This is a genomic window from Halarcobacter sp., assembly GCF_963676935.1.
Taxonomy (GTDB): Bacteria; Campylobacterota; Campylobacteria; order Campylobacterales; family Arcobacteraceae; genus Halarcobacter.
Genome location: NZ_OY781470.1, coordinates 173,014 through 288,356, shown reverse-complemented (window position 1 = coordinate 288,356; position 115,343 = coordinate 173,014). Strand labels below are relative to the sequence as shown.

The window sequence follows — 115,343 nt, the reverse complement described above, 5'->3', positions numbered from 1 at the left end:
CCAAATCATCAATTAAAAGTGAACCTACTCTTCCTGTACTACCTACAATACCTACATTAATCATAAAAACTATCCTTTAAAAAGATTCCTTTTTTAAGAAACCCTACTAATCTAATAAAATTTGATATTATCCTAAATATTCGATAATATCAACTGCCGCTGTTGCACCATCACCTGCTGCACATACAACTTGTTTTGCTGCATCAATTCTTACATCACCTGCTGCATATAATCCTGGAACTGATGTTTTCATTTTTAAATCAACAATAATTTCACCTTGCTCATTTGTATCACAAAGGAAACTTCCATCATCTTGTTTTAATGGCTCATTTAATACATCTCTTCCAACAAATACAAATACACCAGGAACTGGTAAATCTCTTATTTCACCAGATTCTTTACTTTTTACTTTAAGACCAGTTACCCCTGACATATCACCATAAACTTCTTCAACAGTAACATTAGTAACCTCTTCAATATTTTCACAAGCTTTCATATGTTCAATTGTACTAGGAGCTGCTCTATAAGTATCTCTTCTATGAACTAAATAAACTTTAGAACAAATTTTTGAAAGATACACTGCTTCTTCTAAAGCTGAATCACCACCACCAATCAATGCAACCTCTTTACCTTTGTAAAAGAATCCATCACAAGTAGCACAAGTTGAAATTCCTCTACCAAAAAATTTATCTTCACCTTCAAAACCTGCACGTCTAGGAACAGAACCTGTTGCAAGTAAAACTGTTTTTGCTTCTTGAGTCTTACCATCAGCAGTAGTAACTGTGAAAACATCACCATTTTTTGTAACTTTTGAAACTTGATTCATCTCATGTTTTAAACCAAATTTTTGACACTGTTCTGGCCAGTTTTGCATTAACTCCATACCAGACATGATATTACCTTGTCCAGGATAATTTTCAATCTCTGAACTTCCAGTAATTTGACCACCAGGCATACCCATTTCAAACATTGTTACATTTTTTAAACCACCTCTAGTTGCGTATAAACCTGCAGTAAGCCCAGCTGGACCTCCACCAATAATTGCTAAATCTAACATAAATTCATCCTTTTGTTTATTATACTAAAATAAAAAATGTAATCCATATATGCACTTTTTTATAAGGGCATAATAATACTAAATTTTAATTAAGTAATAGATTAATTAAAACTATTATTGTGGATAATATTTTTCCTTTAGTAAATTTTATCGTATTTAACTACATTTCTTCTGAAGAAATACTTTGATTATTAATTATTGATATTTTTTTAACTTATTTTAAGATATTATACTAATTTCTAAATAAAGGTATTATAATGGAATCACTAGACAAATTTATATCTTCTGCTTCTAGTTTTGTATGGGGTGTTCCTATGCTTATACTATTAGTTGGTACAGGATTATATTTAACAATTAGGTTAAAAGGTATGCAGTTTTGGGCATTAGGTCATGCTCTAAAACTTATATTTGAAAAAGAGCAAAGTGCCAAAGGTGATATCTCACACTTTCAAGCTCTAATGACTGCACTTGCTGCAACTGTTGGTATAGGTAATATCGTTGGAGTTGCTACAGCAATCACTTTTGGAGGACCTGGTGCAGTATTCTGGATGTGGGTTACGGGATTAGTTGGGATGGCTACAAAATATTCCGAAGCAATTTTAGCTGTTAAATATAGAGAAAAAGGTAAACATGGGTATAAAGGTGGACCTATGTATTATTTAGCAAATGGTTTAAAGATGCATAAATTAGCTTTTTTATTTGCACTATTTACTGTTATTGCATCTTTTGGTATAGGAAATATGACACAATCAAATGCTGTTGCAAATGCTATTAATTCACAATTTGATATACCTGCATGGATTACAGGTGTAGTTTTACTTATTATCACATCTTTTGTTGTTATAGGTGGTATAAAATCAATTGGTAAAACTACATCTTTTTTAATACCATTTATGATTATTATATATCTTCTTACTTCTCTTGCAATAATTGTTACTAATTTTGACAAAGTGGGTAATGCTTTTTACTTAATTTTCTATCATGCATTTAACCCAATTGCAGCAGGTGGAGGCTTTGCAGGTGCAGCTGTTGCAGCAGCAATTAGGTACGGTATTGCTAGAGGTGTATTTTCAAATGAATCAGGTCTTGGTTCTGCACCAATTGCAGCAGCTGCTGCTAAAACTGATGACCCAGTAAAACAAGCCTTAGTTTCTATGACTCAAACTTTTATTGATACATTGCTTGTATGTACAATGACCGCTGTTATTATTCTTATGGCTCCTATCTGGACAACAGGTGGTAGTGCAGGAGATTTAACACTAAAAAGTTTCAATTTCTTCTTAGGTGATTTTGGTTCAATCGTTATTGTTATAGCAACAATATTATTTGGTTATTCAACAATTCTTGGCTGGTCTTACTATGGTGAAAGAGCATTTGAATATATTTTTGGTTCTAAATCAATAAAACTTTATAGAATTGTTTTTGTAAGTTTTATTGTTGTTGGAGCAATGACAGAATTAAAACTAGTATGGAATTTTTCAGACCTTGCAAATGGTTTAATGGCGATTCCAAACTTAATAGCCCTACTTCTTCTTTCTAAAGTTATAACTGAAGAAACTAACAGATACTTCAAAAATTAGTACAAGCATTTGCTTGTACTAAAATAAATTAAAAATTAAAATTTTACATTAAATACCACACTAAAGTCATTTTGTATATGTAAACTTCTCTCTACAAAATAAGAAAAACTCTTAAAGGAGAAGAAATGGACAAAGTTATCGAGGCCTTTACAGGCATCAATGAAGAAGGTAAAAAAAGTAGAATTCCTGCAAAACTAGATAAAGCACTTACAGCTTCAGGTGTACTACTTGCTATTTTTATGATGGCACATATGTTTTTTGTTTCAACAATTCTTTTTGGTGAAAAGACTATGTACACTGTAACAAAAATGTTTGAATTAGATTTTATCTTTGATGGTGGACTTCCAATTATTGTTAGTGTTTTTGTTGGTGTAATTACAGCAATATTTATAGTACATGCAATTTTAGGTGTAAGAAAATTTCCTACATCATATAAAGCATACTTAAGAATAAAAGAACACTCTAAAATGATGAAACATACAGATACTTCAATGTGGATGTTTCAATGGATTAGTGGATTTATTATGATGTTTGTAGCAATGATTCACTTATATATAATGTTTACCCAACCTCAAAATATTGGGCCATATGCAAGTGCACATAGAGTTGTAAGTGAAAATATGTGGCTTTTATATATGGTTTTATTAATCTGTGTTGAACTTCATGGTTCTATTGGTTTATATAGAGCTGCTATGAAATGGGGTTGGTTTGATGGAGAGAATCCAAAAGAAACAAGAACAAAAATGCTTAAAGCAAAAAAATATGTAAGTATCTTTTTCTTAACTTTAGGTGCAGTTACACTTTTAGCTTATATTAAAATAGGTATTGAAAGAGCTGATCATATTCCAATGAAATATAATCCAACAGATACTATAGAAATAATTAAAAAGTAAGGATAATATTATGAAAATAAAATATTGTGATGCATTAGTAATTGGTGGTGGATTAGCAGGGTTAAGAGCCGGTGTTGCCGCTGCTCAAAAAGGTTTAAGTACAACAGTTTTAAGTTTAGTTCCAGTTAAAAGATCTCACAGTGCAGCAGCACAAGGTGGTATGCAAGCATCTTTAGGTAATGCAAAAATGTCTGAAGGTGATAATGAAGATGTTCACTTTGCAGATACAGTAAAAGGTTCAGACTGGGGATGTGATCAAGATGTAGCAAGAATGTTTGTTACAACAGCACCAAAAGCTATTAGAGAATTAGCAGCATGGGGTGTACCTTGGACTAGAATTAAAAAAGGTAATCATGAAGCAGTTATCAATACAAAAAGAACAACAATTTTTGAAGATGATAATAAACATGGTTTAATCAATTCAAGAGATTTTGGTGGTACTAAAAAATGGAGAACCTGTTATACATCTGATGCAACTGGACATACTATGTTATTTGCTGTTGCAAATGAGTCTTTAAAACTAGATGTAAATATAGAAGATAGAAAAGAAGCAATTGCATTAATCCATCAAAATAATAGATGTTATGGTGCAGTTGTAAGAGATCTAATTTCAGGTGAAATTGCAGCTTATGTTGCAAAAGGAACTTTAATCGCAACTGGTGGTTATGGAAGAATTTATGAAATTACAACAAATGCAGTTATTTGTGAAGGTATAGGTACCGCTATTGCTTTAGAAACAGGAATTGCAAAACTTGGAAATATGGAAGCAGTACAATTTCACCCTACTCCACTTTTTCCATCAGGTATCCTTTTAACAGAAGGTTGTAGAGGTGATGGTGGAGTTCTAAGAGATGTTGACGGACACAGATTTATGCCAGATTATGAACCAGAGAAAAAAGACCTTGCAAGTAGAGATGTTGTATCAAGAAGAATGATGGAACATATGAGAAAAGGAAAAGGTGTAGAATCACCTTATGGTACACACCTTTGGTTAGATATCTCTATTTTAGGTAGAGAACATATTGAGAAAAACTTAAGAGATGTTCAAGAGATTTGCGAATACTTTGCAGGGATTGACCCAGCAGACGAAGGTAAAAAAGGATGGGCACCAGTTCACCCAATGCAACACTACTCTATGGGTGGTATTAGAACTAAACCAACAGGGGAATCACAAACTTTAGCTGGACTTTTTAGTGCTGGTGAAGCTGCTTGTTGGGATATGCATGGATTTAATAGACTTGGTGGAAACTCTGTATCAGAAACTGTAGTTGCAGGTATGATTGTAGGTAATTATTTTGCAGATTATTGTATAGAAAATCAAATAGATATTAAAACTGAAACTATTGAAAAATTTGTTTTTGAAAAAGAAAAATATATGAAAGAGTTAGTATCTAAAAATATTGGTGAAGATGTTTTTAAAATTAAAAATAGAATGAAAAAAATCATGCAAGATTATGTTGGTATTTTTAGAGATGGTGAAGGTTTAGCTAAAGCAGTTAAAGAATTAGAAGAACTTTATATCAAATCTCAAAATGTTGCTGTTAAAAATAAACAATTAAGTGCTAACCCTGAATTAGAAGAAGCTTACAGAGTTCCAATGATGTTAAAAGTTGCACTTTGTGTAGCAAAAGGGGCTTTAGATAGAACAGAATCTAGAGGTGCTCATACTAGAGAAGATTATCCAAAAAGAGATGATGAAAACTGGTTAAAAAGAACACTTACTTCATGGAAAGAAGGTGACACTATGCCAACTGTTGAGTATGAGCCATTAGATATTATGAAAATGGAAATTCCTCCAGGATTTAGAGGTTATGGTGCAAAAGGTAATTTAATTGAGAATCCTTTAAGTGCCATTAGACAACAAGAAGTTGATGATATTAAAGAGAAAATGGAAGCAGAAGGTAAAGATAGATATCAAATCCAAGATGCACTAATGCCATTTGAATTACAAAATGAATATAAAAGAAAAAATGTAAGATTAGGAGATGAGTAATGTCTAGAGAAATAACAATCAAGGTTCTTAGATACGATCCACAAAATAAAGATGAAAAACTAAGAGGATATTTTCAAGAGTATAAAATTCAAGAAGCAGATAGTATGACAATCTATCTTGCTCTTACACAAATTAGAGAAACAATGGATGCAGGGCTTAGCTTTGACTTTGTGTGTCGTGCTGGTATTTGTGGAAGTTGTGCAATGATGATTAATGGTAGACCAAAACTAGCTTGTAGAACATTAACAAAAGATTTACCTGATGAGATTATTTTATTACCTCTTCCTACATTTAAACTAATAAAAGATTTATCAGTTAATACTGGGGTTTGGATGGATGCAATGAGTAAAAGAGTTGAATCTTGGATTCATACCTCTAAAGAAACAGATATTGCAGCTATTGAAGAACCAATTGAACCAGAAGTTGCTGATGCAGTATTCGAACTTGATAGATGTATTGAGTGTGGATGTTGTGTAGCTGGATGTGGTACAAAACTTATAAAAGAGGATTTTGTAGGAGCTGTTGGACTTAATAGAGTAGCAAGATTTGAATGTGACCCACATGATGAAAGAACAACAGATGATTATTATGAATTAGTTGGTGACGATAATGGTATCTTTGGTTGTATGACACTATTAGGTTGTGAAGATACTTGCCCTAAACATTTACCATTACAAAATAAAATTGCCTATATGAGAAGAAAACTTGCAACAGTACAAGGTTCATAAGGAGTAAATTATGGCAGCAATCACAGAGAATGATATAAAACAAAGTATAGCAGATGCAGTACAATATATTTCGTACTACCATCCAGAAGATTTCGTAAAAGGTATGGTAGAAGCATACGAAAAAGAGAAAAGTGAATCAGCAAAAAATGCAATAGGACAAATCTTAATAAACTCAAAAATGTGTGCAATGGGACATAGACCACTTTGTCAAGATACAGGAAGTGTAAATGTATTTATAAAAGTAGGTACAAAAGCACAACTTGATATAACAAATGAATTAGAAGATATTATCAATGCAGGTGTAGCTCAAGGATATACTCACCCAGATAATACTCTAAGATACTCAATTGTAAGTGACCCAGCAGGTGAGAGAAAAAATACAAAAAATAATACTCCAGCAGTAATCCACTATAGTGTAGATAACTCAGATAAAATAGAGATAACAGTTGCAGCAAAAGGTGGAGGAAGTGAAAATAAATCTAAATTCACTGTATTAAATCCATCAGATAGTGTATATGATTGGGTAATGGAAAATGTAGCACAAATGGGAGCAGGATGGTGTCCTCCAGGAATCTTAGGTATTGGTATTGGTGGTAATCCAGAAAAAGCAATGCTTATGGCTAAAGAATCTTTAATGGGTCATGTGGATATTCATGAACTTAAAGAAAGAGGACCTAAAAATGCAGTTGAAGAGTTAAGACTTAAATTGTATGAAGATATTAATAAAATAGGAATTGGTGCACAAGGACTTGGTGGTATTACAACTGTATTAGATGTAAAAATCTTAGATTATCCCTGTCACGCCGCTTCATTACCAGTAGCTATGATTCCAAACTGTGCAGCTACTAGACATATTCATTTTGAATTAGATGGTAATGGAGCTGCTAAATTTGAGAAACCAGATTTAGACCTATGGCCAGATATTGAATTACCAATGGATACTATTAAAAAAGTAAATATAGAAGATTTAACAAAAGAGAAACTACAAGAGTTTAAATCAGGTGACACTTTACTATTAAGTGGGAAAATCTTAACTGCAAGAGATGCAGCTCATAAAAAAATAGTTGAATATAAAAATGCCAATAAACCATTACCAAATGGAGTAGATTTAAAAGATAGATTTATTTACTATGTTGGACCAGTTGATCCAGTAAGAGATGAAAAGGTTGGACCTGCGGGACCTACTACATCAACAAGAATGGATAAATTTACAAAAGATATGATGGAAATTGGAATCATGGGAATGATTGGTAAGGCTGAAAGAAAGCAACCAACAATTGATTTAATTAAAGAGTACAAATCTATGTATCTAATTGCAACAGGTGGAGCAGCTTATTTAATTTCTCAATCTATTAAAGATGCAAAAGTATTAGCATTTGAAGAGATGGGAATGGAAGCTATTTATGAATTTGAGGTTAAAGATATGCCTGTTACTGTTGCTGTTGACACAGAGGGGAACTCTATTCATACTACTGGGCCACAGAAGTGGAGAACTATTTAGTATCAATTTTAATCTAGTTATTAAAGGAGGTGAAATAAAAGAAAAAACATACAAGCTTCTTAATAAAATGAATTTAATCGTCCTAATAAAAGCCTTAGAGAGATCTAAGGCTTTTTTTTACTAACATAAACTAACATTTTTATTTAAAGAATATCCCATACCTTTTACAATAACTATACGGTCATCAGGAAGCTTTTTTCTTAATCTTTTTATCATAGACCTTATATTTACAAGTGTAGTTTCTTCCCCTTCCCACACATATTCCTCTAACTCATCATATGTTGCTACATGATGTAAATTTGAGGAGAAAAGTCCTAAAAATAAAATCTCTTTTTTAGTAAGCTCAATCTCTAAATTATTTTTGAAAAGTTTATGATTTATAAAATCATACGTATACTCTTCATCAAATTTCAAATATTGTTTTTTAACAACACAAAGTTTCTTAACTTTTTGGACAAGTTCTAAAATATAAAAAGGTTTTTTCAAATAATCATCACAGCCTTTTTCATACGATTTTTGTATTTTTTCTAAATCGTGATTTGAACTTATAATGATAACAGGAGTAGTACTATGGTTATATCTTATATATTCTAAAATAGAGATACCATCAAGATTTGGTACATTAATATCTAAAATAAAACATGAATATCCATTTCCTAAAGCATCTAAAGCATCATCTCCATCAAAAAAACAATCAACATTATAACCTTCTGCAATTAATGCCTGATTTATAACATTCGATAATCTTTCATTATCTTCTAAAACTAAAATTTTCATTTTTTCTGCCCTAATCTAATAGTAAACATTGCACCATCCTCTACATTTTTAACAAAAATTTGTCCATCCATTTTGTCTTCTATAATAACTTTAGTCATATAAAGACCAATACCATGTCCATCCTCTTTTGTAGTAAAATATGGTTCAAATATTTTATATGGATTTTCATCTTTGATTCCACCTGCATTATCTTTAATAGTAATAATAAGATAATTATTATGATTTAATAAATTAATATCAATCTTTCTATCTTTATAATCTCTATTCAAAAGTGCATCTTTTGCATTGTTTATTATATTCAAAAATGATTGCATAAACTCATTTTTATATCCATACACATTAAGATTTGTATTTTTTTCTATATTTAGGCTTATTTTTATATTATTATATTTCATATTATGATGCACAATTTGCAACATTGAATTTATTGCTTTTTCTATGTTAAAATTTATTTTTTTATTTGAAGGCATTATAAATTTCTGAAAATCGTTTATTGTATCAGTCATATAAGTTACTTGATTCATAATATCTTTTACAAAACTGTCATCCTCTTTTATATCTTTACAATTTTTAGTATAAAATAATTCTTGAGCTATTGCTGTTATCTCTACAAGAGGAGATTTCCACTGATGAGCTATAGAAGAAAATATCTCACCAATTTCAGCTAATTTACTTTGTTGAATAACAAATTGCCTATTTTTTTGTTGTTCTAAAACTATCTCTTTTTCTTTTGTTATATCTGTAAAAATAGTTACATATCCTTCGGCACTACTTTTTTTATCTTTAAATTGCTCTTGTTTAAGAAGATAAATTCTATTTTTGCCAAAATTATCTTCATAATGAAACTCATAGTTTTCATCTACATTTTGTTTATACTTCTCTAATACTTCTATAACTTTTAACACTTTTGGATTATCTTTAAAATCATCAAGCTTTTTTCCATATAAGTCTTTACACTCAACTTCTAATAATCTACAAAAAGTATTATTTGAATCAACAATTATCCCTTTTGAATCCTGCCAAAATATTGGGCTTTCAATTGCATTTAATAAAGTTTCATCAAATTCAATTCTTCTTATTAAATCTTTTTCTACTTGTTTTCGCATATATATGTTATGCACAAGCCCTAAAATAAGAAAAACTAAAAAAGGTGAAATGGTAAAAACAAAATTGATAAATCCTCTATGTTTATCATAATAGGTTAATCTTTTATTTACTAATTCATAAGGAACTTTAAGAGCTTCAACAGGAAGAGTAAACTCTCCTAGTTTTGTTGAATCAAAGATATAATACAAATCATCAGAAACTAAAACCTTATGAGGTTTACCAGCTAATATGTCTAAAGCCATTTTTCCAGAAGTGACACCAAATCTATTTAAATCAACAACCTTTCCACCAGTTGCTCCTTTTTTAATAAATAAAGAATCTGTAACAAATATAGGTATTTTTGCATCTTTTATAAAATCTGCTATCTCTTGGTTTTTATTTAGTTCACCATTTGTATTTTTATAAAACCTTATAAAAAGTGCAGCACTTGATTCCTCTTTTTTTGAAAATCTTTTTTTTAGATTTTCTAAATTATCCTCTTTTAAATATTTTAAATCAAAACTACCATTAAAATTATCCATTAGTTCATTTATAAGTGGTTCAGTATGCAAAGCATTTAAACTTTTATCATTTATAATATATAGTTTATTCATACTTGGGAAAATTGTACGAATAATATCGACATTTCCTTGTAAGTCTCTTCTTTCAAGTAAAGCAGAAACTTTATCTTCTACTCCATAACTTTTAGCTTTTTCATGGGAAAAATTTTCAATACCAACAGCTAATATTGGTTCATTTGTAAAAAATTCATGATAAATATTTAAAACAAAATCATAAGCAAATCTATCAACAGCTATTATTAAATCATATTTTCTATTTTTTAACTGGACTTTATATAGTTTTTTTAAACTATTTAAATACTCTTTTGAAGTAACTCTCTTAGAATCCATATATAAAATATTTAAATCAATATCAGTATGAGTATAAAGTGTTTTTTCTATTCCATTAATTATGCTATCACTAAACTCATATCCTTTATGATATGAATTAATAATTAATATTGAACTATTAGCAAAAAGAAAAGATTGAAAGATTAAAAATAAAAATAATTTTTTCATAAGAAATATTATAGTGAAGTTTAAATAAAAAAAGAGGTCAAAAAAGCTTGACCTCTCTTAATTTTATTAGTTAGATTTAAAGAATAATAAATCCAAGTAGAACTAAGGCAGCTAAGAATAAAGCCCCAAAGATTCCACCTAATGTCCACCATTTTGCTTGAGAGATATATCCTGCTCCATACCAAATTGGTGATGGCCCTGTAGCATATGGAGTTATAATTCCCATAAGACCTAGAGAACCAACAAGTAACATTGCAGTTGGTTGAAGCATCTCAGTTGGTAATAGGTTTGCTGAAATTCCTAAAAATAAAGGAAGTAAAGCAACAACATGTGCAGTTACACTCGCAAATAAATAGTGGAATAAGAAAAATAATACCACTAATATAATACCTATCATAACTGGATCAAGACCAACTAACCAACTTGAAATAAGGCCAGATGCCCATTTTAAGTATCCAACTTTTTTCAATCCTCCTGCCATTGCAACTAAAGTAGCAAACCAGATAAATACATTGATTGCACCTTTATTTGTAATTACATCTTCCCAAGATATTACATTAAATAGAACCAATAAACAAAGTACTGCAATTGCAGCAACTGTTCCATTAACTCCAATTTGTTTTCCAAATATCCATAAAACTAAAGCTAAGATACCAAAGCATAACATTAATATCTCTTTTTTAGAAATTGAACCCATTTTCTCTAACTCTGCAGCAGCCCAAGCTGGAGCTTCAGGAGAATATTTTTGTTCAGGTGGATAAATTATATATGCTAAATATGGTACTGCTAAAAATAAAGGTACCATAATTATTGCTAATGTATAAAACCAAGTTCCCCACTCAATAGCAACACCAATATTTTTTTCAACTAATGAAACTGCTAGCAAGTTTGGTGCTAATGCAGTTAAAAACATTGAACTAGTAACACAAGTTGCAGCAATAGCAACCCATGAAATATATGAACCTATTTTTCTTGGTTCATTATCTGGTAATGAATTAAACATTTGTGGAATGTTAATCGCAATAGGGAAAATAGTCCCTGCACTTCTTGCTGTATTTGAAGGCATAAATGGAGACAAAATACCATCAGCAAATGCTACAGCATAACCCAACCCAAGTGTTGTTTTACCTAATTTTTTCACCAAGAGTAAAGATATACGTTTTCCAAGGCCGGATTTTTTATACCCTAATGCAAACATAAATGCTGCAAAAATCAACCAAATTACCCCATTAGAAAAACCACTTAAAGCCCAGTTTCTTGCTTCTTTTGCACTTTCACCAACTAATCCAAAAGTTGCACAAAATGCAACACCTACTAAACCTATTAGTGCAGGTGGGATAGGCTCCAAAATAAGCCCAACAATTACTCCTAAAAACACTGCGAAGAAATAGTGTGCATTTACTGCTAAACCTTCTGGTGTAGGAAGTAGTGCTACAACAACCGCAATTACTATTGGAATTGCCATTTTTACATTATTGCTCATAACATATCCTTTTTATAAATTCTTTTATAATGAAATGATAAATCAACTAAGTGGCTTTAGTGTGACATTTTATCAATTTCAGAATTTTAGTAAAAAAAAAGGGATGAGATACAAATCTCATCCCTTTTTTAATAAACTTTCATTGTATTCTTATAATAAAGAGTTAATTTTATCCACGAAAGCTTGTTTTGATGCTGCACCAACCATTTGATCTACAATTTCACCATCTTTCATAAAAATAATAGTTGGAATAGATCTAATTCCATACTTAACCGCTAAGTCTTGTTGCTCATCTGTATTTACTTTACAAATATTAGCTTTTCCTTCAAATTCTTCAGCTAATTCTTCAATTACTGGAGCAATCATTCTACAAGGTCCGCACCATGGAGCCCAAAAATCGACTAATGATACACCAGAACTAGTAACTTGCTCGAAGTTATCAGGAGTTAAATCTACATATTTACCCATGTTTTTTCCTTTTTATTAAATGTACATAGTCAAAATTATACTTATTAAACCTTAAATATAGTTGTATCTTTATCTACCCTAATCTATCATAAATCAATTTTTAGTTAGAATAGGCAGAAATTTAATATGGATAGATTACATGGATATTAGAAAAGAGTATTTAGAGTTTTTTAAAAATAAAGGTCATGAGGTTATTTCCTCTATGCCACTTGTACCAGACGACCCTACATTGATGTTCACAAATGCAGGAATGGTTCAATTTAAAGATATATTTACAGGTGCTGTTCCTAAACCTGAAAATCCAAGAGCAACATCTTGTCAACTTTGTGTTAGAGCAGGTGGAAAACACAATGACTTAGAAAATGTAGGTTACACTGCACGTCACCATACACTATTTGAAATGTTAGGTAACTTTTCGTTTGGTGATTATTTTAAAGAAGATGCAATAGCTTATGCCTGGGAATTTGTTACAGTTAATCTTGAATTATCTATTGATAAATTATGGGTAACAGTTCATGATAGTGATGATGAAGCATTTGAAATTTGGTCAAAATATGTAAATGAATCAAGAATCTTAAGATTTGGAGACAAAGACAACTTCTGGTCAATGGGAGATACGGGGGCATGTGGACCTTGTTCTGAAATCTTTTATGACCAAGGAGAAGAACACTTCAATGGCCCTGAAGATAAAATGGGTGGAGAAGGTGATAGGTTCTTAGAGATTTGGAATTTAGTATTTATGCAATACGAAAGAAGTGCAGATGGAACATTAACTCCTCTTCCAAAGCCATCAATTGATACAGGTATGGGACTTGAAAGGGTTATTGCTATTAAAGAGGGTGTATTTAATAACTTTGATTCATCAAACTTCCAACCAATTATTAAAAAATTAGAAGAGTTAGCTAATAAAAAAGCTAATGATGAAAACATAGGTTCATTTAGAGTTATTGCAGACCATTTAAGAGCAAACTCATTTATGCTTTCTCAAGGTATTCTTTTTGGAAATGAGGGTAGACCTTATGTAAATAGAAGAATTATGAGAAGAGCTGTTAGACATGGTTATTTACTTGGGTTTAGAAAACCTTTTATGGCTGAGCTTTATGATACACTTTGTGATATTATGGGTTCTCATTATACAGAGCTTGTTGAACAAAAAAAATATGTAAAAGAACAAATGACTCTTGAAGAAGAGAGATTCTTTAAAACTATTGAATCGGGAATGGCTTTATTTAATGAAGAGTTAAAAAATACAAAAGAGTTATTTTCAGGTGAAATTGCATTTAAACTTTATGATGAAAAAGGTTTCCCTTTAGATTTAACAGAAGATATGTTAAGAGACAAAGGTATTAAAGTGGATGCTGAAAAATTTGATTCTCTAATGAATGAACAAAAAGCTAAAGCTAAAGCTGCTTGGAAAGGTAGTGGAGATAGTGCAACAGAGGGAGACTTCAAAGCTCTTATTGAAAAATATGGAATAAATGAATTTGTAGGTTATGATACAACCTCATTTAATTCAAAAATTGTTGCTTTACTTGATGAAGATTTTAATGAAGTTGAAAAACTTGAAAAAGGTTCAATTGGTTGGGTAATGCTTGACAAAACTCCATTCTATGCTACAAGTGGTGGACAAGAGGGAGATATTGGAGCATTAGAAGATGATGATCATATTGCTATAGTTAAAGAGACTCAAAAATTTCACGGTCTAAATCTTTCTAAAGTAAAAGTTGAAAACTCTGATATGACAAAAGGTGAAAAAATCACTTCGGTTGTTGTAAACAGATGGGAAATTGCAAAACACCACAGTGCTACACACCTTTTACAAAGTGCGTTAAAAATGGTTTTAGGGGATACTGTATCTCAAGCTGGATCACTAAACAATGCATCAAGACTTAGATTTGACTTCACATATCCAAAAGCTATGACAAAAGAGGAGATTGAAGAGGTTGAAGATTTAGTTAACTCAATGATTGCAAGAGCACTTAAAGGTAATGTTGAAGAGCTACCTATTGAAGAAGCAAAAGAGAAAGGTGCTATTGCTATGTTTGGTGAAAAATATGGTGATGTAGTAAGAGTAGTTAATTTTGGAGATGTTTCTGTAGAGTTTTGTGGTGGTACCCATGTGAGAAATACCCAAGATATAGGTTCTTTTTATATAACAAAAGAATCAGGTGTTAGTGCAGGTGTTAGAAGAATAGAAGCTGTTTGTGGATTATCTGCAATAAGTTATACAAAAAATATAATCTCTAAAATGAACGAGGTACAAGCAGAAGTAAAAAATACAAATGTACTAGTTGGAATAAAAAAATTAAAAGATCAAATCAAAGATCTTAAAAAAGAGCTTGATGAAGCACAAAACTCAATCTCAACTCCAATAAATGAGCAGATGATTGGTGATACAAAAATTATAGTTGATATAGTTAAAAATGGTGACATTAAAAAACTAGTAGATGATTATAAAAATGGTAATGACAAAGTTGCAATTTTACTTATTCAAGCAAAAGGTGAAAAAGTTATGTTAGTAGCTGGGTCTAAAAATACTCCTATTAAAGCTGGTGATTGGATTAAAAATATTGCTCCAATCGTTGGTGGAGGTGGTGGTGGAAGACCAGACTTCGCCCAAGCAGGTGGAAAAGATATAACAAAAATAAAAGAAGCAAAAGAAGCTGCACTTAACTTTGTAAAGGAAAACCTAAAATAGATGGAAACTTTATTTAGTAACTTTTCTAGTTTAATTGTTTTTTTACATGTACTTAGTGCAATAATTTGGGTTGGAGGAATGATAGCAATAAGATTTGCTGTTCATTACTCTATGCAAGAGGTTGATGATCCAAAAATAAAACTAGGTAGAACATTAGAATCCCTTAGAAGATTTTTTAATATGGTTATCCCTTCTATTATACTTTTACTTTTGACAGCTGTTATTATGATAGTTGCCTTAGGATTTAAAGGAACACCTCTTTACAACTTTGTAATTGCTAAAGAGGCTATTTGGACTGTTATGACAGTTATTTTTATAATAATTTTTATAAAAAGAAAACAAGCACAAAAAGCTTTTGATGAAGGTGAACTTCCAATAGCAAAAAGCAAACTTTTACCAATTGCAAACTATTTAATTCCCATAAATATTGTCTTAGGTCTTGTTGCTATATATTTAGGAGTAACATTAAGAGGTTTCTAAAAGATATATCCTTTCTTGGATATATCTTTTTTAATCACTTAAATAATACTCAATAGTTGAAACCACTCTAACTTTTTTTATGTAAGGGGTGTTTTTATCCCTATTCGAAATTGAGAATTGTCCCTGTCTTGCCTTTTTAATTTTCCCTAATTTACTATTTGAATCTTTTGCAAATTTTATAGCTACCTCTCTGGCTTTTTTTGTAGACTCTTCAATCATCTGTGGTTTTACTTCATTTAATTTTGTAAAAATATATTCTACTCTTGTATCATAATCATTAAAACGAAACACTATCCCTTTATTTATTAAAGAGGTTAATTTTGATATGTTTTCTCTTATTTTATCTACATCCTTTGAATATATATTAATAACTCTATTGGCTACATATCTATATTGAAAATTTTTATTTGAATAATCATTTTCCAGTTTATCTGTAATAGAAGGGGATTGAATAGTAATTTCATCCTTTTTGATTCCATTTTTTTCAAGAAAATCTAATATTAGATTAGTATATTCATCAACTCTATTATTCAATTTTACTAAATCAGAATCTAAAGTTACAAATTTAATAGGCCATAAAACAATATCTGCTTTAAACTCTTTTTGAGATAAGCCTTTAACAGTTACACTTCTGTCATACTGTTTATATAAAGATACACTTTTTGTTAAAAAATATCCCAAAGTAAACATTCCAAGTAAAAAAGATACTCCCAAAAAATATATAGACTTTGTACTAATATTTGACATTTTTATATCCTGTAATTTTCTAAATTCAAGAACTTAAGAAACTATAAGTTAAAATAAAGGTTTTAAACTTCATATCTTAGGTATCTTGTGAAAAGTTTTATTTTAAAGTTTATTATTTTTACACTAATTTTAATCTTTCAAGGATGTAGTACAAAAACTATATCAGATATTGATTACAATAAGTATAATAAACTCTCGAATAATTTAGATTATAACAAAATTTATGATAATTTACTAACACAATATAGAGATTGGAGAGGTGTAAAATATAAATATGGTGGCTATTCAAAAAGTGGAATAGATTGTTCAGCATTTGTTCAAAGAACATTTAAAGAGCAACTTTTTATAGATATTCCAAGAACAACTACTTTACAAAAAAAATTAGGTAAAGAGGTTGAACTAGATAAATTGGCAACTGGTGATTTAATATTCTTCAAAACAGGATTTAAAACAAACCATGTAGGCATATATTTAAAAAATGGAAAATTTATGCATGTATCCACAAAAAAAGGGGTTATTATCTCTAGGCTGAATAACCCATATTATTCAAAGCATCTCTGGAAAATAAAAAGAGTATTATACTAAAGGAGCCCATTTTTATATGATAAAAAACTTATTGTTACTTTTATTAATATCAATAGTTATAACAGGTTGTGCATCAAATAACCAAAAATATGTAGTAGCTAGCGATATGAGTGAATATGCTGTACTTGAGACAAATCCAAATTTAGACAAGAATTTAATTACCAATTTAGATTACCAAGAGATTATTTCAAACAATGAATATAAAAAGATTTTACAAAAACCTAAAAAAGTTCTTGAAAAACAAAAACAACTAGCCCATGTAGAAGCAGCCTTAATGGAGTTTTATAATGAATGGAAGGGTGTAAAATATAAGTTTGGGGGAGATACAAAAAAAGGTATCGACTGTTCAGCTTTTACCCAAAAAGTTTTTAAAGAAAAATTTAATTTAAAAATTCCAAGAACTACTAGAACACAAGTTAAAGTTGGGAAAACAGTAAAAAAAGCTGAACTAAAACTTGGAGACTTAATATTTTTCAAAACAGGAAAAATTGACAGACACGTGGGTATCTATATAGGACATGGAGAGTTTATGCACGCTTCAATAAAAGGGGTAAAAGTTACAAAACTAAATAAACCTTTTTATAAAAAAGCCTATTGGACTTCAAAAAGAGTGATTAATTAAAATCCACCATACAAAGCTAAAACTACAGGTATATAAACTATAGAAATTAAAGTTGAAAGAAGTACAGTAAAGGAAGCTTTTTCAGGTTTTGCTTTTAGTAAAACTGCTAGGGTTACTGTATTTCCAGCTAAAGGTACTATTGAAAATAAAAACATAACTTTATATATCTCATCATTTAAAAAGTTTATAAATGTTTTATCTATAAATATTATTGCCAAAATAACCCCTGGCCAAAATATAAATTTAAAAAAGTAAGAGATTCTTATATACTTTCTATCAAAATCCTCATGGATATTAAACCCTTTCATCCCCATACCAAGCATCATCATACCTAATAAACCATAAGCCCATTTAAAATTTTCAAAATATGGAACAATAAATTCAGGTGTTCTAAATCCAAGTATATTAAAAATAACTCCTGCAATAAAAGCATAAAGTAATGGCAATTTTAAAATCTTCATTATAGATTCTCTTGCTGTAAAACTTCCCTTTGCAGTTACATAAAACCCTGTAGTATTTTCATATAATAAAGAAGCCAATGTTCCAAAAATAAAAATATTTGCAGCATTTGGTTCTAATAAAATCATAGCTAAAGGGATACCAAAATATCCAGTGTTTCCTGTTCCACAAGTAAAAGCCAAGGTATTAACGCTGGCATCATTCCATTCATTTTTATACTTTTTTAATATATAAAAAGCGATAGTAGTACCAAATAAAAATATAAAAAGTGGCAAAAATATCAATTGAAAATTTATCTCAATAGATAAAACTGCAAAAAATATAACAACAGGTCCTAAGATATACACTAATAAAAAAGCTATTTGTTCCCTTTTTATTTTAAAAAATCTTGTTAAAAGATAGCCTGCAAGTATTGTTATATATAAAGGAAAGATTTTCCCTAAAATTATTAATAATATATTCAAATTAAATTCCTAGATAATTGGCTAAAAGAAAAAGGATTATAACACAAATGATATACATCTTTAAAGCATAAAGAAAATTTGTTTTAAATATTTCAAAAGTGTTTAAGCCATATCTTGCTTGCATTGTCAAGTTTACCCCACTAAAAGGAGAAGTACATACGGATGTTGACCAAGCCATCAAAAAAGTCATAGCTAATAAAGTATGATTTATATCTCCTGTCCAATTTCCAATTATTGCAATTGTAATAATTGGATGTATCCCTACAAAAGATAATAATATTTGTACCAAAAGTATAATAGAAGCACTAAGACCATCAAACCTTTCAAAGGGAAATTCAATATTAAAGCCAACAAGTAAGGTACTTATACTTACCCCAAACATCCCTGCAATAAGAAAAAGACCTATTTCATTTTTCATTTTAGGAAGTTCATTAGTTACATGAAAATTTAAACTTTTAATTGCCTTTTTAAGCCCTAATTTAAAAGGTAAGATCAAACTTGTTAGGGCAATAGAAAATAAAGAGATAAGTAAAATCACTTTTGTATGTGGGTAATAATGATTTGTAATAAGAACCAATAAAGCTAATATTACAGGTAGTATTAAAGTGTCAAATTGTAAAGGATAACCCCTAAATTCACTTAAGTTATGTGTTTTTTTTAATTCAATATATGTAACAAAAAAAGCTAAAATTGCTAATATAATTCCTGTAGAAACTACTTCAATTGCTTTAAAGCCTGAAGAATAAGTAGAAACTGCTGCAAAAGCTACAAAAAATGGAGACCAATATGCATCTGTAGCAAAAGCTCTTGTTAATACAATAGCTTGAAGTTTAGTTAATTTTGCTTTTTTATAAAGTTTATCTGCAACCAAAATCAATGAAGACATATTTATTACTGAACCAAAAAGATGTACTCCTAAATATGTTTTTATAAAAGATAAATCTCCTTTTGGTAACTCTTTTAATGTTTCATTTTTAGGAGTTGCAATTAATCTTAAAAATCCTACTCCAATTAAAAGTGTCAGCATATATTGATTTACTAGTATTGCTTTTTTATAATCAATAATAAAATTATTGTATGAACTAAAAAGAAAAATTATCATCGATAAAAATATCAAAGATATAAGTAATTTTATGTTTCCAATTTTCTTAAATAGTAAAATTAAAGCTACCCATGCAAATAATCCTGCAAAAATAAAAATATCATATTTAAAAAAATAGCTAATAAGTGTAATTAAAAATGAGGCAAGAATAAATATGCCAGATAGTTTCAAAGTATTCATTTCGCAATTATACATAAATTTATCTCATTTTAGCTCATCCTTTGGTAAAATTAATAAACATTAAAAAGGGACAAAGTGATTAGATTAGGTTCAAATTCACAAACAAGAGCACTGATTCTTAAAAACAATAATATAGACTTTATACAAAATGGTGGAGATTTTGATGAAGATTCCATAAAATCCAAAAATCCAAAATCTTTTGTTTATCAAGCAACCTTAGGTAAATATAACGAATTATTAAAAAAATATGGAATTGAAGATATGCCATTATTAGTTGCTGATTCTGTAGTTACTGCAAATAATCAACTTCTTAGAAAAGCAAAAGATGAAGAAGATGCAAGAAGAATGTTAAAACTTCAAAGTGGAAATAAAACTTCAGTAATTACATGTATGATATATAAAAGTAAAAAGAAAGAACTAATTGATATTTCTATTACTACATATGAGTTTGCAAAATTTAAAGATAAAGATATAGAAGAGTACATTAAATCAAAAGAGTGTTTTGGCAAAGCAGGTGCAATTATGGTTGAAGGTTTTTGCAAACCTTATATTTTAAATGTAAAAGGTTATGAAAGTACAGCAATGGGACTTTGTGTAGAAAAATTGAAACTTTTTTTATAATAATCAATTTTTAATATATTATTTAGTTATACAATAATAATATTATTAACTTTATTTTATTTTGTAATTTATTTAAATAATAATTTTCTAAGAAAAATAACTCTTTTAAATAAATTATAAGAAAAATAAAACTTTTTTATGATAGAATTATCTATATCAATAAGGAGAATACAATGTTAGAATTCTTAAAACGAAGATTAAAGTCTGAAAAAGGTGCAATGGATAAAATTCTTGTAACACTTCTTTTAGTTATTGTTGGTGTTGGTGCAGTTGTAGGGCTTAACCAATGGATTACTGATGAAAGTGCTGGTGTACAAGATAGTGCTGGTCAGGCAATACAAGGTGCAATAGATGATGCAAATGGTGGTAACTGATTAGTTTTACTAATCATACTCTACTTTAGTAATATGAGTAATTTTTACTCATATTACATACTATTATGATTTTTCATTTATCATTTTTTATTTTTTCATTTTTTATATCTTATATAGACTTTACAAGATATAAAATTCCTAATGTGATGATAGTCACACTTTCAATATTTCTAATAATTTTTGGTTTTCTAGAAAATAAACTAATAATTTATTCTTTTATTATTTTAATAATATTTTTACTTTTTTTTGTTACAATTATTCTTTTAATGCCTAAAATGATTTTAGGTGGCGGAGATATAAAATATATTTTAGTAATAACTTTATATCTACAACCAATTTCTATACCAATTTTCTTAATAGTAACGGGTATAGTTCAAACAATTTTTTTACTTTATTACCAAAAGATAAAAAAAAGAAGAGTAGCTCCAATGGCTCCTGCTATTTTTTTATCTGTAATTATAGTAAAGATAAACGAGTTTATGGACATTTATAATATAATGTAATATAATATAATAAAAAGGTTTCACAATGAGAAAAGCTTTTATTGACCAAATGTTTTTTGGCTTTCTTTTGTTAATGGGTGTTGTATTTTTTGTAGCAACTGTTAGTGATGAAACTATAATAAGAAATAAAATGGAGGATTTGCAATCTTTAGCTAGAGCTTCATCTCACTCTATTTCAGAATATTACGCTTTACAAATGGATATGTGTACAGCACAAGATATAAATAATAATATTCTAAGACAAACAAATTTAGGTAATTTTCTTCTTAATAATGGTTTAGTAAATTATACTTGGCTTGATACAACTGGAGATTTACAACCTGACACTATTAGAACTACATTTGGAGCATATGATTACCAAACTTTTTGGTATAAGTTTATGGATAAAGATTCATTTACAATTGGTCCATTTTCTGCTCAAGAAGGAGTTACAACTCCATTAAATGTAAACTTGACTTTTGGTGGTGAAAATGCTGGTTACACTAATATGGTTGGTACTTATACCTTAGATAATAATGGTTGCGTACAAAATCCTCAACTAATTTTGGAAAATTCAAAAAGGCCTAATGAAGGTGATTCTATAGGTTCACAATTTACAACTCCACCAACTTTTACTTTTATTATATCAGATGGATACAATACTTTTAAAAATGGTTACAATGATTATCCTGCTGTTACCGACTCAATTACAATGAATCACTGTATGGGTGCAACTAGTAATCCTACAGTAACACTAAATAATAAAACTGTCAATGATACTCACATATATTTTGAACACGAAAGTTTAAATGGAGATGGTAATTATGCCCATTTTCAAATTATCCCTAAGAGTATTTGGGATACTTATAACAACTACATAAATAATTTATCTGGAGATGCAAATGATAAGTACCAACAATTTATCGAATATGCAGATAGTTTAAATAATGACTTAGATCCAACTAATGATATAGATTATACTACTGATCCAAATAATGAATATAGATATTCAATGGAAGATTTAGATGGCGGTGGAGACCAAGACTTTAACGACTTGGTACTAGATAGTACAAGGATAGCTGTACCTAATCGGCTAAATGATTTTACGGTAGGTCAAGATGGAGTGGTTTTATTGAATTGTGGGAATAATCAAAATCCAGTAGTAACAATTACAGGTTGTCCAATAACTATAAATGAGGATACACCAACTTCTATGATAGGATGGAATGCTGTTGATGTAGATGGTTCAATTTATAGTACAGAAGCTTCTTCCCAAAATGGTACTACTATAATAAATGACAATGGAACATTAACTTACACTCCTGCATTAAACTTTTATGGTACAGATAGGATAACATTTACTGCTACAGACAATAGTGGTGATGTAGGGTTTGGTTATTGTGATGTAACTATTAATGAAGTAAATGATGCACCTACTATTTATGGTACACCTGTTTCAACTATAAACATAGATAATTATTACAGTTTTACTCCAACAGCTTCTGATCCTGATAATGATATACTAACTTTTAGTATTTCAAACAAACCCTCTTGGCTTTCTTTTAATCAAAACTCAGGAGAACTTATAGGAACTCCCACAAGTTCAGATTTAGGATTATATGAAAATATTGTCATTTCAGTAACAGATGGTCAACTATCAGCTTTCTTACCAGCATTTAGTATTGAAGTAACAGATAATAATTCTAAACCCGTAGCAGGTGAAATTCCCGATGGTACAGTTAAAGAGGATACCTATTATAGTTTTGATGTGAGTCCTTACTTTACAGATGCTGATGGAGATAATTTAACCTATTCAATAACTGTATATCTAAATGGTACCACTAATGTTAGTTCTTATTTTAGTATAAATCAAAATGGTCTTATAACATCAAATACTAAAATACCAAATGGATATGTGGGCAGTACTTTAACAATAAATGTTACAGTAAGCGATGGTAAAGAGAGTACTACAAGTAGTTATAATGTAAAAATAATAAATGAAGTGGATTTACGAATTTTTAATTTAACATTTGATAGGGATGAAGAAGGCTTTGATACTACATATGGTTCATGGATAAGAGATTCATACGATTCAAATGAAGGTAAATTAAAAATCCAAGCAAAAAGAACAAAACGTTGGCAAACAACAGGAAGATTTTTTAATTTTGGACCAAGTTTTGCGAATAAAGATGTTACAGTTAGTTTTGATTTAAACTTTGTTGGTGGATGGGAAGATTGGGGTAGTAGTCAAGACTATTTTACTGTTTATTTAAACAATGACTTACTTGTTGATAGAGAATCATTTGGTAATTACTATGGATCTATTAATTATGGATCAAAATCATATTCACTTGAAGGAAGAACTGATTCTGATGGAATACTTGGTGTATCATTATCAATCTATGTTTCAAGTACAAATGAAGTATTATATATAGATAATTTTATAGTTGAATTACAGTAGTAAGATAAAAAGGGATTAAATGGATTATAAAACATATCAAGAATATTCAAATATTCAAGGTGCTTTAGATATTAGAAAAGAGAATGTAATTGAGATATTACAACTATTTGTACTAATCTCAAACATTCAAAAACTTACTTTTTTAAAATATGATTTTAAATATAACAATTTTATTTATGGTTTTACTGTAAATGGATATGAAGTAATAGAAGATGATATTAATTTTATAAATAATAAATACTCTATAATATTAAAAGATGGAGATATAATCTTTGGTAAACTTACATTTAATAGAAAAATTTGGTATAGACAAGTATTAAAAGAGTTATTAAAAAAATCAAGAATTGCACTAAGAAAAATATTTGAGATTGAAAAAGATTTACTATCTCAAAATACTCCATTAAATATATTTATAGTAACAGATAAAAACACAACAAAATTTGCAAATAAACTACAAACAAATTTGGATATTTTATTAAATGCAGAGATAAATGTTATTTATGATATTACAAAAATTTCTGATATTCTAAATATGAAAAACTCAAAAAATATTATTATCTATACAATACAAAATGGTGAATTAATAAATGATGATAGTGAACTTTTAAGAAAATTCAATGAGTTTATTATAGTCATTGGCCCAAATAATCATAATCTTTCACTAACCTGTGGAAAACTAAATATTGAAAATTATGTTTCAATAGATGAATTTTCTCCTGAACTTATAAAAAATATAATATTAGAAACTAAATATAAACTAATTAATAAAAATAAATATGATAACAAAATTATTGCAGTAAGTGGAATTTCCGGGGGAACTGGAGCAACAACTATTTCAATGAATGCAGCAGATATTATTGCAAGAAATAATCCATCAAAAAATGTACTATTTATAGATTTAGCTACAACAAAAGCTATTAGTAATCTATTTTTATCTCAGAATCCCATACCAAACTATTCAATTATTGATTTAGTAAATATGAATGATTTTGATATAAAAAAAAATATGGAAGTAGGACTTGTAAAAATAAGAGAAAATTTTTATGGAATAAATGGTATCCAAAAACATATTGATAGAGATATACTTGAAAAAGAAATATTTATAGAGAAGATGCTGGATTATATTTTAAAAGCTAGTGAGCATTTTAATTATATTATTATAGATGCAGGTATATCTGATGCAACATCACTTAAAAGTACTATTTATGATTTAGTAAATGAGATTTGGGTTTTAACAGAGATGACTCTTCCTCATGTATCTAAACTTAAAACTTTTTATTCACTTATGAAAAGAGCTGGATTAAAGGATAAAGTTAATTTTATAGTAAATAGAGTTAATTCATTAAATGAAATTTCATCTTCCGATTTTGACTCTATAATGAATACAAGTAGTAAGGAAGATAAGTTAAGTTATCTAAAGATTCCAAATGATTATCAAACTTTAGGTAAATGTTGGAATTATTGTGAACTAGCTTCTCAAATTTCGCAAGATTCACCATTTGTAAAAACTTTAGAAGATATCCTTAAAACAAAAGAATTTATAAGTGAAACTACTTCTAAAGAAAAAGCTAAAAAAAGTATATTTTCATTTTTAAATAAGGAATAAAATTGAGAAATTTAAGAAATCTTATTACTGAAGAAGAACAAAAGAAAGAGATAAAAAAACAATCTTTTGCGTATAATGAAGAAGAAGAAAAAGATGAATCAGAAATTGTTTTTGAAGATAATATTGAAGAGAAAATTGAAAAAGTAAAAAGAAAAAAAGCAGAAAATCAAATTCTAGATTTTCCAAAAATTTATTTGAATGAGAAATTATTAAATATAGCATATGAGATAAATGATACTTTTATGATAAATTTAAAATCTGATAAAAAAATAGTTAGAGATTCTTTAGAAGAAGTTTTACCTGAATTTATTTTATCTTTTAAACAAGCAAGTAAATTACCAAAAGATATTTTAGAAGAGATAAAAGAATTTATTATAAACAATATAGTTGGATATGGGCCAATAACAACTATTTTTGATATTGCAAAAGATGGATTAAATGATGTTATTATAAATACAAAAGATTATATAGATATTATCTATAAAGGTAAAACTGTAAGAACACCTTTTACTTTTAGAAGTGAAGATGAATTAAGAAAAATTATAGATAAAATGTTAGCTGAAAATAATAGAAAAATCGATGAAGCTCACCCTATTATGTCTAGTAAACTACAAGATGGTTCAAGGGTAGAAGTTCAAATTCCTCCCATTGCAGCAAATAATGGAAGTTGCGTAACAATAAGAAAATTCAATTACTTGCCATTATTACTAGAATCACTTATTGATTCTGGGCAAATGGATTACAAAATGGCTTATTTTTTACTAAAAATTGCTAAAGGTAAATGTAATATGATTGTGTCAGGGGGTACATCAAGTGGTAAAACTACATTTCTAAATGCCATGACAAGGTTTATAGATCCAAATGAACAACTTATGGTAATTGAAGATACTAAAGAGATGCAACCCCAAATGCCTTGTAATTCTATTAGACAATATGAAGCAAGAATGGCAAATGAAGAGGGGAAAGGTGCTATAACTCTTGATTTTTTATTAAGATCTGCTCTTAGGTCATCTCCAAGAAGAATCATAGTTGGGGAGTGTAGAGGTGGAGAGATTGTAGTTATGCTTAATGCTATGAATACAGGGCATCCTGGTTCAATGACTACAGTCCACGCTGATAATACAAAAGAAGCTTTAGTTAGAATTGAAAACATGTATTTAGAAGCGAGACCTAGTGCTAATATTAATTTTATTAGGGCACAAATAGTTTCAGCTATTGATATTATCATTCAATTAGTTAGATTCCCTGATGGAACAAGAAAAGTTATCACTGTTTCAGAAGTTGAAAAAAGAATTGAAGATGGTACAGTTGTTTCATTAAACAATATCTTTGAATTTAAGAGAGATACAAGTGATATGACTAAAACAAAAGGAACATTTGAAGTTGTTTCAACTCCAACTAGAACTGTTTCTCAAATGAATATGTTTGGAGTAGATATTGATCTTTCTATTTTTGATAAAGAGTTTGAAATGCCAAGGTCAATGTTAATAGAAGAATTAGAAAAAGATTTACCAAACAAAATGTGTGGATGGGAAGATGAATTTTTAGATATTTTCTTAAGAAATGATCCAAAACTATTCCATAAATGGCCACATTTCCAAAAAATAAGTAGGGATTATTAGGAATGGATATTCAATTTCTTATTTTATCAGCAGTTATACCAATTTTAACAATAACTAGTATTGTATTAATATATAACTATTTAATAAATTTTAATAAACAAAATAAAATTATTAAAAAATTATCAAATGATCAAAATGAGATTTTAGCTGAAGCAAAAAAAAGAAATAGTTTATTTAAAAAAGATAGAAATTGGTTAGGTAAAAAACTTTCTTATGCAGGATTTTTATCTCCTCTTTCCGAACCAATTTTTATATTTATATCAATAGGCTTTGGTTTTCTAGCCGCAACATTTGTAAATTTTGCTATTACAAATCCTGTTGTCTTCGCAATTAGTTGGATTGTATTTGCTTTTTTCCCACTTTTAGTTTTGAAAAAAATTATTTCAAATAGACAAGAAGAGTTTAATTATGGACTAAAAGTAATTATTGATAAAGTTACTAGTATGATGAAAAGTGGTGTAGGATTTGAACAATCACTAACTAAAGCTGTTATGACTTCAAAATCTAAATTTACAAAAGATACTTTTAATATCTATCTTATGGAAAAAGATATTATTGGTGAAAATAAAGCTTTTGAAAAAATGTTTAAATTAGTTGAGTCAAAAGAATTAAGAATTTTTTATCTAACTATCTCAATTGGTAGACAATCAGGAGGTAAGTTTTCTAATACATTAGAAAAACTAAGAAAAACACTTCATGATCAAGGGGAAATAAAACAAGAGATTACTTCATCAACAAAAGAGATAAAAGTTGGTAGTTACATGATTATAGGACTGGTAATTTTTACTTATGAGATGATGGATAGTTCATTAAATGGTGTTTTAGATAGACATTTTTTTGGAAGTAATGAAGGTCAGATTCAAATGTTTTTTATTGCAGTTTGGGTTGCATTTGGTTTATTTGTAAACAATCTACTAACTAAGGTTAAATAATGGATTTAATATTTTTTCTACCTGTTATAGTTATAGTTATAGTTATTGCAGCATGGTATATTTACGATTCACAAGGACAAAAAAAACAAATTGTACAATTATCAAAACTTGATGCCTTAGCAATCATCGATCAGCAAAAAGATGTAAAAAATAAAAGTTCAGATGAAAAGGATGATAAAGAATTCTATTTTAAATTAATTCAAGCAGGTCTAACTAAAAAAGAATACAATGAAGGTAAACTTGTCTTTGCTTTAATTGGATTAATTATTGGTATATCTTTTCCTATACTATTTAATACCTTAATTGGTGTTATTGGCATAATAATTGGTATACTATTAATAATTTTTGGAGGGAAGATATATATTTATATATCAAAAAATGAAAGAGCAGAAAAAATAAACAATGATCTAGGTGTTTTCTTAGATTTAATTAATGTAATTTTAGAGGCTGGTGGTGGTTTAAAAAACGCTTTTTTTACAGTATCAACTAGAGCACATGGTATCTTAGATGAGGAGTTATTAAAAGAGATAGCCATATTGGAATATGAGATGACAAATTACACAACAAAAAAAGCTTATGAAAATTTAAAAAGAAGAGTTGACTCTGATGATTTAGGAAAAATTGTAGATTTTTTAATATTGAGTGAAGAAGCAGGAATTGGAGTTAAGAATATATTTTCTACCCAATCAGATGAGATGAGGCAAGAAAAATTTTATAAAATTAAAGGTAAAGTTAATACTCTTAATATGTATCTGATTTTAGTTTTATTTGTATTTGTTTTACCAGCATTAGGAGCATTTATAATTTTCCCTATGATGGCTGGTGAATTAGAATTAGGTTTAGGAATGTAAAGGAAAAGTATGAAGTTTGACAAACAGTTAGCAGTTATTTTAGTTTTAGTATCTTTATTACTATCAGCAATCGCTATATCTTTCTATTTTTATAAAGAGAAAGAAAAAGTTGCAAAAGACAATAATAGATTAGTAAACGTTTTTGTTGCAAAAGACACAATTAATAAAGATACTCTTATTGGTGAGAATCATATTAAACAAACTGTTATTGCAAGACAATTTGTTTTAACAAAACCCTTGTTAAAACAAGAAATCCTTGGTAAATATGCTAAAGAAACAATATATAAGAACGAAGCTTTTTTAAAAGAAAAACTTTCAAATAAAATTGAAATTATTAAAGAAAAATCTTTAGATTTTAAATACAATAGTTACAATATGTCAATGACACTTTTTGAAAATCCAAACTTTTCTTTAGAACCTAATGATATTATAAAAATAATATCAGTTTATCCCAAAGGGCAAGATACAAATAAATATGCTGTACAGTATATAGCAAAAAATATTAAAGTTTTAGGTTTTTTAAGTGAAGGATTAGAATCAGAAAAAGCAATTTTTAAGAAAAAAATTAAAAAACTTGTAAAAAAACAACAAGTTGAAGAAATAGTTAATGTAAAAGCTAATGAAATTGTTCTTGACATAAAAGAAAAAGTATTATTAAAACTAATTGATGATTATAATAAAGGTAAACAACTTTGGATGGTTAAATCAAAGCTTGAAGAAGAAAATGAAAAAGAAAAAGAAAAACCTAAAAAAGTAGTTAAAAAGAAAAAACTTGTTAAACCAGTAGTTTATAGAAAACCTACTTATCCAATTAAATGGTATAGTCCAAAAGATAAAATTTCTACAAAAACTGCTACTATATCTTATGCAGATAATAAAGATAAAAAAACAGTTAAAGAAGCTACTATTACTGAAGGGTACAAAAATGAATGTTCAAAAACTGATAATTTATTAATTGGTTTATCAAATAATATTTATTTAAGAAATAAACCATCATATAGAGCAAAAATCAACAGTAAGATACATAAAAATTATATAATGTCATATGTTAGCAGATCTAAAATACAACCAAATTGGTATATTTTATGTGATGGTAGTTATGTAAATAAAAAAGATGTAAAAGAGATATCTTTTTCTGAATATAAAGAATTGAAAAAATGAAAAAAAAAGATTTGAAAAAAGCTTATATTGAAAATATATTACTATGGATGGTAATGTTTATAGGTTTTGTTACTTTTTTCTTTTTTGTTATTAATTATTCAAAAATCGCTAGGGTGAAAGATAATATGGATGCTATAAGTGATTATGGAGCTAGATTAATCTCTACTAATGGTACAGGTGCTATTACTATAAATGATTTTGTAACAAGAGTTAATAATATGTCAGTAAATGGTATAGATGTAGTGGCTGCAGGTGATGTTGTTTGTAATACTGATAACTCAATTGTTCCACCAAATTATCAAGTTATTTTCTCCACTCAATTAGCTAGTGGAGTATCTTTTTATGATCAACAAATTGTTAGTAGGCGAGCAGTTTTCAACGAAAGTGGCTCAGGAACAGTTACATGTACACTAACTATAACATACACAGAATAGGAGTTTCATAATGAAGTATTTTTTTAAGGTTTTATTTTTATTTTTATGCACAACATCTTTTAGTTTTGCATATGATATTAATGATAAAGTGATATATCAAAAAGATTTTCATGATAGTACAATATATTTACCACTTAATAATTATAGAACTTTGATATTTGATTCTAGAATTAAAAATATCCAATTAACGAATAGCGAAAATATAAGTGCTGATTTTATAGATAGTCTTGAAGCTCCCTTAACAAAACTAAAAATATTGGGTAAAAACATTGGTAATGAGGGGGCAATAGTAACCCTAGAAAATGGAGATTCAATCCATATAAACTTTAGTATTATGCAAAATCTAGATACAATTATTTCCATTGTAAAAGCTACTTATCCAAACTTAATTGTTGAACAAGCAAATGATACAATTATTTTAAAAGGTTATGTAAAAGATTATAGAGAAAAAGATTTAGTAATTGATACCTTTAAAAAAGCTGGTATTAAAACTGAAGAAAAGCTTGTTGATATGATTGAAACATCAACTCCCTCAAAAATGATTCGTGTTAAACTTTATGCAGTTGAAATAAATAATGATGATGGTATAGATTTAAAAAATAATTGGGCTGTTTCTGTTAGAAACTATGCAACAACCGAAGAAAAAGAAGGGGAATATACTTATTATCCATCTAGTGAATTTGGTCATATTTCACAACTTAATGGTGATATAACTGGTGCCCTTGATAAAATTATGTCTAATGCATTGACTCTAACTGGGGGGCTTACTAGTGCTGCAAACTTTTTAAGTCAGAATTTTAATACTTCAATGATACTACAATATTTAGAATCAGAAGGTGTTGCAAACATTTTGGATGAAACAACGTTAATAACTTTGGAAAATAAAGAAGCAACTTTCCATGCTGGGGGAACTATAAGAATTAAAACACAAACAACAACAGCAGAGGGTATTCCTTCAACTGATTTAGAAGAGGTTAAATATGGACTTCAACTTGATATAAAAGCTAAGAATGTAATGAAAAATAATTATGTTGATTTAGAATTAAAAACAAGTTCGACAGAAATTGACTGGACAAATATGGTTGATGATATACCAAGTTTTACAGAAAAAGAAATTGTAACCAATGTATTAGCAAAAAATGGAGCTACTATAGTTTTAGGTGGTCTTGTAAGTAATGAAAACTCATATGATGTTGATAAAATACCATTTTTAGGTGATATTCCTATACTTGGTTTTATATTTACTAGTAAAGCTTTCAAAGAGGGTAAAAGTGAACTTGTATTTTTTATCACACCTGAAATTGTAGACCCTTCAAATAATAATCAAAATACACTCTATCAAAATACGAAAGATAAAATATTAAACACTTCGAAATATAAAAAAGAGGTTTTTATTAATGATGAAAAAGATTCTACTGAATCAGTAAAAGAAAAAAAATCTGCTACTAAAATCAATACTCAAAAACAACTAACACCAAAAGAAAGACAACAAAAAAGAATTAATGAAATCTTAGGATATGAATAGTAGTTTTTAACTACTATTTTATCTTTTGAACTAATTGATTAGGATTTAATCCTAAACTCTCTTCAACTTTTTTTGTATCACCATGTTCAATAAACTTATCTTCATATTCAAAAGATGTAACATCCACACAGATTTTTTCTTTATTTAAAAACTCTAAAATAGCACTTGCTACTCCACCTTGTTTTTGAGAATCACTAAAAATATACCAATCATTATATTTACAGGCTAAAGATTTTAAAGTATCTTCATCTAAAGGTTTTACAAATCTTAAATCTAATATAGCGATGTCATCATTATGAAGTTTTTCAGTTTCACAGGCTCTGTTTACACCTGCACCATAACCAATAAATAGTTTATTTGATTCTCCCTCTTTTAGAAGTTCTGCCTTCCCTAGCTCAAATTTACTAGCTTCAAATGGCAAGTTAGCAAAAGCTCCTCTTGGGTATCTTATTGCACAGGGTTTATTTGCTTCATATGCAAATTCTAAAGAGTATTCTAAAGTTTTATCATCTCTTGGAGCACAAAGTATCATATTTGGTAAAAACCTTAAATATGAGATATCAAAGGCACCTTGATGGGTCTCTCCATCATTTCCTACAATTCCTGCTCTATCAATAGCAAAAACGACAGGTAATCCTAAAAGACAAACATCATGAACTATTTGATCAAAACCTCTTTGTAAAAATGTTGAATAAATTGTAATAAAAGGTTTAAAACCCTCTTTAGCCATAGCTGCCATTGAAGTAACTGCATGTTGTTCAGCAATTGCTACATCCCAAAATCTAGTAGGAAACTCTTTCATAAGTTTATCAATACCTGTACCACTTGGCATTGCTGCTGTTACACCAACTACATTTTCATGTTTTCTTGCTAAATCTAATAAAGCATCAGCAAATACTGCTGTAGCTGATTTTGCGGATGCTTTTTTAGCAAAAGTTCCATCTTCTACATTAAAAGGGCCTACACCATGCCAATGTTCTTGTTGACCTTCTGCATGTTTATAACCTTTACCCTTTACTGTTCTTGCATGGACAATTACAGGTTTATTTATACCTTTTGCTATCTCTAAAGTTTCAATAACCTCTTCAAGATCATGTCCATCAATTGGTCCAATATAATCCACACCCATCTCTTCAAAAATTATTCCAGGAGTTATTAGCTTCATACTCTCTTCAATTTTTTTAGCTATATAAGTTGCGCCACTTGGCAATTTTTGCACAATATTTCTATCAACTCTATCTCTAAAGCCTTGATAGAATTTACCTGCTAATATTTTTGATAAATATTTAGATATAGAACCAATAGGTTTAGCTATTGACATCTCATTGTCATTAAGGATTATCACAACAGGATATTTTCTATCTCCTAACTCATTTAATGCCTCATAAACCATTCCTGCTGTCATAGAACCATCCCCAATCATAACAACTGGGATTCTATCTTCACCCTTAAGCTTTATAGCTTTAGCTGCACCCACTGCCAAAGAGATAGATGTTGAACTATGCCCTGCTACAAAATAATCTGCATCGGACTCTTTAGGTTTTGTAAAACCACTTAAACCACCAAATTGTCTAATAGTTTCAAATTCATCCCATCTTCCATTTATCAGTTTGTGAGGATAACATTGATGTGATACATCATAAATAAAAGGGTCTTTTTTTACATCAAACACTTTATGCATAGCAACTGTTAATTCAACAGCACCTAGTGTTGAAGAAAAATGTCCACCTTTTCTTGATACTACATCAATAATTCTATTTCTAATATCTGAACAAATTGTTTCTAATTCTTCTAAATTTTTATCTTTTATTTCCATAATAAATTATAAATTCTCTTGTTTATCTAATAAAGCTAAAACTTCATCTAAGATATTAAATACTCTTGTATTTTGTTTTTGTGTTCCAATAGTTATTCTTATTGCATTTACTCCATAACTTGTTAAATCTCTGACAATTACACCTCTTTCTAAAAGTTTTTGTGCAACATCTGAAGAGATATATTTATTATCAAATTTCATTGTAATAAAGTTTGTATAACTATCAATATAAGAAAACTCTTTTCTTTTAGCATACTCTTCATATCTTTTCATTTCATCAAAATTTAACTTAATACACTCATTTACAAACTCTTCATCTTTTAAAGCTTCAATAGCTGCAGCTAAAGATAAAGTTGTAATATTAAATGGTGGTCTAATTTTATATAAAGTTTTAATCAAATTAACTTGACCAATACCATAACCTGTTCTCATCCCACCTAAAGCATATGCTTTAGAAAATGTTCCTAAATAGACTGCATTTGGGAATTTTTCTATTAAATCAGCAGGCTCTATTGCTTTTTTTGCATCTTTATATGAAGCATATTCCATATAAGCACAATCAACTACAACTAATGTCTCTTTATCTACTTTTGCTAAGAAGTTATATACATCTTCTCTATCTAAACATTCACCTAATGGATTATTTGGTAAACATAAGAAAACCATATCTGGCTTATGTTCATTATACATCTGCTCAAATTGTTCTAAATTGTGCATAGCATCTTCAGTTTTTAAAATAGTACATCCTGTTTGTCTACCATATATTTCATACATTGCAAAAGTTGTTTTTGCCATAAGTATTTTAGAATTTTCATCACATTTTGCTTTTATTAAAAAATCTAAAATTTGATCACTTCCTGCACCAACAATTATATTTTGACTCTCTACACTGTATTTTGTTGCTAAAGCCTCTTTTAACTCATACATGGAATCATCAGGATACATAAACATATTTTTTGATAATTCTTTTATCTTTTCAATAACTTTTGGACTTGTTCCATAAGGATTTTCATTTGAAGCAAGTTTTATAATATCTTTTGTATCAACACCATATTCTCTAACTACTAATTCTATTGGCTTTCCAGCTTCATATATTTTACAATTATCTAATACTTTATTAAATTTCATTTTATTCCTTAAAAATAGTCCCTATTTTGAATGGAACCTTATACTTATAACTTCTTTCTCCAAGATAGACAAGCTATCTCTAAAGAAAGCAACGAGTTACTTTTCTTTAAATATCATCAACCTCTTTTACGTAAGATCCTAAGAATTTAATACTATCTTTATGTTTATTAAAAATCCTTTTTATATTTTCATCATCTTTATGACCATTAAAATCAATAAAGAAAATAGAAATACCTTCAACAATATGAGATTTAATTTTTGTTAAATCTATACCTTCATTCTTAAAATCTAATAGAAAATCAACTAATGCACCTGGTGTATTAGGGAATTTTACTAAAATTGATGTTTTATCATTTCCAGACTGTGCATTTTCAAAATCACTTACTATAAAAAATCTAGTTTTATTATTATCTTTATCTTCAATATTTTCAAATAAGATTGGAAGATTATAAATTTTTGCTCCAACATGAGAACAAATTGCAGCACTATTTGGTTCATTTAATGCTAGTTTTGCAGCTTTTGTTGTAGATTCAACAGGAATATGTTCAACCTCATCTAAACCAAAGTTTTCTAAAAAACTATGACACTGTTCAAAAGCTATATCTTTTGAATAGATTCTTTTAATATCAGTAACCTTATCACAAGTTGTTGCTAAAGTATGATGAATATCTAAAACTACTTCTGCAATAATTTTTAAATTATATGTGCTTAGACAATTTATAGTATCACTTACTATACCATTTGAAGAGTTTTCTATTGGAATAACTCCAAATCTAGCTTTTTTTGTACTAACTTCTCTAAATACACCTTTAATAGAACCTATAGATATATATGAGCTCATTGCCCCAAATCTTGTTTCTGCTGCTTGATGAGTGAAGCTTCCTTCAGGTCCTAAAAAAGCAATATTTTCTGGTAATTCAATATTTCTTGATATTGCAAATATTTCTAAAAATAGTGCCTCAATAGCTTTTCTATTTAGTTTTCCATTATTTAAAGTATCTAGCCTATCAATAATAGCCTTTTCCCTTTCTGGTCTATAAATAGCTCCACCACTATGTGCTTTCAATACTCCAACTTGATGAACTATTTCCATTCTCTCATTTATAAGTTTTAAAAGCTCATTATCAATAGAATCTAACTTATCTCTTAACTCTTTTAAACCCTTTTCACTCATACTATACCTTTTTTTAAACTTTCTAAAATTTCACTCATATCATTAAAAATTTCATTTGGTAAGTTATCTTTTTCAAGAGTATTAACAATCTCTTCTTTTGTTCTAGTTTTTCCACTTAAAACTAAATTTGTTTTCATACCTAACTCTTGTGCCCCAAGTAAATCACCAATCATATCATCACTTATAACAGTAATATCTTTAAAATCTAAATTAATCAATTTTCTTGCTTTTTCATAGAAACTTAAACTAGGCTTACCAACAATTTGATAATCTTTATTAACTGCAAATTTAACCATACTCATAATTGCTCCAACACCTGGATACCTTTTCCCATTTTTGCTATAAATAGATGTACCATGCATTGCAATTAAGTTATCTGTTTTTAATGCACATTCAATCATTTTTGAATAATCTTCATTTGTGTAATCTTCTCTAATAGATACAATCAAAGATTCAAAATCATCAAAATCAATTTTATATCCCATTGAGATTAAGACCTCTAAAAATTTTTCTGTACCAAATGCAGCAATTTTTTTATTTTTTAAAACCTCTTTTAAAATATAAAAAGGGTCAATATAATTTCTTATATCAAAACCTTTTTGCTTTAACTCTTCAATAAAATCTTCACTCTTATTTTTACTATTATTAGTAATTACAACATAAGGTATGTTTTTATTATTTAAATATGATATAAATTCACAGGCACCCTTTATTGGACTTTTATCAATGTCATCGATTAAAGTACCTTGTACATCTATAAAAAAACCTTTATTCATCAATTTATTTTATAAACTCCTCTTCTAAAGCTATAATATCTTCAAAAGTTTCTCTTTTTCTAATAAGTCTATCTTGCCCATTTTCAATTGCAATCTCAGCAACTCTACCTCTTGTATTATAGTTACTTGCCATTGAAAAACAATATGCCCCTGCACTATAAATTGCAACTAAATCATTGTGTTCTGTTTTTGGAAGTTCAACATTTTTTGCAAAGAAGTCACCACTTTCACAAACTGGACCAACTAAGTTACAATCACTAAACTCTTTATTATCATTTAAAACTTCAATCTTATGATAGGCATTATATAAAGATGGTCTGATTAAATCATTCATTGCTCCATCTACAATAACAAATCTTTTTTCACCATTTACTTTTTCATATAATACTTTTGTTACAAATGTACCTGCATTTCCAACCATAAATCTTCCTGGTTCACAAACAACTGTAATATCAAGACCAAACATAGTTTCTAATACTGACTGTGCATATTCATTTGTATCAATTAGTTTTTCATCTTCATAAATGATTCCTAATCCACCACCAATATCCATAAATGAAAGCTCTATTTTAATAGCTTTTAGGTTTCTTACTAAATCTGCAATGATTTTAACCGACTCTTTTATTGGTGATAATTGAGTTAATTGAGACCCAATATGACAATGAATACCAACAGGATCAAGATTTTCAGAATTATTACATTGAATATACATCCTTTTTGCTGTATCAATATCAACACCAAATTTATTTTCATGTAACCCTGTTGAAATATATGGATGGGTTTGAGGATCAATATTTGGATTAACTCTTATAGATATTCTGGCACATTTTCCAAGTTCTTTTGCAATAAGTTCAACCCTATCAAGCTCCGCTGAACTTTCCACATTTATCATTAAAATATCTAATTGCAATGCTTGTATAATCTCATCGTCAATTTTTCCAACACCAGAAAAAATGATTTTATAAGGTGCAATTCCAACTTTTAATGCCCTTTTAACTTCACCAATACTAACACAATCCGCACCCGCTCCAAGATTCGCAAGATGTTTAATAACAGATAAATTTGAATTTGCTTTAACTGCATACGCAATAAGTGATTTTCTAGCTTTAAAAGCCCCTTTTAATTCATTGTATTGATTTGAAATATAATCAAAATCATACACATAATAAGGTGTTTGATATTTATTTGCTAATTCTTTAAAGTTTATACTCATAATTTTCCTATACTTTTTTAAAATTTTAAATCTAAATTCTTTAGGAATTTAAATTTAAAACTTCAGTTATTTAAGATAAGTAGGTTAGAAGTGTTAGATTTTACTCTAGACCAAGGCGGAGAGTAAATTTTAAGGAGGAGCTTACTTTTGTAAGTGAGTCTTTAAAATTTACTTGACAACGCAGGTATCGATTAAAAGCTGACGCTTATAACCTACTTATCAGTTCCGTTCCATGCAATCCTTGGCTTCCCATCTTCAAACTCAACAGCTGGCATACCCATAATATTGTAACCACAATCAACATAATGAATCTCACCTGTTACAGCTGAACTTAAATCACTTAATAGATACATACCTGAATTTCCAACTTCATCAGTTGAAACATTCTTTTTAAGTGGGGCATGGGCTTCATTCCATTTAAGCATAAATCTAAAATCACCAATACCAGCAGCAGCTAAAGTTTTAATAGGTCCTGCACTAATTGCATTAACTCTAGTACCATCTTTACCTAAATCTTCTGCAAGATATTTTGTAGTCATTTCCAATGCAGCTTTTGCTACACCCATTAAGTTATAGTTTGGAATATATTTTGCTCCACCATAATATGTTAATGTAAGGATTGATGAATTATCTGATAATAAAGGTTTTAATTCTCTTGTTACTTCAATAAGTGAATATACTGAGATATCCATAGCTATATCAAATGCTTCTTTAGAGATATCATAAAATCTTCCAGATAATCCCTCTTTTGGTGCAAATGCAATTGAATGAACGATAAAATCAATTTGACCTAAATCTTTCTCTAAAGACTCTTTTAAAGCTTTAATCTCATCTGGATTACTAACATCACAAGGATAAACTAAATCTTCACTTCCAAATTCAGCGGCTATAGGCTCAACTCTTTTTTTTAGACTATCATTTAAATAAGTAAATGCAATTTTTGCACCTTGAGCTGCACATTGTTTAGCAATACCATAAGCAATTGATTTGTTGTTTGCTACTCCTAAAATAACACCTTTTTTACCTTCCATCAACATTCTATAAATCCTTTGTATTTTCTATTATTTGTTTAAAATCATCTGCAATCCAAGATGCAGTACCAATTAATGCGCCATCAACACCCTCAATTGAGCAAATCTCATTTACATTATTAACTTTTACACTTCCACCATAAAGTAAAGGTTTATCAATTTTTTCTTTTATAGCACTATGTACATTTTTTATATCATCATTTGTAGCAGTAACTCCAGTTCCTATTGCCCAAACTGGCTCATATGCTAAAATCAGATTTTCATAATTTGTATCAATACCCTCAAATTGCTCATAAATATACTCTAAAGTTTTTTCTAATCCACTTTGTTTTACTTCTAGAGGTTCGCCAATACAATAAACTATTATATATCCCAAATCTTTATAGAAACTATATTTTTTTGCAATCTCACTTTGTGATTCATTTAAAACATGTCTTCTTTCACTATGTCCTATTAAAATTGTTTTTATACCAAATTCATCTAACTGAGAAGTACCTATTTCACCAGTAAAAGATCCCTTTTGTGTTGCATAAGCATTTTGAGCACCAATTTTTATATTTGAAGATATCTCAAATGAGTCTAAAGCTGTTGAAGGAGGGAATATAAATATCTCATTATTGATATTATTCTCTTCTACAAAAGTAGCAACTTCATTTATAAATGAAGCTGTCGATTTTCTTGTATGGTTTGTTTTAAAGTTTGAAGCAATAATTGCCATAATTAATCCTCTAAAACTAAAGCTTTAACACCTGGTAAAACTTTTCCTTCAATTAATTCTAGTGATGCACCACCACCTGTTGAGATAAATGTCATATCCTCTTCATCTCCAGTTACTCTAACTAAATCAGCAGTATCTCCACCACCAACAACTGTTGTTGCGTATGATTGAGCTACTGTGTTTGAGATTCTTGTACTACCTTTTGCAAATTTTTCCATCTCATATACACCCATTGGTCCATTCCAAAGAATTGTATTTGCATCACCTAAAGCTAATCTAAATAGTTGAGCAGTTGCTGGTCCAATATCAAGTCCCATCCAACTTTCAGGTATCTCTTGCACTGTTACAAGTTTTGCAATTGCTTCTGCATCAAAAGCTTCTGCTGCTACAACATCAACAGGTAGATATAGTTTAACTCCAAGCTCTTTTGCTTCTTCAATAATTTTTAATGCCTCAGGGATTAAATCATCTTCAACCAAAGATTTACCAACTTCATAACCTTGAGCTTTTAGGAAAGTAAATGCCATACCTCCACCAATCAAGATTTTATCAACTTTAGTAATTAGATTATGTAAAACTTCAAGTTTACCTGATACTTTTGACCCCCCTACAATAGAAACAAAAGGTCTTTTTGGATTTTCAACAATATTATGGAAAAATTTAATCTCTTTTGCTAATAAAAATCCAGCTGCTTTATTTTTAATATCAAAAAATTCTGTAATAGCTTCAACAGATGCATGAGCTCTATGAGAAACTCCAAATGCATCATTTATATAAATTTCAGACATAGATGCCAGTTTTTTTGCAAACTCTTTATCGTTTGCTTTTTCACCAGAATTATATCTTAAATTCTCAAGAAGCATAATCTCCCCAGATTTAAGATTTTTAGCCATTTCAATAGTATCTTCTTCTACTACATTTTTTGCCATTTTAATATCTTGTTTTAAAAGAGTATGTAATCTTTTAGCAACTGGCTTAAGTGAATATTTCTCTTCTCCTGGCTCTGATGGTCTTCCAAAATGAGATGCTAAAATAATAGAACAATCTCTATCTATACAATATCTGATTGTATTTAATGCACTTCTAATTCTTCTATCATCTGTAATATTGTTATATTCATCCATTGGAACATTAAAATCACATCTAATAAATACTCTTTTCCCATCTATATCAATATTTTTAATCTCTTGAAGCTTCATAAATTTTCCCCTTTATTTATCTGCTACGTAAATAGCCATATCAACTAATCTACTCGAATATCCCCATTCATTATCATACCAAGTCATGATTTTAATCATATCTCCACCAATAACTTGAGTTAAATCTGATGCAATAATTGTTGAATTTGTATTTCCAACTAAATCTGAAGATACCATCATATCATTGTCGATTGCAACAATACCTTCAAGTTGTTTTGCTTTAATCTCAAATAATTTATTTAAATCCTCTTTTGTAACTTGTTTTTTAACAACAAAGTTAACATCTACCATAGATACGTTTGGAGTTGGTACTCTTACACTTTGACCGTGCAATTTACCATCTAATTGAGGCATAATCAGTTTCATAGCTTTTGCAGCACCTGTTGTAGTAGGAATCATGTTTTGTGCCCCTGCTCTTGCTCTTCTCTTATCTTTTTTATGTTTAACATCTAAAATATTTTGATCATTTGTATATGAGTGAATTGTAGTCATTAAACCTTTTTCAATACCCAATTCATCATCAATAATCTTTGCAACAGGTCCTAAACAGTTTGTTGTACAAGAAGCATTAGAGATAATTGCTTGCCCATCATATTCTTCATTATTTACACCCATTACGAAAGTTGGTGTGTCATCTTTGGCAGGTGCACTCATTACAACTTTTTTTGCACCATTATCTAAATGCACTTGACATTTTTCTTGCGTAAGATATGCACCTGTACACTCTAAAATAACTTCTGCTCCACAATCTTTTGTAAATGATAATTCTTTTGCATCTCTTGTTGAATAAAGTTTTGCTTTTACTTTACCCATTGTTAAATAACCATCTTCTACTTTTACATCACCATCAAATGTACCATGTACTGTATCATATTTTGTAATATATTCTAACATCTCAGTAGTTGCAGTGTCATTTATAGCAACAAGTTCAACATCATCTCTTTTTTCAATGATTCTTGCTACACATCTACCTATTCTACCAAATCCATTAATTGCAACTTTAACAGCCATTTCTTCCCTTTTGTATTTATAAAATCGGTAGATATTTTATCAAAATATTGCTATAATATTATTTAATCATATTTCAAAGGCTAAATTAAGTGCATATTGCAATTTTTGGTGGTAGTTTTGATCCACCTCATATAGGTCATCAGACTATTGTAAAAAAGATATTAAAAAAAGTTGATATTGACCTTTTGATTGTAGTACCAGCATATTTAAATCCCTTGAAAGTCAGATCTTTTTTAGATGCGAAAGTAAGATATAAACTTTTGAAAAAACTTTTTTCAAAAAAAGATAAAGTGTTAGTTTCACCTTATGAGATAAACAAAGAAAGACCTGTTTATTCTATCGAAACAATTAGACACATTATTGAAAAATACAATCCTGAAAAGTTATATCTAGTAATTGGTGCTGATAACTATAGTAGTTTTCATTTATGGGATAGCTACGAAGAGATAAAAAAACTTGTTACACTTATTGTTGTTACAAGAGATGGTATTGAATATACTAAAAAAGAGAAAGTTAAAAAACTAAAAGTAAATATAAAAATTAGTTCTACTCAACTTAGAAATACTTTTAATTTAGAGTATATACCTAAGAAGATTAGAAAAGATATAAAAAAAATTTGGAATAAAGAAGGTAAGATTTGAATAAAAGACTAGAAAACATAAAATCAATTTTAGCTGATAAAAAAGCAGAAAATATTGAGATTATTGATTTAACTTCAAAAGAGTATATTGTTGATTATGTTGTTATTGCAACAACATTAAATCCTAAACATGCATTTGCATTATTAAATTACTTAAAAAATGATTTAAAACCACAAGGTGAAGAGTTCTTAAGAGTTGATGATGATGAAAATTGGACTATAATAGACTTAGGAGATATATTTATTCATCTATTAAGTGAGAAATATAGAGAAAAATATACTATTGAAGAGTTCTTAAGTGAACTAAATAATAAAATTCAATAGTAAAAGAGTTTGACTCTTTTACTATTGTGCTGCTGGTCTACCTGACAATAACTTATTATAGTTATTTGCTGCATCTTTAGCACCACCTGTATTACCTGTCCATAGTGCATATCCAATAATCAAAGCTAAAATAATAATTGCCCATTTCATTACATAACCTTTTTTTCTTTTATTCCTAAAATATTTAAAGCCACTTTAATACTTAAAGCACTTAAACTTAGTACTTTTAAATATTTATCCTCTTCTTTGCTTCCTACAATCTTATACTGATTGTAAAATCTATGTATAGAAGATGCTAATGAATACAGATAATCTGTAATTTTTTGCATATCTCTTTTAGTAAAAGCTTCATCTAAAACTGATGGTAAAAGTAATGATTCATAAACTAAATTTAATGCTTCATCATTTAAACCATCATAAGAGATATCTAATACATCAGAAAACTCTTTTTCTGCTTTTTTGAAAACCTGATTAATTCTAGCATATGCATAATTAATATAAAAGATAGGATTTGAACTATCTTGATTTTTTAACATATCAAGGTCAAATTCTAGATGTGTATCACTTTTCTTTGTTAAGAATACAAATCTTAAGGCATCAGGACCAATCTCTTCAACTATGTCACTCATTAGGATTACATTTCCTGCTCTTTTACTCATTTTGTATGGTTCACCACCTTTAAGTAATTGAACCATTTGTGAAAGTAAAATTTCAAGTTTTTTAGAATCTTCACCTAAAAACTCAATTGCTGCATGAACTCTTTTTATATATCCATGGTGATCTGCACCCCAGATATTTATATAATGATCAAAGCCTCTATCAAACTTATCTTTATGATAAATAATATCACCAGCTAAATATGTAGGTATCCCATTTTCTCTTACAACAACTCTATCTGAATCATCTCCATGAAGCGTTGATTTTAAAAATAATTTTTCCTCTTTTTCATATAGTGAGCCATTTTTAAGTAAAACTTCTTTTGTTTTAAGCCATGCATCATAAAGTGATGCTTCAGATACAAAATTATCAAATTCTATACCTGTATCTTTTAAATCCTTTACAATGATTTTTAGTACATCATTTTTAGCAATCTCAGCCATCTCTCTAAATCTTGATTCATCATAAAAAATCTCTTTTCCATACTCATCAAAAATTTTTTGAGCAATATCTACTAAATAATCACCTCTATAATACTTTTCTGGATACTCAACATCCTCTTTTAAGACAAAATCTCGTCCTGCTAGAGATACAGAAAGTCCAAGCATATCCATTTGTGCACCAGCATCATTTACATAATACTCTGTAGTAATATCAAACCCAAGATGTCTACCAACTCTTGCAATTGCATCACCTAATACAGCTCCCCTTGCATGTCCGATATGTAATGGACCTGTTGGGTTTGCACTTACATATTCAAGTAAAATCGATTCTTTTTTTTCATCACTTTTAGCATAGTTTTCTTTTTTTAACAATGCCTCTTTAGAAAGTTTTTCTAAAAATGAGTTAGATAATTTAAAATTTAAGAACCCTTTTACTGCTTCAACTTTTTCAAACATTTCGTCATCTTGAAATTTTGCTGCTAATTCGTCAGCAATAATCATTGGTGATTTTCTAAACTCTTTTGCCAATGAAAAAGCTATAGGAGTTGCAAAATGACCTAAAGAGTTATCTTTCGGTTTTTCTAATACAATCTCTTTTTCTAAAATCGTTTCAATATAATTTTTTACTATTTTTTGCAATTATCTTCTCTTACTTATACAGTTTTATTTTCTTTTGGTTCTTCTTCTTTTACTTCAGCTTTTTTTTCAATCTCTTCAGATTTATCTGTAGAAACTACTTCTTCATCTTCTTTTACAGCTTTTTTGAAGTTTTTAATACCACTTCCTAAACCTTTAGCTAATTCTGGAATCTTTTTTCCACCAAATAATAGTAAAACTACTAAGGCAATAATTACCCATTCAATACCACCTGGCATACCCATATTAAATCCTTAATTTCTAATTTTTAACAATTATTATATCTTTTTGAAGCTTAAAAAAAATGACCCTAGTCAAATTTATTGTTTTTTAATTTTTTACTTAAGAAAAAAGTAGATTAATTTATATCCACTAGCTGCTGCTAATACTGTTCCAAATAGGTTTAATGCCATATTAGTAATACCTAAAAACAATGATGTTTGTAAAAGGAAAAAACTCTCTATAGCAAATGTAGAATAAGTGGTTAAAGCACCTAAAAATCCTGTAGTTAAAAATGCTTTTGTAGAATCATTAAATGTATAATGAGCAAATATCGCAAAAAGTATACCAATTATAAAACTTCCAAGAATATTTACTATTAAAATTCCAACAGGAAACTCTAATGGCACATGTTTATTTACAAAATGAACAGTGTATGCTCTAGCTATAGCACCTAGAAAACCCCCTATACCAATAGCTAAAAGAGTTTGCCAAGAGATAGCCATTAACTATCTTTCTCTTCATTAAAAACTCTATTCATATCCTCTTCAAGTTTTTCAAACCAATCTGTTTTTTTATCAGCTTGAATTGGGTCTAAATAGATTACTTTTACTTTTCCTGGTTTTTGTTTTAAATTTTTTGAATCAAGTATTTCTCTTGTATTAATAATAATTGCTGGTTGAACTCTCAAATTAAATTTATTTGCAATCATTTTAGCTCCTGGTTTAAATGATAACATTCGTTTTCCAGTGCTTCTTGTCCCTTCAGGAAATACAGCTATTGGTCTTCCTTTAGATAATCTATCTTTGCAATCTTTTAATAGTTTTATAACCCCTGCTTTATCTTCTCTATCTACAGATATCATTCTTGGTGCTTTTATAATATGTCCAAAAAAGATTAAGTCTGTAATCTCTTTTTTTGCAATCCAAGCTAGATTTCTTGGGTGAATATACTCCATAACAATAATATCTAATAAACTTTGATGATTTAAAACTACCATATCACAAGTCTCATCTAATTTTCCAACTTGCTCTAGTTTTATTCCTAAAAGATACATTTGGATTTTCATCCAACCTTTTATAACTTTGTGAGTATGTTTTCTAAATGTATACATTAAAGCAATTACAATTCCCACAGTTATTGAAAATTGAATTAATACTATAAAACCTCTAATTCTTGATAACATCTTCTTCTTTCACCCATCCAATATAGTTTTCATTTCCACTTTTAAACATGATTTTTATAAAACCATTTCTTTTTTTCATATCTTCAACTATCATTTCAGTAGAAACTTTTCTAAATATTGTAGAATTTTTAGTTGGTAATATATAAATAACACTATTTGTTTTAAGTCTAACTGTTTTATTTGGCATAGCAAAAACAATAAAAACTATTGTAGTAATTAAAAATAATACTAATATATAATATCTTCTCTTCCAAATAAATAGAAGTAAAAACAATAATGCCAACACACCAACAAATACTTTTTTATAAAATTCAAAACTTGAATTGTTTGGATTTAAGTCTGTTTGTGTACTTACTAACTCTTCTGTAAATACAACTGGTACTTTTACTGTTTGTAATTTATTTATAGTTGTATTATAGTATGTAAAGCTAATCTCTTTTTTATGAATAGGTATAACAACATAATATATAATATGTTGTTTTGGATATTCATCTTCAATTAAAGTAAATCCTTGGTCTTCAATATTTTGAATATTAAAATCCTCAAGATTAGATTCAAAAGCTTCAATATCTAATATTGTTAAGGCTTCTTTATTTGTATATTGCTTAGATTTTGATGCTACTAATGTAAAATCTTTTGCAATCACATTAGTAAACTTTTCATCCCCTTTTGCAATTTGAGAAAAAGTTATATCCATAGAAGTTAAAACTCTAGTTTCCACTAGTTGTGTCCCATCATATAGTGAAACTACTATATCAGGCATTTTGAAGTTTTCCTCATAGGCCTTAAAATAAAAAGTATTAGTATAAGTATTTGGATTATCAGGATCTTGCTCCCATTGAGTATCCTCGTTTAAAGGAGTCATACTTATATCATTTATAAAATTTGTTTTTATAGTATCAAAATTGTTTCTTGTAATTAAAGCTTTGATTTTGATCTCAAAACGTTGGTTTTTATAAATATGTTTTGGATGATTTATATATGATAGATATAAATTTTTAGGGACAAAAGAGCTTTGAGATTCTTCTATTGATACCTCTTCTTGGCTACTACTTCCAAATGCAGAGTCTTCTACACTAGTAAAAGCATTAGCAAATAAATAAATTGAAAATAACAGAAGAGATATTAATATTTTTTTCACTATTTCAAGAACCCTCTTAACATATCTTCACCATCAGCACAACCTAATAGTTCTTCCATTGCTCTTTCTGGATGAGGCATAAGACCAAATACATTTTTATCTTTATTACAGATTCCTGCAATATGAGAAACTGATCCATTTAAGCTTTCAATATTTCCAGCTTCGTCACAATATCTTAAAAGAATTTGATTATTTTCTTCTAGCTCTTGTAATCCCTCTTCATCAATAAAATAGTTACCATCATGATGTGCAACAGGGATATTAACAACTTGCTCTTTTTTTAATTTAGATAAAAAGATATTATCATTATTTATTACTTTTAGATTTTTATATTTTGAGATGAAATGCAAAGTATTGTTTCTTTTCATAGCCCCAGGTAATAAACCAGCTTCTAAAAGAATTTGGAAACCATTACAAATACCTAAAACTTTTCCACCTTTTGCTGCATAAGCTTGAACAGAATCCATAATATTTGCAAATCTAGCAATTGCTCCACTTCTTAAATAATCCCCATAAGAGAATCCACCAGGAATAACTAAGAGATCAGTGTTTTGAGGTATCTCTTTTTCTTTATGCCACACAATTGTTACATCACATCCTAATCTTTCGAAAGCATATTTTGTATCATACTCGCAATTAGTACCAGGAAATTGTAATACAGTTACATTCATGATATTAACCTATTATTTCTATTTCGTAATCTTCAATTACAGTGTTTGCAAGAAGTTTCTCACACATATTTGTAACTTCTTCTTTAGCTTCAGCTTCACTTGAAGAGTTTAACTCCATAATAATTTGTTTACCAATTCTAACATCTTTTACAACTTCTTTAAAACCTAATGTGTCTAATGCATGATGAGTTGCTTTACCTTGATCATCTAAAACACCTTGTTTTAATGCTACATTTACAATTGCTTTCATTTATCACCTTCAATTTATATTTTTGCGATTATATCTAATTTTCTCTTATTATCAATTTTTATAAACAAAGCAAAACATTGCTTTGTTTAAAACTATTTACTTAAACTATCTTGGATAGTACTATAACCTTTTAAGATTTCAGATTTAATTGAATCTGGAACTTCAACATCAAGTTTTTCTCCAGGTTTTAAGTCTTTTGCTTTTTCTTTCCAGTTATTCTCTTTTGCAAAGTTTCTAAGAATTTGTTTATCCATAGAGATATAGTTTGCTTTATCAAAGTTTTCTTTTGTAATAAATCTTGAACTTTCAGGAGTTAAAATCTCATCACCTAAAATCCATTCCCTTTTTGCGTTAACAAAAACTTCAAGTTTTGTATCAACTATTACAATCCCATTATCTTCAGCAAATTTTGTAAACTCTTTAAATAGATTTTCTAAACTAGAAATAATTTCAGGGAAAACATCTCTAACTTTTTTAGAATTTAAAGGTATATCTTTTACACCTTTTGTAGTTGGTGTGAAAAGTGGTGTTTCAAATTTATGCCACTCTTTTAAATCAGATGATAACTCTAAACCATAAGGATCATTGCCCTTTTGTGTTGCTTCATATAAAGAACCTGTTAAATAGTTTCTAAAAATAAATTCAAACTGTACAACTTCTCCATCAATCTCAGCTTCTAAAGGTTTACATAATTCCATAAATTGACATCTTGGTGCTACACTTAAATTTTGATCTAAAGTTTCAGATAAAATAGCCGTTTTAATACCTTGTTCTTGGGCAAATTTTGCACCATTGTTTGAAATAGCAGTTTGATATACACCTTTTCCTTCAATCTCAAGATTTAAAGGTATATCAAAAACTGAACATCTATCACTTCTAACTAAAAGTATTTTTGGTTCATCCCCTGGGCAGGTATAAAGGTCTGCATTTTTACCTATATAATATAAGTTATATCCTAATTCTTCTAACTCTTGAATACCTTTTTGTGTTGTAGTTTTCTTTGACTCTGGCCAAAGACCAAGTGCTACAATATCACTTATTTTCATCCATTTCCTCCGTTTATGCTTTACATATATTATTTATTTACTATAATTAATGATTTTAAAATACCTTGTCCAACTGTAAGTTGATTATCTTTTAAAATATCTTCTTGTGTTAGAACTTTTGTATTTTTAACTTCTTTTTTCTCTTTTTTTGTACCATTTTCTTTTTCTAATTCAACTTCTAAATGTTTCTTTAAATCTGCCTCTTTTATTTTAAATTCTGAATTTTTTTCTTTTACAGCTTCTCCTGCATATGCAAAAACATCTGGAGTGATTCCTGTAGCTTGAATTGTTCTTCCACTTGGTAGATAATATTTTGCAACTGTTAATTTAATATTTTCTGATCTATCTTGTGTAATTGGTAAAATTGCTTGAACTGATCCCTTACCAAATGTTTTTTCACCAACAATTATCGCTCTTTTATGGTCTTGTAATGCACCACTTACAATCTCTGAAGCTGAAGCTGAACCACCATTTACAAGGACAACTAAAGGTACATTTGTAACTGTATTTGTTGGGTTTGCATTAAACTTTTCCTCATCAGCAATATTTCTTCCTTTTTGAGAAACAATAACACCACTATTTACAAATAAGTCAACAACGCCTATTGCTTGTGTTAAAAGACCACCTGGATTATTTCTTAAATCTAAAATGATACCTTTAATATTTGGTCTATTTTTAATCTCATTTTTCATAACCCTAGTAACATTTTTATCAAAACTTGAAACTCTTACATAAAGTAAGTCTTCATTCTCAATAGTTTTAGAAAATACTGATTTTATTTTAATTATATCTCTAATAATGTCAATTTTTACAGGTTTATTTTCACCTTCTCTAACTACAGTTAAAACAATTTTAGTTTTTGGTTTACCTCGCATTAAAGATACTGCTTCATCAAGTGTCATATTTAAAGTTGACTTATCATCGATCTTTAAAATTATATCACCTGCTTCAACACCTGCTTTATATGCGGGTGTATCATCAATAGGTGAAATAACTGTTAAAGCACCATTTCTCATCCCAACTGTAATACCTAAACCACCGAATTCACCAGATGTTTGAATACTCATCTCTTTTGAAGACTTTTTATCAAGATAAGTTGAGTGGGCATCTAACTCTTGCATTAAACCCTTTAAAGCTTTATCAACAATCTCTTCAAGCTTTACATCATCAACATAATATTTTTCAACAGTACCAATTACCTGAGTTAGTTTTGACAAAGATTCAAATCTACTTTGACTTGTTTCTGGAGCCTCTTCATTTGCTATTAAACTTTGTGATAAAAGAAGCAGAAACGACGTTATTAAAAAAAACTTATTAATTCTTTTCATTTTATACCTTTTGCTTATTGTAAGAGTTAGTATTATATAAAAGTTTATATAAAAGTAAGGTTTTATAATTTTTTTAGTATCATATTGTCTAATTTTCTAAGAAGGTTTTGAATGAGTTTAAAAGATAATGTAAACTATGTTAAAGATGAAATTAGTAGTGAAGAGAAATTTCTTGAAAGCTTTGTAAAAGTTGAAAGATTTTATAAAAAAAATAAAATTGTAATTATTTCTGTTGTTGTTATTATAATAGCACTTGTTATTGGTTTTTTTGTAACTAAAAGTATTCAAGAATCAAACAAGATTGAAGCCAACATAGCACTAAATAAAGTTTTAGATAATCCAAAAGATAATGAAGCTTTAAATATTTTAAAAGATAAAAATAAAAATTTATATGAAATAGCACAATATCTAAACTCTAAAAAAGAGGGAAAAGTTATTGATGTTGATGTTAAATTTTTAAAAGACTTAACTGCATACCAAAAAGCTTTAGAAGAAAACAGTGCTGAAAAATTAAATTCAGTATCTATGCAAAATGACTTTTTGTTAAAAGAGTTTGCTATTTTTAATAAAGCAGTAATATTAACAGAAAATGGTAAGTACAAAGAAGCAAAAAATACTTTAAAAATGATTCAAAGTGATTCAAAAGTTAACGATTTAGTTAATATTTTAAAACACTATTTAGCAACAAAATAAAGGTAAACAATGAAATACTTAATCTTTACAATAACTTTATTATTTGTTTTTACAGGTTGTTCTCAAAAAGAGTTTTTTGAGCCAGAATACACTGTAGGAGATTATGATAATACAAAAGCGAGTCTAAATGGCAATATTATTTCTATGAATAAAGATGGTGCTACTTTAGATAGTGGAGAGATTATTACAAAAAGAGGTGTTTCTAAATTTACTATTGCCCAAGGGTATAACTTTTTAAATATTAGTGAAGATGTTGTAATCACATCAAACTTTAAAGATAGCATTATGCTTGATAAAAAAGTTATCAAAACTGGTGGTGTAGTTGTGGCAGCTACATTAAAAGATAATAAACTTGCAATGATTTTCTCTGACAACTCTATACAGCTATATGATACAGAAAAGGAACAAATTTTACTAAAAGAGTATTTTACACACTCATTTGTAAATGATACAAGAATTGCAAACCCTTATTTTATGAGTAACATTATTTTATTCCCTACTTTAGATGGTAAAATTATTGTTGTTGCAGAAGAAAATAATCAAGTAATAAAAAGTATTGTAGTTGATGCAGATGGTCAATTTAACAATATCATTTTTTTAGATGTAATTAATGATACATTAGTTGCTGCAACAGTTAACAAAGTTATTTCTGTAGGTGATGGTGTTTTAAACTTAAAAGATTACAGTATTAGAGATATTATTACACATGGTACAAATATTTATATTGCAACAATTGATGGACAAATCATTAAAACAGATATCTCTTTAAATATCATAAATAGAAAAAAATATAAATATGCAAAATTTTATGCTTTAGCTTATGGTAGTTCATTATATGCCTTAGAGTCTCAAGGATATTTAATTAATATTTCTGAAGATTTTAAAGAAGATAATATTTATGACTTTAGCTTCAATAATCAAGAAAAAGTTATTGCTTTAGGTGATACAATTTATTATGATGATGAGTATATTATTTTAAAATAATATACTTTCATCAAGGTAATAATGAAAAACAATTTAAAATACTTATTAATTATATTAATTCTTATTATTCCATTATTTCTATCTATAAACTATTTTTTAAATCAAAAATTTAATTCTATAATGAATAATAAATATGAGATATTAGTAGAAAATATCAATTCACTAATAGAGCAATCTATTGAAGATAAAGCAAAAGCAACGTTAAACATAGCACTTTCTATCTCTAAATTCGCATCAAAAAATAAACTATTTACACAATTAGACCATAAAAAATTTGAAATTTTAAAAGATATTTCGGAAGAAATAAAACAAAATAGTAATTTTAAAAATCTTTGGGTTCATATTGTAGATAAAGAGGGTTTCAGTAGATATAGAACATGGTCAACAAAAAAAGATGATAATATTTTATCAAAAAGAAAAGAATTAATTGATTTAATCAAAAATCCAAGAATCTCAAGCGTGATTAGTGTTGGGGTTTATGATATTACTTTTAAAAGTATAATTCCAATATATGAAAATGGAACTTTTGAAGGTTTTATTGAAACAATAACTAAATTTAATTCTATTGCTCAAAAGTTCCAAAACGATAAAATGGATTTTTTACTATTAGTTGATAAAAAATATAAACAACAAATAAAAAAACCTTTTAGTAAAAAATTTATTGAAGATTATTATGTTGCCAATATAGATGCAAAAGATGATTTAATAAATTTTGTTCAAAAGAATTTAAATGAAATACTTAATATAAAAGGCTATGAAATTAGAGATAATAAATTTATCACTATTTATAAACTTTATGATTTCAAAAAAGAAAAAATGGCTTATATATTTACATTTCAAGATTATGAAAAAGTATTTTCAAAAGAGATAAATAATCTTGAAAATTTTATTAAAATCATTTCCTATTTAACACTTCTAGTTGTTATTTCTATTTTAATAATATATTATTATTTTAATAAATCTAGATATACAACTAAATTAGAAAATGAAGTTAACATAAGAACAAAAGAGATAAAAGATTTAAGTAAAAGATATAAACAAGTTTTTGAAGGTTCAAATTCAATGAAGTTTTTAATTGACCCAAAAACTAAACAAATTTTTGATGTAAATAATGCAACAGTTAATTTTTATGGATATTCTAAAGAACAACTTACAAGTTTCAAAATTACTGACTTACAAGTAGAAAATATAGATGAAGATTTTATAACAGAACAAATACTAAAAAACAATGAACATAAATTTAATGTAAAACATAAAATATCTTCTGGAAAAATAAAAGATATGGAAGTTTATGCTTCATCTATAGATATTGGAGAAAAAAAATATATATACACAATTGTGCGAGATGTTACTAAAGAATTAAAATTAAAAAAAGAGTATGAAAAAAAACAAAAACTATTTTATCAACAAGCTAAAATGGCTTCAATGGGTGAGATGCTAGAGAATATTGCCCATCAATGGAGACAACCTTTATCAACTATTACAACTGCTGCTTCTGGTATGAAAGTTAAAAAAGATTTTGCACAATTAGATGATGAATTTTTTGAAGAATCTGTAGATATAATAATAAAATCATCAAATTATTTATCACACACAATTGAAGATTTTAGAAATTTCTTTAGACATAGTAATAACTTTGAATATTTTGAAATAGTTGATGCAATTAAAGATTGTATGACAATATTAAAATTAAAATTTCGTATAAATGAAGTTACTATAACTTTTGCTGGAGATACTGAAACTAAAATTAATGGATATAAAAATGAATTTATTCAAGTATTTTTAAATCTTATTAACAATAGTATAGATGTTTTTAAAACAAAGAAAATTAAACAAGGTGAGATTTTAATAGAGATTAATAATCTAAATAAAAATATTGAAATAATATATCATGATAATGCAGAAGGGATAGATGAAGCTATAATTGATAAAATTTTTGAACCATATTTTACAACAAAACACAAGTCTCAAGGTACAGGTATAGGACTTTATATGAGTGAAGAGATTATAAATAGACACTTTAAAGGAAATTTATCTGTAAAGAATTCTTCATTTAAGATAAAAGAAAAAGAGTATTTTGGGGCAGAGTTTAAAATTATAATTCCAAATGAAGATTAAACTGCTCTAACCACCCTATTTCTTCCAGAATTTTTTGCTTTATATAAAAGTTGATCTGCTTTATGTAAAATCTCATCTATAGACTCATTTTCATTTTCTTTAAATACAACTCCCATCGAGATTGTAAATTGAATATTTATATCTTCAACTTTTATTTGAGAAGTTGCACATTTATCCCTAATCTTTTCAGAAAGTTTATATATACTGCTCTGTTCTTTGTTAAAAATTGTTATTGCAAACTCTTCTCCACCTAAACGTCCAAAAATCATATCTTTTTGAATAATATCATTTACAATATTGCAAAACTCAATTAATACTTTATCCCCTGTATCATGACCATATGTATCGTTTATTTTTTTAAAATGATCTATATCAATCATAAGAACCGAAAACTTTTTGTTTTCATTATTTGATTTTTTTAAAAGTTTAATACTATTTTCAAAAAAGTTTGCCCGATTTCTAATACTTGTTAGAAAATCAGTATGTGCAAGTTTATAAAGCTCTTTATTTTTAACTTTTAAACTTCGGTAAGCTCTTGTCAGCTGTTTTGTTCTTTTATTAACTTTTTCATTTAATAATTCATTTTGCTCAATAATCAATCTTTGTTTTTGGAAAATTACAATAAATACAATAAGTAAGATTATTGCTCCAATAAAATTGAATATTTTTATAGTATGTTTTCCTTGTAAAATTATTGAATTTTTATTTGTAGTGACAAATGTAGTTAAATACTGATTTTTATAATTAAAAAACTCAACTTTATTAATAATTTGATTGTCATAAATATTTACATATGCATTTACATTTTTTAAATGATTAAGCCTTATTTTTACATCAGGTTTACTTGCCACCTTATCGATATTTTTTAAAACAATATTATCAAAAATAGAGCTAGTTATTTGCTTTAAATAATCTAAATCAACATGCTTTATAGATAATATATATCCTCTATATTTACCCAAAAAGTCACTTCTTAATATTTTTGATTTAAAAACATAAAATAGTTTATTTTCAAACATATAAAGTGTTGAAACTTCATCTACATTTTCTAAGTCTACTAATAAATCTTTTTCAAGTTTTGTTTTATCAATGTTAAAATAATTAATTCTTTTATTATAAGTTGAAAAAATTATATTATCATTTTTATCAACATAGATAAATGCATCTATACCTAAATCTTCTAAAGTTTGTGCATCTTCTCTAAAGTTATCATAAATATAGATATCATTTCCATTTTCTATAAAATTGTAAGTCTCGTCCCATTTTGAATAGTCATTTGTAATTTTTTCTAAATATATTAAGTCTTCATTTAAAATATTAGCTAATGATGTTATATTATCTTTATTCTGATTCTCCTCTAAAAAAATAAAATCATCAATAAAAAATTTATAACTTAATGAGCCTAAAAATACTCCCAAAAGTAAATATATAGAAATCAAAGAGAAGAGTGTTTTTGAAGTTTTTCCCATAATTATTTCTTTCCTACAAAAAATTATTTTGTTTAAATAGCAAATTACTTTTAAATTAATTATATCATTAAAGAAAAGAAAATGCTAATTTTTAAAATTCTTATTTGCAATATTTTCAATTAGTACAGTTGCATATGAGCTTTTAGGTAAAGTAAAACTGATAGTTAATTGTTTATTCTCTTTAAAATATTTAATTTCTGTATTTGAAGGATAAACTAAAGCATCTCTTCTAAAACCTTTTTCTTGTATATATAAATCATCATATTTTTCTTCTAATTCTCTAGCTTTACTTTGAGCTCTAAAAACTTTTCTTCCAGGTAATAATCCAGTAGGGATAATCTCTTTTTTTGAAAAACTCATAGTAATATTTTTAGTAATAGTTTTTGGAGTAAATAATTTTTCTTTTTTATAATCTTTGAAAACATCCCCCTCCATAAGTATAAACTCTTCCTTACTTAATTTAATTCTTTTAGCAAGCCAAGAATTAAAAAAATAACTTTGATACTGAGAGATCAACATTTTAGAGATTTTTTTATCTTTTATAACTAAATCGCCATATATTAACTGTTTTGCTTTTTCTAAATTTTCTTTAGTATCGTTTCCAAAACGTTGATATCCAAAATAGTTTGGCAAACCAAATTTAGAAATCTCTTTTAAAACTTTTTCTATTTTATATAGGCTAGACTCATCAACTTCATGAAGCCTTATTTTAAAATGGTTACCTAATAAATCACCAATATTTAATTTTGAACTATGTAATCTTGTATCTAAAATTTCAATATTTTTTGATTTAAATTTTTGTAACTCTTTACTATATTTTTTTGGTACAGAAATATATTGAGTTGTTGTTGCATTCTTATCTTTTAATCCAGCATAGCCAATCTCATTTTCATAAATATTTAATTGTTTTGATAATTTTGAAATTAAATCCCAAGTACCCAGATCTCTTTTCTTTATTTTTGCAACAATAAAATTACCCTTAGGGCTAAATTTTATTGGATTTTCTTCAACAATAAAATCATCTCTATTTTGAAAAAACTTAAAGTCCAAAGGTTTATGTTTTTGAGCAAATACTCTTTCTATCATCTCTATTCTTTATTTTAAATTTTGGTATTATACTCTCAATCTACTAACAAGGGTTTAAAATGGATATGAAAAATATTGAAAGTATTATTAGTAAGTTTTCAAAAGACAGAGATTGGGATAAATTTCATAACCCAAAAAATTTAGTTATGGCGATGAGTGTTGAGGCATCAGAGTTAGTTGAGATATTCCAATGGTTAGACTTTGAACAAGCACAAAATCTATCAGAAGAGAAAAAAGAACATGTAAAACAAGAGATTGCTGATATTGTTGTTTATCTTACTAGAATATGTATGACTTATAATATAGATTTAGAAAAAGCTATTCTAGAAAAAATGAAAATGAATGAAAAAAAATACCCTTTATTTGATGAAAATGGGAAAAAAATAAACTATGGAAAGAAAAAATGAAAAAAATATATATTGCAGGACCTGATGTGTTCGAAAAAAACTCAATAGAAATTGGCAAAAAATATGTTGAACTTTGTAAAAAATATGGTTTTATTGGTTTATATCCTTTAGATAATCAAATAGATTTTAATCAAAAAAAACAAAAAATTGCCCAAGATATTTTTTTTGCGAATAAAAAACTAATTGAAGAGTGTGATATAGTAATTGCAAATTTAAACTCTTTTAGAGGGAAAGAATCTGATAGTGGTACAGTTTGGGAATGTGGTTATGCATATGGCTTAAAAAAGGAAGTTTATGGATATATAAGTACCAGTAATACATATATTCAACAATTTAATATCAATGAAATAAAGTATGAAAATGGTATTTATTATGATTTAGAAGATAGAGCAATAGAAGATTTTGATTATCCTTTAAACCTTATGTTATCATGTTCTATAAAGAAAATTCTTGTAGGAGACTTTGAAAAAGTATTAGCTCAGTTATGATATAATTTGAATAAATATTATTATAAGGATTTAGTATAAATACTAAAACAGTAATTAGAAATTTAAAAATTAAATATATTTTTTTATTTGTTATTATTTCTATTTCTACTTATTTAATATTAAATTTTTTTGCAATTGACAATAAAAAGAAGTATTTATCTCAAACTACACATGTTTATGAAAAAGCTTATAATAGTATTTTATTTCAATATAAAGATTTATCAGAAGTTATATATACAGGACTTTTAAGATTTACTAAAGCTGATGAAAAGCTTTTTAATATACACCTAAAAACAAAAAAAGAACAAGCAAAAATAAGACAAAAATTATATTTACAAACAATTAATAGATTTAACACACTAAAAAAAAGAAATATAATTAGTATAAACTATATCTTACCAGATAATACTATTTTCTTAAAAATGGTTAATCCACTTGATTTTGATAGAAAAACTAGTAATAAAAGAGAAACACTAAAATATGTTCAACAGCATAAAGTTCCTACTTCAAGTTATGAGATAGGAAAATTTGGTTCAGGATATAGATTTGTCTATCCAATAATTAAAAATAATATCTATTTAGGTCTAATTTCTTTAACTTTTAGTGAGGAAGCTATTACAAAATCACTAATGAAACAATATGATGTACTAAGTAACTTTATCATAAAAAAAGATATGTTTGATAAAGATTTTCTAAAAAATAACAAATCTTATAAAGATGCACACTTTGCTGGTTTTATTCATAATAAAACTATATTAGAAGACTTAAAACTGGAATCAAAAAAGAAGATTATAGATATAAAACCTTCATATGAAATCTCAAAAAAACTTTATGAATTGGGACAAAAAAAAGAAGCTTCATCAATATTTGTTAATGAAAAAGATTCTATTGTAACTGTTATACCTATTTATCATAATATCTCAAATATGTATGAAGGTTTTGTTTCAATTATTAGTAAAGGGGAAACTATAAATCTTTTAAATACTAATTACTATACAATCTTGTTTTTATTTATATTTTTATATTTAAGTGTAATGCTACTTTTCTTACAACAAAAAATTAAAGCAGTTTTAGATAAAGAATTAACTAAACAGATGATAAAAAAAGATCAACAACTTTTAGAGCAAGCAAAAATGGCACAAATGGGAGAGATGATAGGAAATATTGCCCACCAATGGAGACAACCTTTAAGTGCTATTAGTACCATAGCAAGTGGAATAAAACTAAATCATGAGTTTGGGATGCTTCAAGAGAATGATATACCTAAAAATATGGATTTAATCGTTGACAATACAAAATACCTTTCAAAAACCATAGATACATTTAGGGATTTTATAAAAGAGAAAAGGGTAGAAAAAGAGGTTATTATTCAAGATAGAATAGAAGAGAGTTTAAAAATCATTCAAGCTTCTTTGGAAAATAATCATATAAAGTTAATCAAAAATATTGATTATCAAACTCCAATAAAATATAAAATGATTCCGGAAGAATTAGCACAAGTTTTAATAAATATATTAAATAATGCTAAAGATGCAATTATTCACAAAAAAATAGAAGATAGTTGGATTAAAATCTCTTTAATAATTAAATCAAATAAAATATTAATTACAATTGAAGATAATGCTAAAGGGATAGAAGAGGTAAATATTGCAAAAATCTTTGACCCATATTTTACAACAAAACATCAATCTCAAGGGACTGGACTTGGATTGTATATGAGTAAAACCATTATTGAAAAACATTTAGGGGGAAGCCTTAGTGTAAAAAATAGTGAAAATGGTGCTTTATTTACAATTGAACTTTATAGGCAATAGACAAGTTAAAACTAAATTATTTCTGTAAACTCATGATATAATTTATCACTTAATGGCTTTTTTAATATTAGTTGTGTATCAATTGGTTTATTACCACTATATGAATCACAATCAGCTAAACCTAAATAAATAAATTTTTGAACTTTTTTATCTACATGGGAAAATTTTCTAACAAAAATATGTAATTTTACATTCTCTTTTTTATTATTTATCAATCTATATCCATCTCCTTTATCTTGAGACATAGAGGGTTTACTCACAAAATTAAAAGTATCATTTGATTTAAAATTATTTACATATTTTGATGCTTTTGAATATTTATCTTTTTCTAATGTAATAAATAAAAAGAAATCATCTTTAAATTTTAAGAAGCCACTTCCTCTAAAAGAACTATGTATTTTATTAAAATTTGATAATAAAGCTATTTCAAGCATATTATATTTTTCATATAATTTAAAAAATGGCAAACCATAATCTTTGTTTGAAAAGCTTTCTTCATAAGTTATAATTCCATAATTTAATGAACTCTCTATAAAACTTCTTTTGTATCTATCTTTTAATATTTCTTGAAACTCATCTGTTAAACAGATTTCAGAATCTTTTTTTTCAATAAGTTTTAAAAATCTTTTTTGTTGAGAAGAATCAAAAAACTCTTGATTTAAATAAGAAAAACTATGTCTAATTGTATTTTCATCAACATTTAATAGATACTTCTTTAAAACCTCTTTTGCCTTATTTAAATCGATTTTTTTATTATTAAGTAAATATTTTAATATGGCAAACTCATATATTCTTCTTAAAGGCAGATGATAATCTATAAAAGCCGAAGCTTTTAAAAAATTTTCATCTAAACAAATTATTTTTATATCTTCATTTTTCTCCACCCTATTTAAAAAAGAGATAAAAGATTTAGATTCACTAATAAAAGGTATTGGATTTATAAAATCATCATAATTAATAAAATCTTCCATAGATGGAATTTTATTTCCTAAAATTGCTTTAAACTCCAAATAATTATCTTTTAGATATTTAAAACTATTTAGATTTTCTTTATTTATTTGTTCTATTATTCTACTTTTTGAGATTTCATCTAGAATAATATGAGCATTTTTAAAATTGGCAAAATTGTTTAATAAAGAAAACTTTATACTCTCTTTATCAATAATTTTTTTACCACATAAGGCTAAAGCAATCAAAAAACTTTTTTTATGATTTCCTATGAAATCTATTAGGGTTAAAAACTCTTTATCCTTTGACCTCCTAACTCCTCTTCCTAATTGTTGTACAAATACTATAGGTGAATTTGTTGGTCTTAACATCAAAACGGTATTTACAGAAGGAATATCAATTCCCTCATTAAATATATCCACACTAAATATAACTTCAAGTTTTTTTTCTGCATCCTCTAGTGAGTTAATAAGCTCATCTCTTTTTTGTGTATTATCATCGCTTGTTAAAGCAATTGAAGTTATGCCTCTTTTGTTAAACTCTTCTGCCATATAAAAAGCATGCTCTTTTGAACTACAAAAGGCTAATACTCTTCTTTTATTTCCAGAATATCCATAAAAATTCATTTTTTCAATAATAAAATCAACTCTTCTATTTATCATTAAAAATCTTGATAAACTACTTATGTCACTTAAATCAATCTTTTCATAATCCAACTCTTTTATATCACTTACACCGTAATAATGAAAAGTGGAAACAAGTTTATTCTCTAAAGCTTCATCAAGTCTAATATCACAAGCTATATTATCATCAAATTGTTCATAAATAGAAAGCCCATCCATTCTATTTGGAGTTGCTGTTAATCCTAAGTTAAATTTTGCATCAAAATAATCCTTTACTTTTTTATAAGAGGGACTTGCTATATGATGAGCTTCATCATAAATAATATAATCAAATTCATCTTTTTTGAAAATTTCATAGTTTGAGCTTAATGTTTGTATAGTTGCAAAAATATAAGGCTTTAATATATCTTTATTATTACCTGTAAAAAGACCCATATCAAAATCATCTATTAAAGATTCAAAACACTCCTTTGCTTTATTCAAAATATTTTCTCTATGAACAATAAATAGCAATCTTTTTGGTTTTACTTTTTTTACATCAAAAGCAGCTAAATATGTTTTACCTGTTCCAGTTGCTGCTATAACTAAAGCTTTGTTTTCTTTATTTTTTCTAAAGAAATCTAACTTTTCTAATGCTTGTTTTTGCATTAAATTTGTTTTTATCTCTTTATTAAAAATGAAACGTTTTTTAACTAATTCTTTTTTATATGAAGAATATGAATCTATAAAACTTTTATCAACTTTAATAGACTCACTCCATAAAGAATCAAATTCATTAAATACAGTTTCTAAATATCTATCATCCTTTTTATTTATACTTTGATTGTTCCACTCTATATTTGTTTTAAATGCACTTGATGTTATATTGGAAGAACCAATTATAGTTTTATATTCATTTTCAAACTTGAAGATATATGCTTTTGAATGAAAACCTTGTGAACTTGAATCAAATATTTTTAGCTCAATATTCTCAAACTCTAAAAGTTTTGATAAGGCTTTTGGTTCTGTAAAATCTAAATATGTAGATGTTAGAATTTTTCCTTTTACACCTTTTTGTCTACACTTTTCTAAACTATTTAAAAGCAATTGAACACCAGAGTAATTTAAAAAAGCTACATTAAAAATAAATGAATCACAAGATTCCAAAAGTGAAATAATATGGTTGTAAAAATTGTTGCTAGGAGTATTTGTGATTAATTGATTCAAATAAACCTGCCTAAATTAATTTATCAAAAGCATATCTTGTTGCTCCAAGTAATGCAGTGTTGGGATTTAAAGAAACTCTTAAAGGGATCATTCTTAGTAACTCTTCAAATCTTCCTTTACTAAAAAAAGCATTTAAAAAGTAATCACTTTTTATAATTGGTAAAATTTTTGGAGCAATTCCACCACCAATATAAACTCCACCTAATGACATAGATTTTAAAGCAAGGTTACCAGCTTCAGCAGCATAAATCTCAGCAAATAGTTTTAATGTTTCTATACATAAAGGATCATTAAGTTCTAAAGCACCTTTACTTATTAAAGCACTTTTATCACTATTTTCATCCATATTAGCCATAAATTCTCCTTGTTTAGCAAATCCACTTTCATATAAAAATTCATATATTGTAGATATCCCCATTCCTGAAGCAACCCGTTCATAACTTACATGACCTGGATACCTTTTTCTTAGCCATGTTAAAAGTTCATCTTGTTGGGAAGTAATTGGTGCAAAATCACTATGTCCCCCTTCTGTTCCAATAGGAGAAAAAGAGTTTCCATCCCAATAAAGTATCGCTTCACCTAAACCTGTTCCTGCTGCAATAACAGCAATATTTCCTTTTATATCTCTTCCATTTGGATTTAAATCATAAAACTCTTCATTTTTAAGATACAACATTCCATATGCTGTTGCTTCCAAATCATTTAATAACTTTACTTTTTGAGTATTAAAATATTTTTTCAACTCTTCTGTACTAATATCCCAAGGAAGATTTGTTGTTCTACATCTTTGTTCTATAATAGGTCCAGCAATACCAATAGTAATTGCTTCAATAGCACTTTTTGGTGCACCGTTTTTAAACTCTTCTAATAACTCTAAAAAACTATTGTATTTTTTACTTGAAAATTGTTTTTCATAATATAGACTTAAACTATTATCTTCAATTTTATATAAAGCAAGTTTTGTTTTTGTCCCACCTATATCACCACTTAAAATCATTAGTTCTCCTCATTTTGAGTTAATAGATACATAAAAGCTTCAATAAAATATTCATCAGTTTGATTTGGAGATAATTTATAAAAAGATTTCCATGCTTGTGCTCTATGTTCATTATAATTATCTTGACTATTATCTTTTATCCAAGCAAGTCTAACAGCATGACCTATAATTACATCTAGCATTAAATCCGTTTCTAACTTAATATTAGGATTCTCTTTAAATATTTTAGATAAAGATTCAAGAGCTTCTAAATTTAATTGTCTGTAATCTGTAGCCTCAATTGCTTGTAAAAGGGCTTCAATTCTCAATTCAAAACTTCTTTCCCCTGCTGTTGTATCAAAAGTTAGCTCACGACCAATTCTATTATTTAAATTATATTTATCACCTATTACTAAGCCTCTACATTGTTTTAATAAGTACCAAATTCCTTTATAAAAATTTTTTGACAATCTTGAAAGCATTCCTGCCTCTTTTCTATATTCTGCCCAATCTTTATTTTCTTTTATCTCATTATTTTTTTCAAATTTAAAATTTAAAGAGCTGTTTGCTGTAATATATATATTTTCTTGATTTTTCATTTGCCCGATATTAAAACTAAGAGAATTTAATACTTCTATCAAACTATTATAAATTTGACTTGGAGAAGTACTAATTAAATACTCATATCCATCTGCAATTGATATATCTTTATCTTTACAAATTTTACTAACCAATAGTTGTACAAAATACCAACTTCTTATAGTTATAATCCCTTCAAATAATTCAGGCTTTATTCTAATTAAATGCCCTAAATGCAAAACAATCTCTTGTGTTAAAGCCCTTTCAGCAGGATTTTTTCCACAAAATTTTTTAATTAAATTTAAAGTTGAGATATTATCTAAAGGTTTGGATATAGTTGCTTCTTCACTATAAGCTCGTCCTACAGCTAATCTTTTTTGTCTAATTATTATCTCTAATAGAGCATCTTCCAAACGTTCATCAAAAGAGCCTTGTAAATCACTAATCCTCCTTATAATTGACCAATTCTCACAAGTAATGGCATATTGGTAATAATGTTGTGCTAACAATGACAATTTTATAGCTTTCTCTTCAATATAAACTTCAAAGTCTGAATTATATCTCTTATATAAAATATATAAAATATCAACTTTTTGACTTAGTGGTATATATTGGGTTAATTTCTCTATTAATACACTATCTTCTAGATTGAAATACTCTTGTATAAAGGTGTTTGATTTTTGTGAAATTTCACACTCCAACAAAGACGATATATAAAAATTTTTATCAGCCAAATTAAAATCTAAATCCTCTATTTTTAATCCATGCAAATTATCTATTCTTTCAATACCTGCAGTTGTAATCAGTTGTTGAAGAAAACCCAATTTAATTTTTATATTATTACAAACCTCACTTTGTAATTCATTCAATAAATCTAATATCTCATTTTTTTGCATACTATCTAACATATTGTCTTTTACTAAAAAAGGAATTATTGGTTGACCAGCTTGGTCCCAGTGAGTAGAAAGAAAGGTAAGAGATGCTCTAAAATGCTCTACTAATAATCTATTATCACAATTAAAATAAAATCCTTTAGGATTAAAATAATATGGCAAAAAAACTATATATTCATCTGCTAAAATATGTAACCTTGCTGTTGTAATAGAACGTGGTACCCAGGATGGTTTACCTGACAATCCTAATTTTTCATTTCTTCCTAAAACACTATGTACATATTTTAATTGTGAAGCATGAACTATTTTAAGTGGTTTTAACTCATCAATAGTTTGAGTATTAAATCCTAAATTAAGTAGTTTTTGTTTTACCACTTCATTTTCAGCTAAAATTGCAACCATTGGATATGTTGTTCTTTTATGCCCTATTCTACTTCTTCTATTTAAAGGATCTATATCATTTATATCCAATATTTTATCTTGTACCATTTGAGATAAAAGATATAAACTTTGTGCCCAAACTAAAGGAATATTTTCATTGGGAACTCTTTTTTGGCTTTTAGGACTTTTTCTTTCCTCTTCAATTAAATCTCTTTGAACATAATATAATTCTGGTAAAAGTCTTTGTCCATCTATTTCCACAAATAAAGGTTCTAGTTTTTTATTCCAATATTCAACCTCATCAGAGTCTCCTCTCATCAAAGAATCAAGAAGTAGATAAGTAAAAAATAGTGGCCATTCAGATTCAATATTTTCAAATTTTTTTAATTCTGATTTTTCATAATGTAATCTTGTATTATCCTCTAGACAACTTTGATGTCCATCTAAAAGAAATCTTTTACAACCATAATTTCCCTCAAGTTTCTTTAAAATCTTTTCTTTTGTTCTTTTTACTAACTCTTCATCTTCAACTGCATAAGCAGGATATCCGATAATACTTAATAAAGCGGCATCTGTCTCTTTTGAACTGGATTCCCTTGGTAATAACTCTTTTAAAGTAAATCTAGACCTAGCAATATCACTTGGAATCACATGTATTACAGCCTCTTTACTTGTAGTATTACCAAAAAGGTTAAATCCAGATATCGCTTCGAGTGCAGCTTTTGCCATACCTACAGAACTACAGTTAATTTCTGCATTACCGGTATTAATTTTGTGTCCTCTTTCCCAGATACCAAAATCAGCTGTACAATATGTTCTACTAATATAATGTACGAGATTTTGAACAAAATTAACCTCATCAATAGTATAGATAATTTTGATTCCCGAGGCTACCATTTGAGTTAACATTAAAATAAATATAGAAGTTGCATCGAGTTGAAGATGTCCCCATTCATTATCTCCAACTACAGGTAAACCTGTAGAGGTTCCATATTTTGCATGTAAAGCATCATTTGGATCAAGAGTATATTTAAATTTTTCAACTTTATCTTTTTGTCTCATCATTGATAAAAGTAAACCTCTCATCAGTTTTACAACACTTTGTGATAAATAATATGTTCTATAATCTTCTGGATTGTGTTTTTTAAAAGATAAACTTAAACCCCAAACACAAAGAATACTATATACATTATCTCTAACCCAAGCATCAGTATAGTCTCCATGAGTTGTTTTTGCTGTACTTGCAGGAAGTAGTCCAGTTATTGGATTTTGTTTAGATAAGATTATGTTTTCAATTGTTTGGAAGTAGTTCTCAAGAAGGGATTCTTTAGATTTTAAATACATTGAATTAACCTTTTATAAATCATAATTAAAAAATTATATGCTAATAGCCTAAAAATATCTCTATTTCTATGAATAGATTATATACTATTTAAAACTATTAACCTTATTCTTGAAAAGTATTATATATTTTTGTAACTTCAGTTAGGTTACTTATAAAAATATCTACAATCCTAGGGTCAAAATGTCTCCCTTTTTCCTTTTCTAAAAGATCAACTGCTTCATCCAAACTCCAAGCTCTTTTATATGGTCTAACTGAAGTTAAAGCATCAAATACATCTGCAATTGCAACTATCCTTCCATAAATATGGATATCTTCCCCTTTTAAACCATTTGGGTAACCATTTCCATCAAACTTTTCGTGATGAGTTAAAGCAATAACAGCCCCTGCTTTTAGATATTCACTTTGTGATTCTCTTAATATTTCATATCCAATTTGAGAATGGTTTTTCATCACATTAAACTCATCATCATCTAATTTTCCCGGTTTTAATAAGATTTTATCTTCTATTCCAACTTTTCCTAAATCATGAAATGCAGCAGCATAAAAGATTAAATCTTGTTCATCTTTAGATAATCCATACTCTTTTGCTAATAGTTTACTATAATGAGATACACGTGCAACGTGAGAAGCTGTTTCAGGGTCTTTAAACTCTGCTGTTTTACCTAATATTTGTAAAGTTTCATGTTCTCTGTCAATTAGTTGTTTAGTTGCTTTTTCAACCTCATCTTCTAAAAGTTTTGCTCTATCTTCAAGTAAAATTTGATTTTTATAATTTGTTAAAAGATTTATTACCCTTGCTTTAAAAAGTGTACTATTTACAGGTTTACTTAAAAAGTCATTTGCACCCGATTCAAACGCTTCTCTATGTACTCTTTCATCATCACCTGCTGCTGTAATCATTATTATTGGTGCTATTTTATTATGCTTTCTAAACTCTTTTATAAAATCTAAGCCATTTAAATTTGGCATCATATAATCTACAATTATCATATCTATTTTATTTTTTAAAACATAAATTAATGCTTCTAAAGGTTCTGAAAAACTTTTTACACTTAAATTCATCTCCAAACATATAGCTTCAATCAAAAATAAATTATTTTCATTATCATCTATAGATACTATATGCATCTCTTCAAATTCCATTATAAAATCCTTATTTACACTAAGTAGATATTCTATAAGTTCCACTTTTAATATCTTTTATATTAGTATAAAAAATATCTAAATTACCTTATAAATCTAATCTTTTTCTTAGTATAATTCCATAAAAAATTAAGGGTGCAAATGTATAAAAATATTAAATCGCTTGTTGAATTAAATCATTTTCAAAACTTTATAATTGGTATTATTATTCTTAATGGAATAACAATGGGTCTTGAAACCTCAACCACTATTATGAAATATTATTCTGAATTTATTTTAACTTTTGATAAGATGGTTATCTCAATATTTACATTAGAAATAATTCTAAGAATCTATGTTTATAGACTCTCATTTTTTAAAGACCCTTGGTCCTTATTTGATTTTTTTATAGTGGCAATCTCACTTATTCCTGCAAATGAAGGTTTTGCTATATTTAGAATATTAAGAGTTTTTAGACTCTTTAGACTTATAACTGTCGTACCACAAATGAGAAAAATTGTTGCTGCACTATTAAGTGTAATTCCAGGGATGCTTTCAATTATGGCTTTAATGGCTTTAATTTTTTATATTTTTGCTATTATGTCAACAAATTTATATGGTGAAAGTTTTCCACAATGGTTTGGAACTTTAGGGGATTCTTTTTATACTCTTTTTCAAATTATGACTTTAGAGTCTTGGTCAATGGGAATAGTTAGACCAATTATGGAAGTCCATCCTTATGCTTGGGTATTTTTCATCCCTTTTATTTTTATTGCAACATTTGTTATGATAAATCTAATTGTTGCAGTAATAGTTGATGCAATGGCTTTATTAAAAGCTGATGAAGAAAAAAATATTATAGGAGAAGTAAAAAACAGTGAAGTTTCACTACAAGATGAAATTAAAGATTTAAAAAAAGAGATTAAAGATTTAAAACAATTAATATCTAAAATAAAAATGGATTAATTCCATTTTTATTTTTTTTCTAACCTTTCATTTATCTCTTTTAAAATCTTTCTCTCTTCTAAAAGTTTTTCTCTTTCCTCTTCTAACTTAGCATTTTTATTTTTTTCTATTTGAATTAAATCCACATATCTACTTATTTCTGTTTTTTTAGTTAATAGCATCTCTTTATATTTTTCATTTAACTCTTCTATCTCATTTTCATATTTTTTAAGTTGGGCTTCATAAGAACTATTTTTTTGTCTCATACTTGCTAACTTACTTTCAAATCCAGTTAAATTTATACTTGATAACTCTGCTCTTAAAGCTTTTATCTCTTCTTTATATCTATACTCTTTTAGATTAAACTCTTTAATACTTAATAATACTTTTTTATGAAAGTCTCTTTTTTCTATATTCTCTTTTGTTGTTAAAAAAGCTATAGTTATATACTCATCATCTACACTTGAAGTTTTAAAAATTGTATTTTTTAAATAGAAGGTCTCTTTTGACTTTGAAATAAATTTGGTATTTCCAGTCCAAAGTTTTCCTTGACTTACTATTTCCCAAGTATCATCAATATATTTTTTTGGAATATCAGGATGGATAATATTATCAAAATTTAATATATTTAAGTCCTCTTTTTTATATCCACTAACCTCAAACATCGATTCATTCATATAGGTTATTGTTCCATCTCTTTTAAGTTTAAAAACTACGGCAACTTTTTCAATAGAAGATAAATAGTTATCTAACTCTTCTTGCTTTTTTTCTAATCTATGTTCAAAATATTTTTTTTCACATAAAATATCTATTTTTTCTAAAAGTATTTTTATATCAAGAGGCTTTAAAATATAAGAACTGACATTTTGATTTATAGCTTCCATCAAAACTTCATTTTCTATTTTTCCAGATACTATAATAAAAGGGATATATAAATCTGAATAACGAATAGATTTTAATAACTCTATACCATTCATCTTTGGCATATCAATATCTGAAATAATAATATCTATATCTTTATTTTCTTTATAAATTTTTAATGCCTCTAAACCATCTTTTGCCAATAAAATTTTTTTGAAATATTTTTTTAATGTAGACAATAATAATTCAGCATCATTTACTTGATCTTCTGCAACTAAAATTGTAATTTTCTTTAAAAACTCTTCATTCATAAGACACTCTTAATTTTTTTTTAATACTAGCTTAAAATAAATTAAAATATACTATTTTATAGAATATAAAAAAATGTTATAATTCCTATTAAATAATAAAAAAGATGGTACATGATTAATCTAAAAATAGTTGTAATTGAAGATGATGAGTTTTTATTAAACAAAATTGCTAGAGTTTTAAAAAGGGAGATAATGTCTGTATTTACCTTTAAAAATCCCATGGAGGCACTAGAAAAAATTCCTGAACTTTCTCCTGATATAATTGTTTCAGACATCAATATGCCCGAAATAAATGGAATAGAACTTTATAAAATATTAAAAGACCAAAATATTGAAATACCTATAATATTAGCTTCTGCTTTTAGCGAACCAGAATATTTTATAGAGGCAATAAAATTAAAAGTTAAAAATTTTATTGTTAAACCGATTGATTTAGATGATTTAATACAAGAATTAAAACTTTTTGAAAAAGAATTACAAAGTACAGAAGAGCAATTAAAAAGAGAAAGAATGCTTGTAATACAATCAAAAATGGCTGCTATGGGTGAGATGTTGGGTAATATTGCCCACCAATGGAAACAACCACTAAATACTATCTCAATTTGTGCATCAAATTTAAAAATTCAAAAAGAGATGGGCCATATAAAAGATGAAGATAATGTTTTAGACGATATGACAGAAAATATCACAAAATCTATCAAATATATGTCTGATACAATAAACGATTTTCAAAACTATCTAAAACCAAATAAACTAGAAACCTGCTTTTATTTAAAAGATACCATAGCAAAAGTTGAAAGTTTAGTTTCTGCACTATGCAAAACTAATAGTATTAAGATAATTAAAAATATAGAAGACAATATTCATCTATGTAGTTTTCAAAATGAATTAATTCAAGTACTAATAAATATTATAAAAAATTCTATTGATGAATTAGTAAATTTAAATGATGATGATAGAATTATCAAAATAGATATTTTTTCAGAGGATGAAACTCAAATTATAATTATACATGATAGTGCTGGTGGGATTCCTAAAAATATTATAAAAAAAGTTTTTGAACCATATTTTACTACAAAAAAAGATGAAGGTACAGGGATTGGACTTTATATGTCAAAACAGATTATAACTGGACATCTAAATGGCTCAATAGATGTTTCAAATGAAAAATTTGTTGTAGATAATAAAGAGCATGTAGGTGCTAAATTTGTACTAAAACTAAATTCTTTTAATATTTGTTAAAAAGTTTAATTACAAAACTTGAACCTGTATAAGTTTTATCTTCTATAAATAAACTATTTTTATAATAGTTTATTTTAGCATTTAATGATTTTTCACATATAGACTTAGAAATATATAATCCTAAACCTGTACCCATATTTTTAGTAGTAAAATATGGTTCAAAAATTCTGCTTTGGTTCTCTTTTTTTATTCCCCCTGCTAAATCTTTTATTGCAATTTTAATACTATTATTATCTTGACTAAGTTCTATACTAATTTGATTTTCGGGTATTGATGGGTTTTCTAAATTTAATATTGCTTCTTTTGCATTTGAAACACAGTTTAAAAGCACTTGTTTTAACTGTCCTTCTTGATTTTCAATTATATATTTATTAAACTCATTAATTCTTGATAAATCTTTTATTATATGATTATCAACTTTCACTACTAATTTTATTCTATGTGAATTTAATTGTGCTTGATATAATTTATTTATATCAAAAACAGTTTTTATAATATTAAATTCGGTTTTAGGCTCATCTTTTTTAAAGAATTTTCTAAATTCATCAATTGTATCTGACATATATTTTAGTTGTTCCATTACTTCTGATTTTATCTCATATAGATATTTTTCATCAAATTCATTGTGTTTATATGCAGAGACTAAATCTTGTATTATAAACCCTATTGAGTTCAAAGGTTGTCTCCATTGATGTGCAATTGCAGAAGTCATCTCTCCCATTGCTGCTAATTTTGATTGTTGCATTAAAAGATGCTCTTTTTGAACCTTTTCTTCTTCTAACTTCTTTATCTCACTAATATCGTCAATAGTTGAAACAAAATAATCAAATTTAGTTTTTTTATCATCAACATAAACTGGAACCACTGTAAGTTTTACCCAAACTATTTCCCCATCCTTTTTTACATATCTTTTCTCAAGATAATACTCATCTATCTCTTTATTTATAAGTTTTTTTACTAAGCTTACATCTTTTTCCAAATCTTCTTTATAAGTTATATCTTTAAAACTTAGATTTATTAACTCTTCTCTTTCATATCCTACTATTCTACAAAATCTATTACTTATTCTCCAAAAACTTCCATCTTTTAAAACTAAAGCTATCCCTATGGGTGAAATATCAAATACATTTTGAAAAAGCTTTTTATTTTTAGATTCTAAAGTCAAATCTTTTATATTACCTATAAAATATAGCTCATTTTTGATTTTAACTTTTGTTACAGTTAAATTTATATTTACAAAAGATCCATCTTTGTGTAAACCATAAAGTTCCCTATCTTGGTTTATTATTTTAGAATGCATATCTTTATCATGATTTTTTATATATTCATCATGATTTTCATGGTGAGGATTTGGGATCAAAATATTTACATTTTTATTTAATAATTCACTTTTTTCATATCCAAACATTTTTATAACTGCATTATTAATCTCTTGAATTATCCCCTCTTTATCTATAACAACTATCCCATCTGAAGTATTATTTAAAATAGTTTCTATTTTATTTGTTGAATCTTTTAAACTTCTATTTACCTCTTTTAACTTAATCAAATAATTATAAACTAAAAAAACAAAAGGAAAAACCAAAAATATTGCAGCTAAAAAAAGTAAAATTCCAATTTGTTTTGATTTATCAAGAAACTTTATAATATTTAAATCTTTTTTCATTTCATACAAAATATAATATTTAGTATCAAAAGGATATATGGCTTTTAAAACCACATTACTGTCATTATCTATTAATCTTTTATCTAATATATCAATATCAAAGAAATCATTTACTTTTATCTCTTTATCTAAATATTTAGACCAATTTAGATTTTTATCTTTATGTATAATAAAGTGTCCCTCTTTATCTAATAAATATTTATTAAAATTTGGTCCTTTTAAAACTGTATCCAAAAAATCATTCATACTATAATTTATTGTTACTATATAACTTTTTTTATTTCCATCATAAATAGGCATAGCCGTTCTTAAAGTAGCTAAATAAGGTTTTTCAACCTGACCATTTTCAATATTTAAGTCTAAATCAGAAAATCCTACTTGATGTTTTTTTAATTTTAAAAATTTTTTTATATAATACCTTTTGGATTTATTTTGTAACTCTTTATCTTTAGATACATAAACTAGATTATTTCTCTTGTTTACTCTTACAACTTCATAACCATTTAAATCAATAATTCTTATTTGATTAATTTTTCTATTTGCTTTTATAAAATCTATAAATAGTTTTTTTACTTCATCACTTTCTTTAGTTTTAATAAATTTTTTGATTGAATTATGATTGACTATAGTATCTAAAATAGGTATTTTTTCTTTTTTGATTGAATCAAATGATTTATTTATTTCGAATAAATTACTTTCAATCTGTTTTTTATAAGAATCAGTAATTATATTTTTGCTATAAAGATAAGCTAAAAGAAATAAAAGTAAGGATATAGATAAAGACACTATAAAAAAAAGAGTGATTTTAGACTTGAAATTCATTATATTTCTCCTATACTGTTTAAATTATAGTAGACTCTATTTTAAATATATATTATTTTTTAGTAAGAAACTCTATTCTTCCCTTCAGATTTTGACTTATAAAGTAATTGATCTACTCTTTTATACAATGTTGTTATGTCATCTTCACTATTTACTTCACACAAACCTATACTTATTGTAACACTTATTTTATTTTCTATCTTTATTTTTTCTCTTGTAGACTTTAAAAGCTTTTCACTAACTTTTAAGCCATCTTCAATGTTTGTATTAGGCAATAATATAATAAATTCTTCCCCTCCAACTCTGTAGAAATAATCATTTGATCTTAATTTTGTTTCCACTAATCTACAAAAACTGCATAATACTTCATCACCTATATTATGACCATAATTGTCATTTATACTTTTAAAATTGTCTATATCTATATAAATAACAGAAAAAATATTTTTATATCTTTTATAATCATCAAATAATAAACTTAACTTTCTATCAAATGCTTTTCTATTTTTTATATTTGTCAAGCCATCAATATAAATCTCTTTTTTTAAATGTTTTATTTTTAGTTTTATCTCTTTTTCTAATGCAGTATTTGTAATTAACCACTTTTTTTTGATTATTAAATAAACTACTAGAATAACTATTAACAATATTATAATAATAGAAATTATAATATATATATACAGATTTTTATTACTAATAACTAAATTTATAACACTTCTATTGTCATTCTCTTTATATATAAACTCATCTATCTTAGCTTGCTTTTTTACTAAGCCCATTAACCTATATACATCATTTATTTTAATTAGTCTTTCTTTATCTAAAGTTCCTATTTTTCCATAGTTATCATAGGCATATTCTTTTAACACTATCCCTTCATTTATCAAACTATTTAACGATTTATTTTGTGTATTATATTTTTCATAAATCAATTTTGCAGTTTTTGGAATATGCTTAAATGCATAATGCCATCCTTTGATTGTTGCTTCATAAAAATTCTTAGTCAAATTTGGATTGTTTTTTATAAATAAACTTGTAGTATAAATAATATCATCATAAAAATCAAAACCATACACTTTCGGGTCAAATACTTTATAAGCAATGTTTTTTTCTTTTAGTACTATAGGTTCATTAGAGATATATGAGGCCATTGCATCAGCTTTATCGTTTATCAAATCTTCAATATTAAAACTATGTTTTAAAGCATCTATTTGTGATAATTCAATACCATTCGCACTTAACATAGCAATAATTGATGCTGAAAGTCTTGCATCTGTAGTTATCATCACTTTTTTATTTTTCAAATCTTCTAAATTTCTTATTTTATTGTTATCTTTTACTAATAATACAAGGGGAGAATGCTGAAATATTGCCCCCAAAGCTACAATATTTTCCCCTTTTGATTTTTCAATTAAAATTGAAGACCTATTTACAGCAAAATCTATCTCTCCACCTTTTATCATATCTATTTGAGTTCTTTTAGGTTCAAATTCTAATAACTTTACATCAAGTCCTACTTCTTTATAAAATCCTTTTTCTTTTGCTATTATAAATCCGGCAAATTGAAATTGATTTTTCCAACTAAATTGAACTTTAACTTCTTTGATTTCTTGTGCAAAAGTTGATAATAATAAGATAATAATAAATAATAATATTTTCATATATTTTTTCCATAATATTTTATTAAGATTATACTACATGTAGATTAAAAATATATAAGTATATTATTAGTTTTAAAATATTGTTTTAGATTTTTTTAGAGAGATTAAGGGGTTTAGAACAACCCCTTAAATTTTTTGTTTATCTATTTTTTTCTTGAAAATTTTTGTTTTATTCTAACTACTCCATAGAAAAATAATGGAATAAATAGTACACCAATAGCAACAGCAGCTAACATACCACCAACAACTGTTGTACCAATAATATGTCTACTTGCACTTCCTGCACCTGAACTTAAGGCAAGAGGTAATGTACCAACAATAAATGCTAAAGAGGTCATTACAATTGGTCTAAACCTTAATCTAGCAGCCTCAATAGTAGCATCAAATAAGCTTAATCCTGAACTCAATTTATCCATTGCAAACTCAACAATCAAAATTGCATTTTTTGCAGATAAACCAACAAGAGTAATAAGTCCTACTTGGAAATATATATCTGCTTCTAACCCTCTTAAATACACGGCTAAAGCTGCACCAAAGATTGAGAATGGAATTGAAATAATTACAGCCATTGGAATACTCCAACTCTCATATAATGCTGCAAGAATCAAGAATACAAATAAAGCAGCATATAAAGATGTGTAATCACCTTCTTTTTCAAGTTTCTTCTCTTGGAATGTAGTACCTGACCAAGCTATAGTATACCCTTCAGGTAGTACTGAACTTGCAATCTCTTCAATAGCGTTAGTTGCATCACTTGAAGCAAATCCTGCAGCTGGATTACCTGTTATTTTTGAAGCATTAAACATATTAAATCTTTCGATAATACTAGCACTTACTTCTCTTTTTAAAGTAACTAATTCACTAATTGGAACTAAATTATCATTACTTGATCTTACATAAATATTTTTAAAATCATCTCTATTTTCTCTATATTTAGATTCTGATTGTATATTTACATGGAATGTTCTACTATATAGGTTAAAGTCATTAATATAACCTTTCCCAAATGTTTGTTGAATCACATTAAATATAGATTGTACATCTACATTCATAGATTTTGCTTTTTCTCTATCAACAGTTAACATATATTGAGGAACATTCGTATTTAAAGTTGTTCTTACTGATGTTAATCTAGGATCAGCAGATGCTTTTGAAACAATCTCATCAGTATATTTACCTAAATCACTTATATCACCACCTGTTCTATCTTGAATCCACATCTCAAAACCACCTGTTGTACTCATCCCCATAATTGGAGGAGGATTTACAGGGATAACAAAGGCCTCTTTACTAGTCATCATAAATTGTCCCATTAATTGCCCTGCAATTGCTTGAGAGTTTTGATTTGGTAGAGGTCTTTCATCCCAAGGTCTAAGCATAGCAAACATTAATGCTGCATCTGTTTTATAAGCAAACGATGAAATATCTAAACCAGTAATTGCCCCCGTAGAAATTATATCTGGATGTGATAATAATTGCTTTTCAATTCTATTTGTAATTTTTTTAGATTCACCTAAAGAAGTAGATGGCATCATATTTACAATTACAAGTAATACCCCTTTATCTTCTGTTGGAACTAATCCAGAAGGTGTACTTTTCATAATAGAATATGTTGCACCCATTAATATTGCAAATAATGCTAATGAAAAGAACCATAATCTAATAGTTTGTTTTGTAATACCAATAAAAACTGTAGTTGACCAATCAAAAAAATCATTAAATTTTCTAATTAACCAAATTGGTTCTGGCTCATGTTTTCTTAAAAAGATTGCACAAAGAGCAGGAGTTAAAGTAAGAGCAACTAAACCAGAGATTACAACTGCCATTACAATAGTAATAGCAAACTGTTTATACATAACTCCACTAAATCCCCCTGTAAGTGCAGCAGGAATAAATACTGCTGATAATACAAGAATAATAGCTACAAGTGGAGTTGTTAACTCTTTCATTGCTTCAATAGTTGCTTCTTTTACATTTAAAGCTTTTGTTCTTAAATTTCTTTCTACATTTTCAATTACAATAATAGCATCATCAACAACCAATCCAATAGCTAGAATCATACCAAATAAAGTAAGTAAGTTTATAGAAAAGCCTGCGGCATAAAGACCTGCAAAAGTACCAATAACCGAAACAGGAATAGCCAATACAGGAATAATTGTTGCTCTAAAGTTACCTAAGAATAGATAAATTAAAATCACAACGAAAACAATTGCTTCAAGCAATGTTTTCACAACTTCTTTAATCGATTCATCAACAAAAAGTGTTGCATCATAAGGAACTCTATACTCTAAATCTTCAGGGAACTTATGAGAAATCTCTTTTAGTTTTTCATCAAGTGCAGCAGAAACTTCAAGTGCATTTGCACCTGGTGCTAAGAAAATACCAACGGGAATCATTGGTTCTTCATTATAATTTGCAGATGTATTATGAGAATCTGCACCTAATTCAATTCTAGCAATATCTTTTAATCTTAAAGTTGAACCATCGGGATTTGATCGTACTATAATGTTTTCAAACTCTTTTACATTTTTTAATCTACCTTCAGTTGAGATAGAGTAAGTAAATGCTTGAATATTTTTAATTGGTTCAGCACCAACTGAACCTGTAGAGTATTGATTATTTTGACTATTAATAAGCTCTCTTACTTCTTCAGGAGTCAAATTATAAAATGCAAGTTTTTCTGGATCAATCCAAACTCTAATTGAGTAGTCTTTAGCACCAAAAACTGTTGCATCACCAATACCTTTAATTCTTTTTATATCATCAATAACATTTACTGTTAAATAGTTTGAAATATATGTTGTATCATGCACTTGACCTTTTGATCTAAAAGCCAATACTTTAAGCATATCAGGAGATCTTTCTCTTACAGATATACCTTGTCTTTGAACCTCTTCGGGTAATTTATTAAGAGCCAATTGTACTCTGTTATTTACATCAACCTTTGCTTGTGCAACATCAGTACCTACATTAAAAATAATACTTAAAGATAATACCCCACTCGGAGATGCTGTTGAAGACATATATGTCATATTATCAACACCATTTATGGCATTTTCTAATGTTGTTGCTACAGTTGAAGAGAGTGTCTGAGCATTTGCCCCAGGATATGTAGCTGTTACATTAATCTGAGGAGGAGTTACTGCAGGGTACTCTTTTACAGGTAAAATATTTATGGAAATTAACCCTGCTAATATAATTAAAATAGACAAAACTGTTGCGAAGATTGGTCTATTTATAAAAAAACGTGAAAACATCTATTTTCCTTACTTGTTAATTATTTTGTCAACAGCTACAGGTTTACCAGGTTTAACTCTAAAGAAGTTGTTAACAATAACTTTATCACCGCTTTGAAGTGGTCCACCAATAACAATATATTTATCACCACTTTCATTTCCAATAATAACTGGTTTTACTGCTGCTACACCTTTGTTTTCAACAAAAACAACTGTTCCTAATGGATTTTGTAATAACGCCTTTTGAGGAATTGTAATTACATTTTTTTGAACAATTCCATTTAAAGTTACCCTTGCAAAATTTCCAGCCATCAATTGATTGTTTTCATTATCAATTAAAGCCCTCATCTTCACTGTAGAAGTATCTTTATCAATATTTACATCTATAAAATCCACATAACCTTTTGCTGATATAGGTTTATCATTTACATTTAATGTTACGTTAATTTTTCCATCACTAGGGATTGTCCATAAACCTGTTTTAATATTTTTATAATCACTTAATGGCATTGAAAAATCAACATACACTTTTTCATTTTGTGTAATTGTTACTAATTCCATTGGAGGATTTGCTGTTACCAAATTTCCTACGTCAACTTTTTTAATACCTGCAATACCTGAAATAGGAGCTTTTACTTTTGTATAATCTAAATCAATTTGCGCTTGTTTTAATTCAGCTTTTGCCAATGCAAGTGAAGCTAACGCTTCTTCATAAGTAGATAAAGAATTATCTCTTTGTTCAGTTGTTACAGCTTTACTTTTATAAAGTTTTTTAATTCTATTCCAACTTCTTGTTGCATTATCAAGTGTAGCTTGATTCATTTTTACTGATGCAAGAGCAGCATCTACTTTTGCTTTATATAAATCATCTTCAATTTTAAATAAAGAATCACCTTTATTTACTTTTTTACCCTCTTCAAATCTTAACTCTTCTAATACTCCAAGAACTCTTGAATAAACTACAGCACTCTTTAAAGCTTTTATTTGTGCTGGATATTTTAAATCAATTTTTAAATCTTGTGCTTCAGGTACAATATATGCATCAGCTTTTGGTGCTGGCATTTGTTTTCCAGCTGGAGCACCTTCCGCAGCTAAAAGACTTGATGAAATTGTAGTTAATGCTAATGCTGAAACTACTAATAAACCTTTAATTCTTCTCATTTTACAAACTCCTCTAATTTTTCACCACTATAGTAAATTATATTTGCTTTTTTAATTTCTAAATCATAAAGTGCAACTTTTAATGCACTTTCGGCATCATACTTTTCACTTAAAGCTTCAAGATATGATACATTATCTACTATACCATTTTCGTATTTTGCTTTTATTGAATCATATGCACTATTTGCTGCTTTTAATCCAGCTTTTGCTGACTTAACTTTTAATTTTCCAATCTCATAAGATTTATTTGCTAATTTTAAATCAACTGAAGCTTTGTTTTTTTCATATTCATATTGAGATTTTAAAGCTAAATATTGTTTATATGCTGCTTGGTATTCTCTACTTGTTGCCCCAAAATCAAATATTTTCCATGATAGGTTTACAGATGCAATATTTTGACTATAATCATCACTATTACTACTATAAGTATTTGTATTGTAATTTAAATCGTTTCTTGCATATGTATCATTTATAGTTACAGTTGGTAATGTACCACTTTTTTTAGCTTTTGCATCTGCTAATAAAGCTTCTAATTTATACTCTAATGCTTTTAAATCTGCTCTTAATTGAGTTTTATCAGAATTGTATTCATCTACAGAAGAACCTTTTTCAATTGATACTGATTTACCTACAACATATTCCAAATTATGTATAATAGTTTGAATATTTAATTCTATTTCATGTAATTCAACTCTAGCTGTTTCAATTCTTGAAATGATTTTTTGAACTTCATCTTCAGTTGTAGTACCAGCATCTAAAAATCTTTTCAATCTTGTATACTGTGCTTCTAACTGTTCGATCTCTTTCAATTTAGCCTCTTTTTGTGCCCCTAAAGATAAATAAGTAAAATAGTAATCTGTTACTTGTAAAGCAATCTCATTTTCTTGATTAACTAAACTGTTTTTACCTTGTTCAATTGATGCTTCATATGAATCATAAGTATTATATTTTTTACCGCCATCATAAATTACATAATCTACACTTCCTTGAATTGTATTTCTGCTATGAGGTACGCCACTTGTTTCTTTATTTGTTCTTTGATAATTTGCACCTACGCTAAATTGTGGCAAATATGAATTTTGAACACTTTTATAAGAATCTTTTGTACTCTCTATACTAATTCTTGAAGAGTCAATCATCTTATTATTTTTAGTTAATTCTATTAACTGTGTTAAACTCTCGCCAAACAATGCAAAAGGCACAATTAAAAGAATAGCTATACTTTTTTTCATTTTAAATCCTTATTATCTATTTTATAATCTTATTTTTTATTATATTAAATATTATACACTATTTAATTACATTTATTAATTTCTATTAAATCAAAGATTGTATCAACATAATTATCTATCTCTTTTTTTGAGTTTGTTTTAACTTTACAGGTTAATTGAGAAATAAATACTCCTGTACCTAATAAAAAAAGCCCATTTACAAGCTTTCGGGCTTCAGGCTTTAACTCTTTTTTCTCTATCCCTTCATCAAAAATAGATTTAAACCATAAATAGTATTCTTCATTGTGTCTAGTGTGATAATCAATAATATCTTTAGTTGGTTCAGACAAAGAGATTGATAAAAATTCTTTATATAAATTTCTTAACTCATCATCCTCTTCTTCATAAAAAATTTCTAAAAAAATCTTTACCTTTTCACGAGATGATTTTACACTATTGAGTTTTTCCTCTTTTAATATGTTGTGTTTAAGTATTGATAAATTTATTATTTCAAAAACTAAATCATTTTTATTAGTGAAGTAATCATAGAAACTACCTTTGCTAATCCCTGCAAACTTTGCTAGTTTTGATATAGAGATTTTATTTATCCCCTCTTCAATCAAGATTTGCTTACAAGAGAGTGCTATATCTTTTCTTTTTTGTATTTTATCTACTATAATTGCCAATAAAAATCCTAATTTTAAAATGAACGACCGTCGGTCATTTATTTTGAAATAATACTAAAATATTATTAACAGTAGCTTAATATAAAAAATTATTTCTAACTTATTAAAGTAGTTTGATATAAGAATATTGTATAAATAAAAAAGTGGATGGGGTAGCAGGACTCGAACCTGCGAATAACGATACCAAAAACCGTTGCCTTACCACTTGGCGATACCCCATTATGATTAAAAATTATTTTAGTGGAGCGGGAAACGAGACTCGAACTCGCGACAATCTGCTTGGAAGGCAGAGGCTCTAGCCAACTGAGCTATTCCCGCATATATTAGTATAAACTAATTTGAGATGGAAATTATAAGCAATCTTTTCTTATATTTTCCTAAATATTTGTAAAAAGTGATGTCTTTTTTGGTTGCGGAAGCTGGATTTGAACCAACGACCTTCGGGTTATGAGCCCGACGAGCTACCGAACTGCTCTATTCCGCGTTAAAATAATCTATATGGATTTATAAAATTTTAAAAGAAACCACATTTATAATATAAGTGGTGCGGATGAGAGGACTCGAACCTCCACACCGTGAGGCACCAGATCCTAAGTCTGGCGTGTCTACCAATTTCACCACATCCGCACAAAAAAAGTCAAAAAAAAAGATTCAGTTGAAAACAACCAAAATCTTAAAGTGGCACGCCTGAAAGGATTCGAACCTTTGACCGCACGCTTAGAAGGCGTGTGCTCTATCCAGCTGAGCTACAGACGCAATTATACAATTTGAAAATGGGGTGGATAATGGGATTCGAACCCACGGCCCTCGGAACCACAACCCGATGCTCTAACCAGCTGAGCTATACCCACCATACGAATGGTCGGGGCGAGAGGATTCGAACCTCCGGCCCCCTGGTCCCAAACCAGGTGCGCTAACCAGACTGCGCTACGCCCCGAAACATCTACTTATTCTTTCAAAAAGTGGACGGAATTATACTACATTTTTTTTTATTTGTCAAGAGGTTTTATTCAAAAGTTAGATTTTTTTCTAAATTTATGATTTATAGCAATCTAGTACAATACATTTTTTTTATTTATTGCTATAATTAATTTTATGAATACTATAACAAATCTAATTCATAATGTAAAGTTCAAACCAACAGAAAAAAATGATATTTTTTTATATGAAGGGGACTATAATAATTTTTGTTTTGAAAAGCATGTTCATGAAGAATATACAATCTCCCTTATAGAAAGGGGAGAAATGGGTGCTTTTCTAAGAGGTTTTAACCATAAATTTAATAAATCTTCTATTATAACAATAAATCCCGATGAGATTCATTCTTGTGGTGTTCTTTCACAAGAAGGATACAAACACCACTCTTTATATATTTCCCAAAATACAATGCAAGAACTATTAAAAGATAATTTCAATACTCAATTGTCGCCTTTTAAGAATTTTGAATTTACTAATAAACTAATATACAATAGATTATTTTTATTAATGAAATATAAAGAAAACTTTTTTAATAAACTATCTTGGGAGTGTGAATTGATTGATACAATCAATTTTATTATAAAAATAAATACAACACTATATAATGAAAATGAACTACCTTCACATAATCTATTAATTAAATATGCAAAAGAGTTTATTAAAGATAATTATAATCAAAATTTTTCATTAGATGACTTTTCAAAAGAGTTTAATATTTCAAAATTTCATTTTTTAAGATTATTCAAAAAACACACTTCTGTATCTCCGCATACATACCAAATGATAAGAAAAGTTGAAAAAGCAAAACAGTTTTTAAGAAATGGAGAAGATATAAGTGAAGTTGCTTATTTATGTGGATTTACAGATCAAAGTCATTTAAATAAGAAATTTAAACAATTAACTGGACTTACTCCTGGTATATATAAAAGTTTTTTTACTTAGCAACCTTGTACTATACATATATTTACTATTTGTATAAAATTCTCAAATGAAAAAAACTAGTTTTAAAAATGGATTTATTTCAAATTTACCAATAAGTTTAAGTGTTTTTAGTTATGGTGTTGTATTAGGCATTATTTGTAATTCTACTAATATTGAATATATTCAACTACTTATTATGAATATATTTATATTTGCAGGTTCTTCCCAATTCGTAATTGTAGATATGCTATCAAATTCATTTAGTATTACAGCAATAATTGGAACTGCTATACTTATAAATATGAGATATTTTTTAATAGCAACAACATTAGACACTCTTTTTATAAATAGTTCCCTAAAAGAGAAATTGTTTATAATGCATTTTGTGACAGATGAATCTTGGGCTATTACAATGAAAAATTTAAAAGAAAAAGGAGTAACTATATATTTTCTTTTAGGTGGAGGCTTTTGCATTTTCATATCTTGGCTTTTAGGTACATCAAGTGGATACTTTTTTGCACAGTTTATTATTGAACCTAAAAAATATGGTCTTGATTTTGCATTTTTTGGAATGTTTCTTGCAATTTTAACTGCTATGTACAAATCAAAGGACGATTTTTTTATATACTTAATTACGGCTATAATTGCTGTAATTTCTAGTTATTTATTAGATAATACAATATATATTTTAATATCTGCACTTTTGGGTTCTATAATCTCAGTTTTATTAAAAAAGGAACATAATGGATAATATGCAAGTGTTTTTTATTATTTTTATTGTTGCCATAGGAACTTATTTTCTTAGAATATCAGGTCTTCTTTTATCAAATAATTTAAAAAAGTATAAATACATAGATTCTATTTTAGAAACTATACCTAAAACTTTACTTATAGCTCTTATAATACCACCTATTATAAAAGAGGGGACGTTTGGGATTATTGCAAGTTTATTTGTTATTATAGCAATGATTAAAACAAAAAATATTTTTATATCAATGAGCATAGGAGTTTTTATAATATATTTAAGTAGAAACAATCTCCTTTTTTAAAAGGAGATTACTTATTAAAATTGGATTAATCCGTCTACAGGTGAAGATGCAGTTGCATAAGGTTTTTTAGGAATTCTTCCTGCTTTATAACCTATTCTTCCTGCTTTAACAGCATATTTCATAGCTTGTGCCATAGCTATTGGATCAGCAGCTTGTGCAATTGCTGTATTAGTCAATACAGCTTCTGCACCTAACTCCATAGCGATTGCTGCATCACTAGCACACCCTACTCCTGCATCTACAATAACTGGAACAGAAACAGCATCTTTTATAAATGCTACATTATATCTATTTTGAATACCAAGTCCAGAACCAATAGGTGCAGCTAATGGCATAATAGCATCAGCACCTGCATCTTCTAATCTTTTTGCAATAATTGGATCATCATTAGTATATGCCATAATAGTAAAACCGTCTTTTTTTAATATTTCACAAGCTTTAATTGTTTCTATTACATCTGGATAAAGTGTTTTTTGTGCATCACCTATCACTTCTAGCTTAATTAAATCAATCCCGGTAGCTTCTCGCATAAGTCTAAACGTTGTAATTGCTTCTTCTGATGTAAAACACCCTGCACTATTTGGTAGTAGTTTTACATTTGTATCTTTAAAATAATCTAATAAATTCTCTTCATCTGGATTTGTAATATTAACTCTTCTAATTGCAACTGTAATAAGCTCTGATTCAGAAGCAAGTGTTGCTTCTCTTGTAGTTTGAAAATCTTTATATTTACCAGAACCAACTATTAGTCTACTATTAAACTCATATTTCCCTATTTTTAGAATATCACTCATTTATATTTCCCTTTCCTAATATTTTTATTAAAGCCACTTTTTTAGCAACTTTTACTTATAAATTTTTTATAATCTTTGCTTATATTATTGACATCTATAGCGATAATTTCAGGCACATCATAGCTATGTAATTCTTTAATTATGCTTTCAATTTTTTCAAAATTCTTTTTTTTAGTTTTTATAGTTAAAAGCACTTCATTATCGTTACAAAATTCACCTTCCCATTTATAAAATGACTCAATATTTGATAGCTGTAAACAAGCTGCAAGTCTCTTTTCTAGTAAAACTTTTGCAAGTTTTTTTGCTTGATTTTTATCTGAACAAGTTGTTTGTATAATTATAGCTTTCATAGTTTTTTTACCTCTTCAACTAAATCAGATGGTATAAGAGAGTAGTTATTTTTTTTATAATTAGATGCAGCCATAGCATGAGCTAAACTGGCATTTATTGCTGCATCTAAGGGTTTGTAGCCTTGAGCTAACAAAGAGCCAACTAAGCCACTTAAAACATCTCCACTACCACCTTTACTTAATACAGCAGAGCCTAGATTATTTACATATATAAACTGATTTTGACAGATTAATACATTTGCACCTTTTAAAAGAACAACCACCTTAGGATATTTTGTGCAAAAATCTTTTATATATTTGAATCTGTCTTTTTGTAAATCTTTTACATCAATATTAGCTATGTCGCATATTTTTAATAGAGCACAAAACTCTTTAGGATGAGGAGTTAAAACCACCTCTTTATCAAGTACTACTTTTATAATCTCTTCATAAAATAAATCTGCGTCTATTATAATTGGTAGATTGGTTTTTAAAATCTCTTCAATCTCTTTCTCTTCATATATCCCTAAGCCCATTCCTAAAGCTATTGCTGTACAGTTTGAACTTAATTTATGAGTTTGCATTATATGATAAGGTAAATCGACACATTCATGGCAAATAACACTTACTAATCCTGCACCAAAGCCAAAAGCTGCTTTTGCTGCAATTACAGCTGCACCTTTTTTAGTTCCTGCAACTACATTCAAATGTCCAAAAGTACCTTTATGAGAATCTTTTTTATCTCTTAAAGGAAGTTTTAAATCCTCTTTATCAAGTAAGTAGATATTTGTATCATTTTCATAAACTTCTCTTTGAATTCCTAAATTAGCTACTAAAATATCCCCAATATAATCTTTTGCCATATCTGAATATAAAGAGACTTTTAAAGCTCCCATAGTAATTGTAGTATCTGCATAAAAAGCTGTAGTAGTTACTTCACCTTTGAAATCGATTCCTGTTGGTATATCACAAGCTATTTTATATGAATTATAAGTATTTAGTTTTTCTATTAAATTTTGAGTATTTGTATCTAAGTCTCTTGTTAAACCACTTCCAAATAAACAATCAACTATCACATCAGTTTCTATTAATTCTTCAACAAATTTAACACCTAAAAGTTTTGCTCTTTTATATTGTAGTTGTGCCATTTGTGATTTTAATTCAAAAGGTAGATATAGTTTTACATTAAATTTTTTATATAACAATCTTCCCAATGCTATTCCATCTGCACCGTTGTTTCCCATACCACAAACAATTAAGATAGAAGAGTTTTGCTCAAACCTATTTTCAATGAAATCTAAAATTGAAGAAGCTGCATGCTCCATAAGTATATCTTCTGTTAAAGCAAACTCTTCATAACACCTTTTATCTAAACTTCCAACTTCATAATAAAGATTTTGCATAATAGTTCCTTACCTTTTAAACTTCCAGTCTTTTTCTTCTAATATAGTTTTGATTTTATCTTTAACATCACCTTGTATCTCAATCCATTCTTCTTTGATTGAACCACCGCAAGCGAGCCTTTTTTTTAAAAGTTTTAAAACCTCTTTTTTTTCTTTCTCATCAATATAAAATCTTCCAACTAAAGTAACTGGTTTTCCTTTTCTTTTTTCAAAAGTAAAAACCAATTGATGTTGATTTTTAGGAATTATCTCATTTGTGGATTTTTTAAATTTTTTATCATTTTTACTTGTATCAAAATTATCACCCTCTAATTTTGCACCCATCTCAAAAATCATTAAAACTCCTTTATCCTAGTTTGTACATCAATCTTTTCAATAGTTGTAAAATCTTTTATTTTGTATTGTTCAAGGGCAACCCTTCCAATCATTGCAGCATTATCAGAACAATATTTTAATTCACTTAAATAAAGTTTGCATCTTTTTTGTTGACATAACTCTTCAATAGCTCCTCTTAATCTTATATTTGCACTAGCTCCACCAACTATTGCAAAGTTTTTAGGAACTTTTGATTTAAAAAGCTTTTTAAGCTTTTGCATAATATGGGCAACTGCAGTTTTTTCAAAAGATGCACATATATCACATATATCTTGTTCTTCTAAAGAATTTTCATTTTCAAGTTTTTCAATCTGCATTCTAACAGCATTTTTAAGACCACTATAACTAAATTCAATATTTGGACTTTGTCTCAAAGGTACTGGAAAATCAAATCTATTTTGATCACCTTTTAAACCTTTTTCTTGAACAATTGGACCACCTGGGTAACCTAGGTTCATCATTTTTGCAACTTTATCAAAACTTTCACCAAAACTATCATCCATAGTTGAAGCAATTAGTTTCATATCTTGTAAAGACTTAGCTTCTATAATCTGAGTATGGCCCCCTGATACTAAAAGAATAGTTATAGGAAATACTTCCTCTTTTTCAATAAAAAGTGAATATATATGACCCTTTAAATGGTTAACAGCTATCAAAGGTAAATTTAAACTGAGGCTTAATGCTTTTGCCATAGTTACACCCTCCATTAAAGTAACAGAAAGTCCAGGGGCATTTGTAACTGCTATCGCTTTTAATTTAGGAAAATACTCTTTAGACTCTTCTAATATTTTAGGAAGTGCTTCAACATGTAATCTTGCAGCTAACTCAGGAACTACTCCACCATAAACACTATGTTGTAACTCTTGAGATATTTTTTTATGAAAAACTAACTTTTTTGTTTCTATATCTGTAATTGCAATTGAACTGTCATCACAACTACTCTCGATACTTAATATCATTTACTGATTTTCCTCACACTCTTCTTCTCTATTTATCCAATCTAAGGCACAATCTAGTTTTCCATATCCTGAAGCTGCATTAATATGCCCTGCTTCTTCTAAAAGCTTCATACCAATATTTAATTTACTTTGTAATCTAATTGCTTCTTCTACATTCATATATGGATCGTTTGTTGATGCAGCCATAATTATTTCATTTGATTTTAAATTTTTTGGGATTGGATAAGGGAAAAACTCTTTTATCTCTTCAATTTCACAATTTATTCTAACAGGAGCGACTAACATTAATTTATCTAGTTGAATATCCATCTCTTCACAAATATGAAACCATAAAATATTTGCTAAAGAATGACATACTACTATTGTAGGTTTAAAATGTTCAATTTCATTTTTAACAAACTCTTTCCACTCTTCTAAACTCGGGTTTTCCCTATTTGGTAAAGAGGGGAAAGATACTATACTATTTTGTTCTATCAAATCTCTTGCTAAATGTGCTTGCCAATGGGGGAAATCACTTCCACCTAAACCATGTAATATTAAAACTCTTTTTTCTCTCATATAACCTCTTATTTAATATCTCTGATACATCTTACATATTTTATTTTATGCCTACTATCATAATAAGGAGTTCCACTAATAAAATACATGTAATCAGCATAAAACCAAAATGTTCTCCAGTGAGCTCTACTAGCCCAATAACCATCTTTTGCGTTATACCTAAATACTCTATTTATATAATTTCTTTGATTATTTTTATCAACTATTAGTTGATACTCTTTTATTGTGGGAAGTCTCCAGTCATCATAGTTAGCAAAAACTAAATCTTCACAATAATCTTCTGCATCTTGATGTGTTTTTTTAACTTTTAAAACTGAAATATTATCAACCCACATCAACCTGTTACCAGGGTCTATAACTGTATTTAAAGAACTATCTCTTTTTAATTCTAAAGAGAAAGAGAAACTTATAAATAAAACAAAAATAAATAAAAACTTTAACATTATTTATCCTTTATTTTAAATTTACCTCTTTGTATCGTTGCAGATACACTATCATCTAAAAGTTCTACTGTTATATTATACCCTTCTTTGTAAATTAATCCAACTAGTTGCTTACACTCTTGTTTTTTTTCACTATTTGAACTACTGTTTTCTTTCCATTTTTCAAACTTTTTTTCATAAGTGTTTAACATATTTTTTTCAAATTTATTTCTTGTGTAAATTAAATAAACTACAAGCGTAATCAAAATTATAAAAGGAAAAAGTAAATCAAAACTCACAATATTTTCTCACTTCTTTATCAATTTCAAAAATCTCATCAATAGAGTTTGCACTAATATTTGAAAACTTATTTAAAGCTTTTAATGAGATTTTTGGAATATCTAAAAATCCTATTTTAGAATCTAAAAATTTAGACACTGCAACTTCATTTGCAGCATTTAAAACTACACCTAAATCAAGATTATTTAATATTTCATCTTTAACTTGCCAAATAAGATATCTCTCTTCTTCGATTTTTCTAAACTCTAAATTTCCAACTTTTAATAAATCAACTGGTTCTAATATATTTTCATCACATTTACCAAGTATTGCATAAGCGATTGGTAGTTGCATTGAAGCATTTGCAATATGTGCAGTTGTACTACCATCTTGAAAGTTAACTAAGGCATGAATTAAAGATTTTGTTTCAATAATAGCATCAACTTTTTTAGTATCAAATAACCATGCTGCTTCTATTAATTCAAACATCTTATTTGTCATAGTTGCACTATCAATTGTGATTTTATTTCCCATAGACCAGTTTGGATGATTCAATGCTTCTTTTACAGAAACCTTTGATAATTCATTAATAGGATAATCTCTAAATGAACCACCACTTGCTGTAATTGTCATAGAGGATACTTTTTTATCTTGTAATAAATACCAAAGTCCAAAATGTTCTGAATCTATTGGACTTAGTTTTGTTTGGTCAATAAACTTTCCAGCTACAACAAGTGATTCTTTATTTGCTAATGCAATTTTTTTATTACACTCTATTGCTTTTAATGTGGGTCTTAATCCTAAGAATCCTACAAGTGCATTTACTACTGTTTTAGATTCACTTTGCTCAATTGCATATAAAATCTCTTCTTCTCCAGCTTTTACACAAGTATGTTTTACATCTTTGATATATTCACTATTTGCTATTACAACTTTTTTTGGATTAAACTCTTTTATTTGTTGGTTTAAAAGTTCAATATTATTTCCAGCAACTAAAACCTCAACATTTAGATTGAACTTCCTTGCTATATTTAGAGTATTTACCCCTATTGAACCAGTTGAGCCTAAAACAATCACAGAACAGCTCTTAGAATAAATAGCATAACAACCCCGCCAAATAAATATCCATCTGTTCTATCTAAAATTCCACCATGACCTGGCAAAATATTCCCACTATCTTTTACATCTGCTTCTCTTTTTAAATAACTTTCAAAAAGATCTCCAAAAACTGAAGCTAAAGCTACTAATAAAGAGATAATAATAGAACCAAATAATGATATATTATCAATTGCAAAAACAATACCAAATAGTGTTGCAACCACTAAACCACCTGCTACACCTTCAACTGTTTTATTTGGACTTGTTTCACAAAATTTTGTTTTTCCCATACTTTTTCCTACAAAATATGCTCCTATATCTGCACCAGCTACTATTACTAGTAACCATAATAAAGCCATAACCCCATATTCCCAATAAAGTGTTAACAAAAATAAAAATGAAGCTGTAGGATAAAAAAGTGGTAAAAATATTTTTTTATCTAAAGTTTTTGTATATGCTAAAATCGATGCAAAAACAATTGCAGCGATAAAAGTCAAATCCTCTGCATTTGGATAAAAATATGCAGCAAACCATATGATTCCAGCATAAAAATATATAGAATCAACTTTCATCTTATATAGTTTTTGTGATTCACTTATTGCAATTACTAAAAGCCCTCCAAGTAGAAGCCACATTAAAAAAAATGAATCAATATATCCAATTATTAAAATACCAACTAATAAAGCTAGACCTGTCTTAATCCGAGTTGAACTTGATTTTATAATCTCTTTCATATTTAACCTAAATTATTTATTGTAAATGCTGATTATACAAAATGTTGCCTTTTTTTTATATTTCTTTATATTTTATTACAATTGTTATATAAAATATTTGCACAATTATGTATTTTATGAAGCCATTAAAATATATTTTATAATTATAATATAATTATGTTTTAAATATAAAAAACTACTTTTATATTTTTAAAAGCGATTAATATATTTTATTATCGGGCTTTTAACATAGGAAAAGAGGTTTATGATATAGTTAGAAATAGTAATTTTTAACCAAAAAAGAAACATATGAGTAATATTAATAAAAACAATACAATAAGCGATTTTTTAATTTTTATTTTTAGTTCAATAGTATTTATATACTTTTTAAATGAACTATTTTTAAGCATATCTTACTTAACAAATCTTCAAGATATTCTTTTATTGAAAATTATTATTGAAAATTTGTATATATTATTACTATTTATTCTTATTGGCTATTCTCTAATTTTATTAAAAGATAAACAATATGAAAAATCAATAAAAATGAATAAATTATTAAATTTTATTAAATCATTGATTTTTTCAACTAGACTATTACCAAATTTATTTTTTCTAATATTCTTTTGTTCAATTATTTTTAACATCTATTTTGTACAAAAAGAAACAAACAAATTAAAAGAAGAAATAACACTTTTAAAAGACTATTAATAAATATTATATTTTTATTACAATTGTTGTATATGGATTATAAAGAACATTGGCTCCATTCTGTATTTTTACATTTCTTCTTTGAGTATAATCTACTTCATATGTTCCCGAAAAATCTGTTGAAAATTGTGCACAAATTTGTGCAGCTTTTATAATTACATTTTCTGGCAATGTTTTTTTAGTATTTTGTACAATCAAATGGGAAGAGGGTCTATCTTTTAGATGAAACCAAAAATCACTGGCTTTTGCTTTTTGCAATAAATAGATATTTTCCCTTTCACTAGTTCCTAGCATTATTTTATAACCTTCAAAAAAGAAGCTCTCATAGTTTTGACTCTTTTTTGTTTTTATTTGATTTTTTTGTTTTTTAGGATATAAAAACTCTATCTCATCAATAGATATTGCCTTTTCAAGATTTAAAACCATCCTTTTTAGAAAACTAATTTTCTCTTCAAGATTACCTTTTTCAATTTTAATATTAATAGCTTTTTGTTTTAATCTTTTTGCTTTTTTAAATAGTTCATTTGCATATTTTGAAGCTGGAATTTTATTATCTAATACAATTTCAACTTCATTACCTGAAAAATCATATGTTACCAAACTTTTTTGATATGGTTTTATATTGTATAGATTGTTTAGTATTAGATTTCCATTTGTATATAGTTGTTCTGATTCTTTTTCTAGATTCTCTTTTAAAGGAAGTGTTGAAACAATTTTTTCAATTTTTTTTAATTTTTTTGAAACTTGCGAAATTTTTTGTTTTCTATAATTTTCTAAATCTCTTTTTTCCAAATCTTCATATATTTTATACAAAGTTTTTTCTATATCATCAACTTTTTCCTCTTTAAAAACTATATTAGTTTTAGGAATTTCATCCAATTTTACACCAACTTTTACAACTCTACTTGATGCAAATTCATCTATATGCCTTAAAGCTTCTAATACAACTCTATTTTCATCTAAAATAATTATATTTGTATGTTTACCAGTAAACTCCAATTGTAAAATTGTAGTTAGCTTTTTATATGAAGATGAAGAATTAACTTTTATATTAATAACTTTATCATCATTATATAGCTGTATATCTTCAACAATTGAGTTATTAAACCTTTTTTGTAATATTACATCAAAGGGTGCATTAAAATCTTTTTTTGCTTTTAATAGCTCATCTCGTTTGTATATTAGACTTTTTCCTTTAGTCATATCAAAATAAAGGTAATTTTTATTATTAAACTCAATTATAATTGTATTATTATCAATTCTTTTAATAAACTTCATTTTTTCGGTATTTTGACACAGGTATGTCACTACCGCTTTTAATAAATAATATTTCACATTAAATTCACTTTTTCTTATTATTCTTATAAGATATTTTTTATTTACATTTGTTATAATTGTAGCAGAATTTAAATTAGGAGATAAAATAATGACAAAATTATTGAAAGTTGCACTTGCAGGTGCATTAATTTTAGGTGTTGCATCAACTACTGCTTCAGCAGATGCAGTTAAAGGTCAAAAACTATTTATTAAAAAGTTTAAAAAAGCTTGTGGTTTCAACGGTGCTAAATTTGCTTCAAAACATTCTCAAGCAGAATGGGAAGCTATTAACGCAGAGGGAAAATTCAAAGAAGAATTAATGAAAATTTGTCCAGAAGTTAAAGAGGGTGATATCAAAGATAAATGGTTACCTCATATTTATGATTTCTCTTATGAGTATGCTAATGACTCAGGAAATGTTCCATCTTGCTAATATAAATTTTTTAAACTTAATCAAGGGAAAATAGGATAATCCTATTTTCCCTTTTTTAATATCATCAAAAAAGAAAATCTAATATTATAATTATTATAACTATAAGTTCTATTTATTATAATGAATGATTATTCATACTTAATATTAGCTTAACATTATAAGTTATATAATACACTAAACTTACACATTAAGGATAGAAAAATGAAAAAAACGATTGTTGCACTAAGTGCCGTAGCTGCATTATCCACATCAAGTTTTGCAGCAACAATATCTCAAGAAGATATGATGAAACAAATAGAAGCTCTAAAAGCTCAAATTAGTGCTTTAGAAAATAAAATAGGTGCTACTGAATCTACTTCAAAAGCAAATAAAGAATCATTAGAAAAAATGATGCAAGGTGATGTAGCTATTAGTGATGCTAGATTTAAGAAATTAGAAAAAAAAGTTAATATTATTGGAAACACTGCAAGAAAAGCAAAAATTCAAAGTGGTGGAGACAATTTAAAATGGGATGTTGACTTTAGAACTCAAGTTGACCATATTCAATATAAAAAAGCATCTGGGGCCAAAGCTAAAAATAGTAACCTAATGACAAATAGACTTTTATTAGGTATGGCTTATCAACCTGATGACAACACACTATTTAGAGGTACTTTAGCTTATAATAAAGCTTTTGGAGATACTGCAAATCATAGCCAATCAAATACAAACCCAGGTTATGCTGACTTTGATTGGGTAACAAATGAAAATGCCTTAGATAATGAAATTAAAGTTAAAGAAGCTTACTGGTTATATAAAGATAAAACTTTATTAGGTGCTAATGTACCTTGGACTGTTTCTGTTGGTAGAAGACCATCAACTGATGGACTTGGAATCAATATGAGAGCAAACCAACCTAGAAAATCACCTTTATCACACACTGTAAATGTTGAATTTGATGGAGCAAGTGCTAAATTTGAGCTAGATAAAATTACAGGTGTTGAAGGGATGTGGTTTAAATTCTGTGCAGGTAGAGGTTTAACAAATGCAAAACAAAGATTCTCAATGGATGGACTTGATTATGCAGAAGATGAAAACTTAAATGAAAATGTTGATATGTTTGGATTTATTTTTGTACCATGGGATAATGGACAATATTCAGTACACACAAACTATGCACATGCATGGAATCTAATTGGTTATACAAATACTCAACTTGGAGCATACCAAGTGGCAATGGCAGGGGCAGGAACTCCTTCAGCTATGATGAATGCACAAGCTAATCTTACATTTAATGATGTAGGAGATATGGATTTAGCAACTATTATGTTTAAAGCTGATGGTATTGGTGATGGGATATCTGATTACTTAGATGATACAAAATTCTTTGCTTCATATGCTATGTCAAAAACAAATCCAACTGCACTTGGTATGTTAGGTTCAACTGAATCAAATACTGGTAGTTCTTTCTGGATTGGATTAAATGCTCCTTGTCCAATTAGTCCCGATACTGCAAGAATTGGTATTGAGTGGAATAAAGGTTCTAAATACTGGAGATCTATGACTTATGGTGAAGATACTTATGCAGGAAGTAAAATTGCTGCAAGAGGTAGTGCATGGGAAGTTTATAGAAATCAAAAAATTACTGATTCTTTAGAGTTTGGTCTAAGTTATGTAAGAATTGATTATGATTATACTGGAAGTAATTCATTCTTTGGAGCAGAAGGTGCACCTATGACAATGGCTCAAGCTAGATTAATGGGTAGTGATCCTGTTGAATCTGCACAAGATGTAAAAGCTTACGTAAGATACAGATTCTAAAAAAGAAGAGGGAAACCTCTTCTTTTATTTAAAAGATATTTTATCCAATTTTAAAACTACTTTTTCTGCTATTTCTAACATTGCAATATTCATCAACTTAAATTTTTCATCTTTAATATTTATTAATAACTTATCATATACTAGTGAATAAGGATAGATTGTAAAATAGATATATTGTTTTGATTTTGATTCTTTTCCCAACTCTTTAAACCACACAGCCAATAAAGAAAAATAAAGCATTGAAGGATTAAAAACTTTACCTTTTTTAAGCTCTTTAGTAATCTCTTTATTTATAAAGTTATAGGCATTAAGTACAGCTTTTATTCTGTAATGATTTCTGTTTTTAATGTAGTAATCATTAGAAAATGTTACTATTTGTAATTGTTTGAATATCTCATTTGAAGTCTTATTTATATATTCATTAATCTCATTATCAATATTAAATTCAATATCATTTTTATCTTTATAAGACTCTATAAGGTCTTTACAAAAAAGTAATAAGGCTTCTGTTTTTATTTGTGATAAGTTTAAAATCATTCCATATTTTAACAAAAATAAATTAAAAAAATAGTACTTAAGATTACTTTTAAGTGCAAATGCGATAAAATGTACAAATTTACAAAAAAATTAAAAAGGAAATTATTGGAACCTATTGGTATATTAAGTGAAGGAAATATTTATGACCTTCAAACTGCTGCAGCTTTAAACCTCACTGGAGATGAAATTAAAGCTGACAATTCTGCTGAGTCTCTAGAAATTCTTAGACACTCATGTGCTCATATGATGGCACAAGCTATCAAAGAGTTGTACCCTGAAGCAAAATTTTTCGTAGGACCTGTTGTAAAAGAGGGATTCTACTATGACTTTAAGGTTGATTCAAAAATCTCTGATGAAGATTTACCAAAAATCGAAAAAAAGATGAAAGAGATTGCAAATAGGAAATTACCTATTGAAAGATATGAAACAACCAGAGAAGAGATACTAACGAAATTTGCTAATGATGAATTAAAACAAGCTGTTTTACAAAATATTACCGATGATACATTAACCCTTTATAAGCAAGGTGAGTTTGAAGACTTATGTAGAGGTCCTCACTTACCAAATACTAGAATGATTAGAGCATTTAAACTAACAAGAGTAGCTGGAGCTTATCTTGGTGGTGATGAAAAAAATGAGATGATTACAAGAATCTATGGTATTGCATTTTTTGACAAAAAAGAGTTAAATGACTATGTAAGAATGTTAGAAGAAGCTAAAAAAAGAGACCATAGAAAATTAGGAACAGAATTAGAATTATTTGCATTCAATGATGATATTGGAGCAGGTTTACCTTTATGGCTTCCAAATGGAGCAAGACTTAGAGGAAAATTAGAAAAAATTCTTTATAAAGCTCATAGAGTAAGAGGTTATGAGCCAGTTCGTGGTCCAGAAATGCTTAAATCAGATATGTGGAAAATTTCAGGTCACTATCAAAATTATAAAGAAAATATGTATTTTACGGTGATTGACGAACAAGAGTATGGTATCAAACCTATGAACTGTGTTGGTCATATTCAAATATTTAAAAATAGTCTTGTATCTTATAAAGATTTACCTAAAAAACTTTTTGAATATGGTGTAGTTCATAGACATGAGATGAGTGGAGCTATGCATGGATTATTTAGAGTAAGAGAGTTTACTCAAGATGATGCACATATTTTCTGTACACAAGACCAAATCAAAGAGGTAATCTTTGAAGTATTAGAGTTTGTTGATTCATTATTAAAACTATTTGATTTCAAATATGAAATTGAAGTTTCAACAAAACCTGAAAAAGCTATCGGTGATGATATATTCTGGGAAAAAACTACAAAAGGGATAATGGATGCACTAGATGAAAAGCAGATTGATTATGGTATTGATGAAGGTGGGGGAGCTTTCTACGGACCAAAAATTGATATTAAAATTCTAGATGCTATTGGTAGAAAATGGCAATGTGGTACAGTTCAAGTAGATATGAACCTACCTAGCAGATTTGAAGCTGAATATATTAACGACAAAGGTGAAAAAGAACAACCAGTAATGATTCATAGAGCAATTCTTGGTTCATTTGAAAGATTTATTGGTATTTTGACAGAGCATTGTGCAGGAGAGTTTCCATTTGCAATTGCTCCAACACAAGTTATTTTTGTACCAATTGCTGAGCCACATGTTGAGTATGCAAAAGAGTTACAAAAAGAACTTATTGAAATGGATATAGATTCTGATATTTTTGATATGAATGAAAGTTTAAACAAAAGAATCAGAATGGCAGAAAAGAAAAGAGTACCTATGATAGTTGTAATTGGAGATGAAGAAGTTCAAAATAAAGCAATTGCACTTAGAGATAGGAGAAATAGAGAACAATCTAATATGAGTAAAGATGAGTTCATAACAATGTTAAATCAATTAAATACAGGGAGTAAAATTTGAGTAGGAATTCAAAAAAATCAGAAGTAATAATGAACGAGGATATCACAGTTAGTGAAGTAAGATGTACGGGTGATGATGGAACAAACTATGGAATAATTTCAACAAGAGATGCCCAAACAACTGCTGATGATTTAGGCTTAGACTTAGTTCTTATTGCTCCGGATGCAAAGCCTCCTGTAGCAAAAATTATGGATTATGGTAAATTCAAATACCAACAAGAAAAAAAGAAAAAAGAAGCTAAGAAAAAGCAAAAAGTTATTGTTGTTAAAGAGGTTAAATTCTCTGTAAAAATTGCTGAAAATGATATTAACTACAAAGTTAAACATGCAATTGAGTTTTTAGAAAAAGGATACCATGTAAAATGTAGAGTATTCTTAAAAGGTAGAGAGATGGCTCACCCAGAAGCAGGAGCAGAAGTTCTTGAAAGAGTATGGCCTATGATTGAAGAGTATGGAGTAAGAGAATCTGAACCTAAACAAGAGGGTAGATTTGTAAATATGTACGTAGTTCCAAAATCTGAAAAACCTAAAAATTAATCTAAAAAAATAGGGAAGAATATAATATTCTTCCTTCTCCCTAAAAAACTATTTAACCTTAATTTAAGTATATTTTAAGTAAAATCTCACACTTTTTCATAATATGAAAATGCAAATTTATAGGAAAGGAACTATACGATGCCAAAGATGAAATCAGTTAGTAGTGCTTTAAAAAGATTTAAAGTAAAGAAAAATGGTTCTATTAAAAGAGGATCAGCTTTTAGAAGTCACATTCTAACAAAAAAGACTCAAAAGAGAAAAAGAAATCTTAGAGGTCCACAAACAATCGCAAGCTCAGATTCATCTAGAGTTAAATTGATGTTAAACCAAGCGTAATTAAAAATTTAATTACACAGTCCCTCCACTGTATAAGTGGACAAGTTCGATTATAAAATCGACACCTATTATTAAACATATATGGTAAAGAAAGGAATAATATGCCTAGAGTAAAAACTGGTGTAGTAAGAAGAAGAAGACATAAGAAAGTTTTAAAAGCTGCTAGAGGATTTTTTAGTGGTAGAAGAAAACATTTTAGAAAAGCGAAAGAGCAATTAGAACACTCTTTAGTATACGCTTATAGAGATAGAAGACAGAAAAAAAGAGATATTAGAAAGCTTTGGATCGTTAGAATCAATGCTGCTTGTAGATTAAATGATATTAACTACTCAAGATTCATGAATGGTTTAAAATTAGCTAACATTGAACTTGATAGAAAAATCTTAGCAGACTTTGCTATGAATGATGCGGAAGCATTTTCAGCATTAGTAGTAAAAGCAAAAGAAGCTTTAGCAGCATAATTTAAATATAAATTTGCAAATATAAAAAAAGGGGTAGAGTTTTTCTCTACCCCTTTTTTATTTTAAGAAGAAAAGATTATTCTAGAGGTTCATTAACCTCAATTTTACAATCAGTTCCTTTACAATCAATATTTGCATCAAAATAGAATATTTCTGATACATCTAGTCCAGCTTCATTAATTTTTGTCCAAGCATCCATTGATCTTCCACCAGCAGTACAATTAAATACTATAGTTTTATCTTTTGGTAATTTTGACATTAACTCTTTTGCAGTAAATTTTTCAGCTTCGATATTTATTGCCCCTTTAATATGACCTGCTTTATACTCTTCAGGTGAAGTAACTTGTACAATTTGGATATAAGAAGGTACTGCATCTTTTTGAATAAAAGCATTAAACCATTCCCCATCAATACTCCCTTCATCTGCACCTAATTTTGCACCATTTTTAGAAAACTCTTTCTTTTTAGGAACTTCAGATTTTTTTTCTACTTTTGAGGCTGATTTTGTAGTTGCTAAACCTGCATTTTTCCATTCTGGTATACCCGCTGCAAATACATTTACATCACTATATCCCATAGAGATAAGTTTTTTTGCTACATTATGAGATTTTGCACAATGATATCCCCCACAAAATGTAATTATTTTTTCAGAATGATTTACAGGAAATCTTCCTTTTAATTCTTCGATCTTAGTATCAGGAATTGAGATTGCACCAGGGATTGTTTCTTTTAAAAACATTTTATATGGTCTAGAATCTATAAGTACAGCAGCGTTTTTAGCTTGTGCTGATTTTACTACAGGAAGTCCAACTTCTTTATAGTTTAATTTTTTCCATTGTGGTTCCCCTGCTTGGTAAAGTTTTACATTTGTAAATCCATCTTTTTTCAACATATTTGCTACTTTTGGAGATTTACCACATTTCCAACCCCCACAATATACTAATATCTCTTTGTTTTTAGCTACATCTTTTAATTGTCCAATATATTTATCATATGCTGTATCAGGGATATTAATAGAACTTGGAATTGTACCTGCCATATATTTTTTAGCAGGTCTTGCATCTATTAAAATTGCTTTTGCTGTTTTTCTTGTTCCTTTACCAAGTCTAGCTTTTGTATAGTTATAATCAACCATTTTTAGACCAAACTTATCAATCATAGATTGAACTTTTGCACTAGGTTTTGTTAAATTCCCTGGATCATTTGCCAAAACTCCTGTCGTTAAAAGACCTGCTACTAACAAACTTTTTAGAATTAATTTCATCATTTTCTCCTTATTAAAGTATCTCTTTTTCTTCATTTATTGAAAATAGTGTATCAACTAATTTATAAATTGCTATTATAATACCAATTGAACCAATTGTAATTAAAACTTCCCCTAAATGTGGCGTTACATAATTAAAGGTAGTTTCCATATCATAAAAATTATACTTTTCATAACCAACACCAAATCTATCAGACATTGGGTTAGCGTTACCCCCATAAACAAATAGATATCTTCCTATAAACCCTCCTATAATAGTTGAAATACAAGATGCTAAAATATAATGTTTTATTATTCTAAATAAAAGTAAAAATGGCAATACTAAGGTAAATAAAATATACCCACCAAAATATAATAATCTAAATTCTCCGAATAAAATAATAAAAGCCCAATCTTTATCAATAACTAAATATCCAATTACTTCATAAATTGCTAATAAATAGATGAAAAACAACATAGCTTTTCTAATCAAAGCCATCAACTCTTTATACTCACTTTTATCTCTATGTACTAAATAAGATAATACTCCCATAATACCTAAAGATGATACAAAAGCAGATATAATAAAATAAAACATTAAAGCTGGAAATTCAGTCCATAAATGTCTTGCAGTATTCATTGAGAATAATTTGGCTTGTATATAATATTCAATTAAGTCAACCCCAATACTCATTACTAAAATTGGGAATGCTAATTTTTTTGCTAACTCTCTTTTATTTGTTAAAATCAAATATATCTCAAACAGAACAAAAGGTATATATGTTAAATATAAAGGTAGCATCAACCACATTCCTGTATTTACATTAGGAGTTATAAACATCCAATGCATATTTAACAAATTTAAATCTGTAGCAATTGTAAATAACCCTGCGAAAACCATTGCAAGTCCAATTACCATAAAAGAAGCTGCCAATTTCTCTACAACTTTAAAATTAAGTAGTTCTGCTAATGCAACTAAAAAGATAATTCCACTTCCAGTATAAATCATATACATATAGTTTGCAATAAATAGTGTCCAAGGAACCTCTCTACTAATCTCTCCAACATCTCCAAAAATTGCATTTCTCAATGCATTTTTTAATTCTTCAGTTACTGGTCCAGCTCCTAAAGAATTAGCTGTTGCAACCTCTGAAAAATATCTTAATTCAAAAATTTCTATTACACCTAAAATTGCAATAAAAATTAAAATATATGAAAAAAACATTGTTTTATTAAAAAATAAATCTTTAAATGATCTTTTATTAATTTCAAGCCCTGCAATAGTATATTTTTCCATTGTTAGCTCCTTTTATTTTTTGAATTATTTAAATAGTACTCAGCTTTATATTCATCCCAAGTATATATTTTAGTGTCATGAGAAATACTTTGTCTTGCATAGATTTCTGTTTTAGGAACTATATAAAATAGTTTTGGTAAAGTTCCTGCTTCCTCTTTTAGAAAGAAAAATCTCTCTTTTTTTAGAAGTTTCACAAGATCACTATTTTCATCATCTAAATCTCCAAACATTCTAACATTTGTTGGACAAGTAGCTTGACATGCTGTTGTACCAGTCTCTTCTATACGGTGATCACAAAATGTACATTTATCCACAGCAAGTTTTGTATCATCAACAAATCTTGCATCATAAGGACATGCTTCCATACACCCTTTACATAAAATACATTTTTCAGCATCAACTTTTACAATTCCACCTTCTACTATGTGGCTAGCATAGGTTGGACAAACACTTACACATGGTGCATCAATACAATGATTACATTGGGATGGATATAAGTTTACAAAAGGTTTATCAAAAATTGAACCCTCTACAATTCCTACCCAAATTCTTTGTTTATCTGCACCTAATTGTACACCATTTTCCTCTTTACAAGCTGTTTCACATGCTTTACAGTTTATACAGTTTTGATAATCTAATGCCATTGCATAATTCATAACTAAACCTTTCTTACTGAAACTATTGTTTCATGCATTATTGCACTACCAAATACAGGCTCTATATCATCTTCAATTATTTGATTACAACTTGCCCCATTTCTATATCCAAAAGTTAAAGCTTTTGATTGTGCACCAAATCCATGTACATAGAATATTGTTTCAGGTATTATTTTATTTGTAGGAAATGCTTTTAATTTAACAGTTCCAATACTACTTTTAATCTCAACTAAATCACCATGTCGTATTTTTAATTCTTTTGCTTCTTTTTCATTTATCCATACATAGTTTTCAGGCATTAACTCTAACAACATCACATTGTTTTGAGTTGCATTTTGGGTAAATTGAGCATGTCTTCCACAAATAAATTTAAATTTACCCTTTGGAACTTTTTTTACAAGTTCATCTTTCCAAACTGGCATTGGATCAACACCTTTTTTTTCCATATTCCCTAAATAACATTCTATTTTTTTACTAGGTGTTGAAAACAATCTTTTTAACTCTGCTATATCTTTTGGATTAATACAAGTATCAATAGCATCTGAATCTGATTCTTGTTCAAGTTTAACTACTGTATGTAACTTATCTTCATCTTTGTAATATCTAAAACTATTATTATCAAGTTTTTTAAAACTTTCTAAAAACTTAGGATAAAAAACACCTTTTTCTCTTAAAATTTCCCATGCTTTTTCCCCATATTTAGGAACAAACATATCTTTATTAATGTGTTCTTGTGAATGTTGATAAACATCAGCTAGATTAAATCCATTATCTTCATAATATTCTTCAATCTCCTCTTTCGACATCCCATCAATCTCATCTTGAACATCTTCATCATATTTTTTTGTAATTTCCCAAAGTGGTTTTGAGATTTTTTCAGCTAAACCTTTTACTATTTCAAGTATTGGTTTACTCTCGTACATTGGATTAACTACTTTTTTTCTAATTGCAATAGATGGTTCTACTCCAGGGAATGACTTAATTGGATCTTCCCGTTCTAAATATGTACATTCTGGTAAAATAACATCTGCCATCATTGCTGTATCACTTGGCATAGTATCAATTGCAACAACTAAATCCATTTTTTCTAACATCTCTTTTGTTTTTGCAATATTTGGAACAGATAACATTGGATTTTGTTTATATATAAAAAATGCTCTTATTGGATAAGGAGATTTTCCTTCTAAGATTTTATTTCTCCATCCAATCCAAGAACCACTTCCTCCAACGATAGCTGCTACATCTTTTTCAATTCTTCCTTTGGCATTTGCATATAATGGAGCATTTGTTCTATGGGAATCTAAAGGTAGTTTCTTACCAAATACTATTCCACCTTTAATATCAATTCCACCACCAAGAGCTGAAAATATTGCTTGTGCTCGTCTTAACTGAAAATCATTTCCTGCCCAAGTTGAACGTCTTCCTTGATAATATATTGATTGTGGAGCATTTGCCATAAAATCTTCTGCTACTTTTTCAATATCATTTGCTGGGATACCTGTAATTTGTTCTGCCCATTGAGGGGTATAATTACTACTTAATACATGTTCTTTATACTTATCAAAATTAGAGAAGTTATTTTTTACATAAGTTCTATTATATAGTTCATATTTAATTACATGATAGGTTAAGGCTAATACAAAGGCTAAATCTGTACCAGGTTTAATTCCTAAATATGTATCAGCATGTATTGCAGTGTTTGAGAATCTTGGGTCAACTACAATTAGTTTTGCACCTTTACCTCTTGTTCTTTTAAATAAATCCATTGTATCAGGAGTAATAAAAGCCTCTGCTCTATTAGCACCTGCCATAATCACATATTTTGCATTCTCTAAATCTGCTTGTCCATACCCACCAATAGTAAGGGCATAACCAGAAACAGCCGTTTGTATACAAATTGATGCATGATTTACAAAATTTGATGAACCTATTTTATCAGACATAAAAGTTTTAAACGTATGTTCAGCCATACCTTCACCTGCACAATACCCTATACAAGATCTATTATCTTCTTCTTCATCTAATATTTTTTCTAATTTTTTACTTATATATGTATAGGCTTCGTCCCAAGTTACTCTTTTATATTTACCATCCCCTTTTTTTCCTGTTCTTATAAGTGGATATTTTAATCGATCGGGGTCATATAAAGCTTGTATTCCTGCATTTCCTCTAGCACATAACATGTTTCTTGATTTTGGAAAGTGTGGGTTTGGATCTAATTTTGTAACTACTCCATTTTCTACTCTTGCATAAGCTGCACACTTATTTACACACATTTCACACAAGGTTGGAACAAGTTTTGTTTCTTTATCATTTGAAACTTTTGTTGTTCCTAAAGTTTTTTTATCTTCATGCGATTTTGTACTTGATAATGCAGAAGTTGAAGCAGCTATTACAGACAATGCTACTGAACCTTGAAGAAACTTTCTTCTTGAAATTTCAACTTCCATTTTATTCTCCTCTAATATTAATATTTACTTATTTTTTTATATTAATAGAGTAATCTTAACATTTTTTTTTATAAATAATTCTTATTTATGAATGAATATTCATATTTTAATAAGTTTTTCTAATTTTTATAGAGTATTATAAGAAAAAATTATTACTTTTTAGTAACTTTTGGAGGGTATGTAATATTATTGTCAAAAATTATTCCTTGCTCAAATCCTTTATGACATGCTACACAATTTGATTTTTTTTCAACAATATCGTTTTCAAATACCTCTTTAGGTATCTCTTTATGTATCTCTTTCCAATATTTTGTTTTTGTAATAGTATAAGATTTAGAATCATTTATCTCTTTTCTTAAATAATATGCAGATTCTTTTGTAGATTTATCAGCAGAATTTTCAACTAGATAGGAGTTGATTTTCTTAACTAAACTTTTATCTAATTCTAAATCCTCTTCAAAATGATTATTTTGATTATTCATTAATTCTAACCAAGAAGTTGCTGGTAATAAAAAAGGTGGAAACAGATTATGACAATCAGAACATTCGAAGTAAAAATCATAATTCAATTCTTTATAAGAAATTTCTTTAAATTTACTTTTAGTAAAACTATTTTCAGGAACAAAATAAGCATATAGTGCAACAAGCAATACTAATATAATATAAAGTGAACCTAAAAGCTTCATTCTATATGTAGTAGTAATATCCTCACCTTTGGCTTTTTTATACCCACTAACCATAGCCATAACCATATTTGTTTTATGATAGAACTGTTCAATTAATACACCTGATACATGGGCGAAAATCATAACTAATAACAAATATGATAAAAATATATGAATAGAATCTATCAATGCACTTTTTGAAATATAATCTTCATTTAAAAAAGAAAATATACCATTTCCTTCTTGTATTCCATAAAGTAAAAATCCACTTATACAACAAAAAATACCAAACCAAGTTACTAAAAATGCAAACCAAGAAGATGCTGGATTATGTCCAGGTTGTATTGTTCTATATCTATTTTTAATTTTTTCTATAAAATAATATTTCAGATCTTTTAAAGCAAATTCAAAATCACTCCATCTAGCATATTTAGGTCCAATCACACCCCATACAATTTTCATCAAAAGCATACCAAAAACTACGATACCTATTGAGATATGAAGGGTAAGCATCTCTTCATAAAAAGATGTAATAAAACAAGAAAATAAACTTATAACTAAAAGCCAATGACTTATTCTACCAAGGAAAGACCAAACGTATGTTTTATAACTATTATTCATATCAACCTTACATATGACTATTCATTCATAAATATATATTTTTAAAAAGTTTACTTTTTACCTATAATTTTTTTAATCAATAAAATAAAACCTCTTAAAATTGCAATCAATAAATATATTAAAAAAACATATAATAAGGGATGATAAGGCATTGAGTGTGAAAAAAGTGCGTTAAAATGTTCAATAGGATGACTAAGCCAAGATGCATAGTGAAATAGTAAAGAAGTCAATATAAATAACACTAAAAAGATTATACTCTCTTTTTTTAAATTAATCATTTTTTATCCATTTTTAAAGTAAAGGTAAAAACCCTTACTTTTTAGTTTTTGAAGAAATCTCTTCTATATATTTAGCCATCTCTTTTGGAGTATAACTCATACCTTTTTCTTCAATTTTATTTTGATTATGTTCCATCACTTCATGCTCTGTTCCCGAAGACTGGTTTAATCCACCACTTTGAATATCTAATAATTCTGCTTCAAGTTCATGTGCAGTTCTATCATCAAGACCAGGACCTTTTTTAGCAGGATTTCCTTCTGCATTTATACCATGACATTTTGAGCACATTTTTGCATAGATTTCAGCTACAGTATAGTTTGTTTTTCTACTATCTTTTTTATAATACTTAGCTTCAGGGTTAAAAGAGATAAAGATATATTCAGCCATAGATTTAGGCTCATAATTCATACCCTTTTCAATAATTTTTTGCATATTATGTTCCATAACTTCATGTTCTGTTCCAGAAGATTGATTTAATCCTCCACTTTTTAAATCATATAAACTGATTTCAAGCTCATGAGCAGTTTGGTCATTTAATGCTGGTCCTTTTTTAGCAGGATTTCCTTCTGCACTTATTCCATGACATTTCGAACACATTTTTGTATATATTTCAGCATTTGTATAATTCATTTCTGCTGCCGTAGCTTCAAAGGCAAAAAAACATGCTATGAAACCTAATAAAACTGCTTTTTTAACTTGCATTTAAATTCCTTTTTTTAATTACTTAGAGACAGTTACTACAACTGCACCTCTAATATCTCCACTTTTATGTCCATATCCTCTATCGTTTTTATAAACTTCAGAGAATCTCTTTTTAGCTTCTTTATCAACTTTTCTATCTAAACCGTGACATTTTTTACAATCTCTACTGTTCATTTGAATAGGTGAATAAATTTTATAAGTGTTATCATCAACTACTTGAACAATTTGTTCAGGCTCATAAGCATCTGATTTTTGGATTAAATCAAAAGCTTCTAATATTTTTATTTCATTTTTTTCTGGTTTTGCTTTTTTATTTCTGTTATTTAAACTAATTCTTTTAATAGAAATTTTTGAACCATATTTTTCATTTATCTCTTTTTGAATTTTTTTAGAATCATTTATACAAAAATCTGTCATAGCTTTGGTACCACCTGCTCTTTTTGCATTTTTTAACTCTTTTTTTAGTTTTGATTCAAACTCTTTTGTAACTTTAGAAGCTATTTGCTTTACATTTTCTAGAGTTAATTCTTGAGCATTGATAAAAGATAAACTACCAATTAAAATGAAAATTGTTATTGCCGTAAATTGTTTTTTCAAAATAACTTCTCTTATGCTTTTCCTGACAACATTCCATAAACGGTCATTGGTTTAAGTAAATAAACTTTTAATAGCCACCAAATATATCTCTCTTGTGTTGGATCAAGAGGGAAAGATGGAGTTGGTTTCTTAGACCAATCAAACTCTGCTAACATAACTTTTCCAATATCTGTAATTAAAGGACATACAGTATAACCTGCATATTTAGATGCTAATTCTTTTCCTTCCATTGCTGCAATTAAGTTTTCTGCTAAAACTTTATATTGTTTTCTTGCACTTCCTCCAGTTTTTCCCATAGGGATACCAGCAACATCTCCAATACCAAATACATTTGGATATCTTGTGTGTTGTAATGTTTCTTTATTTAATTCTACCCATCCACCTTTTGAAGCACTACCTCTTTGCCATGCTAAACTCGAATTTTTAACAGCATCTGGTGCTCTCATAGGAGGTGTTACATGCATAAAATCATATTCTCTTTGAACTTTTTTACTTACAGGAATCATTTCATATTCTTCTAAATCTTCATCCCATTCACCTTTTTCAAACCATCTTTTTTCAAAAGTTGCTATTTTATTTTCAGTATCAACTTCAATTAGATTGTTTTTATACTCCCAATTCATATTTCTTGCTTCAAATTGTTTAACAATCGCTTCGTGATATTCTGGAACTCCAAACATTTTTGAACCATTTGGATAAAACCACATATCTACATTATCTCTAACTCCTGCTTCATGTAATCTAGCATTTGTTAAATACATAATTTTCTTTGGAGCACCACCACACTTAATTGGAGTATTTGGGTGAGTATATAAAGCTTTTAATTTTTTACCAGATTTTGCTTCAGAGATTAACTCTTGCATACCTTTCCAAGTATTTACAGCACCATCTGCATAATATATTGAATGTAACCCATTTTTACCAACTATTGTTGATACTTTTTCATTTGCTTCAGCAGAATGCCCTACCCCTTCTAAACCTTTGATTTGTCCGTAATCTAAAACCAATCCAGTAGCAACTATTAAGAAGTCATAAGAGATAGTTTCTCCACCTTCTGTTATAACTTTATTTGCCTCTGGATTAAATTCAGCTACTTTATCTTTAATCATTTTTACACCGTTTGGTACGAAATCTTTTGTGTTATATACAATATCTGATTTTTCCCATATTCCCGCAGCTACTAATGTTTGTCCTGGTTGATATGAAACTGAAATAGGATTTGGTTCAATTACTGTAATATCTGGATTTGATAAATCACTAGATAATTTTGCAGCAGTTGCAATTCCAGCTAATCCACCACCAACAATTACAATCTTACCTTTTGCTTCACTTGCATTAGCAACAGTTGCTGCTTGTGCTTCTGTACCATTTCCCATTAAAAATGATGCTGAACCAAGTCCAGCTAGTTTAAGAGCATCCCTTCTTGATATACCCTTCTTTTTAAGTTCTGAATCTAACATATCTAAAGCTTTTTTAAGCTCATTGTTATTAACCATACTAAAGTCCTTTAAAATTGTTTTATATAGATTATCTAATTTTAGATAATACAAAACTTAATTTACACTGAATTAATTAATTATAATTATTAGTTCAGCTTATATATGATTTGGCTAACTGATATTGAATTTTGTCATTAAGATTCAAAAACTCGTATTCATCGTCACACTGTAAGATTTTTGTTTTTGAATTTTTGATTAAATAATTTACTTTATGAATATTATTATTTAACATCTCTTCTATAAATGATAAGCAAGATTTATTAAACACACCACATAAATTATGGGTTTTTTCTGCTTCAGGTATTACAATATCGTAATTTATAGATAAATCAATTATTTTTTTTATTGTTTCAATTTTAACAAAAGGAGTATCAACTGTAATTATAAATATTCTTTCTTCATTTTGTAGTATTTTGAATATAGTTTCTAAAGCAATAATAGGAGAATAAATTTTTTCTTTATCTAAAATTAAATTTTTTTCAAAATCAAATTTATCAGTTTTAGAAGATATATAAATTTTTTTAAAATAAGGTTTTAATCTTTCATATTGGTATTCAGATAAGGTTTTGTAGTTAGAAAAAGGAAGAAGAGCTTTATCTTCTCCCATTCTTGAACTTTTCCCTCCACAAAGAATTACACAAGGTATATCAAAATAGAGTGAAGAGTCCATATTATAAACTTTTAGGGTCTGTAATATATCCTGAAATTGCACTAGCTGCTGCAACTGCACTATTTGCTAAGTAGATTTTTGAGCTTCTTGAACCCATTCTTCCTACAAAGTTTCTATTAGTTGTAGAGATACAAACCTCTTCATCTCCTAAGATCCCCATATATCCACCTAAACATGCTCCACAAGTAGGATTTGAAACAACAGCTCCTGCATCAACCAATGTGTCAATATATCCTAATTTTGTTGCATCTCTAAGAATTTTTTGAGTTCCTGGAGTTAAAATCATTCTAACATGTCTTGCAACTTTTTTACCTTCAAGAATTTCAGCTGCAATTTTAAAGTCACTTAATCTACCATTTGTACATGACCCAATAAATACTTGATCAACTCTAATATTATCTGCAACTGCCTGAGAAACTGAGTGCCCATTATCTGGTAAGAAAGGATATGCAATTACTGGTTCTAAATTAGCAACATCAATTTCAATAATTTTTGTATATTTTGCATCTTCATCAGAATAATGAATTTTTGGCTCAGCTCTTAATCCACCATTTGCTTCTGCAGTTTTATTTAAAAACTCTTCTGTAGTTTCATCATAAGCGAAAATTCCATTTTTTGCACCAGCTTCAATAGCCATATTACAAATAGAGAATCTATCATCCATAGTTAAGTATTGTACTGTATCTCCAGTAAATTCTAAAGCTTGATATAAAGCTCCATCAACACCTAGTTGTCTGATAACTTCAAGGATAATATCTTTTCCTGAAACATATTCACTTGGTTTACCAGTCATTACAACTTTGATTGATTCTGGAACTTTAAACCAGTTTCCACCAGTAATCATCCCAAATGAGATATCAGTACTTCCCATACCAGTAGAAAATGCACCCAATCCACCATGTGTACATGTGTGTGAATCTGCACCAATAATAACATCACCTGGTAAAACTAAACCTTTTTCTGGTAATAAAGCGTGTTCAATTCCCATATCTTTTTCATCAAAGAAATATTTTAAATCATGCTTCATTGCAAAATCCCTTGAGATTTTTGCTTGATTTGCAGATGCAATATCTTTTGCTGGAATAAAGTGATCAAGAACAATTGCAAACCCTTCTGGATTAGCTAATTTTTCAAAACCACCCTCTTCAAATGCTCTAATTGAAATAGGAGTTGTAATATCATTTCCAATAACCATATCAATTGGACTTCTTACAATCTCACCTGCATAAACCTCTTTTCCTACGTGTTCACTAAATATTTTTTCTGTAATTGTTTGACCCATTAATTACTCTCTTAATTTTTAATTTTTCATGGATTATAGCTAAATTTCTTTTAACTACAAATTCTTAATCATTTTGTTTTTTTTCTTGATTAACTTTTTTTGAATCTTTTATTTGTTTATAAATAATTATCACAACAGCTAAATCTATTATCACATCAGCTAAATTAAATATTGCAAATTCAAAACCATAGTGCCAATAAAGATAATCAACAACTCCCCCATAGGTAAATCTATCTAAAATATTAGATAGCCCACCTGCATACAATAAGCCTACAGGGATATAATACTCATAAAAAACCTCTGGATTTTTATATAAATATATTGTTCCAGCTAATACTAAAGCTAACTGAATAAACTTAAGGTACTCAGCTAAAAAAGAAAACATGGAAAATGCTACCCCATAGTTATAAGCTAACTGTAATGACATTATTGGACCTTCTACATTCCAATCAAAATTAGCAAAACCATATTTAATTATCTGATCAACAATAAATATTGATATAAAGATAAAAAATGAAATTTTTATTTTATTTTTCATAAAGATTTTTTAATAAATTTTTCTAATTCTTTCATTGACTTTTCAACCTCTTTTTTATCTTTACCCTCTAAAAGAAGTCTTATTTTGTTTTCTGTCCCTGAATATCTAATTAAATCTCTTATACCTTTTTGCCTAAAACTATTTAGTAATTCTTCTAAACCTTCAATTTGATCTAGTGGTTTTTTTTCTGTAACTTTTACATTAACTAATATTTGAGGATAAAGATCAAAAGGATTTAATATTTCACTAGCTTTTTTCTTACTTCTTAACATCAAAGCTAATACTTGTAAAGCTGAAGCTAAACCATCACCAGTTTTTGCAACATCAGAGAAAATGATATGACCACTTTGTTCCCCTCCAAAATTTATACCATTCTTTTTCATTTGTTCTAATACATGTTTATCACCAACATCAGATCTTAATAATTTAAGTTCATGTGAATTTAAAAAATCTTCTAATGCTTTATTAGACATAACTGTACTAACACAAGCTTCACCTTTTAAAATATTCTCTTCTTTTAAAAATAAAGCTAATGCCCCTAATAGTTTATCTCCATGAACTACATTACCTTGTTCATCAATAACTACAAGCCTATCAGCATCACCATCAAGAGCTATTCCAATATCAGCTCTATACTCTTTAACTAAGTTTCCAACTTGTTCAGGATGCAAAGCTCCACAATTTTCATTTATATTATAACCATTAGGTTCATCATTAATTGTAATTACATCAGCACCTAACTCATCCAATATTGTAGGAGCTACTTTGTATGCTGCACCATTTGCACAATCAAGAACAATTCTAATACTTTTTAATGTTAAATCTTGAGGGAAAGTACTTTTAATTGATACAATATATCTTCCTATAACATCATCTATTCTTTTTGAAGAACCTATGTCTCTTCCCGTTGTTTCCTCTTCTTGTAACAATTCCCTATTTTGAAATATTTTTTCAATCTCTGCTTCACAAGTACTACTTAACTTATCTCCATGATTATCAAAAAATTTAATCCCATTATCTTCAAAGGGGTTATGTGAAGCTGATATCATTATTCCACCATCACATCTCATTGATTCAGTTAAATATGCGATTGCAGGTGTAGGCATAGGTCCTATTTGTATAACATCATAACCAACTGATGTTAAACCACTTACAAGTGCATTTTCAATCATATAACCACTTCTTCTAGTATCTTTTCCAACTAATATCTTATTTGTAGTTGAAAATTTTCTAAAATATATACCAGCTGCTTTTGCTAACTTTAATACTGTAATTGCATCTAAAAAATCGCCCGCTTTTCCACGAACTCCATCAGTTCCAAATAGTTTCATATAATTTCCTACTTTTTTATTAAACTTACCTTATTTTAAACTAACTTTAAAGTTATTTAGATAATATTCTACCCTTAAAAATTTTACAAAGAGGTTAAATTAATATGGCAAATCATAAATCTGCTGAAAAAAGAGCAAGACAAACTAAGGTAAAAACTGAAAGAAACAGATTTTACAAAACTAGAATCAAAAATGTAACAAAAGATGTGTTAGTTGCTATCGAAGCTACTGATAAAGATAAAGCTGCTGAAGCAATGAAAGCTGCTAACAAATATATTCACCACTGTGTTTCAAAAGGTATCCTTAAAAAAGGTAATGCAGCAAGAAAAGTTAGTAGATTACAAGCAAAAGTAAATGCTATATAACTTTAATATTTTATATATTAGTCTATAACATTTAATAAATACAAACAAATATATGCTACAAGATAAACTACAGCCTTTTATAGACAGATATGAAGAGATTAATAATTTATTGATCTCTCCAGACATAACATCTGATATAAAAAAGATGACAGATCTTTCTAAAGAACAATCAAGTATAGAACCAATTGTTAATAAAGCGAAAGAATATAAAAAAGTACTAGAAGATATCGAAGATAACAAACTAATGCTTGAAGATGATGAGTTAGGTGAATTAGCAAAAGAGGAACTAAAAGAGTTAGAATCTCTTAAACCTCAATTAGAAGAAGATATAAAATTCTTAATGATTCCTAAAGATCCTAATGATGAAAAAAATATTTATTTAGAGCTTAGAGCAGGAACAGGTGGGGATGAAGCTGCAATTTTCGTAGGTGACCTTTTTAGAGGTTATTTAAGATATGCAGAAAATAATGGTTGGAAAGTAGAGATCATGAACCAAAGTGAGAGTGAAGCTGGTGGCTATAAAGAGATTGTTGCCTTATTTAAAGGTGACCATGTTTACTCAAAACTAAAGTTTGAAGGTGGTACTCATAGAGTTCAAAGGGTACCTGCAACAGAATCTCAAGGAAGAGTTCATACTTCAGCTATAACTGTTGCAGTAATGCCAGAAGTTGATGATGTTGAGATTGACATAAGCCCAAGCGATCTTAAAATTGATGTAATGAGAGCAAGTGGTAATGGTGGACAATCAGTAAATACTACAGATTCAGCAGTAAGAATCACGCATATTCCAACAGGTATTGTTGTTACAAACCAAGACCAAAAATCTCAGCACAAGAATAAAGATAAAGCTATGAAAGTTTTAAAAGCTAGGCTTTATGATATTCAAATGCAAGAGAAAATGGAAGCAGAGGGTGCTAACAGAAAAGAACAAGTTGGAACTGGTGATAGAAGTGGAAGAATTAGAACATATAATTATCCACAAAATAGAGTTTCAGACCATAGAATAAATTTAACTTTGTATAGACTTGATTATATTATGAATGATGGTCTATTTAATGAAATAATTGACCCACTGATAACAGACTATCAAGCAAAACTAATAGAGGCTAATGGATTATAAAATCCATTGGCATATCTACCTAATCTTAAAAAATAATTTTTCTTGTCATATAATAACAAAGGTTTAAAGTAACCAAAATGTAATTGTTTCCATATATAATTCCATATCTTAATTTTTTACGGAGACAAAAATGACAATGAAAAAAACAACACTTGCTTTATTAGCATCTGCTGCACTTACTGTATCTTTAAGTGCAAGAGACCAAATTAAAATTGTAGGTTCATCTACAGTTTATCCATTCTCTTCTGCTGTAGCTGAAGAACTAGGTGCAACAACAAAATATCCAACTCCTGTAGTTGAATCAACTGGTTCAGGTGGTGGTATGAAATTATTTTGTGCTGGAAATAATTTAAATACTCCAGATATTACAAATGCATCAAGAAGAATGAAAACTAAAGAGTTTACACTTTGTGAAAAAAATGGTGTAACTGATATTACTGAATCAGTAATTGGATATGATGGTATTGCATTTGCTCAAGATAAATCAAACTCTTCATTTAACGTAACTAGAGA

At 27.9% G+C, this 115,343-nt stretch carries 109 protein-coding genes and 7 tRNA genes (2 of these 116 only partly in view); 43 read left to right on the top strand and 73 right to left on the bottom strand.

The features are described 5' to 3' along the window. Together dapB and trxB are read right to left on the bottom strand one after the other, a co-directional pair. Positions 1-64, bottom strand: the start of a protein-coding gene (dapB, locus tag ACKU4C_RS01430; RefSeq protein ID WP_321314005.1) for a 4-hydroxy-tetrahydrodipicolinate reductase. Its footprint begins 707 nt before the window's first position; the window shows 64 of its 771 coding nt (coding positions 1-64); the start codon lies at positions 62-64; the stop codon falls past the left edge of the window. Positions 65-127: 63 nt separating this feature from the next. Next, on the bottom strand, positions 128-1,057 hold the full coding sequence (gene trxB, locus ACKU4C_RS01425; RefSeq protein ID WP_321314003.1) for a thioredoxin-disulfide reductase: 930 nt from the start codon (positions 1,055-1,057) through the stop codon (positions 128-130). 257 nt (positions 1,058-1,314) lie between these two features. On the opposite strand from trxB, the gene ACKU4C_RS01420 reads away from it, so the two are divergent. From ACKU4C_RS01420 to ACKU4C_RS01400, 5 genes are all read left to right on the top strand, one after another. Further along, entirely contained in the window at positions 1,315-2,637 is a 1,323-nt protein-coding gene (locus ACKU4C_RS01420; RefSeq protein ID WP_321314001.1) for a sodium:alanine symporter family protein, read from the top strand. A gap of 125 nt (positions 2,638-2,762) precedes the next feature. Continuing rightward, positions 2,763-3,530: a fumarate reductase cytochrome b subunit gene (locus tag ACKU4C_RS01415; protein WP_321313999.1), complete on the top strand. Its 768-nt coding sequence runs from the start codon at positions 2,763-2,765 to the stop codon at positions 3,528-3,530. A gap of 10 nt (positions 3,531-3,540) precedes the next feature. Beyond that, positions 3,541-5,523 carry a fumarate reductase flavoprotein subunit gene (locus ACKU4C_RS01410; protein WP_321313997.1) on the top strand — a complete coding sequence of 661 codons (1,983 nt, stop codon included), beginning with the start codon at positions 3,541-3,543 and terminating at the stop codon, positions 5,521-5,523. Further along, positions 5,523-6,251: a fumarate reductase iron-sulfur subunit gene (locus ACKU4C_RS01405; protein WP_321313994.1), complete on the top strand. Its 729-nt coding sequence runs from the start codon at positions 5,523-5,525 to the stop codon at positions 6,249-6,251. The genes ACKU4C_RS01410 and ACKU4C_RS01405 overlap by 1 nt, the downstream gene beginning before the upstream one ends. A 10-nt stretch (positions 6,252-6,261) precedes the next feature. Continuing rightward, entirely contained in the window at positions 6,262-7,752 is a 1,491-nt protein-coding gene (locus ACKU4C_RS01400) for a fumarate hydratase (protein WP_321313993.1), read from the top strand. Positions 7,753-7,872: 120 nt separating this feature from the next. Here ACKU4C_RS01400 and ACKU4C_RS01395 read toward each other — a convergent pair whose 3' ends face one another. From ACKU4C_RS01395 to trxA, 4 genes are all read right to left on the bottom strand, one after another. Next, positions 7,873-8,529, bottom strand: a complete 657-nt coding sequence (locus ACKU4C_RS01395; protein WP_321313990.1) for a response regulator transcription factor — start codon at positions 8,527-8,529, stop codon at positions 7,873-7,875. Then, positions 8,526-10,694: an ABC transporter substrate binding protein gene (locus ACKU4C_RS01390; protein WP_321313989.1), complete on the bottom strand. Its 2,169-nt coding sequence runs from the start codon at positions 10,692-10,694 to the stop codon at positions 8,526-8,528. Before ACKU4C_RS01390 ends, ACKU4C_RS01395 begins: the two co-directional genes overlap by 4 nt. Positions 10,695-10,770: 76 nt before the next feature. Next, positions 10,771-12,177 carry a DASS family sodium-coupled anion symporter gene (locus tag ACKU4C_RS01385; RefSeq protein ID WP_321313987.1) on the bottom strand — a complete coding sequence of 469 codons (1,407 nt, stop codon included), beginning with the start codon at positions 12,175-12,177 and terminating at the stop codon, positions 10,771-10,773. Positions 12,178-12,327: 150 nt separating this feature from the next. After that, positions 12,328-12,645 carry a thioredoxin gene (gene trxA, locus ACKU4C_RS01380; protein ID WP_320035959.1) on the bottom strand — a complete coding sequence of 106 codons (318 nt, stop codon included), beginning with the start codon at positions 12,643-12,645 and terminating at the stop codon, positions 12,328-12,330. Between the two features lie 139 nt (positions 12,646-12,784). Here trxA and alaS point away from each other — a divergent pair, with 139 nt between their 5' ends. Together alaS and ACKU4C_RS01370 are read left to right on the top strand one after the other, a co-directional pair. After that, positions 12,785-15,343 (top strand): alanine--tRNA ligase, encoded by a 2,559-nt coding sequence (gene alaS, locus ACKU4C_RS01375; protein WP_321313984.1) that lies wholly within the window; start codon positions 12,785-12,787, stop codon positions 15,341-15,343. Beyond that, positions 15,344-15,823, top strand: coding sequence for a hypothetical protein (locus ACKU4C_RS01370; protein WP_321313982.1), 480 nt, complete (start codon positions 15,344-15,346; stop codon positions 15,821-15,823). Positions 15,824-15,853: 30 nt separating this feature from the next. On the opposite strand, the gene ACKU4C_RS01365 is transcribed toward ACKU4C_RS01370, so the two are convergent. After that, positions 15,854-16,561, bottom strand: coding sequence for an SIMPL domain-containing protein (locus ACKU4C_RS01365; protein WP_407933772.1), 708 nt, complete (start codon positions 16,559-16,561; stop codon positions 15,854-15,856). Between the two features lie 96 nt (positions 16,562-16,657). On the opposite strand from ACKU4C_RS01365, the gene ACKU4C_RS01360 reads away from it, so the two are divergent. Both ACKU4C_RS01360 and ACKU4C_RS01355 read left to right on the top strand, forming a co-directional pair. Then, a complete protein-coding gene (locus ACKU4C_RS01360) occupies positions 16,658-17,155 on the top strand; it encodes an NlpC/P60 family protein (RefSeq protein ID WP_321313979.1) in 498 nt (165 codons plus the stop codon). Positions 17,156-17,171: 16 nt separating this feature from the next. After that, a complete protein-coding gene (locus ACKU4C_RS01355; RefSeq protein WP_321313977.1) occupies positions 17,172-17,777 on the top strand; it encodes an NlpC/P60 family protein in 606 nt (201 codons plus the stop codon). On the opposite strand, the gene ACKU4C_RS01350 is transcribed toward ACKU4C_RS01355, so the two are convergent. Further along, positions 17,774-18,700: a transporter gene (locus ACKU4C_RS01350; protein WP_321313975.1), complete on the bottom strand. Its 927-nt coding sequence runs from the start codon at positions 18,698-18,700 to the stop codon at positions 17,774-17,776. The two genes, ACKU4C_RS01355 and ACKU4C_RS01350, sit on opposite strands and share 4 nt — an antisense overlap. 1 nt (position 18,701) lies before the next feature. Beyond that, entirely contained in the window at positions 18,702-19,997 is a 1,296-nt protein-coding gene (locus ACKU4C_RS01345) for a tellurium resistance protein TerC (protein WP_321313973.1), read from the bottom strand. Between the two features lie 60 nt (positions 19,998-20,057). On the opposite strand from ACKU4C_RS01345, the gene maf reads away from it, so the two are divergent. From maf to ACKU4C_RS01290, 11 genes are all read left to right on the top strand, one after another. Next, on the top strand, positions 20,058-20,603 hold the full coding sequence (maf, locus tag ACKU4C_RS01340; RefSeq protein WP_321313971.1) for a septum formation inhibitor Maf: 546 nt from the start codon (positions 20,058-20,060) through the stop codon (positions 20,601-20,603). 173 nt (positions 20,604-20,776) lie between these two features. Further along, complete coding sequence (locus ACKU4C_RS01335) at positions 20,777-20,977, top strand: hypothetical protein (RefSeq protein WP_321313969.1); 201 nt, start codon at positions 20,777-20,779, stop codon at positions 20,975-20,977. Between the two features lie 65 nt (positions 20,978-21,042). Beyond that, positions 21,043-21,480 carry a prepilin peptidase gene (locus ACKU4C_RS01330; RefSeq protein WP_321313966.1) on the top strand — a complete coding sequence of 146 codons (438 nt, stop codon included), beginning with the start codon at positions 21,043-21,045 and terminating at the stop codon, positions 21,478-21,480. Between the two features lie 25 nt (positions 21,481-21,505). Next, positions 21,506-23,920 (top strand): Ig-like domain-containing protein, encoded by a 2,415-nt coding sequence (locus ACKU4C_RS01325; protein WP_321313964.1) that lies wholly within the window; start codon positions 21,506-21,508, stop codon positions 23,918-23,920. A 19-nt stretch (positions 23,921-23,939) separates the two neighbouring features. Next, the gene (locus ACKU4C_RS01320; protein WP_321313962.1) at positions 23,940-25,526 is read left to right on the top strand and encodes a hypothetical protein; all 1,587 of its coding nucleotides are present in this window, start codon (positions 23,940-23,942) and stop codon (positions 25,524-25,526) included. A gap of 2 nt (positions 25,527-25,528) precedes the next feature. Continuing rightward, complete coding sequence (locus ACKU4C_RS01315; RefSeq protein WP_321313960.1) at positions 25,529-27,148, top strand: ATPase, T2SS/T4P/T4SS family; 1,620 nt, start codon at positions 25,529-25,531, stop codon at positions 27,146-27,148. Positions 27,149-27,150: 2 nt separating this feature from the next. Further along, complete coding sequence (locus ACKU4C_RS01310) at positions 27,151-28,080, top strand: type II secretion system F family protein (protein ID WP_321313959.1); 930 nt, start codon at positions 27,151-27,153, stop codon at positions 28,078-28,080. Beyond that, positions 28,080-28,931 (top strand): type II secretion system F family protein, encoded by an 852-nt coding sequence (locus ACKU4C_RS01305; protein WP_321313957.1) that lies wholly within the window; start codon positions 28,080-28,082, stop codon positions 28,929-28,931. The genes ACKU4C_RS01310 and ACKU4C_RS01305 overlap by 1 nt, the downstream gene beginning before the upstream one ends. Before the next feature lie 9 nt (positions 28,932-28,940). Beyond that, entirely contained in the window at positions 28,941-30,092 is a 1,152-nt protein-coding gene (locus ACKU4C_RS01300) for a hypothetical protein (protein WP_321313955.1), read from the top strand. Further along, positions 30,089-30,526 carry a hypothetical protein gene (locus tag ACKU4C_RS01295; RefSeq protein ID WP_321313953.1) on the top strand — a complete coding sequence of 146 codons (438 nt, stop codon included), beginning with the start codon at positions 30,089-30,091 and terminating at the stop codon, positions 30,524-30,526. The genes ACKU4C_RS01300 and ACKU4C_RS01295 overlap by 4 nt, the downstream gene beginning before the upstream one ends. A gap of 10 nt (positions 30,527-30,536) precedes the next feature. After that, positions 30,537-32,051: a type II and III secretion system protein gene (locus tag ACKU4C_RS01290; RefSeq protein WP_321313952.1), complete on the top strand. Its 1,515-nt coding sequence runs from the start codon at positions 30,537-30,539 to the stop codon at positions 32,049-32,051. A gap of 13 nt (positions 32,052-32,064) precedes the next feature. Here ACKU4C_RS01290 and dxs read toward each other — a convergent pair whose 3' ends face one another. The 9 genes from dxs to gap all read right to left on the bottom strand — a co-directional run bounded on the left by dxs (position 32,065) and on the right by gap (position 42,117). After that, positions 32,065-33,867 carry a 1-deoxy-D-xylulose-5-phosphate synthase gene (dxs, locus tag ACKU4C_RS01285; protein WP_321313950.1) on the bottom strand — a complete coding sequence of 601 codons (1,803 nt, stop codon included), beginning with the start codon at positions 33,865-33,867 and terminating at the stop codon, positions 32,065-32,067. A 6-nt stretch (positions 33,868-33,873) separates the two neighbouring features. Then, positions 33,874-34,995 (bottom strand): histidinol-phosphate transaminase, encoded by a 1,122-nt coding sequence (gene hisC / locus ACKU4C_RS01280; protein WP_321313948.1) that lies wholly within the window; start codon positions 34,993-34,995, stop codon positions 33,874-33,876. Positions 34,996-35,101: 106 nt separating this feature from the next. Further along, a complete protein-coding gene (gene pheA / locus ACKU4C_RS01275; RefSeq protein ID WP_321313945.1) occupies positions 35,102-36,169 on the bottom strand; it encodes a chorismate mutase in 1,068 nt (355 codons plus the stop codon). Then, positions 36,166-36,945 carry an HAD-IIA family hydrolase gene (locus tag ACKU4C_RS01270; protein WP_321313943.1) on the bottom strand — a complete coding sequence of 260 codons (780 nt, stop codon included), beginning with the start codon at positions 36,943-36,945 and terminating at the stop codon, positions 36,166-36,168. The genes pheA and ACKU4C_RS01270 overlap by 4 nt, the downstream gene beginning before the upstream one ends. 4 nt (positions 36,946-36,949) lie before the next feature. Then, positions 36,950-38,158: a diaminopimelate decarboxylase gene (gene lysA / locus ACKU4C_RS01265; RefSeq protein WP_321313941.1), complete on the bottom strand. Its 1,209-nt coding sequence runs from the start codon at positions 38,156-38,158 to the stop codon at positions 36,950-36,952. A 212-nt stretch (positions 38,159-38,370) separates the two neighbouring features. Beyond that, on the bottom strand, positions 38,371-39,195 hold the full coding sequence (fabI, locus tag ACKU4C_RS01260) for an enoyl-ACP reductase FabI (protein WP_321313939.1): 825 nt from the start codon (positions 39,193-39,195) through the stop codon (positions 38,371-38,373). Position 39,196: 1 nt separating this feature from the next. After that, positions 39,197-39,907, bottom strand: coding sequence for a triose-phosphate isomerase (locus tag ACKU4C_RS01255; RefSeq protein WP_321313937.1), 711 nt, complete (start codon positions 39,905-39,907; stop codon positions 39,197-39,199). A 2-nt stretch (positions 39,908-39,909) separates the two neighbouring features. Next, the gene (locus tag ACKU4C_RS01250; RefSeq protein ID WP_321313935.1) at positions 39,910-41,106 is read right to left on the bottom strand and encodes a phosphoglycerate kinase; all 1,197 of its coding nucleotides are present in this window, start codon (positions 41,104-41,106) and stop codon (positions 39,910-39,912) included. Positions 41,107-41,118: 12 nt separating this feature from the next. After that, positions 41,119-42,117: a type I glyceraldehyde-3-phosphate dehydrogenase gene (gene gap / locus ACKU4C_RS01245; protein ID WP_321313933.1), complete on the bottom strand. Its 999-nt coding sequence runs from the start codon at positions 42,115-42,117 to the stop codon at positions 41,119-41,121. An 89-nt stretch (positions 42,118-42,206) separates the two neighbouring features. On the opposite strand from gap, the gene nadD reads away from it, so the two are divergent. Next, positions 42,207-42,758 (top strand): nicotinate (nicotinamide) nucleotide adenylyltransferase, encoded by a 552-nt coding sequence (gene nadD, locus ACKU4C_RS01240; protein ID WP_321313931.1) that lies wholly within the window; start codon positions 42,207-42,209, stop codon positions 42,756-42,758. After that, positions 42,755-43,081 (top strand): ribosome silencing factor, encoded by a 327-nt coding sequence (rsfS, locus tag ACKU4C_RS01235; protein ID WP_321313929.1) that lies wholly within the window; start codon positions 42,755-42,757, stop codon positions 43,079-43,081. Before nadD ends, rsfS begins: the two co-directional genes overlap by 4 nt. A gap of 21 nt (positions 43,082-43,102) precedes the next feature. Here the strand turns inward: rsfS and ACKU4C_RS01230 are convergent, their stop codons facing one another. The 10 genes from ACKU4C_RS01230 to ACKU4C_RS01185 all read right to left on the bottom strand — a co-directional run bounded on the left by ACKU4C_RS01230 (position 43,103) and on the right by ACKU4C_RS01185 (position 50,658). Continuing rightward, on the bottom strand, positions 43,103-43,231 hold the full coding sequence (locus ACKU4C_RS01230) for a hypothetical protein (protein ID WP_321313927.1): 129 nt from the start codon (positions 43,229-43,231) through the stop codon (positions 43,103-43,105). Next, complete coding sequence (gene argS / locus ACKU4C_RS01225) at positions 43,231-44,820, bottom strand: arginine--tRNA ligase (RefSeq protein ID WP_321313926.1); 1,590 nt, start codon at positions 44,818-44,820, stop codon at positions 43,231-43,233. The genes ACKU4C_RS01230 and argS overlap by 1 nt, the downstream gene beginning before the upstream one ends. Before the next feature lie 14 nt (positions 44,821-44,834). Continuing rightward, positions 44,835-45,062, bottom strand: a complete 228-nt coding sequence (locus tag ACKU4C_RS01220) for a twin-arginine translocase TatA/TatE family subunit (RefSeq protein WP_320035923.1) — start codon at positions 45,060-45,062, stop codon at positions 44,835-44,837. A 93-nt stretch (positions 45,063-45,155) separates the two neighbouring features. Then, positions 45,156-45,542 carry a fluoride efflux transporter CrcB gene (crcB, locus tag ACKU4C_RS01215; protein ID WP_321313924.1) on the bottom strand — a complete coding sequence of 129 codons (387 nt, stop codon included), beginning with the start codon at positions 45,540-45,542 and terminating at the stop codon, positions 45,156-45,158. Then, on the bottom strand, positions 45,542-46,222 hold the full coding sequence (locus ACKU4C_RS01210) for a lysophospholipid acyltransferase family protein (RefSeq protein ID WP_321313923.1): 681 nt from the start codon (positions 46,220-46,222) through the stop codon (positions 45,542-45,544). The genes crcB and ACKU4C_RS01210 overlap by 1 nt, the downstream gene beginning before the upstream one ends. Beyond that, complete coding sequence (locus tag ACKU4C_RS01205) at positions 46,206-47,363, bottom strand: hypothetical protein (protein ID WP_321313921.1); 1,158 nt, start codon at positions 47,361-47,363, stop codon at positions 46,206-46,208. The genes ACKU4C_RS01210 and ACKU4C_RS01205 overlap by 17 nt, the downstream gene beginning before the upstream one ends. Beyond that, the gene (gene purQ / locus ACKU4C_RS01200) at positions 47,363-48,034 is read right to left on the bottom strand and encodes a phosphoribosylformylglycinamidine synthase I (RefSeq protein WP_321313919.1); all 672 of its coding nucleotides are present in this window, start codon (positions 48,032-48,034) and stop codon (positions 47,363-47,365) included. Before purQ ends, ACKU4C_RS01205 begins: the two co-directional genes overlap by 1 nt. Before the next feature lie 4 nt (positions 48,035-48,038). After that, positions 48,039-48,284, bottom strand: coding sequence for a phosphoribosylformylglycinamidine synthase subunit PurS (gene purS / locus ACKU4C_RS01195; protein ID WP_320035918.1), 246 nt, complete (start codon positions 48,282-48,284; stop codon positions 48,039-48,041). A gap of 92 nt (positions 48,285-48,376) precedes the next feature. Beyond that, entirely contained in the window at positions 48,377-49,330 is a 954-nt protein-coding gene (locus tag ACKU4C_RS01190) for a phosphoribosylaminoimidazolesuccinocarboxamide synthase (protein WP_321313916.1), read from the bottom strand. Positions 49,331-49,359: 29 nt separating this feature from the next. Then, a complete protein-coding gene (locus tag ACKU4C_RS01185) occupies positions 49,360-50,658 on the bottom strand; it encodes a S41 family peptidase (RefSeq protein WP_321313914.1) in 1,299 nt (432 codons plus the stop codon). A gap of 111 nt (positions 50,659-50,769) precedes the next feature. Here ACKU4C_RS01185 and ACKU4C_RS01180 point away from each other — a divergent pair, with 111 nt between their 5' ends. From ACKU4C_RS01180 to ACKU4C_RS01170, 3 genes are all read left to right on the top strand, one after another. Further along, positions 50,770-51,351, top strand: coding sequence for a tetratricopeptide repeat protein (locus tag ACKU4C_RS01180; protein ID WP_321313912.1), 582 nt, complete (start codon positions 50,770-50,772; stop codon positions 51,349-51,351). Between the two features lie 9 nt (positions 51,352-51,360). Next, entirely contained in the window at positions 51,361-52,335 is a 975-nt protein-coding gene (locus tag ACKU4C_RS01175; protein WP_321313911.1) for a hypothetical protein, read from the top strand. 120 nt (positions 52,336-52,455) lie between these two features. Then, positions 52,456-54,453, top strand: a complete 1,998-nt coding sequence (locus ACKU4C_RS01170; RefSeq protein ID WP_321313909.1) for an ATP-binding protein — start codon at positions 52,456-52,458, stop codon at positions 54,451-54,453. Here the strand turns inward: ACKU4C_RS01170 and ACKU4C_RS01165 are convergent. Both ACKU4C_RS01165 and ACKU4C_RS01160 read right to left on the bottom strand, forming a co-directional pair. Further along, positions 54,450-55,922 carry a diguanylate cyclase gene (locus ACKU4C_RS01165; protein WP_321313907.1) on the bottom strand — a complete coding sequence of 491 codons (1,473 nt, stop codon included), beginning with the start codon at positions 55,920-55,922 and terminating at the stop codon, positions 54,450-54,452. The two genes, ACKU4C_RS01170 and ACKU4C_RS01165, sit on opposite strands and share 4 nt — an antisense overlap. An 84-nt stretch (positions 55,923-56,006) precedes the next feature. Then, a complete protein-coding gene (locus tag ACKU4C_RS01160; protein WP_321313904.1) occupies positions 56,007-57,008 on the bottom strand; it encodes a tRNA pseudouridine(13) synthase TruD in 1,002 nt (333 codons plus the stop codon). Between the two features lie 59 nt (positions 57,009-57,067). Here ACKU4C_RS01160 and ACKU4C_RS01155 point away from each other — a divergent pair, with 59 nt between their 5' ends. The 3 genes from ACKU4C_RS01155 (at position 57,068) to ACKU4C_RS01145 (ending at position 59,717) form a co-directional block, all read left to right on the top strand. Continuing rightward, on the top strand, positions 57,068-57,415 hold the full coding sequence (locus tag ACKU4C_RS01155; RefSeq protein WP_321313903.1) for a nucleotide pyrophosphohydrolase: 348 nt from the start codon (positions 57,068-57,070) through the stop codon (positions 57,413-57,415). Then, complete coding sequence (locus ACKU4C_RS01150; RefSeq protein WP_321313901.1) at positions 57,412-57,903, top strand: nucleoside 2-deoxyribosyltransferase; 492 nt, start codon at positions 57,412-57,414, stop codon at positions 57,901-57,903. Before ACKU4C_RS01155 ends, ACKU4C_RS01150 begins: the two co-directional genes overlap by 4 nt. Before the next feature lie 422 nt (positions 57,904-58,325). Continuing rightward, entirely contained in the window at positions 58,326-59,717 is a 1,392-nt protein-coding gene (locus tag ACKU4C_RS01145) for a HAMP domain-containing sensor histidine kinase (RefSeq protein WP_321313899.1), read from the top strand. Between the two features lie 11 nt (positions 59,718-59,728). Here the strand turns inward: ACKU4C_RS01145 and ACKU4C_RS01140 are convergent, their stop codons facing one another. The 4 genes from ACKU4C_RS01140 to ACKU4C_RS01125 form a co-directional block, all read right to left on the bottom strand. Beyond that, positions 59,729-62,494 carry a DEAD/DEAH box helicase gene (locus ACKU4C_RS01140; protein ID WP_321313897.1) on the bottom strand — a complete coding sequence of 922 codons (2,766 nt, stop codon included), beginning with the start codon at positions 62,492-62,494 and terminating at the stop codon, positions 59,729-59,731. 10 nt (positions 62,495-62,504) lie between these two features. Beyond that, a complete protein-coding gene (glk, locus tag ACKU4C_RS01135; protein ID WP_321313894.1) occupies positions 62,505-63,491 on the bottom strand; it encodes a glucokinase in 987 nt (328 codons plus the stop codon). Further along, positions 63,491-66,667, bottom strand: a complete 3,177-nt coding sequence (locus ACKU4C_RS01130; RefSeq protein ID WP_321313893.1) for a glycoside hydrolase family 15 protein — start codon at positions 66,665-66,667, stop codon at positions 63,491-63,493. The genes glk and ACKU4C_RS01130 overlap by 1 nt, the downstream gene beginning before the upstream one ends. A gap of 103 nt (positions 66,668-66,770) precedes the next feature. After that, positions 66,771-67,811 (bottom strand): HD domain-containing phosphohydrolase, encoded by a 1,041-nt coding sequence (locus tag ACKU4C_RS01125; RefSeq protein ID WP_321313892.1) that lies wholly within the window; start codon positions 67,809-67,811, stop codon positions 66,771-66,773. Positions 67,812-67,952: 141 nt separating this feature from the next. Between ACKU4C_RS01125 and ACKU4C_RS01120 the strand changes: the two genes are divergently transcribed. Continuing rightward, complete coding sequence (locus ACKU4C_RS01120) at positions 67,953-68,756, top strand: ion transporter (RefSeq protein WP_321313891.1); 804 nt, start codon at positions 67,953-67,955, stop codon at positions 68,754-68,756. A gap of 8 nt (positions 68,757-68,764) precedes the next feature. Here ACKU4C_RS01120 and ACKU4C_RS01115 read toward each other — a convergent pair whose 3' ends face one another. Beyond that, positions 68,765-69,907 carry a response regulator gene (locus ACKU4C_RS01115; protein WP_321313890.1) on the bottom strand — a complete coding sequence of 381 codons (1,143 nt, stop codon included), beginning with the start codon at positions 69,905-69,907 and terminating at the stop codon, positions 68,765-68,767. A gap of 111 nt (positions 69,908-70,018) precedes the next feature. Here ACKU4C_RS01115 and ACKU4C_RS01110 point away from each other — a divergent pair, with 111 nt between their 5' ends. Beyond that, on the top strand, positions 70,019-71,149 hold the full coding sequence (locus ACKU4C_RS01110; protein WP_321313888.1) for a response regulator: 1,131 nt from the start codon (positions 70,019-70,021) through the stop codon (positions 71,147-71,149). Here the strand turns inward: ACKU4C_RS01110 and ACKU4C_RS01105 are convergent. The 13 genes from ACKU4C_RS01105 to ACKU4C_RS01045 all read right to left on the bottom strand — a co-directional run bounded on the left by ACKU4C_RS01105 (position 71,136) and on the right by ACKU4C_RS01045 (position 82,529). Next, positions 71,136-73,637 carry a PAS domain S-box protein gene (locus ACKU4C_RS01105; RefSeq protein WP_321313886.1) on the bottom strand — a complete coding sequence of 834 codons (2,502 nt, stop codon included), beginning with the start codon at positions 73,635-73,637 and terminating at the stop codon, positions 71,136-71,138. The two genes, ACKU4C_RS01110 and ACKU4C_RS01105, sit on opposite strands and share 14 nt — an antisense overlap. Before the next feature lie 59 nt (positions 73,638-73,696). Beyond that, positions 73,697-75,298 carry an ABC transporter substrate-binding protein gene (locus ACKU4C_RS01100; protein ID WP_321313884.1) on the bottom strand — a complete coding sequence of 534 codons (1,602 nt, stop codon included), beginning with the start codon at positions 75,296-75,298 and terminating at the stop codon, positions 73,697-73,699. A 143-nt stretch (positions 75,299-75,441) separates the two neighbouring features. Then, complete coding sequence (locus tag ACKU4C_RS01095; protein ID WP_321313882.1) at positions 75,442-78,555, bottom strand: multidrug efflux RND transporter permease subunit; 3,114 nt, start codon at positions 78,553-78,555, stop codon at positions 75,442-75,444. A gap of 9 nt (positions 78,556-78,564) precedes the next feature. Continuing rightward, entirely contained in the window at positions 78,565-79,695 is a 1,131-nt protein-coding gene (locus ACKU4C_RS01090; protein WP_321313880.1) for an efflux RND transporter periplasmic adaptor subunit, read from the bottom strand. After that, positions 79,692-80,927 (bottom strand): TolC family protein, encoded by a 1,236-nt coding sequence (locus tag ACKU4C_RS01085; RefSeq protein ID WP_321313878.1) that lies wholly within the window; start codon positions 80,925-80,927, stop codon positions 79,692-79,694. The genes ACKU4C_RS01090 and ACKU4C_RS01085 overlap by 4 nt, the downstream gene beginning before the upstream one ends. Before the next feature lie 62 nt (positions 80,928-80,989). Next, positions 80,990-81,592 carry a TetR/AcrR family transcriptional regulator gene (locus ACKU4C_RS01080; RefSeq protein WP_321313876.1) on the bottom strand — a complete coding sequence of 201 codons (603 nt, stop codon included), beginning with the start codon at positions 81,590-81,592 and terminating at the stop codon, positions 80,990-80,992. Positions 81,593-81,736: 144 nt separating this feature from the next. Further along, a tRNA-Gln gene (locus ACKU4C_RS01075) sits at positions 81,737-81,811 on the bottom strand. A 22-nt stretch (positions 81,812-81,833) separates the two neighbouring features. Beyond that, positions 81,834-81,910: transfer RNA gene (locus ACKU4C_RS01070), tRNA-Gly, on the bottom strand. 89 nt (positions 81,911-81,999) lie between these two features. Next, a tRNA-Met gene (locus ACKU4C_RS01065) sits at positions 82,000-82,076 on the bottom strand. A gap of 58 nt (positions 82,077-82,134) precedes the next feature. Further along, positions 82,135-82,219: transfer RNA gene (locus ACKU4C_RS01060), tRNA-Leu, on the bottom strand. Between the two features lie 52 nt (positions 82,220-82,271). Continuing rightward, a tRNA-Arg gene (locus tag ACKU4C_RS01055) sits at positions 82,272-82,348 on the bottom strand. Between the two features lie 18 nt (positions 82,349-82,366). Further along, a tRNA-His gene (locus ACKU4C_RS01050) sits at positions 82,367-82,443 on the bottom strand. Positions 82,444-82,451: 8 nt separating this feature from the next. After that, a tRNA-Pro gene (locus tag ACKU4C_RS01045) sits at positions 82,452-82,529 on the bottom strand. 158 nt (positions 82,530-82,687) lie between these two features. On the opposite strand from ACKU4C_RS01045, the gene ACKU4C_RS01040 reads away from it, so the two are divergent. Genes ACKU4C_RS01040 through ACKU4C_RS01030 form a run of 3 tightly spaced genes read left to right on the top strand, consistent with a single transcriptional unit; the run spans position 82,688 to position 84,540 of the window. After that, complete coding sequence (locus tag ACKU4C_RS01040) at positions 82,688-83,512, top strand: AraC family transcriptional regulator (RefSeq protein ID WP_321313875.1); 825 nt, start codon at positions 82,688-82,690, stop codon at positions 83,510-83,512. Positions 83,513-83,558: 46 nt separating this feature from the next. Further along, on the top strand, positions 83,559-84,242 hold the full coding sequence (locus ACKU4C_RS01035; protein ID WP_321313873.1) for an AzlC family ABC transporter permease: 684 nt from the start codon (positions 83,559-83,561) through the stop codon (positions 84,240-84,242). Beyond that, positions 84,235-84,540 (top strand): AzlD domain-containing protein, encoded by a 306-nt coding sequence (locus ACKU4C_RS01030; RefSeq protein ID WP_321313872.1) that lies wholly within the window; start codon positions 84,235-84,237, stop codon positions 84,538-84,540. Before ACKU4C_RS01035 ends, ACKU4C_RS01030 begins: the two co-directional genes overlap by 8 nt. A 14-nt stretch (positions 84,541-84,554) precedes the next feature. Here the strand turns inward: ACKU4C_RS01030 and ACKU4C_RS01025 are convergent, their stop codons facing one another. From ACKU4C_RS01025 to ACKU4C_RS00980, 10 genes are all read right to left on the bottom strand, one after another. Further along, on the bottom strand, positions 84,555-85,334 hold the full coding sequence (locus tag ACKU4C_RS01025) for a thiazole synthase (RefSeq protein WP_321313870.1): 780 nt from the start codon (positions 85,332-85,334) through the stop codon (positions 84,555-84,557). Between the two features lie 41 nt (positions 85,335-85,375). Further along, the gene (gene cutA / locus ACKU4C_RS01020; protein ID WP_321313868.1) at positions 85,376-85,684 is read right to left on the bottom strand and encodes a divalent-cation tolerance protein CutA; all 309 of its coding nucleotides are present in this window, start codon (positions 85,682-85,684) and stop codon (positions 85,376-85,378) included. Then, on the bottom strand, positions 85,681-87,066 hold the full coding sequence (locus ACKU4C_RS01015; protein WP_321313866.1) for an NAD(P)H-hydrate dehydratase: 1,386 nt from the start codon (positions 87,064-87,066) through the stop codon (positions 85,681-85,683). Before ACKU4C_RS01015 ends, cutA begins: the two co-directional genes overlap by 4 nt. Before the next feature lie 9 nt (positions 87,067-87,075). After that, positions 87,076-87,402, bottom strand: a complete 327-nt coding sequence (locus ACKU4C_RS01010; protein ID WP_321313864.1) for a translation initiation factor SUI1 — start codon at positions 87,400-87,402, stop codon at positions 87,076-87,078. Further along, positions 87,402-88,400 (bottom strand): tRNA (adenosine(37)-N6)-threonylcarbamoyltransferase complex transferase subunit TsaD, encoded by a 999-nt coding sequence (gene tsaD, locus ACKU4C_RS01005; protein ID WP_321313862.1) that lies wholly within the window; start codon positions 88,398-88,400, stop codon positions 87,402-87,404. Before tsaD ends, ACKU4C_RS01010 begins: the two co-directional genes overlap by 1 nt. Continuing rightward, entirely contained in the window at positions 88,401-88,958 is a 558-nt protein-coding gene (locus tag ACKU4C_RS01000) for an alpha/beta hydrolase (protein ID WP_321313861.1), read from the bottom strand. A gap of 8 nt (positions 88,959-88,966) precedes the next feature. Continuing rightward, positions 88,967-89,401: a DUF1566 domain-containing protein gene (locus tag ACKU4C_RS00995; protein ID WP_321313859.1), complete on the bottom strand. Its 435-nt coding sequence runs from the start codon at positions 89,399-89,401 to the stop codon at positions 88,967-88,969. Then, the gene (locus ACKU4C_RS00990) at positions 89,401-89,592 is read right to left on the bottom strand and encodes a hypothetical protein (RefSeq protein ID WP_321313858.1); all 192 of its coding nucleotides are present in this window, start codon (positions 89,590-89,592) and stop codon (positions 89,401-89,403) included. Before ACKU4C_RS00990 ends, ACKU4C_RS00995 begins: the two co-directional genes overlap by 1 nt. Before the next feature lie 76 nt (positions 89,593-89,668). Then, on the bottom strand, positions 89,669-90,736 hold the full coding sequence (gene dxr / locus ACKU4C_RS00985) for a 1-deoxy-D-xylulose-5-phosphate reductoisomerase (protein ID WP_321313856.1): 1,068 nt from the start codon (positions 90,734-90,736) through the stop codon (positions 89,669-89,671). Then, complete coding sequence (locus ACKU4C_RS00980; RefSeq protein ID WP_321313854.1) at positions 90,733-91,491, bottom strand: phosphatidate cytidylyltransferase; 759 nt, start codon at positions 91,489-91,491, stop codon at positions 90,733-90,735. The genes dxr and ACKU4C_RS00980 overlap by 4 nt, the downstream gene beginning before the upstream one ends. A 288-nt stretch (positions 91,492-91,779) precedes the next feature. Between ACKU4C_RS00980 and ACKU4C_RS00975 the strand changes: the two genes are divergently transcribed. Continuing rightward, positions 91,780-92,181, top strand: coding sequence for a hypothetical protein (locus tag ACKU4C_RS00975; protein WP_321313853.1), 402 nt, complete (start codon positions 91,780-91,782; stop codon positions 92,179-92,181). Between the two features lie 6 nt (positions 92,182-92,187). Here ACKU4C_RS00975 and ACKU4C_RS00970 read toward each other — a convergent pair whose 3' ends face one another. Further along, entirely contained in the window at positions 92,188-93,459 is a 1,272-nt protein-coding gene (locus tag ACKU4C_RS00970) for an NFACT RNA binding domain-containing protein (protein WP_321313851.1), read from the bottom strand. A gap of 148 nt (positions 93,460-93,607) precedes the next feature. Between ACKU4C_RS00970 and ACKU4C_RS00965 the strand changes: the two genes are divergently transcribed. Both ACKU4C_RS00965 and ACKU4C_RS00960 read left to right on the top strand, forming a co-directional pair. After that, a complete protein-coding gene (locus ACKU4C_RS00965) occupies positions 93,608-93,931 on the top strand; it encodes a cytochrome C (RefSeq protein WP_321313850.1) in 324 nt (107 codons plus the stop codon). Positions 93,932-94,132: 201 nt separating this feature from the next. Then, entirely contained in the window at positions 94,133-95,731 is a 1,599-nt protein-coding gene (locus ACKU4C_RS00960; protein WP_321313847.1) for a DUF3373 family protein, read from the top strand. Between the two features lie 24 nt (positions 95,732-95,755). On the opposite strand, the gene ACKU4C_RS00955 is transcribed toward ACKU4C_RS00960, so the two are convergent. Continuing rightward, entirely contained in the window at positions 95,756-96,268 is a 513-nt protein-coding gene (locus tag ACKU4C_RS00955) for a hypothetical protein (protein ID WP_321313845.1), read from the bottom strand. Positions 96,269-96,337: 69 nt separating this feature from the next. Here ACKU4C_RS00955 and thrS point away from each other — a divergent pair, with 69 nt between their 5' ends. The 4 genes from thrS to rplT all read left to right on the top strand — a co-directional run bounded on the left by thrS (position 96,338) and on the right by rplT (position 99,515). Further along, complete coding sequence (thrS, locus tag ACKU4C_RS00950) at positions 96,338-98,182, top strand: threonine--tRNA ligase (RefSeq protein WP_407933764.1); 1,845 nt, start codon at positions 96,338-96,340, stop codon at positions 98,180-98,182. 29 nt (positions 98,183-98,211) lie between these two features. Beyond that, entirely contained in the window at positions 98,212-98,718 is a 507-nt protein-coding gene (gene infC, locus ACKU4C_RS00945; RefSeq protein ID WP_321315900.1) for a translation initiation factor IF-3, read from the top strand. Positions 98,719-98,856: 138 nt separating this feature from the next. Continuing rightward, positions 98,857-99,054 carry a 50S ribosomal protein L35 gene (gene rpmI, locus ACKU4C_RS00940; RefSeq protein WP_321313843.1) on the top strand — a complete coding sequence of 66 codons (198 nt, stop codon included), beginning with the start codon at positions 98,857-98,859 and terminating at the stop codon, positions 99,052-99,054. Positions 99,055-99,155: 101 nt separating this feature from the next. After that, a complete protein-coding gene (gene rplT / locus ACKU4C_RS00935; protein ID WP_320035879.1) occupies positions 99,156-99,515 on the top strand; it encodes a 50S ribosomal protein L20 in 360 nt (119 codons plus the stop codon). 76 nt (positions 99,516-99,591) lie between these two features. Here the strand turns inward: rplT and ACKU4C_RS00930 are convergent, their stop codons facing one another. From ACKU4C_RS00930 to glmM, 13 genes are all read right to left on the bottom strand, one after another. Continuing rightward, positions 99,592-100,779, bottom strand: a complete 1,188-nt coding sequence (locus ACKU4C_RS00930; RefSeq protein ID WP_321313841.1) for a rhodanese-like domain-containing protein — start codon at positions 100,777-100,779, stop codon at positions 99,592-99,594. A 13-nt stretch (positions 100,780-100,792) separates the two neighbouring features. After that, entirely contained in the window at positions 100,793-102,055 is a 1,263-nt protein-coding gene (nrfD, locus tag ACKU4C_RS00925) for an NrfD/PsrC family molybdoenzyme membrane anchor subunit (protein WP_321313839.1), read from the bottom strand. 2 nt (positions 102,056-102,057) lie between these two features. Then, complete coding sequence (locus ACKU4C_RS00920) at positions 102,058-102,711, bottom strand: 4Fe-4S dicluster domain-containing protein (RefSeq protein WP_321313837.1); 654 nt, start codon at positions 102,709-102,711, stop codon at positions 102,058-102,060. Between the two features lie 2 nt (positions 102,712-102,713). Continuing rightward, positions 102,714-105,161 carry a molybdopterin-dependent oxidoreductase gene (locus ACKU4C_RS00915; RefSeq protein WP_321313835.1) on the bottom strand — a complete coding sequence of 816 codons (2,448 nt, stop codon included), beginning with the start codon at positions 105,159-105,161 and terminating at the stop codon, positions 102,714-102,716. 152 nt (positions 105,162-105,313) lie between these two features. Continuing rightward, positions 105,314-106,447: a cytochrome b/b6 domain-containing protein gene (locus tag ACKU4C_RS00910; RefSeq protein ID WP_321313833.1), complete on the bottom strand. Its 1,134-nt coding sequence runs from the start codon at positions 106,445-106,447 to the stop codon at positions 105,314-105,316. A gap of 50 nt (positions 106,448-106,497) precedes the next feature. Beyond that, positions 106,498-106,725 (bottom strand): hypothetical protein, encoded by a 228-nt coding sequence (locus ACKU4C_RS00905; RefSeq protein ID WP_321313831.1) that lies wholly within the window; start codon positions 106,723-106,725, stop codon positions 106,498-106,500. A gap of 34 nt (positions 106,726-106,759) precedes the next feature. Next, on the bottom strand, positions 106,760-107,428 hold the full coding sequence (locus ACKU4C_RS00900; RefSeq protein WP_321313829.1) for a c-type cytochrome: 669 nt from the start codon (positions 107,426-107,428) through the stop codon (positions 106,760-106,762). A gap of 18 nt (positions 107,429-107,446) precedes the next feature. Further along, on the bottom strand, positions 107,447-108,025 hold the full coding sequence (locus ACKU4C_RS00895) for a DUF3365 domain-containing protein (protein ID WP_321313827.1): 579 nt from the start codon (positions 108,023-108,025) through the stop codon (positions 107,447-107,449). A gap of 11 nt (positions 108,026-108,036) precedes the next feature. After that, complete coding sequence (locus tag ACKU4C_RS00890; RefSeq protein WP_321313825.1) at positions 108,037-109,521, bottom strand: FAD/NAD(P)-binding oxidoreductase; 1,485 nt, start codon at positions 109,519-109,521, stop codon at positions 108,037-108,039. Between the two features lie 94 nt (positions 109,522-109,615). Further along, entirely contained in the window at positions 109,616-110,194 is a 579-nt protein-coding gene (gene mobA / locus ACKU4C_RS00885; protein WP_321313823.1) for a molybdenum cofactor guanylyltransferase MobA, read from the bottom strand. Between the two features lies 1 nt (position 110,195). Then, on the bottom strand, positions 110,196-111,476 hold the full coding sequence (locus tag ACKU4C_RS00880) for a 3-isopropylmalate dehydratase large subunit (RefSeq protein ID WP_321313821.1): 1,281 nt from the start codon (positions 111,474-111,476) through the stop codon (positions 110,196-110,198). A 64-nt stretch (positions 111,477-111,540) separates the two neighbouring features. Next, entirely contained in the window at positions 111,541-112,014 is a 474-nt protein-coding gene (gene lspA, locus ACKU4C_RS00875; RefSeq protein ID WP_321313819.1) for a signal peptidase II, read from the bottom strand. Further along, positions 112,011-113,345, bottom strand: coding sequence for a phosphoglucosamine mutase (gene glmM, locus ACKU4C_RS00870; protein ID WP_321313817.1), 1,335 nt, complete (start codon positions 113,343-113,345; stop codon positions 112,011-112,013). The genes lspA and glmM overlap by 4 nt, the downstream gene beginning before the upstream one ends. 104 nt (positions 113,346-113,449) lie before the next feature. Between glmM and rpsT the strand changes: the two genes are divergently transcribed. The 3 genes from rpsT to ACKU4C_RS00855 all read left to right on the top strand — a co-directional run. Beyond that, the gene (gene rpsT / locus ACKU4C_RS00865) at positions 113,450-113,710 is read left to right on the top strand and encodes a 30S ribosomal protein S20 (RefSeq protein ID WP_321313815.1); all 261 of its coding nucleotides are present in this window, start codon (positions 113,450-113,452) and stop codon (positions 113,708-113,710) included. Between the two features lie 52 nt (positions 113,711-113,762). Beyond that, positions 113,763-114,830 carry a peptide chain release factor 1 gene (prfA, locus tag ACKU4C_RS00860; RefSeq protein WP_321313813.1) on the top strand — a complete coding sequence of 356 codons (1,068 nt, stop codon included), beginning with the start codon at positions 113,763-113,765 and terminating at the stop codon, positions 114,828-114,830. A gap of 136 nt (positions 114,831-114,966) precedes the next feature. Continuing rightward, positions 114,967-115,343, top strand: the 5' end (the start) of a protein-coding gene (locus ACKU4C_RS00855; RefSeq protein WP_321315899.1) for a substrate-binding domain-containing protein. It continues 673 nt past the right edge of the window; the window shows 377 of its 1,050 coding nt (coding positions 1-377); its start codon is at positions 114,967-114,969; the stop codon falls past the right edge of the window.

Coding starts and splice junctions, on each gene's coding strand:
- trxB (WP_321314003.1), bottom strand. CDS start 1,057: ATGTTAGATTTAGCAATTATTGGTGGAGGTCCAGCTGGGCTTACTGCA.
- ACKU4C_RS01420 (WP_321314001.1), top strand. CDS start 1,315: ATGGAATCACTAGACAAATTTATATCTTCTGCTTCTAGTTTTGTATGG.
- ACKU4C_RS01415 (WP_321313999.1), top strand. CDS start 2,763: ATGGACAAAGTTATCGAGGCCTTTACAGGCATCAATGAAGAAGGTAAA.
- ACKU4C_RS01410 (WP_321313997.1), top strand. CDS start 3,541: ATGAAAATAAAATATTGTGATGCATTAGTAATTGGTGGTGGATTAGCA.
- ACKU4C_RS01405 (WP_321313994.1), top strand. CDS start 5,523: ATGTCTAGAGAAATAACAATCAAGGTTCTTAGATACGATCCACAAAAT.
- ACKU4C_RS01400 (WP_321313993.1), top strand. CDS start 6,262: ATGGCAGCAATCACAGAGAATGATATAAAACAAAGTATAGCAGATGCA.
- ACKU4C_RS01395 (WP_321313990.1), bottom strand. CDS start 8,529: ATGAAAATTTTAGTTTTAGAAGATAATGAAAGATTATCGAATGTTATA.
- ACKU4C_RS01390 (WP_321313989.1), bottom strand. CDS start 10,694: ATGAAAAAATTATTTTTATTTTTAATCTTTCAATCTTTTCTTTTTGCT.
- ACKU4C_RS01385 (WP_321313987.1), bottom strand. CDS start 12,177: ATGAGCAATAATGTAAAAATGGCAATTCCAATAGTAATTGCGGTTGTT.
- trxA (WP_320035959.1), bottom strand. CDS start 12,645: ATGGGTAAATATGTAGATTTAACTCCTGATAACTTCGAGCAAGTTACT.
- alaS (WP_321313984.1), top strand. CDS start 12,785: ATGGATATTAGAAAAGAGTATTTAGAGTTTTTTAAAAATAAAGGTCAT.
- ACKU4C_RS01370 (WP_321313982.1), top strand. CDS start 15,344: ATGGAAACTTTATTTAGTAACTTTTCTAGTTTAATTGTTTTTTTACAT.
- ACKU4C_RS01355 (WP_321313977.1), top strand. CDS start 17,172: ATGATAAAAAACTTATTGTTACTTTTATTAATATCAATAGTTATAACA.
- ACKU4C_RS01345 (WP_321313973.1), bottom strand. CDS start 19,997: ATGTATAATTGCGAAATGAATACTTTGAAACTATCTGGCATATTTATT.
- ACKU4C_RS01335 (WP_321313969.1), top strand. CDS start 20,777: ATGTTAGAATTCTTAAAACGAAGATTAAAGTCTGAAAAAGGTGCAATG.
- ACKU4C_RS01330 (WP_321313966.1), top strand. CDS start 21,043: ATGATTTTTCATTTATCATTTTTTATTTTTTCATTTTTTATATCTTAT.
- ACKU4C_RS01325 (WP_321313964.1), top strand. CDS start 21,506: ATGAGAAAAGCTTTTATTGACCAAATGTTTTTTGGCTTTCTTTTGTTA.
- ACKU4C_RS01320 (WP_321313962.1), top strand. CDS start 23,940: ATGGATTATAAAACATATCAAGAATATTCAAATATTCAAGGTGCTTTA.
- ACKU4C_RS01310 (WP_321313959.1), top strand. CDS start 27,151: ATGGATATTCAATTTCTTATTTTATCAGCAGTTATACCAATTTTAACA.
- ACKU4C_RS01305 (WP_321313957.1), top strand. CDS start 28,080: ATGGATTTAATATTTTTTCTACCTGTTATAGTTATAGTTATAGTTATT.
- ACKU4C_RS01300 (WP_321313955.1), top strand. CDS start 28,941: ATGAAGTTTGACAAACAGTTAGCAGTTATTTTAGTTTTAGTATCTTTA.
- ACKU4C_RS01295 (WP_321313953.1), top strand. CDS start 30,089: ATGAAAAAAAAAGATTTGAAAAAAGCTTATATTGAAAATATATTACTA.
- ACKU4C_RS01290 (WP_321313952.1), top strand. CDS start 30,537: ATGAAGTATTTTTTTAAGGTTTTATTTTTATTTTTATGCACAACATCT.
- dxs (WP_321313950.1), bottom strand. CDS start 33,867: ATGGAAATAAAAGATAAAAATTTAGAAGAATTAGAAACAATTTGTTCA.
- hisC (WP_321313948.1), bottom strand. CDS start 34,995: ATGAAATTTAATAAAGTATTAGATAATTGTAAAATATATGAAGCTGGA.
- pheA (WP_321313945.1), bottom strand. CDS start 36,169: ATGAGTGAAAAGGGTTTAAAAGAGTTAAGAGATAAGTTAGATTCTATT.
- ACKU4C_RS01270 (WP_321313943.1), bottom strand. CDS start 36,945: ATGAATAAAGGTTTTTTTATAGATGTACAAGGTACTTTAATCGATGAC.
- lysA (WP_321313941.1), bottom strand. CDS start 38,158: ATGAGTATAAACTTTAAAGAATTAGCAAATAAATATCAAACACCTTAT.
- fabI (WP_321313939.1), bottom strand. CDS start 39,195: ATGTTGATGGAAGGTAAAAAAGGTGTTATTTTAGGAGTAGCAAACAAC.
- ACKU4C_RS01255 (WP_321313937.1), bottom strand. CDS start 39,907: ATGGCAATTATTGCTTCAAACTTTAAAACAAACCATACAAGAAAATCG.
- ACKU4C_RS01250 (WP_321313935.1), bottom strand. CDS start 41,106: ATGAAGCTTCAAGAGATTAAAAATATTGATATAGATGGGAAAAGAGTA.
- gap (WP_321313933.1), bottom strand. CDS start 42,117: ATGGCTGTTAAAGTTGCAATTAATGGATTTGGTAGAATAGGTAGATGT.
- ACKU4C_RS01230 (WP_321313927.1), bottom strand. CDS start 43,231: ATGAAATGGGCAATTATTATTTTAGCTTTGATTATTGGATATGCACTA.
- ACKU4C_RS01220 (WP_320035923.1), bottom strand. CDS start 45,062: ATGGGTATGCCAGGTGGTATTGAATGGGTAATTATTGCCTTAGTAGTT.
- crcB (WP_321313924.1), bottom strand. CDS start 45,542: ATGGCTATCTCTTGGCAAACTCTTTTAGCTATTGGTATAGGGGGTTTT.
- ACKU4C_RS01210 (WP_321313923.1), bottom strand. CDS start 46,222: ATGTTATCAAGAATTAGAGGTTTTATAGTATTAATTCAATTTTCAATA.
- purQ (WP_321313919.1), bottom strand. CDS start 48,034: ATGAATGTAACTGTATTACAATTTCCTGGTACTAATTGCGAGTATGAT.
- purS (WP_320035918.1), bottom strand. CDS start 48,284: ATGAAAGCAATTGTAAATGTAGCATTAAAACAAGGTGTTTTAGATGAT.
- ACKU4C_RS01190 (WP_321313916.1), bottom strand. CDS start 49,330: ATGAAAATAAGTGATATTGTAGCACTTGGTCTTTGGCCAGAGTCAAAG.
- ACKU4C_RS01185 (WP_321313914.1), bottom strand. CDS start 50,658: ATGAAAAGAATTAATAAGTTTTTTTTAATAACGTCGTTTCTGCTTCTT.
- ACKU4C_RS01180 (WP_321313912.1), top strand. CDS start 50,770: ATGAGTTTAAAAGATAATGTAAACTATGTTAAAGATGAAATTAGTAGT.
- ACKU4C_RS01175 (WP_321313911.1), top strand. CDS start 51,361: ATGAAATACTTAATCTTTACAATAACTTTATTATTTGTTTTTACAGGT.
- ACKU4C_RS01170 (WP_321313909.1), top strand. CDS start 52,456: ATGAATAATAAATATGAGATATTAGTAGAAAATATCAATTCACTAATA.
- ACKU4C_RS01165 (WP_321313907.1), bottom strand. CDS start 55,922: ATGGGAAAAACTTCAAAAACACTCTTCTCTTTGATTTCTATATATTTA.
- ACKU4C_RS01160 (WP_321313904.1), bottom strand. CDS start 57,008: ATGATAGAAAGAGTATTTGCTCAAAAACATAAACCTTTGGACTTTAAG.
- ACKU4C_RS01155 (WP_321313903.1), top strand. CDS start 57,068: ATGGATATGAAAAATATTGAAAGTATTATTAGTAAGTTTTCAAAAGAC.
- ACKU4C_RS01150 (WP_321313901.1), top strand. CDS start 57,412: ATGAAAAAAATATATATTGCAGGACCTGATGTGTTCGAAAAAAACTCA.
- ACKU4C_RS01145 (WP_321313899.1), top strand. CDS start 58,326: ATGGTTAATCCACTTGATTTTGATAGAAAAACTAGTAATAAAAGAGAA.
- glk (WP_321313894.1), bottom strand. CDS start 63,491: ATGATTTTAAGTGGTGATATAGGTGGGACAAAAACAAAACTTGCTTTA.
- ACKU4C_RS01130 (WP_321313893.1), bottom strand. CDS start 66,667: ATGTATTTAAAATCTAAAGAATCCCTTCTTGAGAACTACTTCCAAACA.
- ACKU4C_RS01125 (WP_321313892.1), bottom strand. CDS start 67,811: ATGGAATTTGAAGAGATGCATATAGTATCTATAGATGATAATGAAAAT.
- ACKU4C_RS01120 (WP_321313891.1), top strand. CDS start 67,953: ATGTATAAAAATATTAAATCGCTTGTTGAATTAAATCATTTTCAAAAC.
- ACKU4C_RS01115 (WP_321313890.1), bottom strand. CDS start 69,907: ATGAATGAAGAGTTTTTAAAGAAAATTACAATTTTAGTTGCAGAAGAT.
- ACKU4C_RS01110 (WP_321313888.1), top strand. CDS start 70,019: ATGATTAATCTAAAAATAGTTGTAATTGAAGATGATGAGTTTTTATTA.
- ACKU4C_RS01105 (WP_321313886.1), bottom strand. CDS start 73,637: ATGAATTTCAAGTCTAAAATCACTCTTTTTTTTATAGTGTCTTTATCT.
- ACKU4C_RS01100 (WP_321313884.1), bottom strand. CDS start 75,298: ATGAAAATATTATTATTTATTATTATCTTATTATTATCAACTTTTGCA.
- ACKU4C_RS01095 (WP_321313882.1), bottom strand. CDS start 78,555: ATGTTTTCACGTTTTTTTATAAATAGACCAATCTTCGCAACAGTTTTG.
- ACKU4C_RS01090 (WP_321313880.1), bottom strand. CDS start 79,695: ATGAGAAGAATTAAAGGTTTATTAGTAGTTTCAGCATTAGCATTAACT.
- ACKU4C_RS01085 (WP_321313878.1), bottom strand. CDS start 80,927: ATGAAAAAAAGTATAGCTATTCTTTTAATTGTGCCTTTTGCATTGTTT.
- ACKU4C_RS01040 (WP_321313875.1), top strand. CDS start 82,688: ATGAATACTATAACAAATCTAATTCATAATGTAAAGTTCAAACCAACA.
- ACKU4C_RS01035 (WP_321313873.1), top strand. CDS start 83,559: ATGAAAAAAACTAGTTTTAAAAATGGATTTATTTCAAATTTACCAATA.
- ACKU4C_RS01030 (WP_321313872.1), top strand. CDS start 84,235: ATGGATAATATGCAAGTGTTTTTTATTATTTTTATTGTTGCCATAGGA.
- ACKU4C_RS01025 (WP_321313870.1), bottom strand. CDS start 85,334: ATGAGTGATATTCTAAAAATAGGGAAATATGAGTTTAATAGTAGACTA.
- cutA (WP_321313868.1), bottom strand. CDS start 85,684: ATGAAAGCTATAATTATACAAACAACTTGTTCAGATAAAAATCAAGCA.
- ACKU4C_RS01015 (WP_321313866.1), bottom strand. CDS start 87,066: ATGCAAAATCTTTATTATGAAGTTGGAAGTTTAGATAAAAGGTGTTAT.
- ACKU4C_RS01010 (WP_321313864.1), bottom strand. CDS start 87,402: ATGATTTTTGAGATGGGTGCAAAATTAGAGGGTGATAATTTTGATACA.
- tsaD (WP_321313862.1), bottom strand. CDS start 88,400: ATGATATTAAGTATCGAGAGTAGTTGTGATGACAGTTCAATTGCAATT.
- ACKU4C_RS01000 (WP_321313861.1), bottom strand. CDS start 88,958: ATGAGAGAAAAAAGAGTTTTAATATTACATGGTTTAGGTGGAAGTGAT.
- ACKU4C_RS00995 (WP_321313859.1), bottom strand. CDS start 89,401: ATGTTAAAGTTTTTATTTATTTTTGTTTTATTTATAAGTTTCTCTTTC.
- ACKU4C_RS00990 (WP_321313858.1), bottom strand. CDS start 89,592: ATGTTAAACACTTATGAAAAAAAGTTTGAAAAATGGAAAGAAAACAGT.
- ACKU4C_RS00980 (WP_321313854.1), bottom strand. CDS start 91,491: ATGAAAGAGATTATAAAATCAAGTTCAACTCGGATTAAGACAGGTCTA.
- ACKU4C_RS00975 (WP_321313853.1), top strand. CDS start 91,780: ATGAGTAATATTAATAAAAACAATACAATAAGCGATTTTTTAATTTTT.
- ACKU4C_RS00970 (WP_321313851.1), bottom strand. CDS start 93,459: ATGAAGTTTATTAAAAGAATTGATAATAATACAATTATAATTGAGTTT.
- ACKU4C_RS00965 (WP_321313850.1), top strand. CDS start 93,608: ATGACAAAATTATTGAAAGTTGCACTTGCAGGTGCATTAATTTTAGGT.
- ACKU4C_RS00960 (WP_321313847.1), top strand. CDS start 94,133: ATGAAAAAAACGATTGTTGCACTAAGTGCCGTAGCTGCATTATCCACA.
- ACKU4C_RS00955 (WP_321313845.1), bottom strand. CDS start 96,268: ATGATTTTAAACTTATCACAAATAAAAACAGAAGCCTTATTACTTTTT.
- thrS (WP_407933764.1), top strand. CDS start 96,338: ATGTACAAATTTACAAAAAAATTAAAAAGGAAATTATTGGAACCTATT.
- infC (WP_321315900.1), top strand. CDS start 98,212: ATGAACGAGGATATCACAGTTAGTGAAGTAAGATGTACGGGTGATGAT.
- rpmI (WP_321313843.1), top strand. CDS start 98,857: ATGCCAAAGATGAAATCAGTTAGTAGTGCTTTAAAAAGATTTAAAGTA.
- rplT (WP_320035879.1), top strand. CDS start 99,156: ATGCCTAGAGTAAAAACTGGTGTAGTAAGAAGAAGAAGACATAAGAAA.
- ACKU4C_RS00930 (WP_321313841.1), bottom strand. CDS start 100,779: ATGAAATTAATTCTAAAAAGTTTGTTAGTAGCAGGTCTTTTAACGACA.
- nrfD (WP_321313839.1), bottom strand. CDS start 102,055: ATGGAAAAATATACTATTGCAGGGCTTGAAATTAATAAAAGATCATTT.
- ACKU4C_RS00920 (WP_321313837.1), bottom strand. CDS start 102,711: ATGAATTATGCAATGGCATTAGATTATCAAAACTGTATAAACTGTAAA.
- ACKU4C_RS00915 (WP_321313835.1), bottom strand. CDS start 105,161: ATGGAAGTTGAAATTTCAAGAAGAAAGTTTCTTCAAGGTTCAGTAGCA.
- ACKU4C_RS00910 (WP_321313833.1), bottom strand. CDS start 106,447: ATGAATAATAGTTATAAAACATACGTTTGGTCTTTCCTTGGTAGAATA.
- ACKU4C_RS00905 (WP_321313831.1), bottom strand. CDS start 106,725: ATGATTAATTTAAAAAAAGAGAGTATAATCTTTTTAGTGTTATTTATA.
- ACKU4C_RS00900 (WP_321313829.1), bottom strand. CDS start 107,428: ATGCAAGTTAAAAAAGCAGTTTTATTAGGTTTCATAGCATGTTTTTTT.
- ACKU4C_RS00890 (WP_321313825.1), bottom strand. CDS start 109,521: ATGGTTAATAACAATGAGCTTAAAAAAGCTTTAGATATGTTAGATTCA.
- mobA (WP_321313823.1), bottom strand. CDS start 110,194: ATGGACTCTTCACTCTATTTTGATATACCTTGTGTAATTCTTTGTGGA.
- ACKU4C_RS00880 (WP_321313821.1), bottom strand. CDS start 111,476: ATGGGTCAAACAATTACAGAAAAAATATTTAGTGAACACGTAGGAAAA.
- lspA (WP_321313819.1), bottom strand. CDS start 112,014: ATGAAAAATAAAATAAAAATTTCATTTTTTATCTTTATATCAATATTT.
- glmM (WP_321313817.1), bottom strand. CDS start 113,345: ATGAAACTATTTGGAACTGATGGAGTTCGTGGAAAAGCGGGCGATTTT.
- rpsT (WP_321313815.1), top strand. CDS start 113,450: ATGGCAAATCATAAATCTGCTGAAAAAAGAGCAAGACAAACTAAGGTA.
- prfA (WP_321313813.1), top strand. CDS start 113,763: ATGCTACAAGATAAACTACAGCCTTTTATAGACAGATATGAAGAGATT.